This window comes from Vibrio sp. S11_S32, from assembly GCF_014694465.1.
Classification (GTDB): domain Bacteria; phylum Pseudomonadota; class Gammaproteobacteria; order Enterobacterales; family Vibrionaceae; genus Vibrio; species Vibrio algicola.
The window spans coordinates 57672-173014 of the sequence record NZ_JAAUWS010000001.1 but is presented as its reverse complement, the minus strand read 5'-3'; the positions used below and the strand labels follow the sequence as shown (position 1 = coordinate 173014).

Below are 115343 nucleotides of genomic sequence, written 5' to 3'. Positions count from 1 at the left end.
AAGCGAGCATTGAACGTCTAGCCGATGACTTACAAATTCTGCTTATTCCAAAAGATCCAAACGATGATCGTAACTGCTTCTTAGAAATTCGCGCCGGTGCGGGTGGTGATGAAGCGGGTATTTTTGCTGGTGATTTATTCCGTATGTACAGCCGTTTTGCCGAGAAAAAAGGCTGGCGGATTGAGGTAATGAGCAGCAATATTTCAGAGCAAGGCGGCTTTAAAGAAATGATCGCAAAAGTAAGCGGTGATGGCGCTTATGGCGTATTGAAATTTGAATCGGGTGGTCACCGCGTACAACGTGTTCCAGCTACTGAATCTCAAGGGCGTGTGCATACTTCAGCTTGTACGCTTGCGGTCATGGCTGAAATTCCAGAAGCCGAAATTCCAGAAATTAAATCGTCTGATCTGAAAATTGATACCTTCCGTTCATCCGGCGCGGGTGGTCAGCACGTTAACACCACCGATTCTGCTATTCGTATTACTCACTTACCAACGGGTACGGTGGTGGAATGTCAGGACGAACGTTCACAGCATAAAAACAAAGCCAAAGCGATGGCGGTTCTTGCGGCACGTATTATTAAAGCAGAAGAAGCCAAACGCGCAGCAGAAGTGTCAGACACTCGTCGTAACTTGCTAGGCTCGGGCGATCGTAGTGACCGTATTCGTACGTATAACTATCCGCAAGGTCGTGTATCGGATCACCGCATCAACTTAACCTTATACCGTTTAGCGGAAGTGATGGAAGGCGATCTACAAAGCTTAGTTGATCCGGTTATTCAAGAGTATCAAGCCGATCAACTGGCGGCACTTGCTGAACAAAATTAATGAACTCGATCGAAGGGCAATTAAAACATGCCACCCAAGCATTAATCAATGGTGGCAGTGAGTCACCGTCATTAGATGCGACGGTATTGTTGTGCCATGTGTTAGATAAGCCGCGCAGCTATTTACTCACATGGCCAGAGCGAGAGTTGAGCGCTGAACAAAGTGAGCAGTTTGATGCCTTGTTACAGCAACGATTGGAAGGCAAACCGATTGCTTATTTGGTCGGTGAACGTGAGTTTTGGTCGCTGCCATTAGACGTATCGCCAACCACGCTGATCCCGCGCGCCGATACCGAACGTTTGGTGGAGTTAGCGCTAGATAAAATAGCGTTACTGTCCAAGCAAGGTATCAGCGGTGATATTCTGGATTTAGGCACAGGTACTGGCGCGATAGCATTGGCTTTGGCATCTGAGTTGCCTTGCTTGAGTGTGACAGGGATAGACTTACAGCCTGTAGCACAACAACTGGCGACGCGCAATGCGCAAAAGTTAAATTTAACCAATGCGCAATTTTTGCAAGGCAGTTGGTTTGAACCTTTAGGCGCTGATGCTCAATTTAGTTGTATTGTGAGCAATCCGCCTTATATTGATAAACAAGATCCGCACTTAGCCTTAGGTGATGTACGCTTTGAACCATTAACGGCTTTAGTGGCTGAAGATAAAGGTCTGGCGGATCTGCGTTTTATTGCCGACCATGCGCGTCAATATTTGCTGCCAAATGGTTGGCTGTTAATGGAACATGGCTTTGAGCAAGGCGGCGAAGTGCGAACTATTTTAACCGAATTTGGTTATCAGCAAGTGAGTACTGAAAAGGATTATGGCAACAATGACCGAGTCACTTTAGGTTGCTGGACTAGCATTAAGTAAGCCACAAATGGAGAATGGAATACCATGATATATGCGTCAATGAAACATATTCACCTATTATCGATTGTGATCAGTGTCTTTTTACTGACCTTGCGTTATATCTTGATGATGATGGATTCATCGTTATTGCATAAAAAATGGCTAAAAATCACCCCGCATATCGTCGATACGGTATTGCTTGCCAGTGGTATTAGCTTGATTTTTATTACCGGTTTTATGCCTTTTACCGCCAGCGCACCGTGGTTAACTGAAAAAATCACCTGCGTCTTTGTGTATATCGCATTAGGTTTTGTGGCGTTGAAACTGGGGAAAACCAAATTTATTCGTAGTATCGCTTTTTTTGGCGCATTAGGTTGGTTGTACTGGGCTGCCCATCTCGCGATCACTAAAGTTCCAACGTGGTAATCAATAATGTCTGAACAATTAGTTGAAGCTGAAATAGATGAAATGCCACTTTTTGAGCAAGATCTGGATGAAGTCAGCTTGCTTGAAGGGGCGATCGAATTAAATTCGTTGATCAAGCCAACCTCGGATACCCAGTGGGTGAAATCGCACTTGGACGAGATGCTGGCCGAGCTTGAGCTGGCATTAATCAATGTCGGTGATTCATCTGATACTAGTATTCAACAGCAAAAACAACAGTTTGCTGCATTTATCGAGTATTTTTATCATCAGTGGCAATTTAAAGGTGATCACGAAACCTTCTTTGATTCGCAAAATACCTTTATCGAATCGGTACTGAAACGCCGCAAAGGCATTCCGGTTAGCCTCGGAGCCTTGCTGCTATATTTTGGTGAAAAGCTCGGTTTTCCGATTGAAGGGGTCATGTTTCCAAGTCAATTTATCGTCAAGGTTAATTGGAATGGGGAAACCAGTTTATACATTAATCCGTTTAACGGTGAGTATCTTACTAAGCAAGTATTGCGTGCTTGGCTGATTGGTTACGATGGCCCATTAGCAAGAATAAAACCACAAGATCTGGCTACGACTGATAACCCTGCGGTGTTAGGTCGTTGGCTGGCGGTGACTAAAGGCTCATTAATGCATGAGAATGATTTTGCCACCGCCTTAGAGTGCTCGAATATCGCCTTAAGTTTCTCCCCTGATGACCCATTTGAAATTCGTGACCGTGGTTTTATTTATCAACAACTCGATTGTTTGCACATGGCGGCAGAAGATTTCCAATATTTTATTGATAACTGCCCAGAAGACCCTTCTGCGGAAGTGCTAAAAGTTCAAGTTTCCTTGCTCAATCGCGGGCAAATTACCTTACATTAATGTCGAGATCCCCCCCATTAAACAGGTGGCTAGACAGTTTATTGATTGACGGAGTAAAAACGATGCAACAACAAAAAATTGTACAAGTGGGTGATATCCCTGTCGCGAACGACAAACCATTTACTCTTTTTGCTGGTATGAATGTGTTGGAATCGCGCGATCTTGCGATGCAGATGTGTGAGTATTACGTCAAAGTGACCGAGAAATTGGGCATTCCTTACGTATTTAAAGCCTCTTTCGATAAAGCGAATCGTTCTTCAGTACATTCTTACCGTGGCCCTGGTATGGATGAAGGACTGAAAATTTTTCAAGAACTAAAAGATACTTTCGGCGTCAAAATCATCACCGACGTGCACACCGAAGCGCAAGCTCAGCCGGTTGCCGATGTGGTTGATGTGATCCAATTGCCCGCTTTTCTTGCTCGCCAAACCGATCTAGTGGCTGCGATGGCCAAAACTGGCGCGGTGATCAATGTGAAAAAACCCCAATTTATGAGCCCAGATCAAGTGGGTAATATCGTGGATAAGTTTGCCGAATGTGGCAACGAAAATATCATTCTTTGCGAACGCGGTTCTTGCATGGGTTACGATAACTTAGTGGTTGATATGCTGGGATTTGGCGTAATGAAAAAAGCATCAAACGGCAGTCCAATCATCTTTGATGTGACGCACTCACTGCAAATGCGCGATCCATCTGGCGCGGCATCGGGTGGTCGTCGTGAACAAACGGTAGAATTGGCTAAAGCCGGTTTAGCGACGGGTATTGCGGGTCTATTTTTAGAAGCGCATCCAAACCCAGATCAAGCGCGTTGTGACGGTCCATCGGCATTACCATTAGATAAGCTTGAACCTTTCCTTAAGCAAATGAAGCAGCTTGATGATGTGATCAAAGGTTTTGTGCATATTGATATCAAATAATAAATAGTCAAAGTCTTTGAAGCTACCACGTCAACGACTTGGGCTATAGGCAATATCTCGAAAGCTTTACAACACCAATCCAGAGATCCTCGATCTCTGGATTTTTTTGTCTTTTTTCTTTCCCGTTATCGTTTGCGTGTGATCGCGACATCAGAACGTTACGAGTAATATCCCATTGAGAATGAGTTGAGTTACACTGATTGCACGGCTGATGTGAGTTCTAATAAACTTATTCGGTCTACCTTTTCTATTTCCCTTTTATAAACAGGTATTCATTGATGAAACAGTTTGTATTTAAGGCATCGACGATTGCACTTGCCATCGCCTCACTTGCCGCATGTTCTACTCAAAATTCAACGTCTAGCCAACATGAATGGTTAGCCGATAAAACCTATAAACTTACCGTCCTTCACACCAACGATAACCACGGCCGATTCTGGCAAAATGATGATGGTGAATATGGTATGTCGGCGCGTAAAACTCTGATTGATAGTATTCGTCATGATGTTGAAGCCGAAGGTGGCAGTGTATTACTTTTCTCTGGCGGTGATATTAATACCGGCGTACCAGAGTCGGATCTACAAGATGCTGAACCTGATTTCAAAGGCATGGACAAGATTGGTTATGATGCTATGGCGGTCGGCAACCATGAGTTCGACAACCCGCTTTCGGTACTGATGAAGCAGCGTGATTGGATTAACTTCCCGATGCTATCGGCCAATATTTACAATAAAAAAACCGGTGAGCGTTTATTCAAACCGTATGAAATCTTCGATGAGCAAGGGATCAAAATTGCGGTTATTGGTTTAACCACCGAAGACACCGCTAAAATAGGCAACCCTGAATACATTGGTGATGTTGAATTTAAAGACCCGAAAGCCGAAGCGAAAAAAGTGATTGAGCAACTGGAAGCCAATGAAAAACCGGATCTGATTTTTGCTGTGACGCACATGGGACACTACGATAACGGTCATAGCGGTGTTAATGCGCCGGGCGATGTGACTCTGGCGCGTTATTTGCCAAAGGGCGAGCTTGATATGATTGTCGGCGGACACTCGCAAGAGCCTGTGTGTATGGAGTCAGACAATCATCGCCAAGTGGACTATAAGCCGGGTGAGAAATGTATTCCTGATCAGCAAAATGGCACTTGGATCGTACAAGCTCACGAGTGGGGTAAGTATGTTGGTCGCGCCGATTTTGAATTTAAAAACGGTCAGTTAAGCATGGTAAGTTACGATCTGATCCCAGTAAATTTAAAGAAAAAGGTCGTGATAGATGGCAAGAAGCAAAAAGTGCTGATCCAAGATGAAATAGCTCAAGATGCCGAACTGCATAAGTTCTTGAAACCTTATCAAGAAAAGGGCCAAGAAAAGCTGATGGTGAAAGTGTCTCATACTGATGGCAAGCTTGAAGGTGACCGAAATGTGGTGCGTTATAAGCAAACCAATTTAGGTCGATTAATTGCTTTGTCACACATGGAACGCATGAACGCAGATTTTGCGGTGATGAACTCTGGCGGGGTACGCGATTCTATTGCCGCGGGTGACATCACTTACAAAGATGTGCTGAAAGTGCAGCCGTTCGGTAATATCGTCACTTATATTGATATGAAAGGCAGCGATGTGTTGGATTATCTTAATGTGGTCGGGCTGATGCCAATTGACTCTGGCGCTTATGTGCAATTTGCGGGTGTGGCAATGACCGTGGCAGATGGCAAAGTCCATGATGTTAAAATTGGCGGTAAAGCATTAGATCCAAATAAAATGTATCGCTTTACCGTGCCAAGTTTTAACGCCGCGGGTGGCGATGGATATCCTAAGATCTCCGATAAAAAAGGCTTTGTGAATACAGGTTTTGTGGATGCGGAAGTTTTAAAAGATTACCTAGAGAAGCACAATCCGATCAAAGTGTCAGATTATCAGCCAAAGGGTGAAATCCAATATAAATAACCCAATAAAATCGTGATTTTTGTCACCATATTTTGGTAAATTAATAAGCAGTATCCACGTCAGTGGCTGCTGCTTTTTTTATATTCAATTTCAAGGGACTACCATGACGCCTGCTATCAATCTGGCCAAAAAGAAAAAAATCGCCCACAGCGTACATCAATATAAACATGAACCAAGTGCGGCAAGCTATGGATTGGAAGCGGCAGAGGCATTAGGTCAAGATCCGGCGCAAGTATTTAAAACCTTATTGTTTTGTTTAAATGGTGAGGCGAAAAACTTAGCGGTGGCGATCATTCCGGTGGAAAATAAATTGAATTTGAAATTAGCCGCCAAAGCCGCGGGCGGTAAAAAAGCTGAAATGGCCAATCCAGACATTGCACAAACAGTCACAGGTTATGTGGTAGGCGGCATTAGTCCACTGGGGCAGAAAAAAGCCTTGCCCACTTTTATCCATAGCAGTGCACAAGGATTTGACACTATTTGTGTCTCAGCAGGAAAACGAGGATTAGAAATTGAATTAGCGCCACAGGATTTGGCTAATTTGACGAGAGGTAAATTGGTCGATCTTTGTGGCTGATAAACGAGGCTCAAAATCAGAGCCTCGAAAATAGACAATTAAAGAGGTTTACGCTTTGCTTTTTGGAGACCACTTTTTGATGCTGCTGCTGTTTGAGTTACCAAAGCGCGAGCCCTTTGTGGCCGGTTTTGTTTGGCTTGCGCTGCTTGGTTTATCTTGGTTGCGGCTGCGGTTACCACCAGAGCGATCCGCGTCTTTATTCGGACGAGCTTTACGCTCAAACTCACCTTTACCGCTATAGGTTTTAAATTGCGGTTGTTGTTCGCTGAGTTCTTGACGCTGCCTTGCAAACTCACGCTCTTTTTCCGCTCTTGCTTGTATGCGGGCATCGTGCAGTTTGGCATCGGTGGCTTTAGTGATGGCGTGTCCATCCGCATCGACCATTGAGGCTTCTTCGGTGCCGACCGAGCCTTCAATCATGGCATGGATCTCTGCCATTTCAGCATCGGTTAAATAACGCCATTTGCCATTCGGTAGGCCATCAATTGAGATGTTCATAATACGCACGCGACGCAATTTATATACATCATAACCAAGTGCTTCACACATACGACGAATTTGGCGGTTTAAGCCTTGAGTTAGCACGATACGGAATGAAAAGTCGGTTTCTTTGGTTACTTTACATGGCAAGGTTATGGTATCTAAAATCTCAACCCCAGACGCCATGTGCTCAATAAATTCAGCGGTGATAGGTTTATCAACACGCACCACGTATTCTTTTTCGTGTGAATTGCCTGCGCGTAGAATTTTATTGACGATATCGCCATCATTGGTCATAAAAATCAAACCATCAGACGGCTTATCTAAACGGCCAATTGGGAAGATACGTTTATGGTGGCCAATGAAATCAATAATATTACCTTCAATATGACGCTCAGTGGTACAAGTAATACCTGTTGGCTTATTGAGTGCAATATAAATAGGTTTTTCTTTGCTGCGCACCGGTTTGTGATCAACCATTACCTCATCGCTTGGCAGCACTTTAGTCCCCATTTCAGGCACAATGCCATTAATAGTGACGCGACCTTGATCGATAAGTTTATCGGCTTCACGGCGCGAGCAAAAACCTGAATCACTGATGTATTTATTTAAACGAATAGCAGAAGGGGTGGCAGTCATATTGATCTCTCTTTTGACGTTTCACAACGGAAATCTCAAGGGGGGATATTTAAAAAATCCAGCTTGAGAAAATAAGGAGGGAGAGTTTAGCAGATTGGTTTAAAAAGAGACAGGTTAATACGGTTAAGATGCATCGTGTGGAGATGATCATTACTTAAAAATAGGACTTTATTTTTTCTCGCAACCACATATTTGCCGCGCTTCGCCGCTCTCGGTTATGGGTTAATAAACGATACTTAACCGGTTTAGATGTAAATGGGCAATCTAACATTTGTATATTCAGTTTATCGGCAAACGCTGTTGCGATACTTTCGGTCACCATCGCAATGCAATCACTCGTTGCGACCATTGACATTAATGACACAAGAGATGTGCATTCTGCGGCTACTTTTCGTTCGCTGATACTTTCTTCGGTAAAATAATCTGCCATGTAGCTATCTTCACGGCGTAACTTCAAAGTAATGTGTTTCTCGGCATAAAACTGCTTGCGTGTAATAGTATCTTCTATTCTTGGGTGACCTTTTCGTGCTATCAGTCGGATCTTATCTTCAAAAAGTTCTTCAATAAAAAATGAGCGTGCTGAATAGTTAGATAGTTCGATAGCAAGATCGGCTTGATGTTGATTAAGAGCTTGGATTAGTGCTTCTTGATTGGAGTGGGTGGGTTGCAACTCAATAGTGATATTGCCCAAGTTACAGTCTGCTTCTAACTTAGGTAGCAGCATTAACATCACGGGTTCCGATGCGTATATAACAAACTTACGTGGGTACTGGATCGAAAACCCTTCCAACCCTTCGAGTGCGTTATTGATTTGAGCCAATGCTGGTTCAACATGGCGAATTAACTCTTTGGCATGCTGAGTTGGGGTAATCCCTCGGCCAGATCGAATAAATAGTTGGCTCCCCACCTGCTGTTGTAAACGCTTAAGTAAGCCGCTTACTCCTGGCTGAGTTAACCCCATCTCTTCTGCGGCTAAGGTAATCGATTTGTGGCGATAAACCACTACAAACACTTTTAACAAGTTTAAATCTATATTCGAATCCATCCTTTCCTCAAACATAACATTTCATGATGTATTTAATACAGTTTCATGCATGTATTGCTATGTGTCAATACGCTAAATTAGCACCATACCAATACGAATTACCAAAGAGGTTCCCTATGAAAACTCGTTTTACTCTTTCAGTTCTTTCACTCTCTGTTATGGTTTCATTTAGCACCGCAGCTAATGACTATGCATCTATTGATACTTATGAAGGAAAACCAGCATCTAAGTTCACCGAAAAGGCAAATATCACAGTGGCAAAAATGCTTCCTTGGAAAGACATATCTGCATTTGAACGTACTCACCGTGGTCTTATTGCTGAGTTTGGTACTCACGAAGCAGGTGAGCTTAAAAACCGTTTTGAATACATGGCGGATAGATCTGTAGACGATTTACCACCATCTGTAAACCCATCAATTTGGCGTCAAGGAATGTTAAATTATGCTGCCGGCGGTCTATACAAAGTGACGGATGGTGTATATCAAATTCGAGGTGCTGATTTATCAAATATGACTATTTACCGCACTGATAATGGTTATGTGATTCACGATCCTCTTTTATCCCGTGAAGCGGCAGCAGCGTCGTGGAAATTTGCGAAAGAACATCTACCGACGATCAATGGTGAGCATAAAATTACGGGTATGATCTACTCACACATGCACGCTGACCATTTTGGTGGTTCTCGTGGCGTGTATGAATCAGGTGATTTTGCAAAAGGTGCTGAGATCTACGCACCAAAAGACTTCATTAAAGAACTGGCTGATGAAAATGTTATAGCAGGTACCGCAATGGGCCGTCGTGCAAATTACCAGTACGGGACGACACTGGGCAATAACACGAAAGGTATTGTTGATAACGCTCTTGGCTTAGGTACATCACGTGGTGAAGTCACACTCGTAGCGCCAACAATCGAGATTCAAGAACGTGAAAAAGTCATTAATATCGATGGACTAGAATTCCACGCAATTAATATGCCTGGTGCGGAAGCGCCTGCAGAAATCATACTGTATGTACCAGAATACCGTTCTCTGAATACAGCTGAGCTGACTTATGACGGTATGCACAACATCTATACCTTCCGTGGGGCAAAAGTACGCGATTCTCTAATTTGGACTAAATACTTAACTGAGCTCAAAATGCGCTTTGTAGATAGTGGTTTAGTGGATAATATTCACGCAGCGCACTCCGCTCCAGTATGGAATAATATGGATACTGACGTAAACGAAATTTCTGAATACATAACGCTGCAGCGTGACAACTATGGTTTTATTCATAACCAGTCTATGCGTCTAGCCAATCATGGGGTGACCATTCATGATGTTGGCCGCCAAATTGAAGAGATCGTTCCACAATCTCAAATTGATACTTGGCACACGAACGGTTATCACGGTTCATACAGTCACAATGCTCGTGCCGTTGTAAACCTGTACCTTGGCTACCATGATATGAACCCTGTCAATACTAACCCATTGCAAACGAAAGATAAGTCGTGCGTATATGTGAATGCAGCAGGTGCAGACGTACTGTATAAAGCGGGTATGACTCACTTTAATGCTGGCGAATACCAAGAATCGTCTCAATTGTTTAACGATCTAGTACAATGTGATCCGAACAATACTGACTACCGTTTCGCACTAGCAGATAGTTTCGAACAGCAAGGTTACCAGTCTGAAACGATGGCGTGGCGTAACAGCTACCTACAAAGTGCCGTTGAGCTACGTACTGGTGAGATTGAAGAGTCAATCAAGCTTGCTTCACCTGACGTCATTGCGAATACTCCAACGGGTATGTTCTTAGATTTTATTGCTGTTAGTTTGAATGCACCAAAAGCTGAATCTGCGAGTCTTGATTTCAACTTTGGTGTTTACCATCCAGATCTTGGAGAGCGTTACTATGGTGAAGTGTCTAATGCGAATATGGCTAACATTGAAGTCGATACGTTACCAAAAGTTGACTTTGAGCTAATTATCAACAAAGCAGATTTCACAAAAGTCGTTCTTGGTGAAACAACATTAGAGGCATTGTTCAAATCTGGTCAAGCGAGTGTGAAAGGCGATGAATCGCAGCTAAGGCAATTGGTTGGCACACTCGATAAGTTTGATGGTATGTTTGAAATTCTCCCAATGCCAAGTAAGTAAATAACCCGTAATGAAAAAACCTCTCTTCATGGGAGGTTTTATTAAAACTATTGATAATGCAGTGTGAGTGTTGAGGGCGTTCAGAATTTTGTGTCAGTTAATTTTGACTAAATATCTAAGGCATCATCCAAGCGGCCTTAAATATGAATCGCGACTTGAGGCAATGTCATATTCCCGTTTTGACTTGGCATTGTTCACTTCTTAGATGCGTTCAATTCCCCAGTATACAGCAGCTTAAGCAAGCTGATTTCATTTGGGAACCCACTGTTAATTTGATTCATTTCGTTTAACTCATGCGCTTTTGATGGCGCTCTTTATTGTCTAGCTTCATTTCTGCGCTTTTTTTCAGTAGTACATACACCGCACCAGACCCTCCATGAAAAGGTTGGGCGCTATGGAAACACATCACATCGGCGATTTGTTCGAGCCATGCCGCAAGATAACTTTTGATTAAAGCCGGAGGATTAGATTGCGCTCCTTTACCATGAACAATCAGCACACTACGTGTATCAAGACGTTGCGCTTGGCGTAAAAATGACACTACATCGTCACGCGCCTGTGTGAGAGTACGGCGGTGCAAATCGAGCTTAGCGGTAATGGGGTATTTACCTAAGCGAAGTTTACGAAAGACGCCATCTTGAATGCCATCTTTTTTATATTCCAAGATCGCATCCGGTTGCAGCATTGGGGCGTTATCTAAAGACAAATATTCGTCATTTTCATCGGCAAGAGAAACCGCAGCCACACGACGCGCTAAATGTGCATCAGTTAGTGAGCGATCTTTAACACGAAGAGTGGTGTCTTGTTCGATCGGTTTGACATCGCCCATCATCTGTTTAAACAAGTCATCATCGTTGTCATCAATCATAAGAGTGCCTTTTAAATGGAACGAATTGGGAAATTATAACCATTCTATTTGATTTGTGAACGATGGTTGTTTAGTAAGTAATCAATTAAACATTATTTTGAAATTTATCAAAATAATTGCCCTGATCCCCTTGCCATTGCTTATAAAATCCGTAATATACGGCTCTCAGTCAGCGACAACATGTTGATTGAATCTCGGTGAATAGCGCAGCTTGGTAGCGCATCTCGGGTTTTAGGATTAGCGGACCAGAGGGTGACCCTCGGTTTGACAACCTAACAAATAGCAACAATTTCGGTGAATAGCGCAGCTTGGTAGCGCATCTGGTTTGGGACCAGAGGGTCGGGGGTTCGAATCCCTCTTCACCGACCACATTAAGAAAAGGCTCTGCAGAAATGCGGAGCCTTTTTGCGTTTAAGCCCGACAAGTCGGGGGTTCGTCTGATATTAGAATCTTGGCTCTTCACCGACCACTTTAAAGAAACCGCATCAGTAATGATGCGGTTTTTTGCGTTTAAATTATAGATAGTTTATGCATCTGAATCTCGGTGAACAGCGCAGCTTGGTAGCGCATCCGGTTTTGAAAACAAGAAGCGGACCAGAGGGTCGGGGGGTCACAGTTGTTTAAGAGCCGGCTCTTCACCGAGTATCACTATTTGGTGAGATCTAAACAGAATGATTGTCATCGTTAAGGGAGCAAGACCAAATATATATTTTTTGCTATTATCCCGCTACTTTTTCTAAAATGATCTATTTATGTCTATTTCAAATACTCACGTCACCATAGGGTTAACCAACCCGAAAAGCCCTTCAAATGTTGGTTCTGTTATGCGAGCCTCAGGGTGTTATCGCGTCGACGCGGTTCGCTATACCGGTGTGCGATATGAAAAAGCAGTGAAGTTTCATACCGATACTAAAAGTGTTGCGCGTCATATTCCGCTGGATGGTGTGGCGGATATGCTCGAAGGGCTTGATGCGGAGACTAAAATTGTCTGTGTAGAGCTGGCAGAAGGGGCAACCTCTTTACCGCAATTTGTGCACCCAGATAAAGCGATCTATGTGTTTGGCCCAGAAGATGGCAGCATTGATCAAAGTGTGGTGTCTAAAGCCGATGCGGTGGTGTATGTGCCAACGGTGGGTTGTATGAACCTTGCTGCAACAGTGAATGTATTGCTTTATGATCGCTTAGCCAAATCAACGCAAGTTGAAATGGGCGATGAGTTAATCAAAAAGAGCCGCGATAACCGTAATCATTTAATCGTGAAATAGCACCAATCGCAGTAACGATCTGATCATCTAATGACTTTAATTGCTATAAAGCCAATTAAAGTCACTATTTAATCAATTTAAATACGCCGAGAAGATGCTATCCCGTCCTTGGTCGCTTGAGAAAAGGTAAGACATGATCTTTGACACTTTTCTCTATGCTCAATTCTGCTCCATCATTTAATTTATTCAAATGAACAATCCGTGCTGGTGGAGTGAGAGACTTGCTGCACCTGATAACCTTGTTGTTTGAGTAGCGCCACTACACTATGCTGGCCGATAAAATGCATGGTACCGACTGCAATAACATACTTGCCTTGTGGTGAAATAAAAGCAGGGTCGATGAGCTGTTTTACCCAGCGTTGATTACGATCATTAAGCAAAGCATGAGTGGTTTTATCATCCCATTCGGTGGCGGTTAACATTTGATTGAGTTTGGCAGAATCTCCTGCTTGCCAACTGTCTAGCATACAAGCATAAAACTCTTGTCCTTTATCCCAGTTTTCCAATGTATCTGTGAGTAAGTCTTTGCCATCGTTAGGCAGATTGTTGAGTAAATGAAATTGCTGCGCTAAGGTCTCAAAGCTCAGCAAAGGGATGCCTTGCTGGTGTGCCTGCTGCATTAAAATGTTATCCACCCCTAATTCTGGCTGCAGTTTGAGGGTTTTGTAACTTTCATTTTCAAGTGAAATCGCCGCGATCCACGGTGGTTGATTTAAGAGCGTATCGGGATCGAGATTAAGTTGCTTAGTAATGGTGATTAAGCGGCGCTGTTGGGTTGAAGATAGATAATTTTTGCTTGCGATTGCGTGGGATAAATCAAGCTGCGGCATAGGTTGATTGATGTCGGTTTCAACAATCAAACCATCACTATGCATTAAAAATTGGTTAATTTGATTGGGGAGGGGATACATACTGGCTTGCCCAATATGTACCGTGCCTATCATCATTAAGGTTTGCTGGCCTTTGGTGGCTTGCCAAATTAAGGGTTCAGCTTGAACTTGTGTGCTGACCACTTGGCTGCCAAGTAAGCAACCGAGCAAGTAACAAGGCAATTTGAACCATTTATTCATTTGATTATTCTCATTGAGATTTAGAGTTATATTGCGTTCGGCTTGGTTTAAATAAGCGTAAACGGTTGGCGTTACTCACTACGGTAATAGAGGATAATGCCATTGCCGCGCCAGCAAAAACAGGGCTAAGCATAAAGCCAAACATAGGATATAACACCCCAGCCGCCACGGGAATACCCAGAGAATTATAAACAAATGCACCAAATAAGTTTTGTTTAATATTGCCGACGGTGGCTTGGGATAACTCAATTGCATCGACTAATGCCAAAGGCGAGGAATGCAATAAGGTCATTTGCGCACTTTCAATCGCCACATCTGAGCCACTTCCCATCGCAATTCCGGCATCGGCTTGAGCAAGAGCTGGCGCATCGTTAACCCCATCACCCACCATAGCGACTTTGGCTTGTTTTCCCTTAACGCGTTCGTTTTGCAGCTCGATGATTTTTTCCGCTTTTTGTTGTGGTAGCACTTCGGAAATCACATGTTTAATGCCTAATTGATCACCAATAGCTTGCGCGACTTTTTGATTATCCCCTGAAAGTAATACCACTTTGATACCTTGCTTTTGCAGTGCATCTACCGCAGGTTTGGCGTCATCACGGATTGGATCTGAAACGCCTATCAATGCCACTAGTTGGTCATCAATTGCGACGGCGATCGGGGTAAATGCGCGTTGTTCAAAGTGAGTTAATTGGGTTTTACTAACGTCGATATCAATATTATTTTGACGTAAATAGCGTGGACTACCGATATATACCGTTTGGCTCTGACCGTTATCTGAAATGCTCGCTTGAACCCCTAAACCTCGTTTGGCGCTAAAGCCAGTCACCGCAAGATTATTGTCAATATCAATGTTTTGCTGTTGCTTAATATAAGCACAAACCGCTTGAGCTAGAGGGTGTTCCGATTGTGCTTCAACATGATACACCGCCGTTAAAATAGCGGTTGGATCGTGCGATCCAAACCGCTCAACTTGCTGAACGCTAGGTTTGCCTTGGGTGAGGGTGCCGGTTTTATCAAACACCACGGTATTGATTTTGCTAGCGGTTTGCAAAACTTCGGCGTCTTTAATTAAGATGCCAAGTTCGGCGGCTTTCCCAATACCCACCGTCACCGATAGCGGCGTCGCCAAACCTAATGCGCATGGACAGGCGATAATCAGTACGGTTGTGACCACCACCAACATATAGCTTGCTTGTGGCGCAGGGCCAACCGCATACCAAACCAGCGCCGCAAAAATAGTAATGCATACGACAACCGGCACAAATACCGCTGAAATTTTATCGGCCAATTTTGCCAGTTGCGGCTTACTGCTTTGAGCTTGGCGCACCATTTTAATAATGCGAGCAAGTGTGGTGTGTGAACCAACCATAGTCGCGCGGATCACTAAACTGCCATCTTGGTTAATGGTACCAGTAAATACGGCATCATCGATTTGCTTGTAGGGCGCCAGTGGTTCGCCGGTAAGCATCGCCTCATTAATATAGGACTCGCCTTGTACCACTTTGCCATCAACGGGGATTTGCTCACCAGGTTTCACGCGGATCTGCATACCAGCGGTGATTTTTTCGATGGCGAGAGGAGTATCAATGCCATCAATGATCACGGTGGCGGTTTTGGGTTGTAAGTCGATTAAAGCTTGCAGCGATTGAGTGGTGCGGGCTTTGGCTTTGGCTTCAATATAATGGCCAAGAGAAATTAAGCCAATGATCATCGCGCTGGCTTCAAAGTACACATGCCTTGCTTCAACGGGGAGCCAGCTCGGAGTGACAACCACTAACATAGAATAAAACCATGCCGCGCCAGTGCCTAATGCCACTAAAGTATCCATAGTGGCGCGTTTATGTTGCAGCGCTTGCCACGCATTGCTAAAAAATGGTCGCCCTGCGGTGGCGAGTAAAGCTAAGCAAACTAGCCCAATCACGCCCCAAGTCAGTTGGTCGGCGCTATTTCGGATCATCATATTGCCGCCCAATACTCCCCAAGCCATTAATGGTGTACCAATAATAAGACCGGCAATGGCATTATTTTGGTTGATTTTTAAGCTCTGTTGAAATTTGGCTTGTTGCTGCTCACGCATACTCGCTTCATCAATCACTAACTCAGCTTGATAACCGGCGTTTTTAATCGCATCCGAGATAATAGTTGCCTTATCTGCTGAAATTGTCGGGGCGGTAACCCACGCGGTTTGCTCGGCTAAGTTAACTTGTACTTTGGTTACGCCCTCGATTTGGGTAATCGACTTTTCTACCGATGACACACAACTGGCACAGGTCATGCCGTTAATAATAAAGTGTAAATTGGCTTCTTCGCTTTTCTTCTCATCGACCGCTACTTTACTGCGCTCTGCTTTTATTGCTTCAGTAGACATTGCTTCAGCAGGGATGTCGTCTTGGTTCGATTTCGCTATTTGAGCCTCAAATCCAAGAGCCTCAATCTGTGAGATCACCGCTTCAACTTCAAATTGTCCACAAATAAAGAGGTGCGTTTTTTCAACTTGCAGCTCATCAACAGTTTGCCACTGCTCAAACGCGGCTTTTACTTTGGCTACACAGCGACCGCAATGTAAACCGGATAATGAAAAGTGAAGTTGTTGCGCTGTCACATAACCAAAAGGGGCTAAGGCTTGATTCAAACTAAACCAAGTCTCATCGCTGAGGATTACCGCTTGGGTAGGAGTAATACTTTGCACTTGCGTATTGGGCAACGCATTGAAAGCTGCCTCTGCTTTGCGTGCACAACCCATGCAATTTAAACCAGTGAGATGTAATTGATATTGAAACATGACAAACACTCTTCAGTTGAAAACTAGTGACACTATAAACCTTCCCACAACGTCATGGTCAAGTTGATTTCAATATTTCAATATTTTAATTATTTTTATATACCGTCGTTTTATCGTGCTTAGAAAACTTATTTGGTAAGTTTAATTAAGTGGGTGTTTTGGTGGTTTATTAGTCAGGTTTTTGAACTTGAAGGTATGAGTTTCCGTAAATGGCACGAGGGCGAGGGAATTAAACGAAATCTATTGGGTTAGTGTAAGCAACTGAAAAATAGAGTATTGACGTTTTTGACGGTGATGTATTTGCGGCTTGGTTCAAACTTTGACGGCTTTTTAGTCTAAATGGATGTTTATAGTTGTGAATGTTGAGTGATCTACGTCACCAAAAAACACTCTAAAAGCAAATGTAAGCGACATTTATCACATCGGATTGGCCTTTATGTTTTTTTATATTTTACTTAACTTATTGTTTTTAATTGGTTATGTATTTTTATTCTTTGCCGGATTTGAAGGTGATCAAGTTTTATTATTGATTTAATTCTCGATTAAAAAAAAGGTGACATGATGAATTACGTTAAGTAAGAAACGCAACAAACAACAGTCAGGACGACTGGGAATTAATTATAAAATTAAAGTTAAATTAGGGGTTATATATGAAAAGCGTTTTTAAAAGAACAGTATTAGGAGCGGCGGTCTCGTCAATGCTACTAGGTATGGCTGCATACTCAACTGGTGCTATGGCTGCGGATGATGTGGCATCAGGTGATACATCAATTGCGGGTGAAGGGGTTGTTGAGAAGCCGTATGAAGGCGGCTTCTTCGAAGATGCTGCTATTAATGGTGCAATTAATCTCTGGATGCGTGACCGTACTCGTGCTGGTACCAATACGACAGATGGACGTAACGGTAAAGATACAGCAAAAAACACCAATTTAGATCATGGTACCATTTATGCTGCACTTGACTTTAAATCTGGCTATATTGGTGATGTTGCAGGTCTCGATTTAAATGTTTATACCACTTTTGATATGTGGAACAACGGTTCACCTGACCACGAAATGAACTTCTGGAATGTTAACAATCCATACGATACGGATCCTGGTACTCGTACAGGTTGTACTGGCACATGGGATTCATCTTGTACCGATAATGGTGGTGCATTCCAAACAGCGGCGGCAAAATTTAAGTTTGGCGAGCATATTACTGCTCGTGGTGGTTACTTCCAACCTAGTGTTCCATCAACCTTAGGGGTTAACTGGTCTTACGCTGCCGGTACTTATGAAGGTGGTGAAGCGGGAGCAACTTTTGGTCCAGTTAAATTAGGTTTCGCGTTTGTCGATAAATACCGTGCACCTTGGTACAAAAAACAATACAACTTCCGTACTGGTACCGGACCTACTGCAAAAAATGCAGGTAACATCTATTCGTTGGGTATGCGTTACTCTATCAACGATGCAATGTTGTTAGATGTTGCATACGCTGGTATGACGGAAGGCGATCGTAAAAATGCTCACGTGAAATTCAAGTGGACGACCGATGGTGGTTGGTATGTATCGCCACAAGTTTACGTAGTGGATGATGATAACCAATACGACAAAACGGCGTTCCAATTGGCTTTCTTAAGTGCTAAATCTTTTGGCCAATACAACTTACGCTTAGAAAGTACTTACACCTCTGCTGATTCTGAAGATACTCGTCATAACGTAGGTAACCTTGCTTACCGTATGACAGAAGCTTACGGTGGTTCTAACGGTGCATACGATATCTGGTGGAACAACCGTTCGGATTTCAACCATGATGGCGAACTTGGCTTCTTCGGTGAGTTGAAACGTGATCTTTCGGACCTAGGTGCGCCTGGTCTAACCGTTGGTCTAAACGGTGTTTATGCATTTGGTGCTGAATACGAAGGATCGGATGACCTAGTGGAATACTCGGGTAGTGCGTTTGCAAACTATGCAATCCAAAGTGGTGCGTTAGAAGGTGCGACTTTCGGTATCTACTACACCCATTACGTCAATGACTCTAATACAGCAGATTGGGTTGTGTACTCAAATGGCTTCAACGATGAAAATGACTTGAAGGTGACATTAACCGTTCCTTTTGGCATTAAATAATAATGTAAAAAGGCAATAGAGCAACACACTTATGGAGTCAGTAATGATTCCATGAGTGCCGTTTTTCGGCAATGGTTAGGGCCGCAATCATGTCGATATTGACGTTCATTTTTGAATAAAAAACAGAATTTCAAGACTAAAAAACGGACATAGCGAATACTCTAGACATAGAGTATGTAAAACAAAAAGGGAGATAGTCCGCAAGGATCATCTCCCTTTTTCTATACTCGGCTTAATTGACACTGCTGCTTTATTTGAATATCCCTGTGGGGGCTACTTGTTAGCCGAATTCATGATTGCTATTTGAGTGTTTGAAATTGAATGGTAGAATACGCGCAACTTACTGCCTTCGCCTTATATAGCCTTATTATTTGAGTCTATTCGCGAGTTTGGCAAATCTTATCTGTGCACGTTTCAAAAAGGTAACTTAAATGACGGTTAAAACACGTTTTGCTCCTAGTCCAACTGGCTATCTTCATGTCGGTGGTGCTCGTACCGCGCTTTATTCTTGGTTATACGCCAAAAGCCAAGGTGGTGAATTTGTTTTGCGTATTGAAGATACTGATATCGAACGTTCTACTCAAGCGGCTGTGGATGCGATCTTAGAAGGCATGCAATGGATGGGGCTAGATTGGGATGAAGGTCCTTACTACCAAACCAAACGTTTCGACCGTTATAATGAAATGGTTGATAAACTGCTAAGCGAAGACAAAGCCTATAAATGTTACGCGTCAAAACAATTGCTGGATGAGATCCGTGCCGAGCAAGAAGCGAATAAAGAAATGGCACGTTATGATGCCAAACACCCTAAAATTGTGGCAGCAAACCAAGCCGCAACAGAAGGTGATCCATGCGTGATCCGTTTTCGCAATCCAACCGAAGGCAGTGTGGTTTTTGAAGATCAAATCCGTGGTCGCATTGAAATTGCCAACAGCCAATTAGATGACTTAATCATTCGTCGTACCGATGGCGCGCCAACCTACAACTTCTGTGTGGTGGTGGATGACTGGGATATGGCGATCACCCATGTGGTTCGTGGTGAAGATCATATCAACAATACTCCTCGCCAAATCAATATCTATAATGCCCTTGGCGCACCGGTTCCGACTTTTGCCCATTGTGCGATGATTTTAGGTGACGATGGCGCGAAGCTTTCAAAACGCCACGGCGCGGTTAGCGTGATGCAATACCGTGACGAAGGCTACTTACCGAATGCACTGAATAACTACCTAGTGCGTTTAGGTTGGTCTCATGGCGATCAAGAAATCTTCTCTCAAGCTGAGATGATTGAATTCTTTAGCCTAGATAACGTCAGCAAATCAGCGTCGGCCTTTAATACCGATAAACTGCTTTGGCTAAACAACCACTACATCAAAACCTCTGAGCCAGAATATGTCGCTAAGTACCTTCAATGGCATTTAGATGAACAACAAATCAGCCTTGATAACGGTCCTGCCATTACGGATGTGATCACCTTAGTGGGCGAGCGTTGTAATACTCTTATTGAATTGGCGCAGCAATCTCGTTACTTCTATCAAGATTTCGCAGAATTTGAAGCTGGCGCCGCTAAGAAGCACTTACGCGGTGTCGCTCGTGGTCCATTAGAACTCGCGCTGAGCAAAATTGAAGCGTTAACCGATTGGAGCACTGAAAGCCTACACGGCGTGATTGAAGCAGTATGCAGCGATCTTGAAATCGGCATGGGTAAAATCGGCATGCCATTGCGCGTTGCCGTGACTGGCGGAGGTCAATCTCCATCGGTTGATGCCACCATGCAATTGATTGGTAAAGCGCGTGTTGTGACTCGTATCAATATGGCGCTAGCGTTTATTGCAGAGCGTGAAGCTAACGCGCAATAAATGACGTAAGAATATGACAAAACAAAGCCGCTGAATGTTCAGCGGCTTTTTTGTATCTTAGACATTTATCGTTTCTTATTATTATCATCTACTGGAGCATCGATATGGTTCGGTGTAGTGACCGAAGTATTTATGCTAGGCGCTGTTTTGCCTTGCATTGATTCGGCAAAAGAGAAAGTAGAAAAAGCTAAAGTAATAACAAGCAGAATTGAAGTTTTCATGCTGACCTCACTTGTAGTGAAAGGGGTCCTTATGAGAAGAATCAACTTCCTTGTCTGTTTAGTATAGAAGATTAAAATGATTTATATCAATAGACGATAAAATTTAATTGCTAATGGTAATTATTATCATTAACTTTTGGGTTTGGTTAAGTTAGAATACTTTGCGTTAAGAAAATGCTAACTTGCTTTATACCTAAAAAGGTATCGCTAAATTTACTCTAGACGGATTTAATCATGCTGTTTTTTCGTTATTCTCCTGTTACTTCTTCTCTTGCCTTGGCGGCATTGGCGACATCATTAACGGTGCAAGCCGATAGCCTTGATGCCGCCCGCAGTACCCAAGCGCACACCAATCAAGTAGCCAAAACGGCTCAGATCAAGATAGATAAAAATTCCGATCAAAGCTTTCAATTGCAAGCGCAGGTCGAGCAACTGCAAGCGCAAGTGGATAATCTCACCATCTATCAACAACATTTAACCAAACTGGTCGCGTCACAAGAGCAAGAAAAAATCGCCACCCAAGCTCAAATTGAAGAGATAGCCAAAACTCGCCAAGGTGTGGTGCCATTGATGTATTACATGCTCGATGGTTATAAATCGCTTATTCACCAAGGCACACCGGTGCGAATGGCAAGCCGTGAACAACGTCTAGCCGATCTTGAATTATTGATGGGGCGCGCCGACATTTCTGAAGCTGAAAAATATCGTCGTATTTTAGAGGCTTATCAAATTGAAATTGATTACGGCACTAAATTGGGATCGTATGAAGGCGAAATTACCCTTGCCAATAATGATACTCGCCAAGTCGATCTGTTGTATTTAGGCCGAGTGAGCTTACTCGCGCGCAGTAAAGATACCGAGCATATTTGGTTATGGGTACAAGCATCAAAGCAGTGGCAAGCGGTGGACAGCAGCCAGCGAGTTGAGATCAATAAAGCCTATGCACTGGCCAGTAAACAACAAGCGCCAAGCTTATTGAATTTGCCCTTGTCGCTTTCAAAACTTGAATCTCAAACTAAAGCTCAAGACCAATCTCACCCACTGGAGGCCAAATAATGATGTCTCTTATGGGCCAATTAATTAAAAAAAATGCTGTTATCTCCTCATTGATCTTGACGGCGAGTATGATCTTTTCTGTCGGTGTGAATGCCAATACGGTTAATGTAAATAATGCAAACGCCAATGACTTATCGTCGCTAAGTGCTAAGGCAAAAGCAGAACAAATCGTTGAAAATAAGCATAACCATCAACGAGTGGTACTTAGTGCCGAGCAACGTGCGAAGTTACAATCTCAACGCGATCAACTGGCAAAACAATTAGCCCAAATAGAAAAACAAAACGCCCAGCTGAGTGAGACATTTGCCACCAATGAAAAAATCTTGGCAGAAAAAAGCAAAACATTACAACTGGCTACGGGCAGTTTAGGCGAATTATTTGGCGTCGTGCGTCTGGCGGCCAAAGAAGTGCAAAGCAACTATCAAGACTCATTATTAGGCAAGCAAGGTCAACGTTTTGACGCACAATTAAACAAAGTGATCAGCACCGATGCTCTGCCATCTTTGCCTTTACTGACTGATTTGTGGCAGGCAATGAGCTATAAAATACGTACTAGCAGTGAGTTAAGTTCGGTGTCGATTTCGTATGTGGAAGGAGATGGCAAAACCTCAACCATGCCCGCTATTCGTCTAGGAGATATCGGTTTAGTGTCCTCAAAAGGGTATTTGAATTGGGATTTCACTCGTCAGCAAGCGTCTAATTATCTCGCGCTGCCTTCTGATGCGCCTAATTTAGAAAGCTTAACTGCAAAGTTAAAAGAAGGTAATAAAGCGGTATTACTCGATCCGACTCGCGGGGTATTATTGGCGCAATTTGCCAATCAACCGACTTTAATGCAACGGATTGAGCAAGCTGGAGTGGTGGGAAAAATCATCTTAGCTTTGCTGGCGATTGGTTTGATTATTGCCCTGATCCGCGGCGTGAAACTGATGCAAACCCAGCAACAGATTTCGAAACAATTAAAACACCCCCAAACCCCAACCGATAACCCATTAGGTCGCATTTTAAATGTGTATCAAAAAGAGAAAAAACAGTCGGTAGAATCATTAGAATTACGCTTACTTGAAACTGTGTTAGATGAACAACAAGGGCTCGAACGCGGTTTATCTATGCTGAAATTGTTTGCGGCATTAGCACCGATGTTAGGTCTACTTGGTACCGTTACCGGCATGATCGAAACCTTCCAAGTGATCACTGAGTTTGGCAATAGTGATCCTAAAGTGATGGCGGGGGGGATTTCGATGGCGTTGATCACCACGGTATTAGGTTTGGTGGCGGCAATGCCATTATTACTGGCGCATAACATTTTATCTAATCGTGCGGAAAGCATTCGTAACACCCTAGAAAAACAAGGTGTGAGTTTGGTGGCTGAGCGAGCAGAGAAAGAATCGGATGCGCGTAATGAAAATAACCCCGTGCCGGTTGGTGGGTAATGACTTGGCTTGCTAGTATGTTGCCAGATTTATTTTCTTCGCCTTTGTGGGATTTTATGGCGCGCGGCGGACAAGTGTTGTGGTGGCTTGCAGCTGTGGTGTTTGTTTGCTGGCTATTGATCATTGAAAGAATTCTATTTTTGAGTTTTTCCTATCAACACGCCAAAGCCGCTTGGGTTGCTCGTTGGAAATGTCGCTTGGAACATGACTCTTGGTTTGCTTTAGCGCAAAAAGAAGGCATGTTGCAGCAAGCCAATATGATGCTGACTCAACATTTAGACTTGATCAAAGTCTTGGTGAGTTTATGCCCAATGCTCGGGTTATTAGGAACCGTGACCGGAATGATCACCGTGTTCGATTTAATGTCGGTGTCAGGCAGTAGTGATCCAAAATTGATGGCTTCCGGTATTTCAATGGCAACCCTTCCTACTATGGCCGGTATGGTAGCTGCGTTGGCTGGCATGTTTGCCCATTCTCGATTAGTGAAAGTGGCCACGCGGAAAGCTTTGCACTTAGAACAACAATTAAGGAGCGGCGAATGAGATTAGTTCGTCCCACAAAAGCAAAAGAAGAAGCACAAGTCGATCTTACCTCGATGCTCGATATCGTATTCATCATGTTGATTTTCTTCATCGTGACCAGCTCGTTTGTGCATGAATCTGGCATGGAAGTGAATCGCCCAGCCGCCTCGCATTCTACCAGCCAAAGCAACAGTGGTATTTTTGTGGCGGTGACGGCTGCCAATGATGTTTACATTGATAAGCGCCGAGTGGATGTCGAACGGGTCCAAGCCACATTAGAAAAACTGATGATGGATGATCCACAAGCCAGCCTTGTGATCCAAGCGGATAAACATGCTTATAACGGCACTGTGGTTGAAGTGATGGACGCGGCCAAAGGGGCTGGCATTAATAAAATCGCCATTGCGACCCAAACCAAGCAGTAAGGTGAATCAAATCGCGATGAATATGTTTAATCCACAGCACGATCAACACCATGCTTTTAAGCGGATGTGTATTGCGTTGCCGTTAGCTTTCATCACCGCTATCGCCTTGTTTTGTTTTATGTCATGGATGGTGGGAAGTGTTAAATCGAATGTTGGCGATGATCAGCCAGCAGTGATGTTTGATATGGTGATGCAAGATAAGGACTCAAGCTCTCAGCGTCGTCAACGTCAACTGCCTGAGCCGCCCAAAGTGCCCGATCAGCCTCAACTACTAGCGCAGACGCAAGCGTTATCGACACCGTCTAACCCTGCTATGGTCAGTCGTCAGGTTAATGCTCAACAAGCCTCGCTAGACACCAGCTTGGCGCTGTCGGATTTTGGCGTTTCCGTCAATATGCCAACCATAGATAGCACAATGGCAAATGGTCCGAGTGTGGCGGCGGTGACAGGCGAGATAGGGCAGCAACAACAAGCGATGCCGTTATATCGCGCCCAACCGACTTATCCGGCTCGGATGCTGCAACGTCGGGTAGAAGGCTATGTAGTGATGTCATTTACCATTGATGGGCGTGGCAAACCAGAAGATATTCAAGTGATTGAAGCGAAACCGAGTAAAGCATTTGTTCGTTCGGCGGTTCAAGCATTAAGACATTGGAAATATCAACCCAAAATCGAAGGTGGCTCTGCGGTGAAGCAATCTAATCAACAAGTTAAAATTGAGTTTAAGATCAGCCAATGAAGATGCTTACCACAACATTTTGCTCTCTTGTGACCTCAAACACCCTCTTTAAGCGTGGTGTGTCTTTGGCGCTCTGGTGTTTGTTAATGAGTTTTTCTAGCGCAGCCGTCAGTCAAGCGACCAATAAAAGCGTCACACCTTATACAGGCAAAAAATTGGTGCAAGCCAGTCAGTTAGCGCAAGAAGAACACTTATTAAAAGCGATTGAAGTGTTAAACGGTTTTACCCCTAACAATGATTACGATAAAGCATTAGTCAATCGAGTATTAGGCATTTATTACTGGCAAGCCGAGCAACCAAAACAATCGATTAGAGCCTTAACCACATCAACCAATTTGCACGCATTAGAACCTAAAGCGCAATGGCAAACGCAACGTATGCTTGGCGATATTTTATATTCTCAACAAAATTTTGCGGCAGCCGTTTTAGCCTATCAAAAAACCTTAGCGGTAAAATATGACGCCAAAGGTAATGAACGAAAAATGCATGCAAAAGAGGTTAATCAACTTTATTTTCGTATTGCCGCCAGTTATTACCAACAGCAAAACTGGCAACAAGTCAGGCGATATATTGCTTACTACCGCGCGCCAGATGCCAAACAAACACTGCAAGCATTGCGTATGCAAGTAGTGGCGGAGTTACGCCTAAAGCAATGGAAAAACGCAGAGATGACCTTAGCGGATTTGATCCGACTTGAGCCCAATAACAAAGGCTGGTGGCAACAACAGATCTCGGTGCAATTGCAACAAAAGCGAACTCAAGCGGCATTAGAAACTTACGCTCTAGCGAAACAGCAATCGATTATCAGCAAGCAGTCGCTAATAAGTAAGCAAGCACTCACTTTTAACATCAATGATTATAAAACTTTGGCGCAGTTATACGCGCAAAATAAAATCCCAGAGCGCGCAGCACGGATTTTAGATGACATGTTTGCTCAATTTCCAGACAGCAAAACTATCGACAACCAAAAGCGGCAAGCACAATATTGGCAAATAGCGCGCGAGTGGCCGCAAGCGATCAGCGCTTGGCAAAGCTTGGCACATCGTGATGCTCAATATTATTGGCCACTGACTCAATTGCTTATCCAACAAAAGCACTACGCACAAGCCAATAAAGTCATCGACCAAGCCAAGCCTTATGCTAAATTTAATGAGTTCGCATTGGCAAAAATTCAACTATTGTATCGCTTAGATAAATATAATGACGCATTGGCACAAGCGAAACGTTTGAATGAAAAGCAGCCTTCAGCCTCGGCGCAAACATGGATTGTCTATTTGGAAAATAAACTGCAGTAGTTCTGGGATTTCAAACGAGTTTTTTAAAGTGGATAGCGATACAGTTTACATCTTACATGTCACGTTGTAAGTGTTTGATTTTTTTGGTCTTTGCTGGGTTGGTGTACGATTGGCTATTTTATTGCCGCTTAATAAAGCGTTCTAAATTTTAGAGGTACCTATGGAAACCGTAATCAAAAAAGCTATTGAGTTACGTAAACAAGGTCATTATCAATCATCTCGATTTTTACTGGAAAATTTACTGACGAATGATAATTATGCAGCTAAAGCTCACTTACAAATAGCTTGGTCTTATGATAATGAAGGTAAAGAGCAGGAGGCAATAGATCATTATTTAGCATCCTTGTCCGGAGCTCTTTCTCCTACAGAACGTTTTGATGCGTTATTTGGTTTGGCGAGTACTTATCGAAGTCTTGGTGTGTATGACGAAGCTCTGAGTTACTTTGAGCAAACTTTGGATGAGTATCCAGATTCAATCGAAGTGAAACCTTTTTATGCTATGTGTTTGTATAACACAGGGCAGCACAAAGAGGCGACATCATTGTTACTCGATCTCTTAATTTCAACAACCAATAGCGATGCCATCAAAAAATACCAAGTTGCGATTGAGTTGTATGCAAAAGATTTGGACAAAACGTGGTGAAGTGCGGTAATAGAGCGTTTGAACTATGATCTGACCAATTAAAAAATGACATTATATCCGCGTGATATGTTGCATTGTCTATCCCTGTGAAGGCCGACATTTATGTGAAAACTGCCCAAGAAAAGCAAAACAACAAAACTTAAATAGGGTACTATCGCCAGCCTTTTTGATATTTGGCGAGTGAGGCTTTTGATGTTTATTGGTTTTGATTACGGTACGGCGAACTGCTCCGTTGCAATGATGGAGAGTGATACCCCAACGCTACTGCCTTTAGAAGCAAATAATCATTATATTCCGTCCACATTATGCGCGCCGACGCGTGAGTCGGTCAGTGAATATCTGTATCGCTTTATGCAAGTACAACCTAAAGATGCGCAAGGTGAACAAGCCCTACGCCGCGCGATCAATCTAAACCGCGAAGAAGACATTCAACTGCAACTCGGTGATATGCAGTTTGGTCAGCAAGCGTTAGATACCTACCTAGACGATCCGCAAGAAGTTTATTACGTCAAATCACCTAAATCGTTTTTAGGCGCAAATGGGTTGCAACCGATGCAATTGAGTTTTTTTGAAGATCTGGTTTGCGCCATGATGAAAAACATTAAAACCAAGGCCGAACACACCACTCAACAAGACATTGAACAAGCGGTGATAGGCCGTCCGATCAACTTTCATGGTCGTGGTGGGGAAGAGGCGAACCGTCAAGCGGAAGGTATTTTACGCCATGCTGCGACTCGTGCGGGTTTTAAACAGATTGAATTTCAATTTGAACCCGTGGCGGCAGGGTTGGAATATGAAAGCACACTCAGCGAAAATAAAACCGTTTTAGTGGTCGATATTGGCGGCGGTACCACCGATTGTTCATTAATTGAAATGGGGCCAAGTTTTTCTACCATGTCTGATCGCAGCAGCAGTTTATTAGGCCACAGTGGGCAACGTGTCGGCGGTAATGATCTTGATATTTATCTCGCATTTAAACAGCTTATGCCTTTGTTTGGCCTAGGTTCTAAAATAGGGGGCTCTAAAATAAATGGCTCACGGTCACTCAGCTCGGCCAAAAACAGTGATATTGAAATGCCGATCACTCAATTTTGGAATCCTATCGCGATTAACAATGTGGTGGCGCAAAAAGACTTCTACCAAGCCAGTAACTTTAAAGCGCTAAAGTTACTTCAAAAAGAAGCGCAGAACCCAGAAAAACTGGCACGTTTATTAGCCACCTATCAACATACTTTAGGTTATCAAATCGTGCGTAAAGCCGAAGAAGCCAAAATAGGGTTATCGGAGAGTGACACGCATTCTCTGATTATTCCGGTTGCCAAAGAAATACTGGAGGTTGATATTCACCACGATGAAATGGTTGCGGCGGTGCAAACGCCAACGTTAAAAATGATGGAGTTGGTGACCGAAGTGATGAAGCAAGCGACTAAACAGCCGGATGTGATCTTTATGACGGGCGGCAGTGCTCGTTCACCTTTCTTACGTCAGGCACTCGAAGCACAATTGCCGAATATTCCAATTGTCAGTGGTAATTATTTTGGCTCGGTGACTGCAGGTTTAGCGCGTTGGGCACAAGTGGTTTTTAGTTAGATATCGTGTATAAAAATATAATAAAACGTATTATTTGCAGCGAAATTGATGCCATTCCGCTTGGATTTCATTTATTTTCTGCATTTTATTCGCCTTCATTGTCATAGGTGTCAATGATACTCTTGTCGTTTAGGCACTGTGAGAAATAACTTATGACGAAACGAACCTCTCCATATTGTGAAAAAAATCAGAAGCCCATTTTAGAGCATCTTTTTCAGCATTTTAAAGACGTAAAACATGTACTAGAGATAGGTTCTGGTACGGGGCAGCATGCGGTCTTTTTTGCTAAACAATTACCTCATCTTATTTGGCATACCAGTGATATGACTGAAAATCATGCCAATATTGACGCGTGGCTGGGTGAGTCGGAATTGGACAATGTTGTCTCACCAGTAGCATTTACCCTAGGTCAAGACCCATTTCCAAATGTGGCGGTAGACGCCGTATTTACCGCTAATACCACTCATATTATGCAACCACAAGAAGCGCAACAAATGATGGAATTGGTGGCGGCCAATTTACCGGCTGGTGGGGTGTTTTGTCAGTATGGACCGATGACGGTTAACGGTGAGTTTACCACTGACAGCAATCGAGAATTTGATGCAAATTTAAAGAGCCGAGGCTTGGGTGGTATTCGTGATATTGAACAGTTAAAACAATGGGCGAGCGGCATGGAGTTAATCCACATGCACCCAATGCCAGCCAATAATTTTTTGTTGGTATGGGGTAAATAACCAACGCTTTCCCAATCGTATTTGAAGTGATTGCTTTGTGGTAAATTGCTTTATTTCAAATTGCTTTGTTGCAAATTGTTTGGTCGTAATTAGCTCTTCTGCCCGCGAATAAGCAACAGTAAGAAATAACTGCCGCCCACAATCGATACTACGGTTCCTGCGGCGATTTGCATTGGGAATAAAATGGTTTGGCCGATCCAATCAGACACGAGCATTAATAGGCCTCCTGCCAATCCTGCCACCAACAATTGTGCCCGCGCTTGTTTTGCGCCGAGTATTACCGCCATGTGCGGCGCGAGTAATCCAACAAAGGCTACCGGCCCCATGGTGGTGGTCACTAAGGCGCACAACAAAGCAACACTGCACAATAAAATCACGCTGGTGGCTTGCACATTTAAACCTCGCGCGGCGGCAAATTGTCGCCCTGCGGAAATTAAGGTTAGCCAGCGCGATACACATACCAATCCAATAAAAATTATTGCCACACTCAGCGCAAGGGTGGTCGCGCCAGTACTGGTGACTCGATAGGTCGAACCTGCCAACCAACTAATAATGGTGTAACTGTCTTGTGTTCCTTTGGCTAAAGAAAATTGTACCAAAGACTCAATTAAGGCGGTGATCGCAATGCCGATCAACACCATACTCGATGGGGCAAATTGGTTTTTACGCCCAAGTAATAACAGCACCGCCAAGACCGCCATGCTGCCGCCAAAGGCAAGAATGGATCCAGAGACAATCATGGAGCCAGAGGCAAAAATATGGCTGCCAAAAAATACCGTGCCAGCCACTAACGCAAAGGTGGCCCCTGCCGAAATGCCTAAGATATCAGGGCTTGCCAATGGGTTATAAATCAGACGTTGTAATACTGTTCCGGCGGCGGCAAGCGCAACGCCTGCCGCAAGAGCCGTTACAAAGCGAGGCCAGCGAAGATCCCAACTAAAAGCATCTGGAATGGCAAAAGACAAACCGTGGTCACTGATGCTGACGGTTGCGGAAATGATTAGCATTATTACAGTCAAAGCGATAAATAACGGGATCACCCAAGCCGATAACTGCGCTTTGCTTGGTGGTAACTTTATGGAGATTTGATCTTGAGCTTTTAACGCGCGGCGGCTAAACCATACTAATGCAGGTGCGCCAATCGCAGCAGCCGTCGTGCCACTTGGGATCATCTCAAGGGTTAATTGGCTAAGTGATAAGGCTAAAATATCGGTCAACATGAGCGCCATGCTGCCGACCAACATACTGGTATATAATTCTGCCTTGGCAGTTCTTGCCCCCAGAGCACGAGCAATATTAGGGGCCAATAATCCAATAAAACTGATCACGCCAACAGCTGTGATCGAGGCCGATACAACCCATAAACCCAACACAATCAGTAGTATGAAAAATGGGATAACATTTAAGCCACGAGCCTCAGCGCCTTGGTGCCCTAAGCGCATTAAGGTTAAAATTGGTGGCGCAAAAATCAATAATAATGCTGCGACTGAAATGCGAGGCAACAACCAAAAGACCTTATCCCAGCCATTTTGAGCTAAATTTCCCGCCCCCCAAATAAACACATTTTGTGCGTATTGATCGTTGAGTAAAATAATCGCGGTGGCAATCGCGCCAAATAAAATATTGACCACCATACCGGATAAAATAAGCGGTAAACCGGTAATGTTTTTAGGGCCAGCTATGGTGATCACAAGTCCCATAGCAAACATTGCACCCACCATCGCAGCCAGCGCGGTAAAGTCCGCGGCGAGTGATGGAAAGAATACATTAATGATGATTAATGCCAACCAAGCGCCAGAAGATGTGCCTAATGTTAAGGGTGAGGTGAGTGAGTTTTGGGTCAATTGCTGCATTAAACTGCCGACTAAACCCAACATTGCTCCCACGATGATCGCCATTACTAAGCGTGGAAGTTGCGCATAAACAAACTGCATATGAGCAAAATCGAAATCGGCTAACTCAGATGCTTTGGAACCTATAATTAATTGCCACTGTTGGCTCAGAGGTAATGAGTGACCGATTTGTAGGTTGGTAAAAGCAATCGCAATAAAAGCAATAACAACAGCGATGACGGTGACAGGGCGGAGTGGGCGCATAAAAATAGATTCTTAATGATTTTGGTTATTGATTATTTGTAAATGATTAGTGGCTCTATATAAAAATTATGTTTGAGCTTGGATTTCTAGCAAACTTTTGCAGATGGACTCCGCAATATATTGCATCGACATTGCGCCGCCATAATTCCAGACCGCATCCGCCTGATTAACCTGTCCGTTGCGTACAAAGGGCATGGCTTGCCATAACATAGATTTATTGAGTTGAGCGTTTTGAGTGGCGCTAAATGGACCAAAATAAATCACGTACCCGTCTTTAACATGTTGTAAATCAGTAAGACGTTTTTGCACTATGCCCCATTCTTTGGCCGGTTGTGGTAGGGCAGTGGTTAAGCCTAACTGCTTGAGTACATAGTCGGTGGTGGAGTTTTTGGTGTATAGATAAATCGAAGTTTGATTGGCAAAACGAATTGCTGCCACACTGGGCATCTTGCCATTAAAGGCTTTGTTGAGTTGTTGTTTTAACTCTAAAAAGCGCTGTTGCATGGTTTGTAATTTTTGCTCGGCCAGATCGTTTTTATCGACCATCTGGGCAATATGTTTAAAGTTAGCTATCGCCGCTTTAGCGCTGTCTTGTTGTGCGTTGTAGGTTTGATAGTAAAGTACTGGCGCGATGGTTTTCAGACGTGGGATCAGATCTTTTTGCGGCTCGGCGACTAAAATAACATCTGGCTTTAATGCGGCCAGTTTTTCCATATTCGGCTCGGCGCGAGTACCAATATCTTGCACAGAAGCTGGAATAGCCGGTTTGACGACCCAAGTGGTGTAATCCTTAATATTAGCAACCCCGACAGGCGTGACGTCTAACTCGAGCAACTGTTCCGCCAGATCCCAATTTAACGCCACAATACGTTTTGGCGTGGCAGGTAATTGATGCTCTCCAAGGCTATCGGTGACGCTAATGGCAGCTTGGGTGGAGAAAGTGAATAGCACCGTCAAGAGCAATCCAATACGACGAATAATGGTGTTCATAGCTTATTAATACCTTGTAACTTATAAAAATTAACAATAGCTTCACTGAAAGTAATCCATGACAGTGAAAGCGAGATCCCGCATCTTCTTCGCTTATGCTCATGTGCGGGATGACGAAATTGGCTTTGGCTTATACCAATTGCATAAATGTAATGATCGAGCAAAATTGAGTACCGAGAAAAGCGACCAAGGACGGGGCAGCGTATTCTCGGCATATTCAATTACTCAATGGAATTAGTCTTACATGACCACCGCAATTTTTTGCTCGGTTTGCTTGGGGTGATCCAGTAGTTGAATATCGGTTTGATAGAGTGCGCTCAATCTTTTTTCATCGAGTAACAATGATATCTCACCATTAAATTCAATCTTGCCTTGCTTGAGCGCGACGATATGAGTGGCGTAACGCAGTGCCAGATTCAAATCATGCAAAATAACGACAATGCCACAACCGGTTTGTTGATTGAGCGTTTGTAGCAGATCCATTAAATGATATTGATGATGAATATCGAGAGCAGACGTCGGCTCATCTAAAATTAAGAGCGGGGATTGTTGCGCTAATAACATCGCCACCCAAGCGCGTTGTCTTTCGCCACCCGACAGTTTATCCGCCAGATTATCGGCATAGTGCGCCACGCCAGTTTTGTCCATTGCTTGTTGGATAATGTGTTGGTCGTTATCTTGCCAGCGACCAAAAACCCCACGCCAAGCAAAGCGTCCAAGCTTGACTAATTCTTGTACTGTTAAACCGGCTACATCGGGCAGTTTTTGCGGCAAAAAGGCAATTTCGCGCGCCAGTTGTTTTTGTGAAAGTTGACCGATTTCAGTTTGGTTAAGTCGCACACTGCCACAATCAGGCTGAGTTTGACCGGAGAGCAAATTAACTAAGGTCGATTTACCACTGCCGTTATGGCCGAGTACCACTGTAAAGCCATCGGTTGGAATAGTGAGTTCATCAATGGATAAAATATCGCGGTTATCACGATGAACACGGACTTGGTTTAGTTGCAACATAATGGCGATTCTTCTTTTTCTAAAATAAAGATCCCGAACCTCAGTGTTTAGGGGCTGTTAGTGTTTCTTGTGTTGATGACACGATCACCAACGGTAATTGAGGGTCGCTGTAGCCGACATTTCTTCACCGTAGTAACAGTAATAATCACAACTGGAGACATACTCTTTATTGGTTAAGTTGTTGACGTTAATTTGAGCGCGCCATTTTTTTGTGATGTCGTATCGAGCCATAGCATCGAACAATGTCACGCTCGGCACATGCAAGATCCCCGCACCATCTGACGTGTGTCCCACCGACGAGCCCATATAACGAGAACCTGCGCCTAGTACTAATCCATTTAAGCTATCGAAACCAAGGTGGCTGAAATCATATTCAAGCCATACCGATGCCATATTTTGTGGGATCAAAGCGGTACGTTGCTTATTGCCTAAGCCGTCATCCGATTGAGCGTCGGTATAGGTGTAATTGGCGCGTGCTAACAAGGCTTGGGTGACTTGAGCGACGGTCTCAATTTCAATCCCTTGTGAAGTGAGTTCTTGGGTTTGAGTTTGTTGAGCGGTGGTTGGGTCGTACACTAAACCATTTTTTTGATTGACGTTAAACCAAGCGACATTGACATAACCATTGATGAAATCAGGTTGATATTTAAAGCCGGCTTCGGTTTGTTGACCTTCAAGTGGTTTATAAGCTTTGCCGGTACTGGCATCGAGCGAGGCAATCACTTCAAACGATTCTGAATAACTCACATAAGGTGATAAACCAATATCACTGAGATACATCAAGCCACCGCTTAATGATAAATTGTCATTGTGGATATCTTCGTGGGTGCTGGTGGCGGCAGTGTCATTTTGCAGACGCACGATATCGTAACGACCACCAAATTTAGCGATGAACTTATCGTTGAAGGTGACTTGTTGCTGGGCGTAAATACCCATTTGTTCTTTTTTGATGTTAACCGGCGTGGCGCGATCGTCAATGGCGATAATATTGCCATGTACTGGGTTAAACGCATTAATACCAGAGGTGGTACCACCATTAGCATTACCCCAATCATCGGCTTGCATGCTGTCGTTTTTAAACTGCTGAACATCCACCCCGAGTAAGCTGGTGTTGGCAGTGTTACCCATATCCCAATTGGCAATAAATTGGTTATCCATGCTAAGCATTTGGGTGGAACCGTCACGGTAAACAATACCACGGTTTAAATCGGCGCTGGTTTCACTGCCAAAAGCATAAGTACTGCGTAGCAATAAGTCGGTATAGGCGTAACGGGTATTTTGTTTGAACTGCCAAGTGTCGTTAAAATGGTGCTCGAATTCATAGCCAATTGAATATTGATTGCTTTTATTCTTATCGTAATCGGGCTCGCCTAAGTTAGTACTTGGGTCGATTTTCCCTTGCGGTGTGTCGAATAAGGTGCCGTAAGCGGGTAAAAACCCTGAGGTAGGAACACCATCATCTTGCTGCCATGAGGCTAAAAAAGTCAGGCTGGTATCGGGGCTAATATCGATGGCAAGGCTTGGGGCAATATAGGTACGATCATTGTAAGTGCCGTCTAACACGCCATCTTGACTGCTCATCATTGCCACTAAACGAAAACGCACATCGCCGTCATCGTCCACAAAACTGGTGGTATCGATACCAATTTGTTGTAGATTTCGACTGCCCCCTTTGACTTCAAACTCACCTCCCTCAACATAACCAGGGCGTTTACTGACTGCATTAACCACACCACCCGGAGGCGCTTCACCATACAATAATGAGGCTGGGCCTTTAAGTACTTCAATTTGCTCTAAACCAAATGGTTCTAAATTCCAACCATAATAACCGGTATTAAATAATCGATTACCATCAAGGTAGGTGGCGGCATCAAAACCACGGATCTTAAACCAATCGGTATTGTTATCGGAGCCGTAAGGTTGTGTCATCACACCCGGTTGGTAGCGCAGAGCTTCATCTAATTTGGTCGGTTGCTGTATCGATAATTGATCTTGGTTGATCACTGAAACGCTACGCGGGGTTTGAGCTAGCGGGGTGGCAACTTTTAGCGCCGAGGCGGAAACAGTAATCGTTTCAACCGAATCAGCGCTGTCATTCACAGCCGTGGTAGGATCGTCTTGAGCAAAAGTGGGCACAGCAAAAAGAGCCAAAGACAGTCCAATAACGGGGTTAAAGCGCAAGGAGAGCGCTTTGGATAAAGGGGACAAACTAAACAACATGGTTGATATCCATTCAATACAAGTGAGATTCTTTATGCGAATCATTATCGTTCGCAATGGTAATCGGTTATGATGTGTTTATCTAGTGTTAATTGGTGAAATTATCAATAAAAGCATAAGTGCCATGATCAAAATCAAACCAGTGGGAAAATATGACGTTTGGCTTTATCATGGTAAGCAGTTCAATGATGTGTTTTTCTGACCGTACCTTTTCAATGGAACCCTTTTTATGTTCAAGTTTTTTGAAGGACTGACCTCAGCCTTTCCCAAAGATAAAATAGAAACACCCCCCAATACCTTATTTGCATTTTGTAAGCATTACAGCCGTGATTTTTTATGGCCGATTATTATTATGTCGGTGCTCAGTGCATGTATCGCTGTAGTTGAAGTGTCTTTGATGGGGTTTATGGGCGCTTTGGTTGATATGCTTTCTACTCACACGCCAGAAACACTATGGGCAGCAGAGGGGACGCGCATTATGGGCATGGGCGTGGTGATCCTTATCGTGGTGCCAGTGCTGTCTTTCTTCCATTCAATGATCATGCACCAAACTTTACTCGGCAATTTTCCTATGTCGATTCGTTGGCTGGCACACCGTTATTTACTCAATCAAAGCATTACTTTTTATCAAGATGACTTTGCCGGTCGCATTGCGACTAAAGTGATGCAAACTTCGCTCGCTATCCGCGAAACAGTAATGAAGTTTGCCGATATGGTGGTGTATGTGTCAGTGTATTTTGCATCGATGATTGTGCTGATTGGTAAAGCGGATCTTTGGCTGATGATCCCGGTATTAGTGTGGTTAGTCGCCTATGTATTAACTCAAGTTTACTTTGTGCCTAAGATGAAGCGTATTGCCACCGCACAAGCCGATGCTCGTTCATTAATGACTGGTCGTATTGTTGACAGTTACACCAATATCGCGACAGTAAAATTGTTCTCTCATACTAACCGTGAAACCGAATATGCAGAAAAAGGAATGCAGTCGTTCTTAAAAACGGTTTATGCTCAAATGCGTTTGGCCACGGTGTTCTTATTTAGCATTGATATGCTGAACTATTTACTGTTGTTTGCCATTGCTGCCTTGTCTATCGGTTTATGGATGAACAGCATGATCACAGTTGGCGCGATTGCGATTGCGGTCAGTTTGGCGTTGCGTATTCAAGGCATGTCGAAGTGGATCATGTGGGAAATTAGCTCAATGTTTGAAAATATCGGTACAGTGGTCGATGGCATGAATACCCTGTCTAAACCGGTTACCACCGAAGATGTGGATAGCGCGCCGACACTTGAAGTTAAACAAGGTGGGATTGAATTTGACCATGTTAATTTCCATTATGGTGAAGAAAATAAATCGATTATTAATGACTTACATTTCAATATTAAACCGGGTGAAAAGGTCGGTTTAGTTGGGCGCTCGGGCGCGGGTAAATCGACCTTAGTTAACTTGTTATTGCGCTTTTACGATTTAGAAAGTGGCACCATCCGTATTGATGGACAAGATATTGCTAAAGTAAAACAAGATTCTTTGCGCGGCAATATAGGCATGATCACTCAAGATACCTCATTACTGCATCGCAGCATTCGCGATAACATTATGTATGGTCGCCCAGATGCCAGCGAAGAAGAACTTCTTGCCGCGACCAAGCAAGCCCATGCGCATGAGTTTATCGACACCCTAACCGATACCTTTGGTAATGTGGGATACGACGCGCAAGTGGGGGAGCGAGGCGTGAAACTTTCAGGCGGACAGCGCCAACGGATTGCGATTTCTCGAGTGTTATTAAAAGATGCGCCAATCCTTATTATGGATGAAGCAACCTCGGCGCTGGATTCTGAAGTCGAAGCGGCAATTCAAGAAAGTTTGTATGAATTAATGGAAGGGAAAACCGTGATTGCAATAGCACACCGTTTATCCACCATTGCCGCAATGGACCGCTTAATTGTGCTTGATCAAGGCCAAATCTTAGAGCAAGGTTCGCATCAAGAATTGATCGCACAAGGTGGGGTTTATGCACAATTGTGGGCGCACCAAACCGGTGGATTTATTGGTGAAGAAAATGAAAACCAAATGGCAGAATAAAATCATAGCGTAGAGAGATTTTAGGAAAAACAGTCTGATCTTAAAGAGCTTGTCATGAAAATGTTAGGCTCTTTTTAGTTTTTAGAAAATATTTTTGGCGATCGAGTTTTTATATTGCAAATACGATAAATAAAGTGTGTATTTATCTTGTTAATTTTGGGTTTTTTACGGAAAAATGCTAAAATTCGCAACCATTTTTCAGATTGTTGTGTTGATTTTTTACATAAAATACGACAAGTCTTTTTACACAATTTCAGGCAATTCATGAGCAAGTCTTTTATGCCGACTCAATGCATCGACAACGCAAAGAAAAAGATCATTTGCGCAAAGAGATCAGCATTGACCCTATGACCGGATTATTTAATCGCCGTGTATTGGATAATCAGATGATGGAAGTGATCAGTCATTCCCGCATAAAAGAAAAACAAATTGCGTTAATTTCGATTGATGCCAATAAGTTTAAGCAAATTAATGATAATTATGGCCATTTAGTGGGCGATCAAGCCATTTTACATATCGCTAAAAGCATGTTGTTGTGTTCTGGCGAAAATGACTTTTCAATTCGTATGGGCGGCGATGAATTCTTATTAGTGATGCCTGACTCATCGGCCACACTCGCTCAACAGATGACCGAACGACTAGAGCGGCATGTGCTCGAAACCTCAACCAAAGATATTGGTATTGAAGTATCGATCAGTGCCGCTTATACCATGCTTGAAAATAGTGAGAGTTTTGATCAAGCCTATCGACGAGTAGATTCAGTGTTGTACACCAAGAAAGGCTTAACGATTTAGTCGCTATGACATTCAAATAATGGTGGGGTTATTATCACCATTAGCAAGTAAAAACCAAAAGGCCAAGTGAGTGATCACTTGGCCTTTTGACATTTAGAAGATGAAGAATGGTGTCCCCTACAGGATTCGAACCTGTGTCTAAGACTTAGGAGGTCCTTGTTCTATCCAGCTGAACTAAGGGGACGCTATCTTTTGTGGCAAGAATAATACGGATTTTCGCCGCTGATGCCAAGTCTCAATCCGTGATTATTCGCCTTCTTAGTGAGGGGATCTTGTTATCTGGGCAAAAAAGCAGCGTAAAGAGTACTCAGATCGAATAACCGTTATTCATTTGTTGCGTTCTAGTTAACTTAAACCTTTAATTATTAATCTATTTTATTTTTTGACGGAGTATGTTGATGGCATCTCGTTTATCTCGTGATCATCTTAGGTTTGTGATAAATCGCTTCAAAGATAAGCTTTGGGTTAAACCGCTGTGGATGTGTATCTGTTCTGTGTTAGCGGTGTTTGTGGCAAAGATTGCGGATCATCTCGATATTGTTTTTTTTGTGCTGCCACTTAGCCTTGATTCGTTAGTGGCATTATTGGAAATTATGTCTTCGAGCATGTTAGTGATCGCAACTTTTTCAGTCGGTTCTATGCTGTCGGCTTATGCGTCAGCCAGTACTTCGGCGACCCCAAGAGTATTTACTTTGGTGGTGTCGGATGATGTGTCTAAGAATGCATTGTCGCGTTTTATTGGCTCATTTATTTTTAGCATTGTGGCATTAACGGCGGTGAAAAATGAGTTTTTCGATGCGCCCGGTCTGTTAGTATTATTTGTTTTAACCATATTTGTATTTGCCTTGGTGGTGTTGACGTTTATTCGCTGGGTAGACCGATTAGCAAGGTTGGGTCGAGTCGGAAATACCGTCGACCGAGTCGAAAAAGTAGTGATGGAATCGCTTGTTCGTCAGCGAAATTGCCCTAATTTATCAGGTGCGCCATGTGTTGATACCCGGCAAGGTGAAACAGTAGTGGCAACAGAGGTTGGTTATATTCAACATGTGGATATTAGCCGCTTGCATCACTGGGCAGAAAAAAATGATCTGGATATTGTCTTGGTATCAATGCCGGGGGATTTTGTCGCACCGGGAACCGTGTTAGCTCGAGTGCTAGTGGAGGATAAAGATGAAGAGTTTGATTACAAAGGGGTGATTGCAGCGTTTCAAATTGGCGTTGATAGAATATTCGATGATGACCCAAAATTCGGTTTGATTGTGTTATCGGAAATTGCCAGTAAAGCGCTGTCGCCTGCGGTGAACGACCCAGGTTCGGCTATTAAAGTGATTGGCAGTTTGGTGCGAGTGTTTGCTATTTGGTCTGAGCCGGTTCAGCAAAAAGATCAACAGCAACCTTGTTACGACCGAGTGCAAGTTCCTGAAGTCAATATTAGCGATATGTTTAATGATGCGTTTACCTCGATTGCGCGCGATGGAGCAGGGTGCTTAGAAGTGGTCATTCACTTGCAAAAAGCCTTATCGGCGCTGCATCTATTAGGGGATGAACCAATGAAGAATGCCGCAAAGACCCACGCCGAAATGTCACTTAAACGCAGTGAGGATGCGTTAACCTTGCCGGAGGATTTACAGGCGGTACGCAACGCCAGTATGTTTAAAGTATCAGCAGATAAAAATGAGAACTAACGCCAAGTATTTACACCACGAATTTGACTGAAATCATGAAACTATCGAATAGCACAAACTATACCTCTTTGTGGTTATGTGGCTTGATTGGCATTTAGTTAATATAACCAAAGAGAAAGGCGGGTTTTTAGTTAAATTGAATTAAATCGTCTTCTTTTTAATCACAATCATGATGTTTTAATTGTATTTTTGTGATAATCCAAACATTACCTGCAAGCTTTGTACTATGGGGCTTTCGAGTCTTGGCTTATGTGGTAATATAACGCTCTTTCTTTAACTGTAGATGATGTCAAATGCTTGAAGTGTGTGGTTTAACCGCTATTCGTGGTGACAAGGAACTGTTTCAAGACGTTAGCTTTACGGTTAAGCCAAATGATCTTGTGCAAATTGAAGGTCGTAATGGTTCAGGCAAAACTACATTATTACGCATAGTGACGGGGTTGGCCGATTGCGATGGCGGACAAATTCTCTGGCAACAGAAAAGTACGCATAAAGATCGCGACGCGTTTCATCAAGATTTACTTTTCCTTGGTCATCAAACTGGGGTAAAAAAAGAACTGACTGCGTTTGAAAATCTTTTATTTTATCAAAAAATGAATGGCTCAGAATGCGTTACAGAACAAGATATCTGGCTTGCCCTTGCAAAAGTCGGGCTGGCAGGTAAAGAAGATATTCCGTCGGGTAAGCTTTCTGCTGGGCAACAACGTCGGGTGGCGTTAGCGAGGTTATGGTTAAGCAAACACCCATTATGGATTTTAGATGAGCCGCTCACGGCCATTGATAAACAAGGGATTAAAGTGATAGAAGCACTTTTTTTAGAACATACTGAGCGAGGTGGCATGATCTTGTTCACCACTCACCAAGATATGTTCACTGGTATTGATTCACTTAAAAAAATAAAGTTAGGTGAGTAATGCTGGCTAACATGGGTCATATCATCCGCCGTGAACTATTGATTGCATATCGCAGACAAGCCGATGTGTTTAATCCGCTGTGGTTCTTCATTATTGTTATCACACTCTTCCCTTTAAGTATTGGTCCTGAGCCTAATTTGTTAGCGCGTATTGCAGCTGGGATTGTTTGGGTAGCCGCATTGCTTTCTGCTCTGTTATCGTTAGAGCGCTTATTCCGAGATGACTTTCATGATGGAGCACTCGAGCAAATGATGCTGCTGCCGATCCCTCTGCCTTTAGTAGTGATGGCCAAAGTCATTTCTCATTGGTTATTGACCGGTCTGCCACTTATTTTAATTAGTCCATTGCTGGCGGTATTGCTGTCACTCGATTTTAATACTTGGTTAGCGGTGGTGGTGACCTTATTAATTGGTACACCAACTTTAAGTTTTATTGGCGCAATAGGCGTAGGCTTAACGGTTGGATTGCAAAAAGGTGGGGTGCTGCTGAGTTTGTTGGTGCTGCCTTTGTATATTCCTATTTTGATCTTTGCCACGTCGGCAATTGATGCAGCCGGTAGCGGCTTTCCTTACTCTGGGCAATTGGCAATTTTAGGGGCAATGTTACTCGGTTCGATAACCTTAACGCCTTTTGCCATTAGTGCATCATTACGGATCAGTGTTAATTAGAATTCACTTTATACAGCGAGAAGCATCATGTGGAAATGGCTACATCCTTATGCAAAGCCTGAAAAAACCTATCAGCTTTGTGGCGCATTATTGCCTTGGTTTACGGTTTTCGCCGTCCTGTTAATTGTGGCAGGAACAGTATGGGGCTTGGCCTTTGCTCCAGCCGATTATCAACAAGGTGACAGCTTTAGAATTATCTATATTCATGTGCCCGCAGCAATGTGGTCGATGGGTATTTATGTATCAATGGCGATTGCTGCTTTTGTCGGTTTGGTATGGCAATTAAAACTGTCGAATATGGCCGCCGCGGCTATGGCTCCGATTGGCGCTGTGTTCACTTTTATTGCATTAGTGACGGGTGCTGTATGGGGTAAACCTATGTGGGGCGCTTGGTGGGTATGGGATGCTCGCCTAACATCAGAACTGATTTTACTATTCTTATACCTTGGGGTTATCGCGCTTTATCATGCGTTTGATGATCACAAAACAGCTGCCAAAGCAGCGGGTATTTTGGCCATTGTTGGGGTGATTAATATTCCAATTATTCATTATTCGGTTGAATGGTGGAATACACTGCATCAAGGCGCGACGATCACTAAAATGGGCAAACCTTCAATGTCGCCAGATATGTTATGGCCTTTGCTACTAAACATCTTTGGTTTTGCCAGTTTTTCTATTGCACTGACTCTGGTGCGTTTTCGTACCGAAATTTTACATCGAGAAAGTCATCGACCTTGGGTACTTGAACTCGTGAAAGCACGTTTTTCATCCCATTCAAATACAGCCAAGCATGAGGTGAAGTAATGTATTTTGATTCTTTTTCAGATTTTATTGCCATGGGTAATTATGCCGCTTATGTTTGGAGCGCATTTGGTATTACTTTCGCAAGTTTAGGGATTTTGTGCTGGAGCAGTATTTCGCAAAATAAAGCATTATTTAAAGATATTCAGCAAAAAATGGATCGTGAAGCGCGTATTCAAGCCGCTAAAAAAATGGAAAATACACTATGACCCCAAGACGTAAAAAAAGACTCGCGATTATCCTCGCCATCTTGATTGGTGTGGCTGGTACTGTTGGCCTAATCATGTACGCCCTTAATCAAAATATGAATTTATTCTATACCCCGACTGAAATCGTCAATGGTAAGGATGACGGCACTAAACCGCATGTAGGTGAAAAACTGCGCATTGGTGGCATGGTGGTAGTGGGGTCGGTTAAGCGCGATCCAGATACCCTTAACGTCAGTTTTGAGTTAGAAGATATTGGCCCAAAAGTGACGGTTAATTACACCGGTATCTTGCCTGATCTGTTCCGTGAAGGACAAGGCATCGTGGCACAAGGCACATTAAAAGATGCCACGACGATTGATGCTTTTGAAGTGCTGGCAAAACATGATGAAAATTACATGCCTTCGGAAATTGAACAAGCGATGAAGAAAAAGCATCAACCCGGATACAACACTGAAACGCCTGATCCTAAATCGGAAGCGTCTCCATCAACATCGGAACAAGGAAGCGGGCAATGATTGCTGAACTTGGACACTTTGCCTTAATCTTAGCGTTGGGCTTTTCAATTTTATTAAGTATCTTTCCGCTGTATGGCGCAAGTACCAATAATAGAACCTTAATGGGGATGGCGAGGCCGCTATCTTGGGGCATGTTCCTGACGTTATTGTTCTCGTTTGGTACGCTATTATGGGCGTTTTATAGCAATGACTTTACCTTGCAATATGTGGCCAGTAACTCAAACAGCCAACTTCCTTGGTATTACCGTTTAACCGCGGTTTGGGGCGCACATGAAGGTTCATTATTGCTTTGGGTTCTGATCCAAGCAATTTGGACGGTGGCCGTTGCCTCCTTTAGCCGTGGTATGCCGCTTGAATCTATTTCACGCGTACTGGCGGTCATGGGGATGATCTCGGTCGGTTTTCTATTGTTTATCATTCTGACTTCCAATCCATTTTTAAGTATTTTACCTTACTTCCCGGTTGATGGTCGCGATCTTAATCCGTTGTTGCAAGATCCTGGTTTGATTATTCACCCACCGATGCTGTACATGGGTTATGTCGGCTTCTCGGTTGCGTTTTCATTTGCAATTGCCTCATTAATGACGGGGCGTTTAGATACAGCGTGGGCGCGTTGGTCTCGTCCTTGGACAACCGCCGCTTGGGTATTTCTAACCGTGGGTATCGCGCTAGGTTCTTGGTGGGCTTATTACGAACTTGGCTGGGGTGGTTGGTGGTTCTGGGATCCAGTTGAAAACGCATCCTTTATGCCTTGGCTTGCTGGTACTGCATTAATGCACTCATTAGCGGTCACTGAGAAACGTGGCACCTTTAAAGCATGGACGGTATTACTGGCGATTTCTGCGTTTTCATTAAGCTTGCTCGGCACCTTCTTAGTTCGTTCCGGTATTTTGGTTTCAGTGCATTCATTTGCATCTGATCCGGCGCGCGGCATGTTTATTTTGGCTTTCCTTGCCATCGTTATTGGCGGTTCATTATTGCTGTTTGCGATTAAAGGCTCAAAAGTTCGTGTCCGTGGTAACTACTCATTGTTCTCGCGTGAAAATGCGCTGTTATCGAATAATATTCTGTTGATTGCCGCGTTAGTTGTGGTGATGATCGGGACGTTATTGCCATTAGTGCATAAACAAATTGGTATGGGTTCCGTTTCAATTGGTGCGCCATTCTTCAATTCATTATTTACTTGGTTAATTGTGCCATTCAGCATCATTTTAGGTATTGGTCCATTAATTCGTTGGAAGCGCGATAATTTATCTAGCGTCAAGATGCCAATCTTGCTATCGGCGGTTATTTCAGTGGTGTTAGCGGTCGTGATTGGCTTAATGTCAGCTGAGCAATTTAAACCACTGGCGACGCTAGGTTGGTTCTTAGCGATTTGGATTGTGAGCATGCATTGCTTTGAGTTATATCAACGTGCCACTCACCGTCATTCGTTTATGGTGGGCATAACCAAACTTCAACGTAGCCATTGGGCAATGATGTTAGGCCATATTGGTCTTGCCGTAACCATTATTGGTATTGCGATGGTGCAAAACTACAGCATTGAGCGTGATGTACGTTTAGAACCAGGACAAACCTTTGATATTCAAGGCTATCAATTCCACTTTGATGGTTTACGAGATCATGATGGTCCTAACTATGAAGGCTTCATCGCCGATTTCACCATTACCGATGATGGTAAGTTTGTGAATACGCTGCATGCTGAAAAACGTTATTACCACACGGCAGGTTCGATGATGACCGAAGCGGCGATTGATGCGGGCCTTACTCGTGATCTCTACATCGCGATGGGTGAAAAATTAGACGGTACCGACAATGCTTGGGCTGTACGAATTTACTATAAACCTTTTATTCGTTGGATTTGGTTAGGCGCAATCTTTATGGCGATTGGTGGCATTCTCGCCATTAGCGATAAACGTTATCGCTTTAACAAGAAATCAAAATTAAATGCCAATAAATCAGGTCAGGAGGCGTAAGCATGAATCGTAAAATATTATTTGCTCCCTTGGCGTTATTTGTTGTGTTGGTGGTGGTGTTTGCTACCCAATTAACCCGCAACGCTAAAGGTGATGATCCCACTAAGCTAGAATCGGTATTAGTGGGTAAATCAGTACCTGATTTTCAATTAGAAGATTTGTATCAGCCAACTAAAACCTATGATCAAACATTGTTTAAAGGTAAGCCTTTGATCTTAAATGTATGGGCAACCTGGTGTCCGACTTGCTATGCCGAACATAAGTTTTTAAATACTTTATCGGGTGAAGGCGTCAACATCATTGGTCTTAACTACAAAGATGATCGTGCTAAAGCAGAGAAATGGCTAAAAGATTTGGGTGACCCATATCAAATCGTGTTGTTTGACGGTAATGGTATGTTTGGCCTTGATCTTGGCGTATATGGCGCTCCAGAAACGTTCTTAATTGATGCCAATGGCAAAATTCAATACCGCCATGTCGGTGATGTGAACGCTGAAAACTGGAACGATACCTTGTTGCCGCTTTATAACAAGTTAGCCGGTCAAACCACGCAATTTAAACCGACACCAATGATGGGGCAGAACTAATGAAAAAACTCTCCTCATTTATGGTGCTGTTGTTGGTGGCATTAAGCTTTCCAACCTTTGCGGCTATTGAAGTGTTTGATTTTGATACTCCAGCGCAAGAGGCTCAATTTCAAGAGTTAAGCCATACCTTACGTTGCCCTAAGTGTCAGAATAACTCGATCTCAGATTCTAATGCAGAGCTTGCTAAAGACTTGCGTGAAAAAACCTACTTGATGACCAAGCAAGGTAAATCAAAGCAAGAAATTATCGATTACATGGTGGCGCGTTACGGCAACTTTGTGACTTATAATCCGCCGCTAAATGCGACAACCGCTATTTTGTGGGTTGCACCATTGAGTATTGTATTGTTCGGATTTGCTTTTATTTTCTTACGCACTCGTCGTCGAGCCGCACTAAATAAGGAAAATCCTGAGCAATGGGATGATCAGCATGAGCAACGTTTACAGCAACTTCTGTCTGAAGAAGATGTGGTGAATAACGATGCAAATAATGCCAGCAAGGATGATAAAAAGGGTAAAGACGTATGATAGTTTTTTGGATTGGTACTGTGGTACTGCTGGCGGTGTCGGCATTATTTATTATTTACCCGTTGTTAAAGCCCAGTAATGTCGATGAAGCGGCTCAGCGAGATGATCTCAATAAAGCCTTTTTTAAAGATCGTTTAAATGAGTTAGAGTCGGAAGATTCTGCTGGTATTATTGAAGACAAAGACGAATTGGTCACCGACCTTAAACAGTCACTACTGGATGATATCCCAAACGCAGATAAAAATGCGGCGGCGGGTCATCAAAAAGTAAAGTGGATGGCGATCCCAATGGTGTTGTTTATGGTGGTGTTAACCTATGGCATGTATATGCTGTTTGGTGCGCATGACCAAGTATCACATTGGGAAAAAGTGCAACACAGTTTGCCTGAGTTGACTCAAAAATTAATGGATCCGAAAGGCGCAGAGTTAACCGATCAACAAATGAACGATTTAACTTTAGCAATGCGTACTCGTCTGCAAACTCGCCCTGATGATGGCACTGGCTGGGTGTTATTAGGTCGTATTGCGTTATCGAACCGAGATGTTGAAACAGCGGTTGGCGCGTTAACCAAAGCGGATAAATTGCTGCCTAATAATTCAGATATTCAACTGAGCCTAGCGCAAGCATTGATGTTCTCGTCTGAGCAAGCGGATGTAGAAAAATCGGGCCGGATCTTAAATCAATTGCTAAAACAACCGGATGTCGATCCGCGCGTTTATTCACTGATGGCTTTTAATGCTTATGAGAATGGACAGTTTGCTCAAGCGATCCAATACTGGCGTGAACTGCAAGCGAAAATTGGCAAAGATGATTCTCGTTATGCGATGCTAGAGCGCAGTATCCAAACCGCTCAACGTGAAATGGGCGCAACCGCACAGCAGCAAAACGCAGCACAACAAGTGCAGCATGAAGGTACGCCTGTTAGTGTGACTATTTCATTATCACCTGAAGCGACCATGCCAAAAACTGGCGTATTGATTGTGTCGATTCATAGCGCAGATGGCTCACCAATGCCAATTGCCGCCGCTCGTTATCCGTTGTCTAAGTTCCCCGTCACTGTGGTGCTTGATGATAGCAACAGCATGATGAAGCAACGTAAATTATCCAGCTTATCGGATATTATGGTGCGTGCTCGCATTGATACCGATGGTGATGTCTCGACCCGTGATCATGATTGGCATGGCGAAAGCCTACCAGTGCACTTAGGCGATGACGTAGTGTTATCACTTGATAAGCAATATTAATAAGCCGGTATGCAACCTCATACAGAGTTGACGTAGGAGGAATAGCACATACAATTAAATCATGAATTATTTTTGAATATTTGGATTTAGTTAGAGAAAGGCAAGTTATTTTAATGACTTGCCTTTTTTATTTGGTAATATTGCAGATTAGGCTTAAGCAGTAATAATTTTTACACTTCTCTCTACGTTCAATATTGAGCGCTTGCTAAGCCTATACCCAAAGTAATTGAAGTTGCAGTGAGGCGGCAAGTACATGAGCTTAGCTTGCCTAAGTGATTGGGGTGAGTTAGCGCAGCCAACAAAGCTGAAGCTTCAAGTAAGACGGATATATAATTAGAATGAAACAGCTATAACCAAACGTTCACAGGATGTGATTATTTGATCAGGATACAAGCGTCTTTCCCTTTATTTTCTCTACTCAGCTTATCATTAGTGATGGGTTGCAGCAGCACGCCTGAGAATTCTGAATCTTCTCCAGCCAGTAGCACAAATACTAAAGTCAGCGATCCATTTGAAGGTTTTAACCGCAGCATGTGGGAGCTTAACTATGAGTACCTCGATCCTTATGTTGTGCGCCCAACCTCAATTGCTTATATGGAATGGCTACCAACGCCGCTCACTGCAGGCTTGTCCAATTTTTTAGATAACTTAGAAGAGCCAGCCAGTATGGTGAATAACCTGTTTATGGGTAATGGCAGCGAAGCGCTGGATGGGTTTAATCGCTTTTGGATTAACAGCACCATTGGTTTGCTTGGCTTTCTTGATATTGCCAGTGAGGCTGGGATCAATCGTTCCACTCGTGAGTTTGGTGATGTACTTGGTTATTATGGTGTGGGAAATGGACCGTACTTTATGATGCCCGCTTATGGGCCATTAACGGTTCGTGATCTTGCTGATCAGGCCGATAGCTTGTATGTGCCTTTATATTGGCTCACGTTCTGGCAGAGCGCCGGCAAGTGGGTGATTCAGGGCTTAGAGTCGCGTTATGAATTGATCCCGCAAGAGGGCACATTGCGCAACTCACCCGATCCATACGCACTCAGCCAGAGTATTTATTTGCAGCATCAAGACTTTAAAGCCGAAATTGAAAAACAGCCGGAGCCGGTGGTGGCCGACGATTTACTAGAAGAGTATTTAGGCTACGATTATTAATGTCAGTTTAATCGGTCATTACATTGCTGCAATGAGTATCAATAGAAAACAACAAAGCCTTAGATCTTATGATCTAAGGCTTTGTTTTTAGTTAGCGTTGGTTAAGCTGTTTATGGTAAACCAATTAGAACGATTTGCTGTACTGTACGCCAGCAATAATAGCGTTAGCACGAGTTGTCGCATCTATTGAGGTTACGATACTATTTTGGTGAACATGCATATCTTGACCTAATAAGTATGTGAAACCAAAGTCAATACTTGAGTCTTTAGTTGGAGCATAAGAAACCCCTGCGGAGAACCATTGTCGATTAGAGTCAGGAACAGCAATTGTACGAACTTCCTTTCCTTGGGCGCCTTGGTCATACATATAACCAGCACGCAATGTCCATTGATCGTTCATATAATAGGTGCCACCAAGTGAATAATGCCAAGTATTATTCCACTCAAAATTTTGAATAGTGTTAGTATTAGTGTCTAACTTGTCAAATACATTCCAACCAGTCCATTGAATCGAATAACTAATGGCAAATGGTGTACCAGCAAAACGGTTATAGCCTGAAAAATTTGCAAAATCAGGAAGCGGTAAATAAATTTCTGATGACGCTTTACCTATCACGCCATCAAAATCGCCTTTTGCTGTAATCTTAGGGCTATGGTGGTATGAAAAGCCCCAACGATTATTTTCATCAAGTTCGTATGCAATCCCTGTATTCCAACCAACTCCAAAGCCATCAGCCTTAATGTCAGCCATATTAATTGTATGTGTATGATAATCTGGTTTTATAAATGGGCCATCATTCATTTTTATATCTATACTACGATTGAATGTACCCACACCATAAATTAAGTCAATCCCTGCTCCAAAGCTCCATTGGTCGTTTAAACGGTAAGATGCAGCAAGAGCTAATTCACCACTCAATACTTTTGTTTTCCCACCATATTCTTTAGCAACATAAGAGCTGTCAAATTTTGTTGTAGTGCCAAAGTTTGAATATAATCCGGCTCCTAGAGCCCATTTATCATTTACAGGAACAATCAGATACATGTTTGGTACTACATCTGTACCACCAGCATTATCGTAGTTTGCCGAAACATCCTTTTTCCATGATAAATAACTAGAATAAGTTGCGTCACTAACAGCTATTTGCGATGTAACAGATGTTGCACCCATTGAGAATGAGGTTTTATCAAACATCGACATTGCAGCGGGGTTGATAGCCATGACCGAAGCGTTATCTGCAATGATACCGTCACCTGCATAAGCTCGACCTAAACCTGTCGCCGATTGAGCATCCAATTGGAAGCCAGCGGCTTGGGTTGAGAGCGATGTTAACAACATGGCTGCGGTTAAAGTTGAGGTGGTGAATACACTCAGTTTTTTCATTAAACAGATACCTATAAAAAAAGTGGGGTGGTGCTAAAGGAGGCGCATTATGGGGGAGATGCAGAATTGAACATATCCGACCATTGATAACGTGGTGGTGAAAAGCGAGTGATTGACACAAACCTGACGTTGAAATTCCAAATTGAGAAGATTGAAATTATGTGTCAGTTATTGGGTTGATGGATTAGAGTTATGCATCTATTTTAGATTTTGAATATGCTTACTGCGGAGTGATGGCGTTATCTTGTTGTTTATGAGATATTTTTTATAAATGTAGGAGGATTTAGAGAAAAGTACCAAGCACAAATAAAATAGGGCGGTATTTTACATGTGCTTCACATATTTTGCGCAGTAAAAAAAGTTTGATTTATTGCGTGAACGTCAATAATGGAGTGATAGTTTGAGAAAGTGCGTCGATATTCTCTTGTTTACTGCCGATAAGAACCAAGCTTCCTTTTTCTAATGGGATGATTTGTCCTTTCATTCCTTGTTGAGTAAAGTCGATTTTTTTATCAGAATGAATTTTCGTCACAAACGCAGTTACTCTCCCATGTTGACCTGCAAAAACCATGTGTAAGGCATGTTGGGTTGCACTAAAGCCACAATGATTTAAATAATAAATATGGTAAGGGAAATCACTAGACAATCGATAGGAATAGACGCTTAACTTAGCATTGACCTCTTGTTCACTATTGCCTTCATTAATACCACTAATAAATTGCTCACCATGTTCAATATGATGCATCGCCATATTCTCAAGGCTGGCGTGGGCAGGAGAGACCAACACATTGCCCCAATTAATTTGACCGACCCCGAGGCCGATGGCAAAAATCAATGAAGCAGCAAGGGCAAACATGCGGCTACTCATATTGACTTGTTTTTTGGCCGGCGAATGGGAAAAAATGATTTTATCCGCTAGATCGTCAGGTACATCAACATGAAAGGCTTGCTCAATTTTGCTATCGAGATTCAATAAGCCTTCGACATATTGACGATTTTGTTGATCATCAAGAATTTTTTGTAGTATTTCGTCGCTGCGATCGTGAGGGTCGGACAATAACCGACGTCGAAATTCTAAATCATCCATTATTTGCCTCCTTGGACGGCTCAGTAATCTCTAAGCTTTCTTTGAGTTGATTACGGGCGCGAAACAGTCGCGTCATCACGGTGTTTTTATTGAGATCGAGGATTTGTGCGATTTCTTCACCACTAAAACCGGCAATAACTTGCAAAAATAATGGCTCGCGATAATCCACTTCTAAATTCATGATCTGCTTTTGCAACCATTGCTGTTGGTGATGAGGATCATCGTTACTGGAACCACTGTTGCCCGGTTCGTCGATATCGACCAAATCAAATTGCTTGCGTTCAAAGCGGCGAGCATTCTCACGACGTAATATTGTGATCAGCCAAGCTTTAGCAGCTTTTTCATCTTGCAAGCTGTCGAGTGCTTTCCATGCGCGCAGGCAGGTATCTTGCACTAAATCTTCGGCAATATGTTTGTCTTTGCATAGCCAATAGGCATAGCGATAAAGATCTCGGTGATAAGCCCTGACTAAGCTTTCATAGCGTTTTTGTTTATCCATATCTTTATTGACCGTGTCAGGCGCTTTTTTATTTCTAAATATCTGACGGATTATCACAATAAATTCCTCAACCACATTCCCTATAAGTAAAATTTAACATTTTTGCTGTCGTTGTTGGTAAATTCACCATTATTGTTTTGATATTGAAATGAGTAAATGACATGATAAATCTATGGTTTTTAGATCAAAAAAGAATTTTTAACGATAGAACTGTTAAAAAGGTGTTATTTGTTTGTATTTGAATTATCGACATTACCGAAGCGTCGATAGGATCACAAGTTTGCGTTAACATTTTGTTGAAAATTAGAGATACGTTTTCGGATCCGATAGCATAGAATCAATAACAGGTCAGACCTCCTTAAGGTTTTGTGCATGATTTAAGATTTTATGCATTAACCGTTCGGAAAGTTAACTAACAACTCCATATTATAGCCAAGGTAAGGGCGTTAATGTTCAGGTGCCAAGGGTATATTCATAGCGAAAGGATCAAATATGGCTCAGCAGGAAATGAAAACTCGTAGTGGCGATCGTATCGCGATTGTTTCAGGCTTAAGAACACCATTTGCTCGACAAGGTACGGCATTCAAACAAGTACCGGCGGTGGATCTGGGCAAAATGGTGGTGAGCGAATTGTTGGCTCGCACCAATATTGATCCCAAATTGGTCGATCAAGTGGTGTTTGGGCAAGTGGTACAAATGCCTGCCGCGCCCAATATTGCGCGTGAAATTGTATTAGGAACAGGCATGGATGTGTCGACCGATGCCTACAGTGTGACGCGAGCTTGTGCTACCAGTTTCCAATCTGCGGTCAATGTGGCAGAAAGCATTATGTCGGGCACGATTGATATTGGTATCGCAGGGGGGGCGGATTCATCTTCAGTCTTACCAATTGGGGTGACGAAATCGTTGGCGCAAAGTCTACTTGAACTCAGCAAAGCCAAAACGTTGCCACAAAAGCTGTCTATTTTGCGCAAATTATCATTTAAAGATCTGATGCCCGTGCCTCCTGCGGTTGCCGAATATTCAACCGGTATTTCAATGGGACAAACCGCCGAACAAATGGCGAAAACCCACCAAATCCCAAGAGCTGAACAAGATGCTTTAGCCCACCGTTCTCATTCTTTGGCCACACAAGCTTGGGGGGATGGCTTGATCCAAAATGAAGTGATGACCGCCTATCCAGAACCATTTAAGCAGTGGATTGATAAAGATAATAATATCCGTGAAAATTCCAGCGTCGAGCAATATGAAAAGCTACGTCCAGCGTTTGATCGTCAGTTTGGCAGCGTAACGGCAGCCACCAGTACCCCATTAACCGATGGCGCGGCAGCTGTACTTATGATGAGTGAAAGCAAAGCCAAAGAGTTGGGTTTGGAGGTATTAGGTTACATACGCTCTTACGCATTTTCGGCCATTGATGTGCATGAAGATATGTTGATGGGGCCGTCTTATGCCACCCCAGTCGCACTGGATAGAGCGGGGATCGAGCTTAGCGATCTCGATTTAATTGAAATGCACGAAGCGTTTGCCGCTCAAACTTTAGCCAACGTGAAGATGTTTGCCTCGGAAGAATTTGCCAAACAAAAGCTGGGTCGAGACAAAGCGATTGGCGTGATTGATATGGATAAATTTAACGTACTTGGTGGCTCGCTTGCTTATGGTCATCCGTTTGCCGCAACTGGCGCGCGTTTAATGACTCAAACCTTACGAGAGCTTAAACGCCGTGGTGGCGGGTTGGCATTAACTACCGCTTGCGCCGCGGGTGGATTAGGCGCGGCAGTGATCCTTGAAGTCGATAAATGCGAAGCGACCATTAAGCCTAAAAAACAAGACGAAAGTGCAAACAATCAAGGAGAGAAATAATGACCACGGAAAATAGCAAGGCGCAAACATCCAATAAAACCGCGTTCACTCTCACGATTGATAACGACAATCTTGCTTGGTTGGCAGTCGATGTACCAAACGAAAAAATGAATACTCTGCAGGCTGAATTTGCCGATCAAATGCAAGCCATCTTTGAGCAACTGGAAGCTAAAAAATCTGAACTAAAAGGCTTAATTGTCCACTCATTAAAGCCTGATAACTTTATTGCTGGTGCGGATGTTCGCATGCTTGAAGCGTGCCAGTCCTCGGCGGAAGCAGAACAACTTGCAACCCAGGGTCAGCAAATGTTTTCTCGTTTGTCTGCTTTGCCATTTACTGTGGTTGCGGCGATCCATGGGCCATGTTTAGGTGGCGGCTTAGAGTTGGCACTAGGGTGTGATTACCGTGTGTGCAGTGATGATGGCGCAACTAAATTAGGTTTGCCCGAAGTTCAATTAGGCTTATTACCTGGCTCGGGCGGTACGCAGCGTTTGCCGCGTTTAATTGGTTTATTAAACAGTTTGGATTTGATCTTAACTGGCAAACAATTGCGCGCCAAAAAAGCCCTTAAACTCGGTTTGACCGATGCTTGTGTGCCACAATCGATTTTATTGGAAGCAGCTAAGCAATTTATTAGTAAACCTAAGCGTAAAGCTAAAGTCGATATGAAAGAAAAAATGATCGCCAAGACTAAAATGGGTCGTAAGGTGATTTTTGAACAAGCGGCGAAAAAAACCAATCACAAAACCCGTGGCAATTACCCTGCAGCCAAAGCGATTTTAGAAGTCATTGAATATGGTTTAGAGCATGGACTTGAAAAAGGGTTTGCTAAAGAAGCGCAAGAGTTTGGCAAGTTAGTGATGACAACCGAGTCACAAGCGTTGCGCTCGATTTTCTTTGCCACCACAGAAATGAAAAAAGATTTTGGTAGTGATGCCACTCCCAAAACCATCACCGACGTAGCAGTATTAGGCGGCGGGTTAATGGGGGCGGGGATTGGCTATGTGTCGGCCACCAAAGCCAAAGTGCCAGTACGGATTAAAGATGTATCGAATGATGGCGTGTTACATGCCATGAATTACAGCTACAAACTATTGGGGAAATTGGTTGAGCGCCGCGCATTAACTAAAGCGCAGTTACAAAAGCAAATGCAGTCGATTTCTGGTGGCACTGATTTTACCGGTTTTGCTCAAAAAGACATGGTGATTGAAGCGGTATTTGAAGATCTCAACTTAAAGCAATCGATGGTAAAAGACATAGAAACTCATGCTAAACAAGGCGTGATTTTTGCCAGTAATACTTCGTCTTTACCAATCGCTAAAATTGCCCAAGGCGCTGCGCATCCTGAAAATGTGATTGGCCTGCATTACTTTAGCCCAGTTGATAAAATGCCATTAGTTGAGGTTATTCCTCATGAAGGCACCTCGGATGAAGTCATTGCTACCACAGTGAAATTTGCCCGTAAACAAGGTAAAACGCCGATCGTGGTGAAAGACAAAGCCGGCTTTTATGTGAACCGTATCCTTGCGCCATACATGAACGAAGCGGCAAGAGTGTTGTTGTCGGGCGAACCGATTGAACACATAGATAATGCGCTGCTTAATTTTGGTTTCCCCGTTGGCCCAATCGCACTGCTTGATGAAGTGGGTGTCGATATCGGCGCAAAAATCACACCGATTTTAGTGGAAGAGTTAGGCGATCGATTTAAAGCCCCCGATGTCTTTGATATTTTGCTGAAAGATAATCGTAAAGGGCGTAAAAGCGGCAAAGGTTTCTACAGCTATAAAGGCAAAAAGAAAGAAGTCGATAAGTCGGTTTATCGCCTACTCAAATTAAAACCAGAGTCGATTTTAAGCGAAGAAGTAGTCTCAATGCGCTGCCTACTCCTCATGTTAAATGAAGCGGTACGAGCATTAGATGACGGTATTATCGCCAGCCCTCGCGATGGTGATATTGGCGCGATTTTCGGCATTGGTTTTCCTCCATTCTTGGGCGGCCCATTTAAATACATCGATCAAATTGGCGCAGCTAAATTAGTCGAAATCATGAATGAATACGCCGGAAAATATGGCTCACGCTTTGCCCCATCGGATGGTTTGTTAACCCGAGCAGGGACAGGGGATAAGTTTTATCCGTAGTCTTGTTAACCCGTAGTATTGTTAAATTGAAGCGTTCACTTTGTTGAGCGCTTAATGATCGAGTAGAGGCTACTAAAAGTCATATAATTTAATACGGTACCAAACAAATGGCGGTGAAGTCTTAGACTCACCGCCATTCAGTTTAAACGTGTCGATAATGACATTGATAAGATCGTTCATTCCGTGATTAAGAGCAGCGTTAATGCGAGTTATGACATCATGGACACTACCGTCAATGAATCGATCAAGACTTACTTGAAAGGGATTGCCGTCACAGTGCAGCGAATGACGAATGCAGGCATTGAATCAGGTTTATCATCTTCGCAAATGGATCACCTAATAGACACTTACACGAATGGTACTAAAATTGGTGATCATGGTTATGTTTCTATTATCAGTGCAAATGGCCATTTGCTGTATCACCCCCATCGTAAAGGTGAAGATGTTTCACAATATGACTACGTTAAAAGTCAATTAGCGCATGAGCAACATTTCCTAGAGTATGAATGGCGTAATCCCGGTGACAAAGATACCATCAAAAAAGCGGCATACTCAGTAAAACGTAAAGATGGCTCGGTGATAGAAGTCAGCGTTGATAAAGAGGAAATGCTACATTTAGTTGACGCCAATTTATTGAAGAAAAAATTAGCCGATTATCAACCTGGCGATACTGGTTTTATATATATTATTGATAAAAATGGGAAAATAATTTTACAACCTGAGGGGAAACAGCATATCTCTAGTCAGGAATTATTCAATTCGAATATGAACGCGTTCCTTAAACAAGTAAAAGCTGAGCCTGAAGGCACATTTATTCAACCGGTTGAGGTCAATGGTAAAACAGTTGTTGAACCTATTGCCTATAAGCATTATGACTTTTTGAATTGGACGGTAGCGACTGGGATTTCAGACTCAGAACTGAACCAATCAACAACTCATTTATATGGTAGCCTGATCACTGCTGTAATCTGTGTTTTTCTTATTATTGCGTCGTTGATTTTTGTTTTAACAATCCGACACCGCAAACAAATTATTGTTGAGAAAAAAGACTACCTAACAGGGTTAGATAATCGCCGACGCTTTATGGAATTGGCACAAGTGGTTGAGCAAACATCGTCCAACATCTATTCAATTGTATTATTTGATATCGATAAATTTAAAAACGTTAATGACACCTATGGCCATGCCGAAGGGGATGAGGTGATCCGAGAAGTTGCACATGTTCTCAAGCAATTTGAATCACCAAATGTGTTTGTTTCTCGTCATGGCGGCGAGGAATTTATCCAGTTATTAAATGACCTTAATGAAATTGAAGCAAAAGCGATTGCAGAAGACATTCGAATTCGGATATCTAAAATATCGTCATTAAAATGTCGGTTCACAATCAGTGGTGGGGTTTTTGAAGCTGATTCCGACAAACATAACTTAAACGAAGCCATCGCTTTTGCGGATGAAGGTTTATATGTCGCTAAACAAAGCGGACGTAATCAAATAGTGATTAAACACGTATCTTAATCGCGATCATCCCATGGATTACTCTCAAAAGGTTGTCACTGTATGCTTGTCCGCTACTTATTTGGGTGTTGATCCGTGATCAAAATTCATCTGTCAATTTGCAACCCTTGGGGTTACAATTATCCTATGATTAAAAACTTCATTCATAAAGGCCTTCGAAAGTTCTATATTTCAGGTGGCACTGCGGGAATACAGAAAAAGCACGAAAAGAAACTTATGAGGATTACCACTAATGGCTATGTTTAATCCCGCACATCCGGGCGAAATTTTAAAGGAGTTAGTGATCGACTCTTTAGAGTTAACGATCACAGATGTTGCAAAACACCTTGATGTAAGTCGTAAAACACTATCTAAAGTTTTAAACGCAAAAGGTTCAGTGACACCCGAAATGGCTGTACGACTTGAGTTGGCTTTTGGAAAACCATCAGCCGATCATTGGCTTCGATTACAAAATGCTCATGATTTATGGAAAACAAGACAGCAGCAAAGCTCACTGCATGTTTCACCATATAATTTTCAAATGGCGTAAATACAGCCCCAAAATACCCCGCATTAAGCCCTACAAACTTATAGCCTCTTCCGAGTTAAAAAAATATAAGAGCAGGGCTTTTTGTTGCCCTTAACCTAAATCCACATCTTTGGGCCTCAGTTGAAACTCTTCAATTGAGCCAATTTCAAATCCGACCGCGAGATCTTCGGCGTCTTGATGCTCTAAGCCTTTTGAGTGCATGATCAAGCGATTGGCGGTTCTTGGTTTTAGGGTGTTAACTACAAAACGGATCATCTCGCTGCGGTCTAAATTGACGATGGCTTGTGAGACAATTTCGCGATTATTAAAGCTTAAATCTTTATTGCCTATTGCAACCCATAAGCGTTGTCCGCGTGAACGTAAATTGCTATCTGGAGCTAAAATTTGGTTGAGCAGTCCTTGTTTACTGCTTTGCCATTGTTGTTCGTTTAACTCTAATAACAGCATGTAAAAGGCATTTAAAAACTCATCCACCGAGGCCAATAATTCGCTTGGCGCGGCGTTGGGAGATTGTACATACAGCGCTAAACCAGGGTGGCGATTGAGCGGCATATTGCCGGTGCCCACCATATAACCCAGTTGTTGCTTAGTGCGGATTTCATGGAAAAACGCCGCCGACATTAAATGGTTCGCCAGAGTGTAGAGCGCCACATTTTGTGGGGTCACTTCGGGCGATTGGTAATACAAGACTAAAGCTGAATCGGCTTGGTTACATTGCAACTCTCGCTGGAAAGTGCCGCTTTCACCTAACATGACTAATGGGCGTAAGGATTCTTGGTATTTTTGATCTTGCACTTGCAGCGCTTGTTTAAGGCTGGTGGCAAGATTGACTGCTGCCGATCGCGTCCAATCGCCATAGACAAACATTTCAATATGCAATTCCGATAACATTGAGCCGACAAACTCTGGCAATTGATCCACCTCTATTGATTCCAATGCTTCAATTAATACCGGATAAGGGGGATTATTGGGTTGTAGAATTCCGGTCATGGCATTGAACAGTTGCGAAATAGGACGATCTTTTTGACAATTTCGCCAATTGATCAACATTTGGCGTTTGATTGAATCAAAACGAGCTTGGCTAAATTCGCGTGACGCAAAACGATAGATGATCACATCGAGTAGTTGAGCTTGTTTTTCACTAAAGCCCGACAGCATTAAGGTTACGCCGCCTTGATGAGCGTATAGGTTATATCCCATTCCGGCGATTTCAGCTTGGTAGGTTTCTTTTACCAACGAGTCTAAAAACATTTCTACGCACAAACGGGTTTTGACTATGCTGTCAGGGGTTGAGACCGCATGTGGGCTATCAATGGCAATAAATGCTAAGCCTTTAGGAACTCTAAATTCAGGCTCTTGTAAGTGCCATAATCGAAACCCTTGTTGATCTTCAATAAGCTCTGGGACTTTACTGTCGCTTTCCAATGGGGAAGGGTCGAGGTTATAACAAATATAAGGATTGGCTTCTGGTAGGTGTAAGTCGGCCGTGGGAATTTTAACTTGTAAGCTCAAATCGCGCCATTGTGCGATCTCTTGCACAGTTAAATCGCGCACCGAATAAGGCGAGTGATACCATTTAGCATGTTTAGAATACTCCAATCCTTTAGCAATAAGCATGATCCGCATATTTTGCGGGGTAAACTTAGCCATTAATTGGCGCAGATGTTCCTCTTCAAATTGCGCCATTTGATAGTCGCCATAAATCACATCATCTGGCTGATAATTTTGCATATTCATCACCAGATGACTGGCGGTATCTATTGGGCGTGAGGGTTCTTGGAAGCGAAAAGCCGATTCCAATACCGCTTGTTTTTCTTTATAACGCCACTCTTCGACCCCAGACTGACGGATCAATTCGATATATTGAAAAATGGTGGTGATGATTTTTTCAACGTGAGTTAAACCCAGCTTAGTTAAAGTACAACTGATTGAAAATTCGCGGAAGTTACTGCCACTGATCCCACCGCCGGCCGTCAACGAGGTAATTAATTGTTCCTCTTTTAAATATTGCAACAGGCTGCCTTCACCTTCATCTCCCAGTAAATGAGCGATATAAGACAAAGGTTTGGTCTGATAGAAATGATTCATAGCAGGAAAGTTAAAGGTGAGCATTAACTTACGGGTGTCTTTTTCCGGTTCAATAGTGACAAATTTAGCGTGGTCTTGCTCTCGTAACAGTGGAATATCCACGGACTTTCCTGCCAAGTTCTGATTAGGTATAGCAGAAAAATAGCGTATTGCTGCGCGCTCTAATTGGTCGAGATCATGTGGACCAATTAAAGTGGCAGTCATTAAATCAGCTGAATAGCATTGCTGATAAAATTCAATGATTTCATCGCGGATCGAATGAGTCTGTTGGCCGTTGTCATCGAGCACATCACTGAGGGTTTCAACATTACCGACTGAAAATTTAGCGAATGGATGCGCTGGGTTGACCACTTCTTTATGCACTTGATACAAACGGCGCATGTCATCTTTAAGCTTGAGACGAAATTCAGACTCTACTGCTTGGCGTTCTTTATCGAGCGCTTCGGGATTAAAGAGTGGGGCAATAAAAAATTGGCTAAAACGATCAAGCGCTTCAGGGTATTGATCGCAGGCGATATCAAAAAAGAAGCAGGTATGCTCAGTGCCAGTCCAAGCATTGTTTTTACCGCCATGCTGACTAATAAAGGATTGGAACTCACCAACGCTTGGGAATTTCTCGGTGCCTAAAAACAACATGTGTTCAAGATAATGCGCTAAGCCTTCACGGTGGCTGGGATCGTCAAAGTGACCCACATTGACCGCTAATGCGGCGGCCGATTTTTGAGCATCTTGATCATGAATGATCAGCACACGCAGCCCATTTTCCAGAGTGAGATAACGGTATTGTTTGGTATCGTTTGGACTAATGTGTATTGAACGCTCCCTGCGTTGAGGATTGGCTGAAAATGGTGGAGATGAAATGCCTATGGTGAAAAAGCTGAGATTTGGCACATTGGTCACGAGAAGGCAATATTACCCAAGCCAAGGCCAAATTGCTTAATGACATAAGCTTAATGACATAAGCTTAATGACATAAATAAATGGCATCAGCATAATGACATAAAGGCGCTTGTTAATATTAGACGATCACCAATGAGAACAAAGTAAAACACAGCTATATCTCAATTATGACGCGGCAAGCAAAGGCTGCAAATAGTTTTTATTGGTATTGATAGTTAGTGCCAATTTTTGCCAATTTTTGCCAAATTTGTTGATAAAAACAGCATGCTGAGAACTATATCTGATAACAATGTTATTTGACTCGACAAAGTGACGCTTGATATTGCTATACTGCGTACTATACCTAATCGCAAGATACTGTTAGTAAGGTGATGTATGCGGATTTTTATTATGCGCCACGGTGATGCAGAAGCATTTGCACCGAGCGATGCTGAGCGACCATTAAGTAAGCAAGGACAGACTCAATCTTTGCAAGTGGCTAAAAACTGTCAGCAAAAAGGATCGTCACAATTTGATTTAGCATTGGTGAGTCCTTATTTACGCGCGCAACAAACTTGGCAGGTGATCTCAGAAGTGTTGAGCGCCGATACCGTTGAAGCCTGTGATGAAATAACACCGTATGGCGATTCGGAAACGGTGGTGGAATATGTATGCGCACTGGCAGAAACTCAAAGCTTAGAAAATGTGATTTTAGTGTCTCATTTGCCATTGGTGGGGTATTTAACCGCTGATTTTGTCACAGGAATACATCCGCCGATGTTCCCAACCTCGGGCATGGTGTGTATTGATTTTGATGTCGATGCGCGTAAAGGCGAGGTGCTTTGGCAGTTATAGCCGGAGAGTCGAGCTGATTTATTCGCACCACTTAAACGGCATTGAAGTTGCTGAGTAAAGGATTAACCCGCCAGCAACTTCACGTCATGCACTACCTTTCTGGAATAGAGACCAACACCAACAATGCGCCGTTGCCACCAAACTCTAATGGGGCTTGGTGATACGCCATGACATCTGGATGTTGAGCAAGCCACAATGGTACTTTCTGCTTTAAAATGTGCTTTCCAATGCCGTGCATGACACTGGCGCAACAAATACTTTCTTTAACGCAATAAGCGAGCATGGCGCCTAATTCGCGTTTGGCTTCATTTTGAGTCATACCATGCAAATCTAAAAAGACATCGGGTACATACACACCGCGACGTAAGCGTTTCACTTCGTATTTAGACACATCATCACGCGCGTAACGAGTTGGACCATCGACACTGAGCAGAGGCACAAATTCATCCGAAAAATAGAACTCATTATCCTTGGCTTCTCGAAAAGTGCGGCGAATTTCTTTTTGCTGCAAAGCCTTTTTCGGTTGATGGATTATGGTATCCTGTGACAACTTTCTTACGCCCTTTACTTCCTGTTGAAATAGCGCAAATTCGTCATTGTTATTGGTGTCTTTTTCGCTCATGGATAATCCTTAGTAATAAGGGGGCGTATTGTAACCTTAAGCATGGTCGATTGGCGAGCATCGTCATTTAGCCTGCGCATAAATAATCGATTGACGCCCTGATCGGAGGCACAAGTGGATAAAATTTTCATTGATGAAGCGGTATCTGAACTGCATACCTTACAAGATATGATCCGTTGGACGGTCAGCCGTTTTAACGCGGCGGGGCTATTTTATGGTCATGGTACCGACAATTCTTGGGATGAAGCAGTACAACTCATTTTACCAACTTTGTATCTTCCGATTGATGTGCCGCCGCATGTCTTGAACTCACGTCTCATTCATAGTGAGCGTTTACGCATTGTTGAGCGTGTGATCTTACGAATTAACGAGCGCACACCAACCGCTTATTTAACCAACAAAGCGTGGTTCTGTGGCTTAGAGTTTTATGTCGATGAGCGTGTATTAGTGCCACGTTCTCCGATTGGTGAGTTGATTGAAAACCAATTCCAACCTTGGTTAACCGAAGAGCCAACCCGCATTATGGATTTATGTACTGGCAGCGGTTGTATTGCGATTGCCTGTGCTCATGCTTTCCCAGATGCGGAAGTTGACGCGGTTGATATCTCGGTAGACGCTTTAGATGTGGCAGAGCGAAACATTACCGATCACGGTCTTGAGCAGCAAGTGTACCCATTGCGTTCGGATTTATTTAATGATCTGCCAAAAGATCATTACAACCTTATTGTCAGTAATCCGCCGTATGTCGATCAAGCGGATATGGATAGTTTGCCACAAGAATTTCGCCATGAACCTGAGCTAGGCTTAGCGGCTGGCACTGATGGCTTAAAACTCATGCGCCGTATTTTGGCGGATGCACCGGATTATTTAACCGATGATGGTATTTTGATCTGCGAAGTGGGCAACTCAATGGTGCATGTGATGGAGCAATATCCGCACATTCCATTTACTTGGCTTGAGTTTGAAAATGGTGGTCATGGCGTATTCTTGTTAACACGCCAACAGTTAGTGGAACATGCGCAAGAGTTTTCGATTTATAAGCAATAACGTGTGATTTCATTATAGAGAATCTATACCCGTCTTACTTGAAGCTGCAGCTTTGTTGGCTGCGCTAACTCACCCCAATCACTTAGGCAAGCTAAGCTCATGGGGCTTCGTTTACTTGCCGTCTCACTGCAACTTCAATTGCTTTGGGTATATGTAATGCCAATATTCCTCGAGTATTGGCATTTTTATTGTCGGTTTCTTTTGAAAAGACACGATTATTTTAAATTATAGGGTTTACAAGTTTGTCACATGACGACACTATCTAAGCATGAGTAATAAAATTGTTATCAGTGTCATCAACACTGTGTATGCCTAACGTTGTGAGTAATTACGGCAATTTGTGGGTATAGAAGCATATTGAATGAAGTCAAAGAGGGATTCATGGCAGGGAACAGTATTGGTCAACATTTTCGCGTCACAACCTTTGGTGAAAGCCACGGTAAAGCATTAGGTTGTATTGTCGATGGCTGCCCTCCGGGGTTAGACATTACCGAAGCCGATTTACAAAAAGATTTGGATCGTCGCCGTCCTGGCACATCACGCTACACCACTGCGCGCCGCGAACCTGACGAGGTGGAAATTTTAGGCGGTGTATTTGAAGGTCAAACTACCGGTACTTCGATTGGTTTGATGATCAAAAACACCGATCAGCGCTCAAAAGATTATTCAGAGATTATGGATAAATTCCGCCCAGGTCACGCCGATTACACTTACCATCAAAAGTATGGAGTGCGTGATTATCGCGGTGGTGGTCGTTCTTCTGCGCGTGAAACCGCCATGCGCGTGGCCGCAGGTGGTATCGCGAAGAAGTACCTTAAACAACAATTTGGTATTGAAATTCGAGGCTATTTGTCACAAATGGGCGATGTTAGCGTCGATAAAGTCGATTGGGATGAAATTGAAAACAACCCATTCTTCTGCCCAGACGCCGATAAAGTAGCGGCATTTGATGAGTTAATCCGCGATTTAAAAAAACAGGGTGATTCCATTGGCGCAAAGCTTTCGGTGGTCGCCACCAATGTGCCTGTTGGATTAGGTGAGCCGATTTTCGATCGTTTAGATGCTGATATTGCTCATGCATTGATGGGCATTAACGCAGTCAAAGGGGTTGAGATTGGCGATGGTTTTGCGGTGGCCAATCAAAAGGGCAGTCAGCACCGCGATGAAATGACGCCGCAAGGGTTTAAATCCAATCACGCAGGTGGCATTTTAGGTGGCATTTCTTCCGGTCAAGATATCGTGGCAAGCATTGCACTAAAACCAACCTCAAGCATTACCGTACCAGGCGAAACCATCACCCGCCAAGGTGAATCAACCTCGCTTATCACCAAAGGTCGTCATGATCCTTGTGTCGGGATTCGCGCGGTGCCTATTGCAGAAGCGATGCTGGCGATTGTCTTGATGGATCATTTGTTGCGTCATCGTGGCCAAAATCACGGCGTACAAACACAAACACCAAAGATTTAATCCCTGCGGATTGAAGAAAAAAGCTTAGGTTTAAGATAAACAAAATGAATGGCTTATCTGCTTTTATTTAAAAGTGGGTAAGCCATTTTTTGTTGGTGCTTTGACAGCGAAGTATCATTAAAAATTATCCCGATAGATTAAACTTTACCTAAGATAAAAAAGTAAGGACAATGTGCCTTTATGTTGTATTAAAAGAATCACGCCATGCCAGAATCACGTCATCAATATCCCGATATCATTCGCATCTTTAACCAAACTTTTTCTGGGTCATATAATACTCAGTTAGAACTTGGTGGGGATGAGCCTATTTACTTACCTGCCGATGAGAAAATTGCTCATCATCGTATTCTCTTTGCGCGAGGTTTTTACGCCTCGGCGATGCATGAAATCGCCCATTGGTGTGTCGCCGGACCAAAGCGTCGCTTATTAGAAGATTTTGGTTATTGGTATGAACCGGATGGGCGTACCGAGCAAGTCCAAGCTGAATTTGAAAAGGTCGAAGTTCGCCCGCAAGCTTATGAGTGGATTTTATCGGTGAGCGCCGGTTTTCCCTTTACGGTCAGTTGTGACAATTTACATGGCGATTTTGAACCAGATCGTTTAACGTTTATGGCAACAGTGCAAGCAGAAGTGTTAAGCATTTTACAACAAGGCTTGCCTTTGCGAGTCAAAATGCTGTCGGATGCGCTGCGTGATGTTTATCAAATCCCAGAATTACACCCAACCCAATTTATTGTTAAGTAATGAGTAACGGATGATCATTGAATTAGAAGAACAATTATTAGAAGCGATTGATAACACAGTAGAAACCGCATCAGACGATGAATTATTTGCTGGTGGCTATTTGCGTGGCCATATCTCGCTGGCGGCGGCCGATTGTGAACTTGAAGGTATTCAAGACATTGCAGTGTTCAAACAGCGAACTCAAGCCAGTTTGGATGCGGCGCGCAACGAACTCACCCCAGCCGATCAACTAATAGTCGCAACACTGTGGCAGCGTTTGAACCAAGCGGTTTAACGTTACACCTTCGGTCATTACTATCTGGTTATATAATAACTTTGATGGGATGATTACTTTTTTAGACAGGGAGTCCGTATGAAAATTATCGCTTTTGGTGCAAGTTCAAGCTTCAACTCAATTAATAAAGCATTAGCCGCTTATACCGCCAACTTAGTGCCAGGTGCAGAGGTTGAAGTGTTGGATCTGAACGATTTTCCTGTGCCGATGTTTAGTACTGATACTGAAAAAGAAATCGGTCGTCCTGATGGTGCGAAGGCCTATTTTGCGAAATTAGAAAGTGCTGACGCCTTTGTTATTTCACTGGCAGAGCATAACGGGACTTATACTGCCGCTTATAAAAACTTGTTTGATTGGGCATCTCGCATTAATCAGCAAATGTTTGCGCATAAGCCAGTGGTGTATTTAGCTACCAGTCCGGGCCCTAGCGGCGCAAAAAGTGTCTTAGCTCAAGCGACAGGTTCTGCGCCTTTTTTCCATGCAGAAGTTAAAGCATCGGTATCGATCCCAAGCTTTTTTGATGTGTTTGATATCGAAAGCGGTAAGCCAAAAGATGAGGCCACGCAAGCCCAATTGATGGCGGCAGCGGTGGCATTAACTGCGTAAAATATAACGCCGAAGGGTGATTTAAAATAAAGGTGTTGATCGTGAGATCAACACCTTTGTTATTTTCGCCGCGGTTGTTAGCTTTCGATAGGTCGGCCTTTCAACATTCTTCGCACCCACATTCTGGCGGGGTGCAGTTTTTCTAATATCTCATTTGGCAAAGGCAGCGGATCGCCCACGATTTGTGAGGCTAAGGTTTCTGCCAATAGTGGCGCAGAGCATAAACCGCGAGCGCCTAGTCCCACCATACAAAATAGATTTGGATACTGTGGGATCTCAGGCATTAATTCTGGTTTCGTGCGCAAAATTTGTGGATCGATTTGACGATAACTTTCTGCGACAGGTTCAAATTGACACACGTTACCAATAAACGGTAGGTGATCGCGAGTAACGCTGCGAATACCTTGACGCGCTTGGTTATCACTAATGTTCACTTCAAGTGGCCAAGTTTGATTGGGCACGCAATTGACTAAACGTTCGGCATTGCTGAGTTGCGCTTGAGGATCAAAGTTATGGTCGATGTTATTACGATCATAACTTGCGCCAATACAATGGTGCGCGTTGTTGGGGTTTTGTGGCGTCATGTAACCATCATAACAAAGTACAGTGTTCAATTTTTGTAAGTTTGGCGTGGTTGGGATATGGCTAACCTGGCCTTTTACCGGCGTAGCCGCAATAGCCTTTAGTTGTTTAAAGCGATGAAATTGATGGCCATTCGCTACCACCACGGTTTGGTGTTTGAATGTTTGCGTGGCGGTTTTCAGTTGCCAACATTGCGTTTGCTCACACCACTCTAATGACTCAATTTGAGTATTAAAATGGGCTTGAAAACGGTCACTTTGTTGCAATGCTTGAATGATGTTTTGGGTTAACTGTTGTGGACATAACCACCCGCCGAGCGGATAAAACACGCTTTCCATCTCGATATCTAAACCGATGGTTTGCGCAGTTTGTTTGGTATCTAATGCTTGAATAAAACTGGCGGGATACCCATTGGTGAGCATTTTATCGAGTTTGCCTTTGGCTTTCTCGCTCCACGCCAATTGAGTGACACCGCAAAAATCATGATCGAATTCAATATTTTGCGCCGCTTGCAACACAAATTGACGGGCGTATAAAAAAGCGGGAGCAAAAAATCGATTTAAAGGCGCGTCCGGTTCGGCAACCAAAGGGTATAACGCGCCTTGTCGATTGCCAGAAGCGCCGAGTGCGGCAACATCATCCTCGCAATACAAAGTGACAGCTAACCCACGACGATGCAATGCTTGGGCGAGTGTGGCACTGGCAACGCCGCCGCCAATAATCGCAATGCTGCTTGATGCAAGACGATGATTGCCTTCTGAGTCATGGTCCGCTGCTGAGTTATCATTATCGGATGAAAATATCGAAGCCGGATGGCGGGCAAACCAAGGCGGTATATTGACATTAGCGCGTCTTTGTTCAGGGGTTTGAGGCTTGAGGCAACCTGCAATCATTTCGCGCTTGGTGCCAAAGCCTTTGACTTTTTTCATCTCAAAACCGGCATCGATTAAGCCGCGACGCACAAAACCAGCGGCGGTAAAAGTGGCGCAAGTGCCTTGTTGTTTAGTGATGGCGGCCATACCCGTAAATAATGCGTCATTCCACATGTCTTGATTTTTACTTGGTGCGAAACCGTCTAAGAACCATGCATCGACCACGCCATCTTGGTTGTGGGCAATTTGAGGTAGATTATCGTGAATATCACCAAACCAGAGATCGAGCGTGATCATGCCATCGGCTAACACTAATCGCTGACACTCAGGGATCGCAACAGGGTAAATGGCTTGTAATTGCTGGGCATAATCAGCCAGTTCTGGCCACGCAGCATGGGCTTTTTTTAAATCATCGAGACTGACAGGGAATTTTTCGAAGCTGATAAAGTGTAACTGTTTGAGACAAGCTTGCGGATGTTGAGATCTAAACGATTCAAATTGCTGCCACACGGCCAAAAAATTTAACCCAGTACCAAAGCCCGTTTCTGCGATGGTAAAGCGAGGTTGGGGGAAGTGTTGCCAACGTTCTGGCAAATGGTTTTGTTTAATGAAAACGTAGCGACTTTCTTCCAGTCCATTGGCGTTAGAGAAGTAAACATCATCAAATTGATGAGAGATCGGCGTGCCAGATTCATTCCAATCGAGCTTCGCATTTTGTATAGAACTCATAATACCTGTCATTTTGGGTCGATTTAGGGCTATTATATACCCATTACGCGACCTTTATTGATCGAGAAGCGCCTGTATTGCCAATTTTAATGATGAAATAGCAATACAAAAGGGAAAAATTAGGAAAGCTGACCACTTATTAAGAGTAAGTCAGTTATCATTTACACGATTTTTGAATTATAGGAATGTCACATGAAACGAGCCGTCATCACTGGTCTAGGCATTGTATCTAGTATTGGTAATAACGTAGAAGAAGTATTAGCGTCTTTAAAAACAGGTAAATCTGGCATTAGTGCTTCAGAGCAATTTAAAGAAGCCGGTCTTCGTTCTCATGTTTGGGGTGAGCTAAAAATCACACCAAGCGATTTTATCGACCGTAAACAAATGCGCTTTATGGGCGATACTGCTTCTTATGCATTCCTTGCAATGCAACAAGCAGTGGAAGATTCTCAGTTACCTGAAGACCAAGTATCAAATGATCGTACCGGTCTTGTTGCTGGCTCTGGTGGTATTTCTTCACAAAACCAAGTGATCTCAGTGGATACTATCCGTGAGAAAGGCGTAAAGCGCGTGGGTCCTTACATGGTTCCTCGTACTATGGCGTCAACGGTTTCAGCTTGTCTTGCCACGCCATTTAAAATTCGTGGCGTTAACTACACCATGAGTTCAGCTTGTGCGACTTCAGCACACTGTATCGGTCACGCATTAGAGCTTATCCAACTTGGCAAACAAGATGTGGTATTTGCGGGTGGTGGTGAAGAGCTTCACTGGTCTTCTGCCATGATGTTTGATGCGATGGGTGCATTATCAACTAAGTTTAATGATCAGCCTGAAAAAGCTTCTCGTACTTATGATGCAAACCGTGATGGTTTTGTTATCTCTGGTGGCGGCGGTATGGTTGTGGTTGAAGAACTGGAACATGCTCTTGCTCGTGGCGCAAAAATTTACGGCGAAATCGTAGGTTACGGCGCAACATCAGACGGCTACGATATGGTCGCTCCTTCTGGTGAAGGCGCGGTTCGTTGCATGAAGATGGCAATGGAAAATGTCGAGTCTATCGATTACGTTAACACCCACGGTACTTCTACTCCGGTTGGTGATGTAAAAGAGCTTGGCGCGATCCAAGAAGTATTTGGTAAAGACAGCGGCGGCAAATGCCCTGCGATTTCAGCCACCAAAGCCATGACAGGTCACGCACTTGGCGCGGCGGGTGTACATGAAGCGATTTACTCAACGCTGATGCTACAACATAGCTTTATTGCCCCAAGTATTAACGTCGAAACGCTTGATCCTGCCGCAGAAGGTTTAGATATTGTGACAGAACCTCGCGAGCAAGAACTCAACACGGTTATGTCTAATAGCTTTGGTTTTGGTGGCACAAACGCCACACTTGTTATCAAGAAATACCAAGCGTAATATCCTTAGCCAATAAACGGCTTAGTGTATTGATAAATCCTCGGCTTAGGCTGGGGATTTTTTGTATTATAAGCCATCTAATTACTTTGATTGGTCGAATATTAATTCAGTCCAGTATCGTTCCATCCATATTGTTGACGTAGAAAAGTGTCAAAAGAACAGGGAGGTTCTTTTCCAAGTGTCCATGGAGGGTTTAAACGGCTTTTTGGAATTAACAATTTTGGATGAGAACTTAATCAAATTGTATAATCATCCAGTGTGAGAGTCTGTAATGAAAATAGTCATCGATGAAAACATGCCGTATGCCGAAGCAGTATTTAGTCAACTTGGTGAAGTGAAGATGCTGCCGGGGCGAACGATGACAGCCGATGATTTGGTGGATGTTGATGCGCTAATGATCCGTTCGGTTACCAAGGTCAATGCCCAATTATTGAGTAAAGCCAATAAACTGAAATTTGTCGGTACTGCGACCGCAGGGCAAGATCATGTCGATAAAGCACTGCTGGCCCAAAAAGGGATTTATTTCACCTCTGCACCCGGTTGCAATAAAGTTGGGGTAACAGAATATGTGTTTAGCGTATTGATGGTCTTGGCGCAGCAACATGGTTTTTGTGTGTTTGATAAAACCATAGGCATTGTTGGCGCAGGGCAGGTAGGTTCTTATTTAGCTCAATGTATGACTGGGCTGGGCTTTAAGGTGTTACTAAACGATCCGCCTAAGCAGCAACAATTTAAGCAGCAACAAAATAAGCAATCACACGCCGAGCAACAGCAAGCTGACAGCCGAGAGTTTGTTGAATTAGACAAGTTATTAGAGCAAGCCGATGTTGTCTGTCTGCATACCCCGATCACTAAAGATGGCGATCACCCCACTCACCATTTAATCGATGCTAAGCGCCTTAATGCATTGCGTGCAGATCAAATCTTGATCAACGCAGCGCGTGGACCCGTGGTCGACAATCAAGCGTTAAAAGCACGTTTACAGCAACAAGATGGCTTTATTGCAGTATTGGATGTGTTTGAATTTGAGCCGCAAGTGGATTTGGAATTATTGCCGTTATTGGCCTTTGCGACGCCGCATATTGCAGGCTACGGATTAGAAGGTAAAGCGCGTGGCACCACTATGATCTTTAATGCCTATTGTGAGTTTCTTAACTTGCCAAATCGCGCCAATGCTAGTGAATTATTACCCGTTGCGCCAATCCCACAAGTTCAGTTATCAACAGGTTGGAGTGAAGATCGCGAGAAAACACAAGCATTACTGCACAATTTGACTCAGTTGATTTATGATGTGCGCCACGATGATGCGGTTTTTCGCCGAGAAATGTCACGATTAGATGGAAAAGCACAAGCACAGGCCTTTGATCGCTTGCGCAAACAATACTGGGATCGCCGAGAATACAGTGCGATTCGCTTGGTTTGTATTGATAAAGCCGTTCCGACATCGACAACTGTGACAGCATCGACAGCGGCGATAGATCTTACGCCATTTGCATCTTTAGGTTTTAACATTGAGGTTTTACATGAGTCAAAAATTTAACATTGCTATTTTCGGTGCTACTGGCGCAGTTGGTGAAGCTATTCTTGAAGTATTAAAAGAACGTGATTTTCCAATTGCGGAACTGTTTTTACTCGCAACAGAAGAGAGTGAAGGTAAAAGCTACCGTTATGATGGTAAAACAGCCCATGTGAACAGTGTAGAAGATTTTGATTGGTCACAAGTACAAATTGCCTTTTTTGCTAACGATGCAGAACAAGCTGAGAAATGGGCACCTATTGCCAGTGACGAAGGAGTGATCGTGATCGATAGCTCACCGAAGTATCGCTACGACTACGATGTACCTCTTGTGGTACCAGATGTGAACCCAGAAGCGATTGCTGAATTTCGTAACCGTAACATTATTGCGAGCCCAAACAGTGCCAGCATTCAAATGGCGGTAGCACTAAAGCCGATCCAAGATGCGGTAGGTATTGAGCGCATTAACGTCTCGACTTACCAATCTGTATCGGAAGCGGGTAAACAAGGCATTGATGAACTAGCAGGTCAGACAGCAAAATTATTAAACGGCTTACCTGCAGAAAATGATAAATTTGCTCAACAGATCGCGTTTAACTGTATTCCGCAAGTGGATATGATCACGGAAAATGGTTATAGCGCAGAGGAAATGAGAATCGTGTGGGAAACGCAGAAAATTTTCCATGACGCTTCGATTCAAATTAACCCAACCTGTGTTTATGTACCCGTATTTTACGGCCATGCAGAGTCATTGCATGTGGAAACCCAAACCCCGATTGATGCCGAGCAAGTAATGGAGCTCTTCGAGCAAAACACCAGTATTTCGCTATTCCGTGGCCTTGATTACCCAACTCAAGTGCGTGATGGTGGCGGTAAAGATGAAGTGATGATTGGACGTGTTCGTAACGACATTAGCCATCATAGCGGAATTAACATGTGGGTCGTGGCCGATAACGTGCGTAAAGGTGCTGCCACCAATACGGTACAAATCGCAGAAGTCTTGATCCGCGATTACTTGTAAATAGAATTTATTTGGTAAAATCAGACCCTGAACTTGAGTGTAACGGCTTCAAGCTCAGGGTTTTTTATTGGATGCAGTTCTAAAATAAGCTTGAAATTTAACCGTATTGCTACAAAACCTTTGTTTCATCGTGTTTTTTGTCATGATCACTACCCAATAGCCGGATTATTCCTATATATTGAAGAAGTATTGTTTAAATCGATTAATGAACTGAGTTTTTTATGCGCCGAACCATGAAGCATATTGTCACCCCTTTGGCTTTGCTTTTTTTTCTTCAAATACCGACTGCTTGTGCCGATGATTCGGTTGAACTCGCCACGCCTGTATTATCGACCACTCAAATTTCATCAGCCTCTGCGGCGATCCAAGCTGAACAAATATCAACCGATCAGATGCAAACTTATGGGCCAACCGCTGAAAATGAAACCTTATGGTCGATCGCTAAACATTATCAATTAAGCGAAAAAGTCAGTCTCTATCAATCTCTGCTGGCGATTTACCACCTGAACCCGAAAGCATTTGAAGATCACAATATTCATGGGTTGATCTCTGGCAGCACGTTATTAATGCCAAGCTTAGCGCAAGTCCAATCGGAATCAACCCAAGATGCAAGGCAAATAATGGCGCAGGATGCCAAACGCCCGATCCCATCTCAGGTCGATGAGAATATTGCTCCGCCACCGCCATTTAACGCCGAAGATGATTTACCTAAGGTCCATATTACTTCCGTTGGCGATAGTGATAACCAGCAACTCACCGCGACGAAAGTACAAATTGAAGGCGCGAATGTTGGAGAAGAAAGCGATAACGATGTAAATCTGCCTAGCACCTCTCAAGTGGATTTATTAGCTCAACGTTTAAATACAGAGCTGGGAAATATTCAAACTCAATTAGATAAATTACAGACACAACTGAGCGATGAAGAACGTACTCGGGAGCAAGTTCAACCAACTCCTGTGAGTCCACAAGGCTTATTGCCAACCTTGATGTCGTTGTTAAATCAATATCCAATGTTATGGCTTTTAGTGATTGTGCCGCTTGCATTGATCCTACTGTTATTTCGCGTAATTACAGGAAATAAGGCGAATACTGAAGGGACACAAACCATTGAACCTCAAGCGCAAAAGGCCCCAATATTTGACTCGGAATCGATAACAGCAGACATACTTCCTATAGAGCCAGAGCCAGAGCCAGAGCCAGAGCCAGAGCCAGAGCCAGAGCCAGAGCCAGAGCCAGAGCCAGAGCCACAAGAGCCGCTGACTTTTGTCGATTCAGAATTGCCAGTGTATCAAGAGCAACAGGCGTTAGAGGATGCTGAACGTGAGCCGCAGGAATTTGATGCCGCCGCAGAAGTTAATCCGCCAACAGCGAACAAATTTGACTCGTCAGAAGACAGTGAAACCGTTGCTGAAGAAGAAAGTTTTGAACAAGTGACATTTGAAAAAGACATCGCTAAAAATGATGAGGGTAAGTTAGAGACAATTCCACCTAACAATGACACCTTGTCATCATCAAATTTCGCTCAATATATGCCAGAACCAGGACTGGAAACCAAACCGGATTTTCCGTTACAGCAAGAGCAGAAAAAAGAAGCGCCGAATTTTGTTGATGATAGCGATGAAGAGGTCGATCTCGATGTGGGTTTAGGCGAGTTTCCTGATGTATTAGGCGATGTCAAAATGTGCAATGTCGATGATAATTATGAAATAAATGGCAAGCTTGATTTAGCCAAAGCTTTTATCGAAATAGACGATTACCCGACGGCGAAAAAATTATTAAACGCGGTAATGAAAAGTGATGAACTTGCCCTAAAAGCAGAAGCCGAAAAACTGTTGGCGAGAATTAAGTCTTAATCATTATGCTAAAGGTTATCAATTAAAATCAAGGTGGCGATGGTGCCACCTTTTTCTTTGGGGCAATTCCCTATATACTTTGCGCCCAGTTTTAAGTTTAAAAGAGTCGAATAAAGATGCGAATTGCCTTAGGTATTGAATATGATGGTAGCCAAGTATGTGGTTGGCAAAGACAAAATGATGTCCCTAGTGTGCAAGAGTATCTTGAAAAAGCCCTAACCGTTATTGCTAATCACCCAGTCGCGGTGCAATGTGCCGGTCGTACCGATACTGGCGTACATGGTACTGGGCAAGTAGTACATTTTGATACCACTTCAGTGCGTAAGCTGGTGGCATGGACTATGGGGGGAAATACTCACTTACCGAGCTTTGTTACCATCCGTTGGGCAAAAGAAGTACCTGAAGAGTTTCACGCTCGCTTTAGTGCCACCGCGCGTCGTTACCGCTATATCATCTGCAATAGTCAATTTCGCCCTGCGATCATGGCATCAGGTGTCAGCCATTATCATCAAACGATTGATGTTGAAAAAATGCAACAAGCAGCCAATTACTTATTAGGCGAGCATGATTTCACTTCTTTTCGTGCCAGTCATTGCCAAGCCGCCACACCGTGCCGTGAGATTAAGCATCTAGACATAACCCGTATTGGCGACTTTATTGTAGTAGACATTAAAGCTAATGCCTTTTTGCACCATATGGTGCGTAATATTGTTGGCAGTTTGCTGAAAGTGGCTTGTGATGAAAAAGAACCGCAATGGATTGAATGGCTGTTAGTACAAAAAGACCGAGCTTTAGCCGGAGTGACCGCTAAACCCGGGGGCTTATATTTAGTCGATGTGGATTATCCAGCGCAATTTGAGTTGCCTGTTATGCCTATGGGGCCGATTTTTTTACCATTAGATTGATTTTTAACCGCATATCTATAATGTTTGGTTGGATTTTGATTACATTGTTATTACACTAGAACAATATTGATTTTAAATGGTTAGATTGTGACCTAGTAAAAATAGGTACAACCAGTTTTTTATCTACACTGCGAGTATTATGTGTTTTAATCTCCTCGCATTTTTCTCATATTCCCATCTTTCGCAATACAGCGAGGGATCTAGCTAAAAGGTCTTCTAATGAGTTGGCTTGAAAAAATATTTACTACGACAAATCTTGTTAGTTCACGTAAAGCGTCTATTCCTGAAGGAATTTGGACCAAATGTACTTCATGTGAGCAAGTGTTATACCAAGCTGAATTAGAGCGTAATCTAGAAGTATGTCCAAAATGTGACCATCACATGAGAATGTCTGGTCGTCGTCGTTTGGAGACATTTCTTGATGCTGGTACTCAAGTTGAACTTGGTCAAGAATTTGAACCAAAAGATAAATTAAAGTTTAAAGATTCTAAGCGATACAAAGACCGCATTTCGGCTGCGCAAAAATCAAGTGGCGAAACGGATGCCATGATTGCGATGAAAGGTGAACTACTGGGTATGCCTATTGTCGCTTGTGCCTCTGAGTTCGCATTTATGGGCGGTTCAATGGGCTCTGTGGTTGGCGCACGTTTTGTCCGCGCGATTGATGAAGCGATTGCTAATAACTGTGGTTTTGTGTGTTTTGCTGCCAGTGGTGGTGCCCGTATGCAAGAGGCACTGATGTCTCTAATGCAAATGGCGAAAACCAGTGCCGCGCTTGAACGTTTATCACAAAAGGGCTTGCCGTTTATTTCGGTCATGACTGACCCAACCTTTGGTGGTGTGACAGCCAGTTTTGCTATGTTAGGCGATATTAATGTTGGCGAACCTAAAGCCATTATTGGTTTTGCTGGTCGTCGCGTGATTGAGCAAACCGTTCGTGAGAACTTGCCAGAAGGTTTCCAAACCAGCGAATTCTTACTTGAGCATGGCGCAATCGATATGATTGTTGACCGTCGTGAAATGCGTCAACGTATTGGTGGTTTAGTCGCAAAATTGACTAACTATCAATCACCACTCGTGGTTTCTGTTGATTCTGCTCCTGAATATGAAGTACCGGTTGCTGATAAAAAGTAATGCGGTTTGATCGGACTGCCAAAGCGACTCTTATGATTTGGCAGTCATTGAATGATGACTTCTTATGTGAGTTTGACCATCGATGAGTAAACACCTTCCCCCCAAAGCCACATCACCTCTGTCGATGTGGCTTTGCTATTTAGAAAGCATACACACTAGTGCTATCGACCTCGGCCTTGAACGAGTGTCTAAAGTGGCTGTATCTGCTAATTTAACCAAACCTGCGTCAACGGTGATCACTGTTGCAGGAACCAATGGCAAAGGCTCTACCTGTGCGCTAATGGAAGCGATTTTGCTTGATGCTGGTTATAACGTTGGCGTTTACAGTTCTCCGCATTTAATCGAATACAATGAGCGGGTGCGCATTAATGGCCAAAATGCCAGTGATGAGCAGCATACTCAAGCTTTTGATTTTATCGAACAAGCCCGCCTACAAACCAGCCTTAGCGTATTTGAATTTGGCACGCTAGCAGCATTGCGAATATTCCAACAGCAACAAGTCGATGTGGTGTTACTTGAAGTTGGTTTAGGCGGACGTTTAGATGCCACCAACGTAGTTGATCATGATGTATCAATCATTACCAGTTTAGCGATTGATCATGTTGATTGGCTTGGCGATGATATTAATGTGATCGGTTATGAAAAAGCGGGTATTTTCCGCAGTGGCAAACCCGCTATTTGTGGACAACCACAAGCACCTGCCACGGTTGCCGCACATGCCGATGATATTGGGGCTCAATTGCATCAAGTAGGCTATCAGTTTAATTATCAACGAGACAGTAACAATAGCGCTCGTTGGCATTGGAATTGTGGCGCATTCGATTTGTCTGATTTACCGGTCCCAAGCTTGCCGCTTGCCAATGCTGCAACCGCATTAATGGCGTTGAGTACTTCAGGGCTGGACATTACAGATGTTAATATTGTGAAGGGCTTGGAAAAAGCGCAACTGGCAGGGAGAATGCAAATATTAAGCTCTCAGCCTACAATTTTATTAGATGTAGCGCATAATCCCCATTCTGCTCAATATTTAGTACAGCAATTGCAGCTCAATTATTTAACCGATGCAAATCCTGAACGAAAAATTCATGCGGTAGTCGGTATGTTACATGACAAAGATATTAATGCGACCTTGCAACAGTTAATGCCGGTGGTCGATTATTGGTACCCTGCATCACTACAAGGGCCTAGAGCCGCAAGTGCACAACAATTATGTCTTTCATTGCCAGAGGACGTGATCCAATATGCCACACCAATTGAAGCGTTTAACTATGCTCAAGAGCAACTCAAGGCGGAAGATGTATTGCTTGTGGTCGGTTCTTTCCATACTGTAGGGGAAGTGCTAAGCCATTGGCAAAGTGATAATAAAAGGAGTCTACATGGCGAGTAAGTTTCAAAGCCGCTTAATTGGCACTGTGATTTTAGTGGTGATTGGTGTGATCGTTTTACCCGACATTTTTGATGGTCAAAAAGAACATTACAAAGAAGAGTTTGCCGCGATACCAATCAAACCGACCGATAATGCTTCTCAAGCACAAGAAAATGTTGAAGATATTAAAGATCCTGTTGATCTCGATGTTACGCTACCTGAAGAGCCAGTCAGCGCGGTTACTGTTACTAGTCAACCCGCTAAAGTGACGAAGAAAAAAGCCGTGAAAGCAAAACCCGCCATCAAAGAAGCGGTCGCAAAGTCTGATCAAGTCGCGGTCGAATCAAAACCGGTACGCGAAGTGAACCATTACAGTGATAGTGCTTGGATTATTCAATTAGTGGCGGTAAGAAACCAAGATAATGCTAAAAAATTGGTCGCGGATTTGAAGAAAAGAGGCTACCAAGCCCACTTAAAACCAGACAGTGGACTGTATCGTGTGATCGTTGGGCCTGATATTTCGAAAGATAAATTAGAGAAACAAGTAGCTGAGTTACAAAAAATTACCGGATTAAAAGGCCAATTACAGACATTTAAGCCACTTAATCCATAAAGAAAACGTTTGCGTGGCGCATTTTTCTGTTAAAATGCGCGCCAACTTAAGATGTAGATTTTATGATTTGGATAGATTTTGTCATTTTAGGGGTGATCGGCTTTTCGGCATTGATCAGTCTAGTTCGTGGTTTTGTTAAAGAAGCACTGTCTTTGGTAATTTGGTGTGGTGCATTTTATATTGCCAGCCATTATTATCTTAAATTAGCCGCTTATTTTACCAATATTGATAATGAAATGGTTCGCAATGGAGCAGCACTCGCCGCTTTATTTGTCGCCACATTAGTGGTTGGGGCCATTGTCAATTATGTGATTGCTCAACTAGTCAACAAAACGGGTTTGTCAGGTACTGACCGAGTGATCGGGGTGGTATTTGGTGCATTACGTGGCGTTCTAATCATTGCCGTTGTGTTGTTCTTTATGGATGCCTTTACAGCATTTCCAAGTTCAGGTTGGTGGAAAGATTCGCAGCTTATCCCGCAATTTAGCCGGATAATCGCGCCGTTTTTCGACCATATAAAACAAACATCAAGCTTTTTGTCTGGCGCGCCGTCTCTGTAATTTACAGAGTGCGTCAGTGCTTTGCCAACCGAGGGTTAAGACATGTGTGGTATTGTTGGAATCGTAGGTATAACGCCTGTTAATCAATCGATTTATGATGCATTAACGGTGTTACAACATCGTGGCCAAGATGCCGCGGGTATTATTACCATAGATAGCAATCGTTTCCGTCTGCGAAAAGCCAATGGATTGGTGAAAGATGTATTCGAAGTGAAGCATATGCAACGCTTGCAAGGCACAGTTGGTGTCGGCCATGTTCGCTACCCAACCGCAGGCAGTTCAAGTGCCTCTGAAGCTCAGCCTTTTTATGTTAACTCGCCTTACGGCATTACTCTGGCGCACAATGGCAACTTAACCAATGCGAACGATATTCGTCAGTGGTTATTTGAGCAAGGTCGCCGCCACGTTAACACCACTTCCGACTCTGAAGTATTATTAAACATCTTAGCGCAAGAAATTGATCTCGCAGAAAGCTACCCGCTGACGCCAACCGATGTTTTTAATGCAATTAAGAAAGTGCATCAAACCGTGAAGGGTGCTTACGCGGTTTCTGCCATGATCATTGGCCACGGCATGGTGGCATTCCGTGACCCAAATGGTATTCGTCCTTTATGCTTAGGCAAGCGTATGGTCGGAGAACGTGCCGAATACATGGTGGCATCAGAATCAGTGGCACTTGATGCGGTTGGCTTTGATTTTGTGCGTGATGTCGCGCCAGGTGAGGCCATTTATGCCACTTTTGATGGTGAGCTTTTTACTGAACAATGCGCCGAGAATCCAAAGCTGAATCCATGTATCTTTGAGTTCGTTTATTTTGCTCGCCCAGATTCATTTATTGATAAAATTTCGGTGTACAGTGCTCGCCTTGAAATGGGCAGAAAGCTTGGCGAAAAAATCAAACGTGAGTGGGATGATCTTGATATTGATGTAGTGATCCCAATCCCTGAAACCTCGTGTGATATCGCACTTGAAATTGCTCAACTGATTGATAAACCATACCGCCAAGGCTTTGTGAAAAACCGTTATGTTGGTCGTACCTTTATCATGCCGGGTCAGCAACAACGTAAGAAATCTGTGCGTCGTAAACTCAATGCCATTCGCTCTGAGTTTAAAGGAAAAAATGTGCTATTAGTCGATGATTCGATTGTTCGTGGTACTACCTCTGAGCAGATCATTGAAATGGCACGCGACTCTGGTGCTAATAAAGTCTACATGGTCTCAGCAGCGCCAGAAGTTCGCTTCCCGAATGTGTACGGTATTGATATGCCAAGTGCCAACGAGTTGATTGCCCATGGGCGTGAACCAGAAGAAATCAGCAAGATGATTGGCGCAGATGCCTTAATGTTCCAAAGCATTGATGACCTTATCGCGGCAGTAGGCACCGGTAATCCGTCGATCAGCACCTTTGAGACCTCGGTATTCAGTGGGCAATACGTTACTGGTGATATCGATCAAGCTTATCTTGATGTGATTGATGCAATGCGTAACGACGACGCCAAACTGGATCAAGAACAATCCGATTTAGCCAATTTAGAAATGCACAACGAAGGTGCATGATCTAATACGACCAAAACGTATTGAATAACTAAAAACCAGCATTTGACGATGCTGGTTTTTTTACGCTTACAGAGTGTGAAACAGACGCTATATTTATAACAGTAGATGGAATTGGTATGGACAAATATTAGGCAAGGGGATGGAGATCATCATTTTTCAATTTCAACGACAAAGGTGGATGCGCGTCTTTATTGGGATCTGCTGTTTGATGCTGATTAATCTATTGCCAGCGCATGCCGAGCAACAAAACACTCTCCAATCAAAACAGCAATCATGGCAACTGTATAAAGAGCAAGATGGGATCCGCATCAGCCAATTTGAACACCCAAATGGCTTAGTGGAAATTCGCGCTATTATGCAAGTGAACACCAGTTTGAGTGGTTTTTTGTATTTACTACAAGATGTCGATAATGCGCCGCAATGGTTGGATAATGTCTATCGCACCCAAGTGTTAGAGCAGATTAATAGCAAAGAAAATATTGTTTATACTCAATTTAGCGCGCCGTGGCCTGCGCAAGATAGAGACATGGTGACGTATTCTTATTTCAGTCAATTAGACCGTGAGCACTTTATATTGGTGATTGAAGATGCCACCGCTTTCCTGCCACCGCAAGAGGGTTATATTCGTATTACCGATGTCAAAGCAAAATGGCAGCTGCAAAAGTTGGCTTCGGGTAAGACCCATATCATTTATACCGCGTTTGCCGATCCGGGTGGCGCTTTACCTGATTGGTTAGTCAATGATTTGGCGCGCAAAGGGGCGATGAATACGTTTATTGCGTTGCGTCAACGATTACCACTGTACCAACAAAAACAGCACCCAGATTTATTAACTGAGATAAAAAAAGAGCCTATGCCATAGCTGGCGTAAGCTCTTTATTTGAAAATAGATTAAATAGACCGCTTTATAGCGCTTCGTGACGCGCGATAAAATCGATCAGCAAACGTACTTTTTCAGGCTGATGATTTTTATGGTTATAAAGCATATAGATATCACGAGCGTTAGCACTCCAATCGTCGAGTACGCGAACCAAACGACCTTCATGTAAATACGCTTCGATCATTACATCTGGCATTAAGCTGATCCCAAGACCAAATGAACACGCCTTGCGAACCACATTTAATTCACTGGCCTCTAAACGGCCCTTTTCATTAATGGTTACGGACTCACCACGGCTATTGTTTAGCTGCCATTTGACCAAAGGTAACCCTTTCAGCAAAGCATGATGGCGCAAATCGTCAGCATGGTTTAATTCGCCACAATCTGCCAAGTATTTAGGGCTAGCGACCAAAACATCTTTCACTTGATTAATTTTACGAGCAATCAAGCTTGAATCACGTTGTGGGCCAACACGGAAAATCACATCCCATTCGGTTGGATCAAGTTGATCGGCATGATTTGTCATCGACAATTCAATACGAATATCGGGATACTGAGCCATAAACTCATTCAGCATCGGCATGATCATGCGTTTAGCGGTGTTCATTGGGGCAGAAATGCGCAATTTACCCGATGCCCCTCGACATTCATCAGAAATACTTTCTGTGGTTTGGGCGAGGTTCTTCAGTAACGGTGAACATTCATCATAAAAGCGTTGACCGGCTTCTGTTAAAGACAATTTACGAGCATTACGATTAAGTAGGCGTAAATTTAACCCCTCTTCTAATGCTTGAATACGACGCGTGATCGTAGCAACAGGAATAGCAGTTTTGCGTGAGGTTGCAGTATAACTACCGTTCTCAACCACTAAGCGGAATAAATTTAAATCATCAAGTTTCATAGTATTGGACACTTTAGGAATACCTCATTGGTATTAGTGTAACTGAAGATTGCATTTTTGAGTTGTTTAATATCAAATTTATCACAACCAAAGTAAAAACATTGCCCTGTATTCAAGTTCAATTTGAACAACGACAAAAATATTACTACTTTATATAAGGTCAATATAGCGAATGGCGAACGGATTTTAACGCAAAACGAGATTATTACTCTAATTTTGTTAGCTAATTCTCAGTAAAATAAAGTAGATGAACAAAAATGGCTATACTGTGGTCAAATCTATCAATAACGGCATTTTAGGTGGCTTAGATTTTATGAAGCGCCAGCTTTCAACCAGCAACATAGTCTTAGTCAGTTGCACTGGTATTAATAATTGAGGGGGGCGATATGGATATCACCAGTCAATCATCGGGAGGTTTTTCAAGTATGCATAAAAGTAGCATGACAATACCACAAGTTGATTCGGCAGTTAATCGCGATATGCAATCTATTATGCTAGTCGATGATGACCCTATTTTTAGAACTATGATGGCGACGTTTTTATCGACCAAAAACTATCAGGTTGTTGAAGCAAGCAATGGTTTAGAGGCGTTACAATTACTGCGAGATCATGTGCCCGATCTTATTGTGTGTGATCTTGATATGCCGATCATGAGTGGGATTGAGTTAGTTGAAGAAGTCAGTTGGCAATTTCCTATGCTGCCAATGATTGTGGTCTCGGCGACCGAAGACATGCGAGATGTGGCGAAAGTATTACGTTTTGGGATCAAAGATTTTCTCACTAAACCGATTTCTCAGCTGCAAAACTTTGCCTCTGCTATCCACACCAGTCTCGAAGAGTCGAAAACCAACCCTTCATTTTCAAGAGATTTTTCAAGCCAATGGTTCAATATTAATGAATCGGGCGATATGCCAGAAGAAAAAGAACTGTATTGGCATTTGAATCACTTGAAAGAACATGATGTTACCGCAAGAGATTTGCTACAGGCATTACAACCACCACGCGATACTCAGCAAGGGCGCTGGCGTTGCAGTTACCATATTCTACAACCTGCCGAAGCTATGCCTTTGGTGTTTGATTATTCATGGTTGATGGAAGGGCGCTTTGCCTTCTATTTGGTTGATGCTGCTTCTGGTGAAGATAATGGCGTTGCTACATCCTTGTTGATCCGAGCATTATTCAATGACTTTATTCGCACCCGTAAACAAAGCCATTCAGATTTAAAAGATTTAGCAGAGCTGTTAGAAAAAGGCATCAGTTGTACCGATTGCGCTGAACCGATTAAGGCATTATTTGGTATTGCCGATATGGTGGATGGTAGTTTGTCTATCTTGCCCGCAGGGTTAGAGAGTCATTGGTATGTGGCTGACGATGCCACCGGAAAAAATCAAGCCATTGAAACTGGGATTGAATTAGGCAAAGGCTGCGTCAAAAATTTTGTTACCAGTGATTTGCCCATGCGACGTGGTGGTGATCTAGTCTTGAGTGATTTAGGTTTTAGAAGCTTTAAGTTAACCATTAAAAATTTAACCTGTGACTAACACTTCGATTACATGAGGTCGACCACAGATTTATAATAACCATAATTTCTCTCGGTATTTACATTCAAGCACTTCTTTTATACTGATGCTTTAATCAAGGAGGATTTACTGTGTCAGATACCGATCATCAAGAACCATTTAATGCCTTTTATTTACTAGGCATTTTCGCCGCGTTACTTTTACCCACTCTCCCAGCAACATTGGCTTGGATACAATTGCTTAACCTTTAATGTCATTGAGTAATGACTTAGCAACATAAGTTAAGTTAGACTGTTCACCTTCCGGTTTTTTGTTATAACTAAGCAAAACGGAAGGTGAACCGCTCTGCCAATAGCTTGTTTATTTACGCTTGTTTTTGTGTGAGCACTCGTCTTATACCCAAGTAACTTGAGTATATAACACAAGGATACTGATCATAATTCGTAAAATACTCCTTAATGTTGTTGGCGGTCTAGCGCTATTTTTAGGTGTATTAGGTATCTTCTTACCTTTACTACCGACAACGCCATTTTTATTATTAGCCAGCGCTTGTTTTATGCGAAGCAATGATAAATTTCACGCTTGGATCCACAACCATCCTCATCTTGGGCCAATCATAAACAATTGGCAGCAACACGGCGCTGTGGCCCCACAAGTCAAAAAGCGCGGCTATGTTTTACTATCTTTTAGCTTTTTGTTTTCTTTCATTATGATGCCGCATTGGTGGATGAAAGCAGGTTTAGTCGCAGGGTTTTGTGTGCTGTTTTTTTGTTTTTCACGTATGCCTGTTTACGACCCTCAAACCGTTAATATTGAAGCCGAAGAAAATCCTTAATTAAATGATTACTGTCAGTGGGTGAAATGGTAAAATCAGCCATCTCGCTTTCAACGATTAAGAATTTTATTATGACGACTGACACTTTAGCATTGATTAAAAACAGCATTAAAACTATCCCAGACTACCCAAAAGCTGGGATTTTATTCCGCGATGTCACCAGTTTGATGGAAGAGCCGAAAGCTTATCAAGCCACTATTCGGTTGTTAGTTGAAAAATATCAATCTATGGGGTTCACTAAAGTAGTTGGTACTGAAGCTCGTGGTTTTCTATTTGGTGCGCCATTGGCTTTAGAATTAGGTCTAGGTTTTATTCCTGTTCGTAAACCGGGGAAATTACCGCGTGAAACCGTCTCTCAGTCATACCAGTTAGAATATGGCACCGATACTTTAGAGATTCATACCGATGCGATTCAAGCCGGAGATAAAGTATTAGTGGTTGATGATCTTCTTGCTACTGGCGGCACCATTGAAGCGACAGTAAAGCTTATTCGTCAATTAGGCGGTGAAGTCGAGCATGCGGCGTTTGTGATTAACCTGCCTGAAATCGGTGGCGAAGCGAAATTAAAATCACTCGGTTTAACGGTGTACAGTATTTGTGAATTTGCTGGACACTAAGCTATATCTGCCTTCATCTTTCTATGGGGTTTTTAATACCTATGGAATAAGCAATGGTTAACAATCGGAATTATTAATGAGTTATCTCGCATTAGCACGTAAATGGCGTCCAGCTAAATTTAATCAAGTAGTGGGGCAAGATCATGTCGTGACCGCACTAGAAAACGCCTTGAAGCAAAATCGTCTGCATCACGCTTATTTATTTAGCGGTACTCGAGGGGTGGGTAAAACCTCTATTGGACGTTTATTTGCCAAAGGACTCAATTGCGAAACCGGTATTACCGACAATCCTTGCGGCGTATGCGACAGTTGTGCTGAGATCGATCAAGGTCGTCATGTCGATTTACTAGAAATTGATGCAGCGTCACGTACCAAAGTGGAAGATACGCGTGAACTGCTGGATAACGTGCAATATAAACCGGCGCGTGGTCGCTTCAAAGTATACTTAATTGATGAAGTACACATGTTGTCGCGCCACAGTTTTAATGCATTACTCAAAACGCTAGAAGAGCCACCTGAATATGTGAAGTTCTTGCTGGCGACGACAGATCCTCAAAAATTACCCGTCACGATTTTATCGCGCTGCCTACAGTTCCATCTAAAACCTATCAGTTCAGATCAAATTCATCAGCAACTTGATTATGTGTTAGGGGAAGAAAGCATCACTTCAGAGCCGCGTGCATTAGGGCTTATCTCCCATGCAGCCGATGGCAGTATGCGTGATGCGTTAAGTTTATCGGATCAAGCGATTGCTTTAGGTAATGGCCATATTGGCACTCAAACTGTGGTCAATATGCTCGGCACGCTCGATACCGAACAAGCGGTGTATTTACTGGAAGCAATCAGCAGCAAGCAACCGCAAGTGGCAATGGATTGTTTAGAACAACTGGCCGCTAACGGGATCGCTTGGGACGGGTTACTGAAAGAGCTCAGTACTCAACTTCATCGTGTTGCCATGTATCAAGCTTTGCCTGCAACCTTGAATAAAGAGCAGCCAGACGCTGAGCGTATTATTTTACTGAGCCAATCGTTAAACCCACAAGATGTACAACTGTATTATCAGATGACATTGAAAGGGCGTGGTGATTTACCTCTAGCACCATCAGAAAAAATGGCTGCAGAAATGCTAGTGTTGCGAATGTTGGCATTTCGACCTGCTCAGGCAATAAACGCCAACCCAATTGCACTACCACAAACTCAAACTATGAGTGTGCCGGTAGTAGAAAGCGCGCCAGCGTCTCGACCAGCAGCAATTTCTCGACCAGCACCAATGTCGACGACAACGGCTAAGGCACCATCCTCGCCAGCGCAAAATCAATACCCACAACATCAGCAGCAGATGCCATCTCAGCCGGTGCAGAATCAGCATCAGATGCCTCAACAGCAAGCAGCCGATCGCCAAGTAGCGAATGTGCCACCTCAAAACGTGCAACAACCGCCTGTTTCAGCGCCAGTCACGCCACCTAAGTCGACTCAACCACCTCAAGCGGTTAAGCCGACAGAACCTGTGGAAAATAAACCAGCTTCATTAACGGGCTTGCGACATCAATTGCGCAGTCAGCGTGATAAACCCGCTGCGAGTGAATCTGGAGAAACTGGGGTAAAAAAGACTAAAGCGACACCTGCTAATACTGCATCATCTTCGGTACTTGAACGCATTGCCAGTAAACATACGGCAGCAGCGGTTCAAGCCGTGCAGGGGTCGCCAAATGGAGCATCTGGCGTCACAGGACCTGAGCAAAGTGATAGTAATGAACCGTATCAATGGAAGTCCACTCAACCTAAAGTGGTGGATAGCGCGGCCACTAGCGAGCTAACACCGACTCAAATTAAGCAAGCGCTTGAGCATGAAAAAACGCCAGAGATGGTGAAAAAGCTATTAAATGAAGCGATTGAAAAAGATGAGTGGACGGCAGCAATCCAAAGTTTCTCGACCGCAAAACTGGTCGAACAACTGGCGTTAAATTCAACATTCAGTAAACAAGATAACCTGATCACTTTGCACTTGCGTGAGCAGCAAACCCATTTAATTAATGAGCGAGCCCAGCAAGAATTAACCGCGGCGTTATCGCAACATTTCCAGCAGTCTTGTGAATTAAAAATAGTGATTGGCAGTGAAGGTACGACACCATTAGAGCTGCGCGAGAATCTTTACCAAGAAAAATTGCAGCAGGCATTTGTTAGCTTGCAAGATGATCCGAATGTGCAGTTTTTACAAAAGCGTTTTGCCGCACAATTAGACACCAGCAGTGTTAGGCCGATATAACTCTGACTGATGGTAGAAATGATCACTAGCATAAAGTTATTAGATTAGGGTTGAAAGAGAGATCAGTTGACCCAATTGTAAATATATAAACCGTAATTAATGAATGAGAGAACACTATGTTTGGTAAAGGCGGAATGGGCAACATGATGAAGCAAGCTCAGCAAATGCAAGAGCGTATGCAAAAGCTTCAAGAAGAAATCGCAGCGATGGAAATCACTGGTGAATCGGGTGCAGGTTTAGTTAAAATCACCATCACCGGCAGCCACAGTGTTCGTCGTGTCGACATCGACCCAAGCCTAATGGAAGATGACAAAGAAATGTTAGAAGATTTGGTTGCTGCAGCTTTCAATGATGCAGCACGTCGAGTTGAAGAAACTCAAAAAGAAAAAATGGCAGGCGTGACTGGCGGTATGCAATTACCACCAGGTATGAAAATGCCTTTCTAAGGCCATTTATACTTGGATATATTATCCATTTGATATAAAGAGCAAAGCCAGCCGAGCTTTGCTTTTTTTGATTTTTGCTAGCAATAAATTCAATGAGAGAGTCAGCAATGCGCACAAGTAGTATGTTGGAACAGTTAATGGAAGCACTTCGTTGTTTACCTGGAGTCGGTCCTAAATCTGCCCAACGCATGGCTTTCCATTTGTTGCAGCGTAATCGTAAAGGCGGCTTGCAATTAGCCGAAGCCTTGTCGCAAGCGATGACGGAGATTGGTCATTGTGATCAATGCCGAACCTTTACCGAACAAGATACTTGTCATATTTGCACCAATCCTAAACGCCAAGCCAATGGTCAAATGTGTGTGGTCGAAACCCCAGCCGATATCGCCGCCATTGAAGCAACTGGACAATTTTCAGGCCGCTACTTTGTGTTGATGGGGCATTTGTCGCCACTCGATGGCATCGGGCCTAGCGATATCGGATTAGATTTGTTGGATTATCGTCTGGCTCAAGGGGATGTGGAAGAAGTGATTTTAGCCACTAACCCAACAGTAGAAGGTGAAGCGACGGCGCATTATATCGCTCAACTGTGCAAAGCGCATAGCGTAGGAGCCAGTCGAATAGCTCACGGCGTACCAATGGGGGGCGAATTAGAATTGGTGGATGGCACCACGTTATCGCACTCATTGTTAGGGCGATTAAAGTTATAAAGTTATAAAGTTATAAAAGCAATATTTACGCTATCAAGTCAGCTGCTCTAATTCAGTGATAATTTGAATGGCTTGTTGTGAGTCTGTGCCGCAAATATCGCGATCGGCTTTAAAACGATGACACACCGCAGGCCGTTCAGGCTTGCCAAAGAGCTTACATAAATTGTCATCGTTTAATTGAATGCAGCGTACTCCTGCCGGTTTGCCATTGGGCATACCAGGAATAGCGGATGAAATACTGGGTGCAATACAGCACGCACCACAACCTAAACGACAATCCATAACTCTTCTTACTCGCAAATAAAACCGGCGCAGATAGTAGCAAAAGGCGCTCTATTCGCCTAGCCTAACTTGATATTTAGCCGAAATAAGCGTATAAAACGCAGCCTCAAGATGATTAAATATTAGCGTCTAAATTACTCTCTTTAGCTTACAGGCACACAGCATGACAATCCCATTTTGGCAAAGCAAAACCCTACAACAGATGACAGAGCAAGAGTGGGAGTCATTATGTGATGGCTGTGGTAAATGCTGCTTGCATAAGTTAATGGATGAAGACAGTGATGAAGTGTATTACACCAATGTCGCGTGCAGTTGGCTTAACAGTAAAACCTGCAGTTGCAAAGATTACCCTAATCGTTTTGAATCGGGTGAAGAGTGTCTAAAATTAACTCGCGATAAAATTGATGAATTTAACTGGTTGCCAGAAACCTGTTCATATCGCCTATTAGCAGAAAACAAACCACTGCCTGAATGGCACCCGTTGATCACCGGTTCAAAGTCTGCCATGCATGCTGCTGGTGAAAGTGTGCGTAATAAAGTGGTGTATGAAATTGATGTGGTCGATTGGGAGGAGCACATTTTGAATCATCCAAATCGCAAGTAATTGATTTTAAATTGTAATAATCAGCATTATGCCGCTCAACTTATGATAAGAGAGCGGCATTTTTTATAGAGTTAATTCACACCATCGCAATCAAGTTCTTGGCTACGTTTGCCTAGTGTTTTGTAAGCCGCTAGCCGGTTCTCTTTTTTAATAAATCGAGTTGGCGGGGCAAGGACGTGCAGTTGAAAGTCGGGCGAGTCTTTAAGAATAGATTCAGTTGGCGTAATAATCAAAATGTTCAAATCTGGGTTTAAGCGTAACATGGCCGCCGCCGTTCCCAGCCCATCTTCGGTATGAAACATGCCGGCAATATGTATGATGTGTTTACTTGGATGTTGCGACAAATAATTGACCATAGATTCCGCCATGGTGGCATCCCAAGTTGCTTGCGCTGCATATTGAGTTTCATTTTGCTGTGCGCTGCCGTAGTGCATAGAATCCATAAATTTTTGTTTGTATGGGCTGTCTTCGGTATTGATCACTTTTGCTACCCAAGCGCGTGATTGCTCGGGTTGCTTATCTAAATAGCTTAATCCTTGTTTAGCGATACATTGCACCATAGTTTTTGGCGCATTAGCCGCGATAACATCAATATGATTGGTTTTGGCCAGTTCGACTAAAGGCCGATAATCACTTTCATAATTGGGCCAAGCTTTCCCTTTTTGTATCAGCGTTTGTTCGCCTATTTCACCCTCTAAATACTCATTAACGACCGCTTGTTTATCTCGGCTAAATTGCTCCATCGAAAGAGCAACAGCGCGAGGTTGTTGAATAAGTGCTTGCAGTAGCTGGGTTTGAAAAAGATGGATCCCTGCGTGGGTATGCCATTCTCCCACCAAGATCACATCGGCGGTTTGCGCTTGCAGAGCCATTTTCTCAACACTCAGCGCTTGTCCTGTTTTGGAGTACAACTGAAAGTCATAGAAGGTGTTAACTTTGGCAGCGGAAGCAAGGGGAGCTGGGGTACTCAATGGCACAGGAGAAGACGTTGAACACCCGACAAGCAGAATGAAGCTGACTAGCCCGAATAAAATGTTGAAGGGTTTTGTGGTTATTATCATGATGCTTCCTTGCTGCGGATAGACTGAGCGAATCAATGTCGAAGCATACCGGATATTTAAAATAATCACAACGAATGATAATTATTATCAATTGATATATTTGTATTTATAGGTATTACTAAAGTATGGGAAAGTCTTTACAATAGCAGTCAATAAGACGTAACGAGGTTTAGATGTATCATGGGATTATTGCCCGTAGTCAGTCGTTTGTTCGGGGTGATAGCCTTAACGCTTCCCACTTTGAGCTATGCTACTCCCAATATTAGTATCGATTCTTTTTCCAAAGCCAAGCGCTTGCTAATGAGCGAAGTGTATAACCAAGATCCCGCACGTCATACGGTGTATTGCCATATTCCGTTTAATGCCAAAAAGCAAACCCAATTGCCAACCGGCTTTGATCACAGTTTGTATACCAAACGATCACAACGTATTGAGTTTGAACACATTGTTCCCGCTGAAAACTTTGGCAGCAGTTTTAAACAGTGGCGTGAGGGTGATGAAAAATGTGTTTCGAGCAAAGGTAAAGCGTATAAAGGACGTAAGTGCGCCACCAAAGCGAGTGAGGCTTTTCGCTTAATGCAAGCGGATGGTTATAACTTGTATGCGGCGGTTGGGTCAGTCAATGCTTATCGTTCTAACTATAATTTCCAAATGCTTTCTGGCACTCAAAGTGATTTCGGCTCGTGCGATTTCCATGTCGATAATCGTAAAGCGCAGCCACCAGTATTTGCCCGTGGTTTAATTGCGCGAACCTATTTGTATTTTGATGAGACTTACTCAAGTTTTAATATTAGTCGCCAGCAACGCCAACTGTTTACCGCTTGGGATAAGCAATATCCTGTGACTCAATTTGAATGTGGTAAAGCTAAAATTGTCGAAAAATATCAACATAATAGCAATCCTATCTTAGCTGATCGCTGCCGCAGCCTCTAACAGGTATCGCGTGTCTAAGTCTGATTTTTAGCGTGTCAGTTTTTTATAAACTCGCAGCATAAAATCCGCCTCGCAATCAAATTGTGTGGCGGTTTTTAATTGCTGGCGTAGCTCTGCGCTGGCTTTCCATGCGAAAGGCGTCATCTGCAATAAGTCATCGGCTTGTTCGCCACTAAGTTGCATCTCATAGCTCAATTTTGATTGTTCAATCAATTCAAAACCGGCCATCTCTTCTACCGTTTCATCATGCAAATGCACTTGACTATAAACCTGTTCACGCAGTTGATATAAGTGGCGCGCGGCTGGCGTAACGGTGATCATCACTCCTTGTTCGGTTAATACTCGTTCTAGTTCCTGGGCTTGGCAAGGGGCATAAATACGCACCACGGCATCAAGACTGTGGTTAGCAAATGGCAAGCGATGACTTGAGGCAACACAATATTGCATGTGTTGAGTGGTATAACGCTTGGCCGCATAACGAATGGCGACTTTGGAAATATCCAGCCCATAAGTGACCGCATTGATGGATTGTGACGCCAGTTTTTCGGACAAATAAGCAGTGTAATAGCCCTCGCCACAGCCAATATCTAACACTTGATGTTGGCTGTTCTTGGTGTGTTTTAAGCACAGGTTTGTGACCGATTCACGCATGGGATGATACTGATCTGAGGCTAAAAATCGACGACGAGCTTGCATCATATCGACATTATCACCCGGCTGCTTAGAGCGTTTATGTTGCACCGGCATCAAATTAACATAACCTTCTTTGGCACTATCGAACTGGTGATTATTTTCACATTGAAATCCGCCAATACGAGCAATAAGAGTATGATGGCAAAGTGGGCATTGGTAAGACATGGTAATTGGTTTCGTCGTTTTGAGTGAGAGTTTGGATGAAGGGTATTTTAGTCGATCTTGTCGCTTTATAAAGCAATATTTATCATAGCCGCGAGTGATGAAGATGTTTGGCTGCAGGAGCTGAAAAAGCCAGCACCCGCAGGCCGTGTTTTGGTTTTGCAGCTGTGATTTAGCGCTTGTTCAGCACTCATTCTGCCGTAACTCGGACTCAGTGTTCTTTAGGCTTTGATGCCAATTTCCGTGCTTAGAGTATGGCTTTCACCGGGTTGCAACGTTTTACCTTGTTCTAGGCTTGGCGCATGTAATGTTGACTCGACACACACCATTGTTTGGTAGCCATCATCATCCATATCGCCCATATTGATTGCCAGTTCCCACGGATTCCAAATAACCGCCGCATTATCACCTTGGTTTTTAACCGTAATAGTACGCTGATGTTTAGGGTCGGTGATGTCGATACACTCTTGAGGCTGAGTGTAGACGCGATCTACGCCGGCTTTAAAGTTTAATGCATTGCCACCAAGACAAGCTTTGCCACTTTGTAAGCTGTCTAAGTAATTATCACCCATGCCAGTAATAGCGGTGTCATTAATATCGGCAATATTGAAATAGCTGTGCAGCGCGCCAGAGAAAGTCCATGCATTGCTATCGGTATTGGTGACGGTAAGAGACACTTTTAAGCATTCAGACACTTCCATATTAAGCACCGCATCAAATTGATGAGGCCAAATATCAAGTGTAGTGTCATTTGGACGCAAACCAAGACTCACTATAACGCCTTGTTCATTTTCTCTATGCTCAATCAGCTGCCATTCACTTGAACGAGCAAACCCATGCGCTGGAGCCGCAATGCGACCGAACCAAGGCCAACAGACTGGAATACCGCCACGCAAAGCAGTATTGCCATCAAAAATAGCCCGCTCGCTCATCCAAATAACATCTTGTTGATCGATAGGTTTAAATGACACCACATGACCACCGAAAAGAGAAATACCCGCTTCGGCTTTGTCATGTTTAACTCGGACGATTTTGATTCCGTCTTTTTGTACGATAGTGACACAATCAGATAATACGCTGATGATAGGGAGACCGTTAAGATTCATGCAAAGGTTCCTCGTTATATCTCAATAGGTTTCTTTATACAAAGAGAACGAATATCGAGCATTCATGATTTTTAGGTATAAAAAAAGGCGACACAATGGCCGCCTCAATCGTTACTTAACAAGAGTTGTTATTCAGTTAAGAGCTAAACACTGCTTTCTAATTACTTAGAGATGTGAGTGATTAGGTCAAGAACTTTGTTTGAGTAACCGATTTCGTTGTCGTACCAAGATACAACTTTAACGAATTTGTCGTTAAGTGCGATACCAGCTTTAGCATCAAATACTGAAGTTTGAGTTTCACCGATGAAATCTTGAGAAACAACTGCATCTTCAGTGTAACCAAGAACACCTTTAAGAGAACCTTCAGATGCTGCTTTCATAGCTGCACAGATAGCTTCGTAAGATGCACCGTTTTTAAGGTTAACAGTTAAGTCAACAACAGAAACGTTAGCAGTTGGTACGCGGAAAGCCATACCAGTTAGTTTGCCGTTTACTTCAGGAAGTACAACGCCTACTGCTTTAGCTGCACCAGTTGAAGATGGGATGATATTTTGAGAAGCACCACGGCCACCGCGCCAGTCTTTCGCAGAAGGACCATCTACAGTTTTTTGAGTTGCTGTAGTTGCGTGAACTGTTGTCATAAGACCAGATTCGATACCGAACTCGTCGTTAAGAACTTTAGCGATTGGCGCTAGGCAGTTAGTAGTACAAGATGCGTTAGAAACGATATCTTGACCAGCGTAAGTTGCGTGGTTAACACCCATAACGAACATTGGAGTTGCGTCTTTAGATGGACCAGTTAATACAACTTTCTTAGCACCAGCTGTGATGTGTTTACGAGCAGTTTCGTCAGTTAGGAAAAGACCAGTTGCTTCAGCTACAACGTCAACGTTGATAGCATCCCACTTAAGATCTTCAGGGTTACGCTCAGCAGTTACACGAACAGTTTTGCCGTTTACTACTAGGTTACCGTCTTTAACTTCAACAGTGCCGTTGAAACGACCGTGAGTTGAGTCATACTTAAGCATGTATGCCATGTACTCAACATCGATAAGGTCATTGATGCCTACAACTTCGATGTTGTCACGCTCAACAGATGCACGGAAAACGAAACGTCCAATACGGCCAAAACCGTTAATACCAACTTTGATAGTCATTAGTAGTTGCTCCACAACTTAATTTAAGATTAAAGATAACTGGTTGTAAAAATACAGAATCCAGTTCTTTCCTGCAAGGAATAATCGGTCTTTACTTGTTTAAAGTCAAAAAAAAGAGTTACTTTCTTTCGCTTTTAACATTAAGTGACCAAATTACATCCATTAATTCTTACTAAAGTTCAAGGCTTTATGATAAGCCTATAGCTATTTTTGTTGCTGGTGCTGATTATACCCTAATGTGATTCAAGTCACCATCTAAGGTATGGTGAAAAGTATGTGCCACATTGTTGTGATAACGCAAGTATTTGTTTAAATGATTCAATGGTAGACTCGGTTTATTGATGTTTTATGGATAACAATCGCTTGGTGAAAAATAAGCGAGAAATGAGTTTGTAAGGATAAGTATGAAAAAGACAACCCAGCAGTGGCAACAAGAATTGAATGATGAGCAATTTCGGGTGTGCCGAGAAGGCGGGACTGAAGCGCCATATTCCGGCACTCTATTGCATAATAAAGATACGGGCATTTATCAGTGTACTTGTTGTCAGGCCGATTTGTTTCGCTCTGAGGATAAATTTGATTCAGGTTGTGGTTGGCCAAGTTTTGATGCCGCGATTAATAAAGACGCGGTGAAATACTTAAAAGACAGCAGCCATGGTATGCATCGAATTGAAGTGCGTTGTGCCCATTGTGACAGTCATTTAGGACATGTATTTCAAGATGGTCCGCAAGACACGACCGGTCAGCGTTACTGTGTGAATTCAGTGTCTTTACGTTTTAATCAAGAGGATTGAGTATGGATGTCGAGCAATTATTAGCGGCTATGACGCCGGAAGTGTATGAGCGATTAAATTATGCCATTGAAACCGGTCGCTGGTTAGATGGGTCACCGATTTCTCAACAACAACGTGATTCTTGCATGCAAGCGGTGATGCTCTATCAATCTAAAAACAACCATGATCCGCAACACATGAGTGTCGGTGCGGGTGGTGAAGTGGCGTTTAAATCGAAATCAGAATTGAAAAAGCAATTTGCCGAAGGGCAAGACGATATTATTCGCGTAGCGGCTGAGTGAGTTGTCAACAATGCGATCCAATAAAAGAAGATAAAGCGTTAGAGTGATACTCGGCTTTATCTTCTTTTTATGGCTGAGAAATGTCATTAATTCGCGCTGGTTATAAGCTCATTTCGCCGCGCAAAACTTGTTTCATCTGGGTTTTAATTTCATCATAGGTTAAATTTTTGCTCAACAGGTAGTGCAATTTAGCTAACGCCGCTTCATGGGTCATATCATAACCACTGATCACGCCCGCTTCTGCTAACGAAACTCCGGTCGCATAACCATCCATATTCACTTTGCCAGCCAAACATTGAGTTAGGTTAACCACAATCACGCCTCGCTCTGACGCGTCTTTTAAATGGGCGAGCATGTCTTTATTTTGTGGCGCATTGCCAACACCGAAAGTCAGCAAGATCATTGCATTGACAGGTTGGAGTAGGGTGTTGCGGATCACTTCATGTGAAATGCCAGGGTACATAGTGATCACGCCGATCGGTTGTGGCGTAATGGTATGCACTTTAAATTCGCCCTGCGGTTTTTTGTCGATTAATTCAGGGTTACTGACTTGAATACTGATCCCCGCCTCAAGTAGCACCGGTAAATTAGGCGAACTAAAAGCGCTAAACCCATCGGCGCGAGACTTGGTACTGCGATTACCACGCATCAATTGGTTATTAAAAAATAACGTTACCTCATTGATAGGGTAGTTGGCGGCAATGTGCAGCGCATTTAAAAGATTGGCTTGACCGTCTGATCGCAGTTCCGACAATGGGATTTGTGAACCAGTCACAATCACCGGCTTGCCTAAATTTTCAAACATAAATGATAACGCAGCCGCGGTATACGCCATGGTATCAGTGCCATGTAAAATCACAAAGCCATCATATTGGTCGTAATTGGCTTGAATATCATCAGCGATATGTTGCCAATCATTGGGCGTCATATCCGATGAATCCATTAAGGGCGCATATTCATGTACGGTAAATAATGGCATTTCTTCACGATGGAACTCTGGCATTGCTTGCAGTTGCGCAGTCATAAAACCATCGGCAGGAATGTAGCCGTGTGGAGAGCGTTTCATGCCAATAGTGCCGCCAGTGTAGGCAACATAAATATGTTTTCTTGTCATAGTCAAAACTCGTGTTATCGCAAAAAACTAAGCGATATAGGATGGATAGGAACAGGCGGTCAGTATATAACATCAAGGTACAGTTTAAAAAAGAAACCCCCTAAAACTATGAAGTTGTAGGGGGCGGCTATACAAGCAAATTAGGGGGGACTCTTTAATAGCAACAAGAAACAACTAATCCTTTATTATTATCTTCTCGCTAATTAAGAGTTATGTCGGATTATCCGATCTGTTTTTATAGGTTCCGTTGTCATTTATATTAACGATTTAGCTTAAATCCACATTTTTAGTGCCGAAGAAGTAGGTCACTACAAAACCGACACCGTAACTGATTAATAAGCCTGCGCCATAAACCATCATGGCAGGGAAGATCCCACTGTTTGAGGTCATCAGAGGCAGTGACACAATACCGGATGGACCAAAGACGGTGTTTAAACCTACTGGTAAACCTAGGTAAGAGACTAAGCCGATAAAGAAACCACCGGCTGCGCCACCAATACATGCTGTCACAAATGGTTTAACACGAGGCAAGGTCACACCATAAATTAATGGTTCGCCAATGCCTAAGATGCCAGGGATTATTGAGCCTTTAATTTGCACTCGCAGTAGTGAATCTTTGTGAGCTTTGACATACAACGCTGCCGCCGCGCCAACTTGACCACCGCCGGCCATGGCAAGGATTGGGAATAGTGAGTTAAATCCTTGGGTTTCCATTAATGCAAAATAAACGGGCACAAAACCTTGGTGAATACCAAACATCACCGAGATTAAAAATACACCAGCCAAAATAGCAGAACCAATCGGGTTACCATTTAGGTGTAGAAATAACCATGACATGCCTTGGAATAAGTAACCCCCTAGCGGCATGATCACAACAAAGGTCACCGCCCCCATAAACAGGAGAGTTAGGCTAGAAGTCAAGATCATATCGAGATCATCTGGCATGTACTTACGAATAAAACGCTCCACTTTTGCGCCAACAATCGCGGCAATTAGTACCCCAATAATATTACCGCGTGGATCAATCGTATGACCAAAGAAGTCGCTCATGCCCGAGTAAATACCAGAGGTAGCATCTGGGTTATAGCCTAATACAAACAGTGAGGCGATAATTGCGCCATTAACACCGGAACCTCCAAAGGCTTTTTGGGCGTTATAACCGATTAAAATGCTTAAGAAGCTAAATAGACCTTTACCAAAGACTTTAAAATAATTAACCAGATCAACCAAAATAAGGTTAGGGTGAGCTTGTCCGGTAATATAAATTTGTTCCAAAACGGTGGCGACACCCAGTAACATACCCGCGGCAATAAAACCTGGGATCAAAGGGGTGAAAATGGTGGCAAATTTACTTAAAAACTGTTGAATGCTACTGGTTTGTTTGGCTTTCATCTGCTTTTTTTGATCGGAAGCAATGTCTTTTAAATCTGAATTGTCGCCTTGTGATTGCAGACTAGCTTGATCTGGATTATCGCTAACTTGAGATAAACATTGGTTCATCATTTCCGCTGCGGTTTGCGCTTTACCTGGGCCTAAAATGATTTGTAATTGCTCATCACTTTCAACCACTCCCATAACGCCGGTAATGCGCTTTAGTTGGTCGGCTTGAACCAAATCATTATTATTTAATGTTAAGCGTAAGCGAGTCATACAATTACCCGCCAGAGCAATGTTTGCCTTCCCCCCGACCAATTCAATAATCGAATCAATCATTGGTTGTGTAATTTTAGCCATGTGTCACCCTCTAAATTTTGCTGCGATATCGAACAGAAACGCTTTTGATTTTTATTATAAGAATTTCATTTTATTGAAATACGCCCAGTTCGATCGTTAAGTGTCTGCATTTATTATTGTTGTGCGTTTGATTTATGCTTTGACCTGAACCGCGTGACGCGTAAACCCATTCGATTGATCCAACAAATCTGTCGCTTGTTGTGCATCCGATTGAGTTAAAATCATCACAATTGCGGTTTTACAATGACCATTACATTGTGCCAAGGCAGCTTCTGCTGTGGCACGGTCACATTCTGTCGCCGCAATCACGATGTTTTTTTGACGCTCAACCAGTTTGGCATTAGTGGCTTCAACATCGACCATCAAGTTGCCATACACTTTACCGGTTTTGATCATTGCGCCAGTGGTAAGCATGTTAAGCACTAATTTTTGCGCTGTACCGGCCTTCATGCGAGAAGAACCGGTTACGATTTCAGCCCCTACAATTGGGGTGATTGCAATGTCAGAGGCTTGGGTCATCGCGCTAACAGGGTTACAGCTGAGCGAAATTACCGCGCCAGATTGGCTACGGGCATAGTCCATGGCACCCAGAACATACGGAGTGCGTCCGCTAGCTGCGATCCCAACTAATACGTCGGTTGAATTGAAATTAATTTCTTTAAGATCTTGCGCGCCTAACTCACGGTTATCTTCGGCATTTTCGACCGCTTTTAAAATTGCGGTTTTACCACCAGCAATTAAACCAATCACTTGAGAAGGATCGGAACCATAAGTAGGAGGGCATTCGCTCGCATCTAAAATGCCTAAGCGACCAGAGGTTCCAGCGCCAATATAAATAAGACGACCACCTTGGCGAAACGCTGTCGCGATCAGATCAACTGATTGTGCAATTTGAGGCAATGTTTTTTCAACCGCTAAAGCAACCTGCTTATCTTCATTGTTAATAACCGCCAGCATCTCTACTGTATTGAGCGCATCAATATTAGCACTGGCGGGGTTACGACTTTCAGTAACAAGTTGGGTTAGGTCGATCTTCATAATTTTTCTCGTTAGTTAGCTACTGGGTAGTGAGTGGGGAATAGAATATAGAATAAATTATTCCTTGCAGTGCGCCAGATCACAGAATCAATTATTCCAATTAAGGAATTATTGGAATATAATTGCATCACTTTGGTTCTTTCTAATAAAAAATTATGAGTGATACTCGGCATTTGATCTCAATAAATAACAAATAAATCATATAGTTAATGCCGTATAGATTAGAGATTGTATTATGTCGCTGCTTACACAACTACGTTACAATTTAGCGCAATTTTCTACCAATGAACAAAAGATTGCCCACCATCTTTTGTCCGATCCCTTTAGTGTTCTATCGTTATCGTCTCAAAAACTCGCCAATCAGTGCGAAGTGAGTCAATCGAGTATCGTAAAATTCACCCAAAAGTTAGGCTGTCGGGGCTTTACTGAGTTTAAAGTGAAAATGAGTGAAGAAATTGGCCGCGAGCATGCGATTGTTCAAGGTAATACTACGCTGCATAACCTCATTTCAGTCAAAGATAGCTTGCAAGAGGTGGCGCAAAAAATAGCCGAAGAAAAATCTGCTGCGATCTTACAAACCACCAATAATATTAATACCGATGAATTTAAACAAGTGGTGCAGTGGCTTGATATAGCAGGAAAAGTGCAAATTGCGGGTATTGGTGGCTCGGCTCTGGTTGCTAAAGATCTTAGCTACAAGTTGATGAAAATTGGCATTCCAACGCTGAATGAATTTGATAGTCATGTGCAAATCACCATTGCCAATACCCTGCAGCCAAAAGATGTGTTTTTAGCCTTTTCATATTCCGGCCAACGTAAAGATATTTTATTTGCGGCAGAAACCGCTAAGAAAAGAGGGGCTTATGTGGTGGCAATCACTTCGTTGGCGCACAGTCTATTACGTGATATGGCTGATTGTGTGTTAACCACGTTAGCGGAAGAAGGGGATATGCGAAGTTCTTCAATTTCTTCTCGTACTGCTCAACACACGATTGCCGATTTACTGTTTCTATCACTAGTTCAACAACGTGATGTACAAGCGGCGATTCAAATTCGTGATATGAAAGGGGCGGTAGACGACCTTTCGCGTTAAGTGCTTAATTGTTCAAATCGATTCAATAAAAAGGACGCCTAAATTGGCGTCCTTTTATGTTGATTGCTTTTTCATATTTGATAACCGACCGACTTAACCTTTTACTATTGAGCTTGGCAGTTTAAACAGAAAGTATAAAAGCCTTGCGGATCGTTTAAGTTATTCAATAAATCGCTGCTGGCGCTGATCTGTTTCGCTGCAGGTAGTAACGCCGTTGGGATCATAGCTTCAACTTTGCTGCTGATCGAAACGTCGGTCGATTTTAAAATATCTTGGATGATCTGCTGAGTTTGGCTTAATGGTTTTTCAACCCAATCGAGTTGGTAGTCTTTCACTTTCGCTAACTCCGCCGCCGCTTTAATGGCGTCATCAAAGTCACCCATTTGATCGACTAGTCCGCGTTTTAATGCATCTTGTCCGGTCCAGACTCGACCTTGAGCAATCTTATCTACAGCTTGCGTTTTCATATCACGGTTTTGACCCACTAATGAAATAAAGCGATGATACCCATGCTCGATCCCCATTTGCATCGCTTGTGAAGCGCCGTCCGATAATCCGTTAGTCAAGCCTGCGCCAGAGAAAGGACTGGTGCCAATGCCGTCGGTATGGACGCCAATTTTATTTAAGCCTTTTTCAAAGGTGGTGATCACGCCAAAAATACCAATTGAACCGGTTAAGGTGGTAGGTTGAGCAATGATTTTATCGGCGCTCATCGAAATCCAATAACCGCCAGAGGCCGCAAGGCTGGACATGGAAACCACCACAGGTTTACCGGCATTTTTCAGAGCATCGACTTCATTGCGGATCAGTTCAGAAGCAAAAGCACTGCCACCTGGGCTATCGACGCGTAAAATTACTGCTTTCACATTTTTATCTAAACGGGCTTGCGCCAATAGAGCCGCGGTGGAATCGCCACCAACACTGCCTTGTGGTTGATCACCATCTAAAATAGCGCCACTGGCAACGATAACCGCAATTTTATTTTGGCTGGTACTGATAGGTTTTTTCACTTTAGCTAGGTATTTATAATAACTAATGCTGTTATAACCATGATCGTCATTACTGCCAAATGTGTCGCGTAAATAATTACTGGCTTGTTGGCGTGTGGTGAGTTTATCCACTAAACCCAGTTTTAAAGACAGTTGAGCAAAATCGCCCTTGGCTGCTTTTAATTGTGCCAGAAAACTGTCCATATTTGGGTTGAGAGTTTTGCCGTCAATTTTACGGTTATGCGCCACATCATCAACATACGCGCCCCACAGTTGGGTTAGCCATGCCGTTGCCGATTCTTTAGCGGCCGGAGACATATCATTACGCATAAAAGGTTCTACCGCAGATTTATAAGTACCAACGCGGAAAATATGGGTAGTGATGTCCAGTTTATCGAGTAAGTCTTTGTAGTAAAGCGAGTAAGCGCTGTAGCCTTTTAGTAGCACGGCGCCGTCAGGAGAGAGCATGATTTTATTGGCATAACTGGCAAGGTAATATTGGCTTTGATTATAAAAATCGCCATAGGCATAAACCGGTTTGCCACTTTTCTTAAACTCTTCAATCGCTTTGGCAATGTATCTGAGTTTGGTTAAGTTGGTTTCTGGCATTTGTTTAAGGTTTAACACTAAGCCTAGAATGGCGTCATCTTTGGCCGCATAGCGAATGGTATTCACCAGATCAAATAACACGGTTTCTTTCGGTGCGTCTTTATCTAATAGACTGCCGGAGATTGAATCGAAAGAGTTAATAGAACTGCGCTGTTCTACAATAGGGCCAGAAAGGTTTAACACCAACGCTTCTTTTTTATGGTTATCTTGCTTTGCGGTAGCGGTATCGTCTTGCTGAGAGGTAAAAGCAAAATACAACCCAACGATCACCGCGATAAAAAGAAGGTTGAGTAGGGCGGTACGCAAAAAAGAAATAAACTTCCAAATGCCTTTAAAAATAGCGCCAATATAGCAAAACAGTTTTTTCATGTTTCTATCCAGTTAAACTTCAAAGTGATGAAAAGAATTCCTTTCTTACCTAGCATTACTGCTTTTAGGGCATAGGAATGAGTCTCTTGTCTTAAAAATGCCTATCTACAAAAGCTTACTATAATTTTCATCAATATGCGCAGTCGATTTTTCTTTATAACCTGATTAATAAAGCGATTGGGAGGTTATTTTTAAAGGTAACTTGCGCTAGGTTGCAAAAATGTAAACACTTGTTTGTTTTTTGTGTTGCCATAGATAGACTGGTCAGACCAAATAAAAATAAAAAAGAATGACAGGTGAGAATATGTACCCACATTTGCTAGCGCCACTGGATCTTGGATTTACTCAACTTCGCAATCGAGTACTTATGGGATCGATGCATACCGGCTTAGAAGAACAACGTGGCGAGCTAACCAAATTGGCCGCGTTTTATGAAGCGCGTGCCAAAGGTGGGGTGGGCTTAATTGTCACAGGGGGCTTTGCACCAAACTTTCGCGGTCGTTTGCATCCATTTAGCTCGCAATTTAGTACCGCTTCTCATGCTCAAAAGCACAAAGTGGTCACCGATGCGGTACATAAACATGGTGGTAAAATCGCGCTGCAAATTTTGCATGCTGGTCGCTATGCCATGCACCCTCTTTCACAAAGTGCCAGTGCCACTCGAGCGCCGATCGCTAAATTCACCCCATTTAAAATGTGTGAACGCCAAATTAAAGGCACGATTAAAGATTTTGCTAATAGCGCACATTTAGCCCAATCTGCCGGTTATGACGGTGTGGAGGTTATGGGTTCGGAAGGGTATCTGATCAATCAATTTATTTGCCAACGCACCAATACTCGCAATGATAAGTGGGGCGGCAGTTATCAAAATCGCATTCGCTTACCATTAGAAATCGTCAAAGCTATCCGCAAAAAAGTGGGCCAAGAGTTTATTATTATTTTCCGCTTATCCATGCTCGATTTAGTGGAACAAGGCAGCACATTTGATGAAGTGATCGAATTGGCAAAAGGGTTAGAACAAGCCGGCGTGAGCTTAATTAATACTGGCATTGGCTGGCATGAAGCGCGTATTCCAACCATCGCGACCCAAGTGCCGCGTGGTGCATTTAGTTGGGTGACTGAAAAAGTAAAACCTCATCTTTCCATTCCGGTGATCACTTGTAATCGCATCAATACCCCAGAAGTGGCGGAAGATATTTTATCACAAGGCCATGCCGATATGGTGTCAATGGCGCGTCCTTTATTGGCCGATGCGGATTTTGTGAATAAAGCCGCCAGCCAACAATCCAAACTGATTAATACCTGTATTGGTTGTAATCAAGCCTGTTTAGATAATGTGTTTAAAGGCAAACAAGCCTCATGTTTGGTCAATCCCCAAGCGTGTAATGAAACCGAAATGGTGATAAGCAACGCCGTCACTAAAAAACGAGTGGCGGTGATTGGCGCAGGGCCGGCGGGATTAGCCTGTGCAACCATTGCGGCGCAGCGTGGTCATCAAGTGGATTTAATTGAAAAAAGTGATCGTATTGGCGGTCAATTTAGGTTGGCGATGCAGATCCCGGGTAAAGAAGAATTTAGAGAAACCATTCGTTATTTTGCCAATCGAATTGAGCAAACTGGGGTGAATTTGATGCTTGATACTGAAGCCACCTTTGATGTTATTAAAGATTACGATCAGGTGGTGATGGCATCGGGTGTTACGCCAAGAAAATTACAGTTAGAGGGTATCGATACGCCAGAGAAGGTGGTTGATTACCAAACATTGATCCGCGATAAAACCCCATTAGGACAAAATGTGGCGATTATTGGCGCGGGTGGCATTGGGGTTGATGTCGCCAGTATGATCACCGAACCTGATACTCATACGCTGGCCGATTGGCTGGAAGACTGGGGGATCGATCAAACGATGTCGGGTGAAGGCGGCTTGCAACCGATCGGCGAAAGCGTGGCAGACAAACAAGTGTGGTTATTTCAACGTCGAGCGGGTTCGGTTGGAAAAGGTCCGGGTAAAACCACTGGCTGGATCCATCGTGCCACTTTGCAAAAACGTGGCGTGAATTTATGTGGTGGTGTGAGCTATCAAAAAATTAGCGCAGATGGCCTACATATAAAGCGTGATAATAAAGAAGAATTAATCCAAGCCGATAATATTATTATTTGTGCCGGCCAAGAATCGGTTCGACCGTTTGAAGAGCAGTGGCAACAACTTGGCGATAAGCTGCATATTATTGGCGGCGCTGATGTGGCTGGCGAACTGGATGCGGTGAGAGCGATCAGGCAGGGAACAGAAGTAGCGATGAAGCTTTAAAGATCGCGTAGTGGTTTAAGCCGCTGCAAACGAGTCGATAAAATTGGAATGTGGGTCATAGCCAAATGGGTAATATTTGATTATGATTCTCATTCCTCTTTTGTATTGTCATATACTTAAGCCACAGCCGTAAAGTAGGGATACAGGTTATGCAAGCACTAGACTTATTACTCAACCGACGTTCTATCGCCAATTTAATTGAGCCAGCCCCTGAAGGGAAAGTGCTAGAAAATATCGTTAAAGCCGGATTAAGAGCGCCTGATCATGGTTGTTTAACCCCGTGGCGCTTTGTGATCGCTCAAGGGGAAGGCTTACGCAAACTGTCCGATATTTTAGTTGCCGCCGCGGTGGCTAAAAATAGTGAGCAAGCCGTGATTGAGAAAGTGAAAAAAACCCCATTTCGCGCCCCAATGGTCATAACCATTATCGCCAAAGTAACCGAGCATCCAAAAGTCCCCGCTTTTGAGCAATACTTATCGGCAGGCTGCGCGGCGCAAGCAATGCAAATGGCCGCAGTGGCGCAAGGATTCCAAGCTTTTTGGCGCTCAGGTGAGTGGATGTTTGATGATAACGTTAAGCAAGCTTTTGAGTTACAAGGCGACGATAAAATTGTGGGATTTTTATATTTAGGCACATCCGGTTGCAGCGCAATGAAAGTACCTGAGCGTGCATTGGCCGATTTTGTTGAGTATCTATAATCTTCTGTGTCTGAAACTTAAACCTGTATAAATAAACAGTTTTATCTTGATTTATAAGCGAGATATTCGATAATCTAACACTATTATTTCTTTTCGAGTTTTACTTGTGCGCTTATTTATTGCCGAAAAACCCAGTTTAGGTCGAGCGATTGCCGCCGGACTGCCGAAACCTCAAAAAAATGAGCAAGGTTATATTCGTTGTGGCAATGGTGATATTGTCACTTGGTGTATTGGACACCTTTTAGAACAAGTTGAGCCAGACGCTTACGATGATCGCTATAAAAAGTGGAACATCGCCGATCTACCGATCATTCCCGAGCAATGGAAATTACGTCCACGATCTGCTGCCAGTAAACAATTGTCGGTGATCCGCCAACTATTCAAACAAAAGCCAGAGCTTATCAACGCGGGCGATCCCGACCGTGAAGGCCAATTGCTGGTGGATGAAGTGATTGATTACCTCAAAGCGACCAAAGCGCAAAAACAAGCCACGCAACGTTTATTGATCAGCGATTTAAACTTGCCAGCGGTGAAACGCGCATTAACTCAAATGCGTTCCAATCAAAATTTTATTCCATTATCGGTGTCGGCTTTAGCTCGTTCACGCGCAGACTGGTTGTATGGCATGAATATGTCGCGCGCTTACACTTTATTGGGGCAAAAAGCCGGTTATCAAGGCGTGTTATCGGTAGGGCGTGTTCAAACGCCGGTACTGGGATTAGTGGTGCGCCGAGATGAAGAAATTGAAAACTTCATACCCAAAGATTATTTCACCCTCCATGCACTTATTCCTTATCAAGATGCACAACATCAATTTGATATTCGAGCCCGTTGGAAACCCAGTGAGGCGATAAAGCCTTGGCAAGATGAAGAAGGTCGAGTGTTGTCACGCAAGCTGGTTGAGAATGTGGCCAATCGCATTAAAGGCCAGCCAGCGAAAGTGGTGGATGCGGAACAAAAACAAACCAAACAAGCGCCGCCGTTGCCGTATTCATTGTCGGCGTTGCAAATTGATGCCGCGCGGCGTTTTCAAATGAGCGCGCAAGATGTCCTCAATATTTGCCAATCTTTATATGAAAAACATAAGCTTATTACTTATCCACGCTCCGATAGCCGTTACTTACCCAAAGAACATTTTGCTCAAGCTAGTAGCGTGTGTCAGGCAATATCTCATAATGCCAATGGATTAAGTTCTGCAGTGCAAGGCGCGGATCTTAATTTAAAATCCAAAGCGTGGAATGACAGCAAAGTTGATGCTCACCATGCGATCATTCCCACCCCTAAGCAATCTTCAAGTAGAGCGTTATCTGGTCAAGAAGAGAAAATTTATCAAATGATCGCACGTCAATATGTGATGCAGTTTTATCCATCGGCGGTCTATGCTGAATCAAAACTTGAGTTTGATATTGCCGGAGGCTGCTTTATCGCCAAAGGTCGAGTGTTGATAGTGGAAGGTTGGAAGGTATTGATGAGCGCCAGTAAATCACAAGATTCAGAGCAAAGCGATCCGGTGCCAGCGCTGCAAACAGGGCAACAATTAGTGTGCCGTGAAGGCGAGATAAAAGATCGAAAAACCGAGCCACCTCAACATTTTACTGAAGCCACCATCTTAAAAGCCATGACCGGAATTGCTCGCTTTGTTGCCGACAAAAATTTGAAGAAGATCCTGCGCGATACCGATGGACTCGGCACGGAAGCTACCCGAGCTGGCATTTTGGATACTTTATTTAAGCGCCAATTATTGCTAAGACAAGGAAAAAATATTTTAAGTAGCCCAGCGGGAAGAGGGTTAATCAATGCATTACCGATGGAATCGACTTATCCCGATATGACCGCTCATTGGGAGCACCAATTGCAAGCGATGGCCGAAAAACAGCAACCTTATGCCCCCTTTATGCACGCTTTAGAGCAGCAAATTGCCAATTTAATGCAACAGGTCAAAACCTCGGGGGTGCCTGAGTCATTACGTTCACTGCCGAAAGTGGACAAACCGGCCTTTAAACGTAAACGCTCGTTTGCTAAAAAATCCACGCCATCTAAAGCCTCAACAACCAAAGGGCGAAGTAAGAAAAGCGGTTAATTTACATTTTTAGCCATTAAGAGCGTTTTGATTATTATGATGACGTGAAGGGTTCAAAAGTTAGGTGTACATTTTGCATAGACCTTTTAAGATAAAATGATAAATCAAACAGATGGAATTTTATGATGAGCATTATTTTAGAGTGTATTCGCACGGTAGGGCGTGGTGAGCGTGGTCGTAAGCCGTTAAATGTCGAGCAAGCCTTTGCGGTGATGGATGCTTATTTGAGTGGTAAAGAATCGGGCGCACAAGATGCGATCGGTGATGATCAAATGGCGATGCTGATGATGCTGATCCGAGTGCAAAATGAAACCAATGCTGAAATTGCCGGCTTTGTGAAAGCGTTTCAATCGCGAGTGCCGAATCTTGGCGCGGATATTGATTGGCCTTGTTATGCCGGTAAACGGGTCAGTGATAATGGTAGCGATCAGCCTTGGCATGGATTGGCAGCAAAAATATTATCGACTCATGGTTATAAAGTATTGTTGCACGGCTATAAAGACGTGGCGAGTGGTCGGACGCATCTTGAAGATTGCCTAGGCTTGTTAGATATCCCTTTGGCAGACCATCCCCAACACGCCAAACAATTACTGGATGAGCAAAATATTGCCTATTTACCATTATCAAATTTTGCTCCGATAGCCCAAAGTATGATCGGTTGGAAAAACCGTTACGGACTTAGAACGCCAATTAATACGGTCGTGCGAGCGTTAAATCCAGGTGGCGCACGTTTAGGGGTACGCGGCAGTTTTCATCCAGGTTTTCAACAATTACACGCAGAAGTAGATCAAGAAATCGACAGAAAAAGTTTATCAGTTATCTCTTTTAAAGGGAAAAATGGTGAATCAGAATACAATCCGAAAGTGAGTCAAACGGTATGGTTAAGCTCTGAAAAAGGAGTTGAATCTTTTTATTGGCCCGAGCGATTGTTAACCTCTGTTACCTTACCGCAAACTGCATTGTTTAAAGCGGACCATGAAATGCAAGTGCAAATGGCAAATTGTGTTATTTCGAATATGGCAGCGGTTTTATTTGCTCAGCATAAGGATCAGGACATGGCTTATCAGCAAGCAATCGAATTTTGGCAACAGTACGCGTCACATGCGAGATCTCAGCAATAAATGACACATCACAGTAATAATGTAAATTATTGTAACTTTCCTGCTTTATTTGTCTGGTGATCGTTAAACTAAGGAGGCTTCTAAACCTCCTTTTTAGTTTCTTATTTTATAGTTGTGAATATGACCTCTCCAGCAGACCAAATGCCCGATCCGAACGCGTTCACCAAAGAACAAGTTTCGAAGAAAGATTTTATTGGTATTTTTACTATTGTCTTTTTACCTATGTTTCTTGCCGCCATTGACCAAACCTTATTGGCGGCAGCAACACCGGCTATCGCGCAAGATCTAGGTGGTATACAAACCGCAGCTTGGATCGCGATTGGTTATTTATTAGCCAATGCAGCTTCTGTTCCTATTTATGGTTGGCTTGGGGATCGTTACGGCCGTCGGAATGTGTTGATTTCTGCTTTGGTGGTATTCTCCATCGGGTCAGTTATTGCGGCATTGGCGAGCAGCATGACGGTCTTGATTATTGCTCGGGTGATCCAGGGGATTGGTGGTGGTGGTTTAATGAGTTTGTCTCAAGCCTTGATCGGAGAGCTTATTCCTCCAAGACAAAGGGCTCGTTTTCAAGGTTACTTTTCCTCTTTATTTACTCTAGCCAGTGTGTGCGGCCCGGTCGCGGGCGGTTTGGTCGTGCATTATTTTACTTGGCATTGGTTATTTTGGGCCAACCTGCCGATTGCCGCTTTCGCTATTTACCGTTTAATGAGCCTTAAAACAACGGAACTGCCGGTTAAATCACGCAGCATAGATGGCTGGGGGTTAATGATATTCCCAACCATTACCACGCTATTAATTTACTGGTTATCAGCTGGTGGGCGTGAGTTTTCGTGGAGCTCTATCACCAGTATTGAGTTATTAGTGGCGATTGCGGTACTAACCATTGCCTTTATTTTGCAACAAATTCGCACCACTGAGTCATTCTTGCCATTAGCCTTATTGGCAAAAAAAGAAATTTATGTGCCGCTTACTTCTTCTTTTTTGTTTGCCGCTTGCATGTTTGCGTTGATTTTCTTTCTACCGATTTATTTACAATTAGGCCTTGGAGCCAATGCAGCAATGGCGGGGCTATTATTACTGCCATTAACGTGCGGCAATATTATTGGCTCATATACCACAGGTAAAGTGATTGCCCATACCGGCGTGCCGAAATGGCTGCCGGTGATCGGCATGAGTATTACGACCTTTGGCTTTGTCATGTTAGGTGTGCTAGAACCCTCCTCATTTGTGACGGGCCTGTTTGGCTTTTTCTGCGGTTTAGGATTAGGTACTGTGATGCCATCCACTCAATTACTGATCCAAACAATTGGCGGTAAAGCCAACCTTGGGCGCATTACCGCAATGGCGGCATTATTTCGCTCACTAGGCGCGTCAATGGGAACGGCGTTATTTGGCACTTTAACCTATTCGTTGATCCCCGGTTTTACCAGTGACAGTACCATTGTCGATTTATTGACTGGCCCGAAAGATGTGATTATTTCGGCTTTCCAAACCGGATTTTTGGTGGCAGGTGCATTGGCATTTATTACGGTTTTAAATGCGGCCAGAGCGCCAAGAATTAGTCTGGATGACTATTAGTCATCATTATTGAGTGAGCTCGAACTTTCTATTAACCCTTAATAAAATAAGGGTTAGTAAACAGTGCTTAACAGATCGGACCTCTACACTTCTATTGGAATTTAGTGTATATTGTAAGATAACCTTTGGAGTGGAAATTTGCGGCAGCATACTCAATAAAGGACAATCAATACCGTTTGAGATAAATTGTCTATGATAAAACAGTCAGTGAAAAATAAGCCCTTTTTATATTTGATCCTTACTTCGTTATTATGTTGGATTACTTATACTGGTATCACGCTAAGAAATTATGCTGAAGGGGTCGTTTCTGATATGCAGGGTGATTTGGCCGTTTTCTATAATGCCAATAATGCGATGGTTAAAAAGCTTGAGTTGCTTATTGATCAACTACCATTGTCACCGAGCGAAAAACTTAATCCACCTTTTTCTTACAACGCTAAGAATGATATTACTGGCTTCAATATTAATCCTAACCAATATGCAGAGTTTGCGGGAACCTTAATCGTACAAGGTCAAACTAGAAACTTAGATTTTAATCTACCCGTTTTGTTACATGCATTAGATCGCGCATGGGCCGAAACTGATTATCAATCTCCAGCGGGTTTTTTTCTATATTATGGCAAGAATAGTACCGCCATTTACTCTAAATTACGTTATTTAATGAATGTTAGTGCCCCCATATTCACGCCAGAGAGATATCGCTCTCAACTAAAAAATCAAGATCCTAATGAAACCTTCATTTTAACGCTTAATAATTCTTTCCCTTTAGGGGAGAAACAAGTTTTAATCATTACCCCTATTATGAAAAATGGTAAGCTGATTGCAGATTTAGGCATGAGTATAAACTTAAAACAACTGATGGGCGAGTCGTTAGGGCCATGGTTAAGCGAATATATGGCAATGGATATTACTTATCAAGATGAACGATTTTCTGTGGGTGAGAATCGTTTTTTTCCTGCGGTGTTTAAAAAACAAATTCAATATCATCATTTTATGATTACCGCCTATATGAGGACCAACTATATTACTGAATATGTACTGCCTTGGTTTATTGCAATGTCCTTAATTATGTTTGCGGTTTATACATTGTTAGTCAAGCAGCATAAAGCAACCTTAAAGTTTTCGTCGCTTTCTATAACGGATGATTTGACCGGTTTATACAATAAACGGGTATTACAAGATTTAGAATTCAGGGATATTAGCTCTGGCACTTTATATTATTTGGATATAAATGCATTTAAACAGATCAATGATACTTATGGTCATAACGTGGGTGATGATGCGTTACGATTTTTAGCCAAAAAATTAACCCATATTATCCGATCGTCTGACATTGCAGTACGCTTAGGTGGTGATGAGTTCTTAGTAGTCACGAATGGGAAGGTATTAGAGCCGGAAGTGGTATTAAATAAACTAAAAGCGGAAATTGATAATGTGCCTTTTTATCAAGATGTTTCGTTTACGCTTGCGATTGGCTATAGCCACTTTGACGGGGTAGATTTATTGCACGAAGCTATTCACCTTGCTGATAAAGCCATGTATGAACAAAAGCGGCGTAGTAAAGCAGAGTACTAACTAAGAGATGGCTTGTTATATAGCGAACATAAAGCCTAAACAGGGTAAAGCTTGCCATATGGCGAACTATATCGGTAGACACCATTAAATCCACCGTATTCATGGCTATTGGTAATAGTCATGGTTAGAAATGGAAAAAGCCCGCTAAATAATTTAGCGGGCTTTTAGAAAGTGGTGGAGGGATAGGGATTTGAACCCTAGGCCCGCTATTAACAGGCGCCGGTTTTCAAGACCGGTGCTTTCGACCACTCAGCCATCCCTCCGATTTACGCTGTAGATAATATACAGCTCTTTGTGTGTTGTAAACCTTTTATTACCAATAAAAGCCTATTTTTTAATCAGTTAGGCTGGTGGTAAAAACGCTTGAGCTCTGATAGGCCTTGCAGCATGAATGACAGTTTAGGCTTAGCATGTTTTTGGCGCTTATAGTTTTTATCGTAGACTTTGTAGTTACCAAATTGATCAACCACAGTGGTGGTATCTTTGGTGACCAGTGCGATATTTTTATTATCACCCGCTAAGATCCATGGGCGTTCGCTTGTATCAAATAAGTTACGGCCACTACTAAAATCATAAGGGTTTGACGAGGTTTCAAATAAATCTTGCATCAAGGTTGCGGATAAATCTAAGTGACTCGTATGTTGGGTGTATACCGTCGGCTTTTTATCTGGCCAATGAACTACCATAGGAACTTGCAGTTGATAGCGGCTGAAATTACTGTCTGAGCCCCAAGTATTACTATTGGTGTCATTAAACTCCATGCCATGATTGGAGGTGATCACCACTATGGTATTGTTTAATAAATTTTTACTATCGATCTCAGTTAAAATATTTTGAATCGACTGATCGGCGGTAAATGCTGCCGATTGATAACTCGCTTTTAGCATAGCTATGGCATTTTTCGATTTAGGGGTGAATTGGTTTAATACTTGTGTGTTGTTCTCGAATCTTTCGACATTAGACAGCTCTACATAGCTAAACCAAGGCTTATTTGAGGTAGTGCTGAGCCACGTTTTCCAATCATCTACAATCTCATTATTGGAATCGTGATCTTGAGCTGTGTTTTTTTGCACATCTATCGAGCTAAAGATTTCATCATAAAGCTCTGAGCCTTCAAATTTATCATCACTAAACGCGGCCATTTGATAATGACGTTTTGCCATTGAATCAATAATGAGCGGCTGTGTATCTTGTGCTTTAATACTGGCAGAATAATTACTTGGCAGCCCATAAAACAAACTGAACACGCCATAGATATTATTAGTGGCACTATAGTGATTAACAAAATTTTGATTGTTTTTAGCAAATTCAAAAGTCGATGGCATAACTTGTTGAGTTAACATATCACTACGCAAGTTATCGACCATCACCATCAGCACATTGTATTTTTTGCCTAAACCATCGTATTTCATTGGCTCTAGCGGGTAGTTCACCACTTCACCGTTACCACTACCATATTCCTCTAAGCGTTCTAAATAATCTGAACGGTCTAAAAGGCCATGTTTTTCCATAAAGGATTTTGCCGTCATTGGGTACGACAATGGGAAATTTGTTCGCTGACTGGTGATCGGGCGATAGAAAAAAGCATCCGCCCAAATGTAAATCAGGTGGCTACTTAAAAAACATAAGAAAAAGATTATCGTGACGGGTTTGCCGATTTTTTTTCGTGACAATGAGCGTTGCTTCTTCCAGATCCACTCTGAAATAACAATTTGGATTAAAAATAAAATCGGTACTGCGGCAAAGAGGTATTGCCACTGGGCATTAAAAGCGGTTTTTTCTTTACTTAATAACAGTTCCCATACGACAGGGTTTAAGTGCAGATGGAGTTTTTCGTAGGCTTGAGTATCGAGCAATAGCAAGGTTAAGCAAAGAGTAGTAAAACACACACTGACTAAACGTAATAACTTGCGTGAAGGGATCACGAATGTCAGTGGGAATAAAACTAAAATGTAGAGCGCAAACACTAAAAACGCGAAATGCCCGAACCACGAGATCAAAAGGTATGCTTGACCTATAACCGTATCCGGCCATGGTGATTGAGCAATGAAACGGCTGCCAATCAACATAGCGATAATGATGTTAAAGAAAGAGAACCAATGTCCCCAACTGACGAGTCGAGAGACGCGCTCTCCGTATGTGTTTCCGCTATTAACCATTTGAAATATCGTTCTAACTCAATTTAACGTTAAAAGGCAATTTAGGCATCAATTGATGATAAAAGAGCTTGAGAAAATTTGTCTGCAATGAGTTTACGCTGTGCACGCGGTACATCGGAATTTAAAATGTTTGTCACAATGTTACCAGCAATCATCAAACTAAGATCCGAGCTCGCTTGGTGCTTATCGAGTACCGCTGCAATTTCAGCCAAGATTTGTTCGATTTGTTTGTCGCTGTATTTTGAATTAATAGGCATAAGTGTCTATTTGGTTCCTGATTCGGTTAATGATAGTAAAAGCGGCTTATGATACCCTAGTCTACCTCACAACTGAAACATCAACTTGAAACTAATTTATCATGAGCTTAAATATTTCCAACGTTATACTGCACAAATTGACAAAAAATGATCAAGATGAGCTTGTTGTTAACTTGCGTAACACCGCTTTGTCTAATGATGCCGTTTCAGAACAATTAGTCGCAGAACTTCATCGCACCTTTAATGCCAAAGGCGGCAAAGGCTTTGGCACTTACAAAGAAGAAAGCGAATTCCAATATTGGATGAAGCAATTTCGCCAAGGTGAATCAAATTTTTATGAGTTTTCCTCACAATCTGCTGAGCGTTTAAAAACAGAATTAGAGAAATATCCTTTTGCCGAAGAAGGGGTATTGGTGATGGCGCAATATCAGTCACTAGCGACTGAATATTTGTTTATCGCCTTGCTGCCATCGAATCAAAGTTTAAAAGTGGATGATGATCTGGATATTTCAGGGACTGACTACCTTGATATCAATAAAATGGACATCGCGGTTCGTATTGATCTGTCGCGCTATGAAACTGACCCAGAATCTAATCGCTACCTCACCTATATTAAAGGTCGAGTGGGGCGCAAAGTGGCTGACTTCTTCTTAGACTTTTTGCAAGCTGAAGTCGGGCTTGATACCAAGAAACAAAATTTAGTGTTGATGCAAGCGGTAGACGATTACTGCGCCGATTCACAACTCAATAAAGATGAAACCGTGGCATACCGCAAACAAGTGCATGATTACTGTAATGAGCAATTAAAAGCGGGTGATGAACTGGAGATCCGTGAATTATCTGGTGAGC

General features: G+C 43.1%; 101 protein-coding genes and 3 tRNA genes (2 of these 104 cut by a window edge). 74 read left to right on the top strand and 30 right to left on the bottom strand.

Annotation, left to right across the window (positions count from 1 at the left end):
- The 7 genes from prfA to ybaK form a co-directional block, all read left to right on the top strand.
- On the top strand, positions 1-827 hold the 3' portion of the coding sequence (prfA, locus tag HC723_RS00775) for a peptide chain release factor 1 (protein ID WP_153446547.1). The gene continues 262 nt to the left of window position 1, outside the view; only the last 827 of its 1089 coding nucleotides appear in the window; its start codon lies beyond the left edge, outside the window; it ends in the stop codon at positions 825-827.
- Positions 827-1693: a peptide chain release factor N(5)-glutamine methyltransferase gene (gene prmC, locus HC723_RS00770; protein WP_190337889.1), complete on the top strand. Its 867-nt coding sequence runs from the start codon at positions 827-829 to the stop codon at positions 1691-1693. The genes prfA and prmC overlap by 1 nt, the downstream gene beginning before the upstream one ends.
- A gap of 27 nt (positions 1694-1720) precedes the next feature.
- The gene (locus tag HC723_RS00765) at positions 1721-2098 is read left to right on the top strand and encodes a SirB2 family protein (RefSeq protein ID WP_153448128.1); all 378 of its coding nucleotides are present in this window, start codon (positions 1721-1723) and stop codon (positions 2096-2098) included.
- Between the two features lie 6 nt (positions 2099-2104).
- Positions 2105-2971 carry a SirB1 family protein gene (locus HC723_RS00760; RefSeq protein ID WP_238925379.1) on the top strand — a complete coding sequence of 289 codons (867 nt, stop codon included), beginning with the start codon at positions 2105-2107 and terminating at the stop codon, positions 2969-2971.
- 62 nt (positions 2972-3033) lie between these two features.
- On the top strand, positions 3034-3888 hold the full coding sequence (gene kdsA, locus HC723_RS00755) for a 3-deoxy-8-phosphooctulonate synthase (RefSeq protein WP_153446551.1): 855 nt from the start codon (positions 3034-3036) through the stop codon (positions 3886-3888).
- 278 nt (positions 3889-4166) lie between these two features.
- Positions 4167-5837 (top strand): bifunctional UDP-sugar hydrolase/5'-nucleotidase UshA, encoded by a 1671-nt coding sequence (gene ushA / locus HC723_RS00750; protein WP_153446553.1) that lies wholly within the window; start codon positions 4167-4169, stop codon positions 5835-5837.
- Positions 5838-5940: 103 nt separating this feature from the next.
- Positions 5941-6414 (top strand): Cys-tRNA(Pro) deacylase, encoded by a 474-nt coding sequence (gene ybaK, locus HC723_RS00745; protein WP_153446555.1) that lies wholly within the window; start codon positions 5941-5943, stop codon positions 6412-6414.
- A gap of 48 nt (positions 6415-6462) precedes the next feature.
- Here ybaK and rluF read toward each other — a convergent pair whose 3' ends face one another.
- The gene (rluF, locus tag HC723_RS00740) at positions 6463-7533 is read right to left on the bottom strand and encodes a 23S rRNA pseudouridine(2604) synthase RluF (protein WP_190337888.1); all 1071 of its coding nucleotides are present in this window, start codon (positions 7531-7533) and stop codon (positions 6463-6465) included.
- 154 nt (positions 7534-7687) lie between these two features.
- Entirely contained in the window at positions 7688-8578 is an 891-nt protein-coding gene (locus HC723_RS00735) for a LysR family transcriptional regulator (protein ID WP_190337887.1), read from the bottom strand.
- A 116-nt stretch (positions 8579-8694) separates the two neighbouring features.
- Here HC723_RS00735 and HC723_RS00730 point away from each other — a divergent pair, with 116 nt between their 5' ends.
- Positions 8695-10716: an alkyl/aryl-sulfatase gene (locus HC723_RS00730; protein WP_190337886.1), complete on the top strand. Its 2022-nt coding sequence runs from the start codon at positions 8695-8697 to the stop codon at positions 10714-10716.
- A 286-nt stretch (positions 10717-11002) separates the two neighbouring features.
- Here the strand turns inward: HC723_RS00730 and smrA are convergent, their stop codons facing one another.
- Positions 11003-11584, bottom strand: a complete 582-nt coding sequence (gene smrA, locus HC723_RS00720) for a DNA endonuclease SmrA (protein ID WP_153446562.1) — start codon at positions 11582-11584, stop codon at positions 11003-11005.
- Between the two features lie 292 nt (positions 11585-11876).
- Between smrA and HC723_RS00715 the strand changes: the two genes are divergently transcribed.
- Together HC723_RS00715 and HC723_RS00710 are read left to right on the top strand one after the other, a co-directional pair.
- Positions 11877-11953, top strand: a tRNA-Pro gene (locus HC723_RS00715).
- 389 nt (positions 11954-12342) lie between these two features.
- A complete protein-coding gene (locus HC723_RS00710; RefSeq protein ID WP_153448130.1) occupies positions 12343-12849 on the top strand; it encodes an RNA methyltransferase in 507 nt (168 codons plus the stop codon).
- 182 nt (positions 12850-13031) lie between these two features.
- Here the strand turns inward: HC723_RS00710 and HC723_RS00705 are convergent, their stop codons facing one another.
- Positions 13032-13919 (bottom strand): TraB/GumN family protein, encoded by an 888-nt coding sequence (locus HC723_RS00705; protein ID WP_153446564.1) that lies wholly within the window; start codon positions 13917-13919, stop codon positions 13032-13034.
- A gap of 10 nt (positions 13920-13929) precedes the next feature.
- On the bottom strand, positions 13930-16704 hold the full coding sequence (locus tag HC723_RS00700; protein WP_190337885.1) for a heavy metal translocating P-type ATPase: 2775 nt from the start codon (positions 16702-16704) through the stop codon (positions 13930-13932).
- A 650-nt stretch (positions 16705-17354) separates the two neighbouring features.
- On the opposite strand from HC723_RS00700, the gene HC723_RS00695 reads away from it, so the two are divergent.
- Together HC723_RS00695 and gltX are read left to right on the top strand one after the other, a co-directional pair.
- Positions 17355-18815 carry a multidrug transporter gene (locus tag HC723_RS00695; RefSeq protein ID WP_190337884.1) on the top strand — a complete coding sequence of 487 codons (1461 nt, stop codon included), beginning with the start codon at positions 17355-17357 and terminating at the stop codon, positions 18813-18815.
- A gap of 431 nt (positions 18816-19246) precedes the next feature.
- On the top strand, positions 19247-20674 hold the full coding sequence (gltX, locus tag HC723_RS00690; protein WP_190337883.1) for a glutamate--tRNA ligase: 1428 nt from the start codon (positions 19247-19249) through the stop codon (positions 20672-20674).
- Between the two features lie 65 nt (positions 20675-20739).
- Here gltX and HC723_RS00685 read toward each other — a convergent pair whose 3' ends face one another.
- Positions 20740-20895, bottom strand: a complete 156-nt coding sequence (locus HC723_RS00685; protein ID WP_190337882.1) for a hypothetical protein — start codon at positions 20893-20895, stop codon at positions 20740-20742.
- Between the two features lie 234 nt (positions 20896-21129).
- On the opposite strand from HC723_RS00685, the gene HC723_RS00680 reads away from it, so the two are divergent.
- From HC723_RS00680 to HC723_RS00640, 9 genes are all read left to right on the top strand, one after another.
- Positions 21130-21951, top strand: a complete 822-nt coding sequence (locus HC723_RS00680) for a DUF3450 domain-containing protein (RefSeq protein WP_190337881.1) — start codon at positions 21130-21132, stop codon at positions 21949-21951.
- An 11-nt stretch (positions 21952-21962) separates the two neighbouring features.
- Positions 21963-23384 (top strand): MotA/TolQ/ExbB proton channel family protein, encoded by a 1422-nt coding sequence (locus HC723_RS00675; RefSeq protein ID WP_190337880.1) that lies wholly within the window; start codon positions 21963-21965, stop codon positions 23382-23384.
- Positions 23384-23926 carry a MotA/TolQ/ExbB proton channel family protein gene (locus HC723_RS00670; RefSeq protein WP_153446574.1) on the top strand — a complete coding sequence of 181 codons (543 nt, stop codon included), beginning with the start codon at positions 23384-23386 and terminating at the stop codon, positions 23924-23926. Before HC723_RS00675 ends, HC723_RS00670 begins: the two co-directional genes overlap by 1 nt.
- Positions 23923-24330, top strand: coding sequence for an ExbD/TolR family protein (locus HC723_RS00665; protein WP_153446576.1), 408 nt, complete (start codon positions 23923-23925; stop codon positions 24328-24330). The genes HC723_RS00670 and HC723_RS00665 overlap by 4 nt, the downstream gene beginning before the upstream one ends.
- 16 nt (positions 24331-24346) lie before the next feature.
- Entirely contained in the window at positions 24347-25069 is a 723-nt protein-coding gene (locus HC723_RS00660; protein WP_190337879.1) for an energy transducer TonB, read from the top strand.
- A gap of 86 nt (positions 25070-25155) precedes the next feature.
- Positions 25156-26364 (top strand): tetratricopeptide repeat protein, encoded by a 1209-nt coding sequence (locus HC723_RS00655; protein WP_238925378.1) that lies wholly within the window; start codon positions 25156-25158, stop codon positions 26362-26364.
- A 160-nt stretch (positions 26365-26524) separates the two neighbouring features.
- Positions 26525-27007 carry a tetratricopeptide repeat protein gene (locus HC723_RS00650; RefSeq protein WP_190337877.1) on the top strand — a complete coding sequence of 161 codons (483 nt, stop codon included), beginning with the start codon at positions 26525-26527 and terminating at the stop codon, positions 27005-27007.
- A 192-nt stretch (positions 27008-27199) separates the two neighbouring features.
- Positions 27200-28597, top strand: a complete 1398-nt coding sequence (gene yegD / locus HC723_RS00645; protein ID WP_153446583.1) for a molecular chaperone — start codon at positions 27200-27202, stop codon at positions 28595-28597.
- 152 nt (positions 28598-28749) lie between these two features.
- The gene (locus HC723_RS00640; protein WP_190337876.1) at positions 28750-29331 is read left to right on the top strand and encodes a DUF938 domain-containing protein; all 582 of its coding nucleotides are present in this window, start codon (positions 28750-28752) and stop codon (positions 29329-29331) included.
- 89 nt (positions 29332-29420) lie between these two features.
- On the opposite strand, the gene fhuB is transcribed toward HC723_RS00640, so the two are convergent.
- The gene (fhuB, locus tag HC723_RS00635; RefSeq protein ID WP_190337875.1) at positions 29421-31427 is read right to left on the bottom strand and encodes a Fe(3+)-hydroxamate ABC transporter permease FhuB; all 2007 of its coding nucleotides are present in this window, start codon (positions 31425-31427) and stop codon (positions 29421-29423) included.
- Positions 31428-31493: 66 nt separating this feature from the next.
- Positions 31494-32417 (bottom strand): ABC transporter substrate-binding protein, encoded by a 924-nt coding sequence (locus HC723_RS00630; RefSeq protein ID WP_190337874.1) that lies wholly within the window; start codon positions 32415-32417, stop codon positions 31494-31496.
- A gap of 58 nt (positions 32418-32475) precedes the next feature.
- On the opposite strand from HC723_RS00630, the gene HC723_RS00625 reads away from it, so the two are divergent.
- Positions 32476-32655, top strand: coding sequence for a hypothetical protein (locus tag HC723_RS00625; protein ID WP_190337873.1), 180 nt, complete (start codon positions 32476-32478; stop codon positions 32653-32655).
- Between the two features lie 2 nt (positions 32656-32657).
- Here the strand turns inward: HC723_RS00625 and HC723_RS00620 are convergent, their stop codons facing one another.
- The gene (locus HC723_RS00620) at positions 32658-33428 is read right to left on the bottom strand and encodes an ABC transporter ATP-binding protein (RefSeq protein WP_153446591.1); all 771 of its coding nucleotides are present in this window, start codon (positions 33426-33428) and stop codon (positions 32658-32660) included.
- Between the two features lie 84 nt (positions 33429-33512).
- The gene (locus tag HC723_RS00615) at positions 33513-35648 is read right to left on the bottom strand and encodes a TonB-dependent siderophore receptor (protein WP_194704425.1); all 2136 of its coding nucleotides are present in this window, start codon (positions 35646-35648) and stop codon (positions 33513-33515) included.
- 229 nt (positions 35649-35877) lie between these two features.
- Here HC723_RS00615 and HC723_RS00610 point away from each other — a divergent pair, with 229 nt between their 5' ends.
- Both HC723_RS00610 and HC723_RS00605 read left to right on the top strand, forming a co-directional pair.
- Positions 35878-37731, top strand: a complete 1854-nt coding sequence (locus HC723_RS00610; protein ID WP_190337872.1) for an ABC transporter ATP-binding protein — start codon at positions 35878-35880, stop codon at positions 37729-37731.
- Between the two features lie 290 nt (positions 37732-38021).
- Complete coding sequence (locus tag HC723_RS00605) at positions 38022-38525, top strand: GGDEF domain-containing protein (protein ID WP_153446592.1); 504 nt, start codon at positions 38022-38024, stop codon at positions 38523-38525.
- A 108-nt stretch (positions 38526-38633) separates the two neighbouring features.
- On the opposite strand, the gene HC723_RS00600 is transcribed toward HC723_RS00605, so the two are convergent.
- Positions 38634-38709, bottom strand: a tRNA-Arg gene (locus tag HC723_RS00600).
- 214 nt (positions 38710-38923) lie between these two features.
- Here HC723_RS00600 and HC723_RS00595 point away from each other — a divergent pair.
- From HC723_RS00595 to HC723_RS00545, 11 genes are all read left to right on the top strand, one after another.
- Positions 38924-40210 (top strand): DUF2254 domain-containing protein, encoded by a 1287-nt coding sequence (locus HC723_RS00595; protein WP_153446594.1) that lies wholly within the window; start codon positions 38924-38926, stop codon positions 40208-40210.
- Positions 40211-40503: 293 nt separating this feature from the next.
- Positions 40504-41124: a cytochrome c biogenesis heme-transporting ATPase CcmA gene (gene ccmA, locus HC723_RS00590; protein ID WP_190337871.1), complete on the top strand. Its 621-nt coding sequence runs from the start codon at positions 40504-40506 to the stop codon at positions 41122-41124.
- Positions 41124-41792 carry a heme exporter protein CcmB gene (ccmB, locus tag HC723_RS00585; RefSeq protein WP_153446598.1) on the top strand — a complete coding sequence of 223 codons (669 nt, stop codon included), beginning with the start codon at positions 41124-41126 and terminating at the stop codon, positions 41790-41792. Before ccmA ends, ccmB begins: the two co-directional genes overlap by 1 nt.
- 27 nt (positions 41793-41819) lie before the next feature.
- The gene (locus tag HC723_RS00580; RefSeq protein WP_153446600.1) at positions 41820-42596 is read left to right on the top strand and encodes a heme ABC transporter permease; all 777 of its coding nucleotides are present in this window, start codon (positions 41820-41822) and stop codon (positions 42594-42596) included.
- The gene (gene ccmD / locus HC723_RS00575; protein ID WP_190337870.1) at positions 42596-42802 is read left to right on the top strand and encodes a heme exporter protein CcmD; all 207 of its coding nucleotides are present in this window, start codon (positions 42596-42598) and stop codon (positions 42800-42802) included. Before HC723_RS00580 ends, ccmD begins: the two co-directional genes overlap by 1 nt.
- Positions 42799-43317 carry a cytochrome c maturation protein CcmE gene (ccmE, locus tag HC723_RS00570; RefSeq protein WP_153446603.1) on the top strand — a complete coding sequence of 173 codons (519 nt, stop codon included), beginning with the start codon at positions 42799-42801 and terminating at the stop codon, positions 43315-43317. Before ccmD ends, ccmE begins: the two co-directional genes overlap by 4 nt.
- Positions 43314-45293, top strand: a complete 1980-nt coding sequence (locus HC723_RS00565; RefSeq protein WP_190337869.1) for a heme lyase CcmF/NrfE family subunit — start codon at positions 43314-43316, stop codon at positions 45291-45293. The genes ccmE and HC723_RS00565 overlap by 4 nt, the downstream gene beginning before the upstream one ends.
- A gap of 2 nt (positions 45294-45295) precedes the next feature.
- Positions 45296-45880: a DsbE family thiol:disulfide interchange protein gene (locus HC723_RS00560; RefSeq protein WP_153446607.1), complete on the top strand. Its 585-nt coding sequence runs from the start codon at positions 45296-45298 to the stop codon at positions 45878-45880.
- Positions 45880-46407 carry a cytochrome c-type biogenesis protein gene (locus tag HC723_RS00555; RefSeq protein ID WP_153446608.1) on the top strand — a complete coding sequence of 176 codons (528 nt, stop codon included), beginning with the start codon at positions 45880-45882 and terminating at the stop codon, positions 46405-46407. Before HC723_RS00560 ends, HC723_RS00555 begins: the two co-directional genes overlap by 1 nt.
- A complete protein-coding gene (gene ccmI, locus HC723_RS00550; protein ID WP_190337868.1) occupies positions 46404-47651 on the top strand; it encodes a c-type cytochrome biogenesis protein CcmI in 1248 nt (415 codons plus the stop codon). The genes HC723_RS00555 and ccmI overlap by 4 nt, the downstream gene beginning before the upstream one ends.
- Positions 47652-48086: 435 nt before the next feature.
- Entirely contained in the window at positions 48087-48803 is a 717-nt protein-coding gene (locus HC723_RS00545; protein WP_190337975.1) for an MlaA family lipoprotein, read from the top strand.
- Positions 48804-48927: 124 nt separating this feature from the next.
- Here the strand turns inward: HC723_RS00545 and HC723_RS00540 are convergent, their stop codons facing one another.
- The 3 genes from HC723_RS00540 to HC723_RS00530 all read right to left on the bottom strand — a co-directional run bounded on the left by HC723_RS00540 (position 48928) and on the right by HC723_RS00530 (position 51815).
- Positions 48928-50187 (bottom strand): outer membrane protein transport protein, encoded by a 1260-nt coding sequence (locus tag HC723_RS00540; protein WP_190337867.1) that lies wholly within the window; start codon positions 50185-50187, stop codon positions 48928-48930.
- 367 nt (positions 50188-50554) lie between these two features.
- On the bottom strand, positions 50555-51274 hold the full coding sequence (locus HC723_RS00535; RefSeq protein WP_190337866.1) for a DUF3379 family protein: 720 nt from the start codon (positions 51272-51274) through the stop codon (positions 50555-50557).
- Positions 51267-51815 (bottom strand): sigma-70 family RNA polymerase sigma factor, encoded by a 549-nt coding sequence (locus HC723_RS00530; protein WP_153448133.1) that lies wholly within the window; start codon positions 51813-51815, stop codon positions 51267-51269. The genes HC723_RS00535 and HC723_RS00530 overlap by 8 nt, the downstream gene beginning before the upstream one ends.
- A 450-nt stretch (positions 51816-52265) precedes the next feature.
- Between HC723_RS00530 and fadI the strand changes: the two genes are divergently transcribed.
- From fadI to HC723_RS00510, 4 genes are all read left to right on the top strand, one after another.
- A complete protein-coding gene (gene fadI, locus HC723_RS00525) occupies positions 52266-53636 on the top strand; it encodes an acetyl-CoA C-acyltransferase FadI (protein ID WP_153446615.1) in 1371 nt (456 codons plus the stop codon).
- Positions 53636-55774 carry a fatty acid oxidation complex subunit alpha FadJ gene (gene fadJ, locus HC723_RS00520; protein WP_190337865.1) on the top strand — a complete coding sequence of 713 codons (2139 nt, stop codon included), beginning with the start codon at positions 53636-53638 and terminating at the stop codon, positions 55772-55774. The genes fadI and fadJ overlap by 1 nt, the downstream gene beginning before the upstream one ends.
- A gap of 183 nt (positions 55775-55957) precedes the next feature.
- Positions 55958-57289 carry a diguanylate cyclase domain-containing protein gene (locus HC723_RS17785; protein WP_190337864.1) on the top strand — a complete coding sequence of 444 codons (1332 nt, stop codon included), beginning with the start codon at positions 55958-55960 and terminating at the stop codon, positions 57287-57289.
- 232 nt (positions 57290-57521) lie between these two features.
- The gene (locus HC723_RS00510) at positions 57522-57818 is read left to right on the top strand and encodes a HigA family addiction module antitoxin (RefSeq protein WP_153446622.1); all 297 of its coding nucleotides are present in this window, start codon (positions 57522-57524) and stop codon (positions 57816-57818) included.
- 90 nt (positions 57819-57908) lie between these two features.
- On the opposite strand, the gene HC723_RS00505 is transcribed toward HC723_RS00510, so the two are convergent.
- The gene (locus tag HC723_RS00505; RefSeq protein WP_190337974.1) at positions 57909-60719 is read right to left on the bottom strand and encodes an insulinase family protein; all 2811 of its coding nucleotides are present in this window, start codon (positions 60717-60719) and stop codon (positions 57909-57911) included.
- A 462-nt stretch (positions 60720-61181) separates the two neighbouring features.
- Between HC723_RS00505 and sixA the strand changes: the two genes are divergently transcribed.
- Complete coding sequence (gene sixA / locus HC723_RS00500) at positions 61182-61640, top strand: phosphohistidine phosphatase SixA (protein WP_153446625.1); 459 nt, start codon at positions 61182-61184, stop codon at positions 61638-61640.
- A gap of 91 nt (positions 61641-61731) precedes the next feature.
- Here the strand turns inward: sixA and smrB are convergent, their stop codons facing one another.
- Complete coding sequence (gene smrB / locus HC723_RS00495; RefSeq protein WP_153446627.1) at positions 61732-62262, bottom strand: endonuclease SmrB; 531 nt, start codon at positions 62260-62262, stop codon at positions 61732-61734.
- A gap of 114 nt (positions 62263-62376) precedes the next feature.
- Here smrB and prmB point away from each other — a divergent pair, with 114 nt between their 5' ends.
- The 5 genes from prmB to HC723_RS00470 all read left to right on the top strand — a co-directional run bounded on the left by prmB (position 62377) and on the right by HC723_RS00470 (position 66400).
- Positions 62377-63309, top strand: coding sequence for a 50S ribosomal protein L3 N(5)-glutamine methyltransferase (gene prmB / locus HC723_RS00490; protein ID WP_153446628.1), 933 nt, complete (start codon positions 62377-62379; stop codon positions 63307-63309).
- 381 nt (positions 63310-63690) lie between these two features.
- On the top strand, positions 63691-64776 hold the full coding sequence (aroC, locus tag HC723_RS00485; RefSeq protein WP_190337863.1) for a chorismate synthase: 1086 nt from the start codon (positions 63691-63693) through the stop codon (positions 64774-64776).
- Between the two features lie 204 nt (positions 64777-64980).
- Entirely contained in the window at positions 64981-65520 is a 540-nt protein-coding gene (locus HC723_RS00480; RefSeq protein ID WP_153446632.1) for an elongation factor P hydroxylase, read from the top strand.
- A gap of 10 nt (positions 65521-65530) precedes the next feature.
- Positions 65531-65794, top strand: coding sequence for a YfcL family protein (locus HC723_RS00475; RefSeq protein ID WP_153446633.1), 264 nt, complete (start codon positions 65531-65533; stop codon positions 65792-65794).
- 78 nt (positions 65795-65872) lie between these two features.
- Positions 65873-66400 (top strand): NADPH-dependent FMN reductase, encoded by a 528-nt coding sequence (locus tag HC723_RS00470; protein WP_190337862.1) that lies wholly within the window; start codon positions 65873-65875, stop codon positions 66398-66400.
- 77 nt (positions 66401-66477) lie between these two features.
- Here HC723_RS00470 and mnmC read toward each other — a convergent pair whose 3' ends face one another.
- Positions 66478-68583: a bifunctional tRNA (5-methylaminomethyl-2-thiouridine)(34)-methyltransferase MnmD/FAD-dependent 5-carboxymethylaminomethyl-2-thiouridine(34) oxidoreductase MnmC gene (gene mnmC / locus HC723_RS00465; protein ID WP_190337861.1), complete on the bottom strand. Its 2106-nt coding sequence runs from the start codon at positions 68581-68583 to the stop codon at positions 66478-66480.
- A gap of 192 nt (positions 68584-68775) precedes the next feature.
- Between mnmC and fabB the strand changes: the two genes are divergently transcribed.
- The 11 genes from fabB (at position 68776) to HC723_RS00410 (ending at position 81386) form a co-directional block, all read left to right on the top strand.
- Positions 68776-69999, top strand: coding sequence for a beta-ketoacyl-ACP synthase I (gene fabB / locus HC723_RS00460; protein WP_190337860.1), 1224 nt, complete (start codon positions 68776-68778; stop codon positions 69997-69999).
- Between the two features lie 271 nt (positions 70000-70270).
- On the top strand, positions 70271-71539 hold the full coding sequence (locus HC723_RS00455; protein ID WP_190337859.1) for a 4-phosphoerythronate dehydrogenase: 1269 nt from the start codon (positions 70271-70273) through the stop codon (positions 71537-71539).
- The gene (locus HC723_RS00450; RefSeq protein WP_190337858.1) at positions 71523-72536 is read left to right on the top strand and encodes an aspartate-semialdehyde dehydrogenase; all 1014 of its coding nucleotides are present in this window, start codon (positions 71523-71525) and stop codon (positions 72534-72536) included. The genes HC723_RS00455 and HC723_RS00450 overlap by 17 nt, the downstream gene beginning before the upstream one ends.
- Positions 72537-72757: 221 nt before the next feature.
- Complete coding sequence (locus tag HC723_RS00445; protein WP_190337857.1) at positions 72758-74389, top strand: FimV/HubP family polar landmark protein; 1632 nt, start codon at positions 72758-72760, stop codon at positions 74387-74389.
- 116 nt (positions 74390-74505) lie between these two features.
- A complete protein-coding gene (gene truA, locus HC723_RS00440; RefSeq protein ID WP_153446644.1) occupies positions 74506-75294 on the top strand; it encodes a tRNA pseudouridine(38-40) synthase TruA in 789 nt (262 codons plus the stop codon).
- Positions 75295-75513: 219 nt separating this feature from the next.
- Positions 75514-76428, top strand: a complete 915-nt coding sequence (accD, locus tag HC723_RS00435; protein WP_153446646.1) for an acetyl-CoA carboxylase, carboxyltransferase subunit beta — start codon at positions 75514-75516, stop codon at positions 76426-76428.
- An 82-nt stretch (positions 76429-76510) separates the two neighbouring features.
- Positions 76511-77815: a bifunctional tetrahydrofolate synthase/dihydrofolate synthase gene (folC, locus tag HC723_RS00430; RefSeq protein WP_190337856.1), complete on the top strand. Its 1305-nt coding sequence runs from the start codon at positions 76511-76513 to the stop codon at positions 77813-77815.
- A complete protein-coding gene (locus HC723_RS00425) occupies positions 77805-78407 on the top strand; it encodes an SPOR domain-containing protein (RefSeq protein WP_190337855.1) in 603 nt (200 codons plus the stop codon). Before folC ends, HC723_RS00425 begins: the two co-directional genes overlap by 11 nt.
- A gap of 62 nt (positions 78408-78469) precedes the next feature.
- Positions 78470-78967 carry a CvpA family protein gene (locus tag HC723_RS00420; RefSeq protein ID WP_190337854.1) on the top strand — a complete coding sequence of 166 codons (498 nt, stop codon included), beginning with the start codon at positions 78470-78472 and terminating at the stop codon, positions 78965-78967.
- Between the two features lie 42 nt (positions 78968-79009).
- Complete coding sequence (gene purF / locus HC723_RS00415) at positions 79010-80524, top strand: amidophosphoribosyltransferase (RefSeq protein WP_153446653.1); 1515 nt, start codon at positions 79010-79012, stop codon at positions 80522-80524.
- Between the two features lie 139 nt (positions 80525-80663).
- Positions 80664-81386 carry an START domain-containing protein gene (locus HC723_RS00410; protein ID WP_225874289.1) on the top strand — a complete coding sequence of 241 codons (723 nt, stop codon included), beginning with the start codon at positions 80664-80666 and terminating at the stop codon, positions 81384-81386.
- A gap of 43 nt (positions 81387-81429) precedes the next feature.
- Here HC723_RS00410 and HC723_RS00405 read toward each other — a convergent pair whose 3' ends face one another.
- Positions 81430-82305 (bottom strand): LysR family transcriptional regulator, encoded by an 876-nt coding sequence (locus tag HC723_RS00405; RefSeq protein ID WP_153446655.1) that lies wholly within the window; start codon positions 82303-82305, stop codon positions 81430-81432.
- Positions 82306-82730: 425 nt separating this feature from the next.
- On the opposite strand from HC723_RS00405, the gene HC723_RS00400 reads away from it, so the two are divergent.
- The 6 genes from HC723_RS00400 (at position 82731) to recR (ending at position 88696) form a co-directional block, all read left to right on the top strand.
- The gene (locus tag HC723_RS00400; protein ID WP_153448135.1) at positions 82731-83846 is read left to right on the top strand and encodes a response regulator; all 1116 of its coding nucleotides are present in this window, start codon (positions 82731-82733) and stop codon (positions 83844-83846) included.
- 406 nt (positions 83847-84252) lie between these two features.
- Positions 84253-84660, top strand: coding sequence for a YbaN family protein (locus HC723_RS00395; RefSeq protein ID WP_407701696.1), 408 nt, complete (start codon positions 84253-84255; stop codon positions 84658-84660).
- 71 nt (positions 84661-84731) lie between these two features.
- Positions 84732-85277 carry an adenine phosphoribosyltransferase gene (gene apt / locus HC723_RS00390; protein WP_190337853.1) on the top strand — a complete coding sequence of 182 codons (546 nt, stop codon included), beginning with the start codon at positions 84732-84734 and terminating at the stop codon, positions 85275-85277.
- Positions 85278-85353: 76 nt separating this feature from the next.
- Positions 85354-87543, top strand: a complete 2190-nt coding sequence (gene dnaX, locus HC723_RS00385) for a DNA polymerase III subunit gamma/tau (RefSeq protein WP_190337852.1) — start codon at positions 85354-85356, stop codon at positions 87541-87543.
- A 116-nt stretch (positions 87544-87659) separates the two neighbouring features.
- A complete protein-coding gene (locus tag HC723_RS00380) occupies positions 87660-87989 on the top strand; it encodes a YbaB/EbfC family nucleoid-associated protein (protein WP_153446663.1) in 330 nt (109 codons plus the stop codon).
- A 107-nt stretch (positions 87990-88096) separates the two neighbouring features.
- Positions 88097-88696, top strand: coding sequence for a recombination mediator RecR (gene recR, locus HC723_RS00375; RefSeq protein ID WP_153446664.1), 600 nt, complete (start codon positions 88097-88099; stop codon positions 88694-88696).
- Between the two features lie 33 nt (positions 88697-88729).
- Here the strand turns inward: recR and HC723_RS00370 are convergent, their stop codons facing one another.
- Positions 88730-88978 (bottom strand): YkgJ family cysteine cluster protein, encoded by a 249-nt coding sequence (locus tag HC723_RS00370; protein ID WP_153446665.1) that lies wholly within the window; start codon positions 88976-88978, stop codon positions 88730-88732.
- A gap of 163 nt (positions 88979-89141) precedes the next feature.
- On the opposite strand from HC723_RS00370, the gene HC723_RS00365 reads away from it, so the two are divergent.
- The gene (locus HC723_RS00365; protein WP_190337851.1) at positions 89142-89582 is read left to right on the top strand and encodes a YcgN family cysteine cluster protein; all 441 of its coding nucleotides are present in this window, start codon (positions 89142-89144) and stop codon (positions 89580-89582) included.
- Positions 89583-89653: 71 nt separating this feature from the next.
- Here HC723_RS00365 and HC723_RS00360 read toward each other — a convergent pair whose 3' ends face one another.
- On the bottom strand, positions 89654-90643 hold the full coding sequence (locus tag HC723_RS00360) for a ChaN family lipoprotein (RefSeq protein ID WP_190337850.1): 990 nt from the start codon (positions 90641-90643) through the stop codon (positions 89654-89656).
- Between the two features lie 180 nt (positions 90644-90823).
- Between HC723_RS00360 and HC723_RS00355 the strand changes: the two genes are divergently transcribed.
- Positions 90824-91576, top strand: a complete 753-nt coding sequence (locus HC723_RS00355) for an endonuclease (RefSeq protein ID WP_190337849.1) — start codon at positions 90824-90826, stop codon at positions 91574-91576.
- Between the two features lie 27 nt (positions 91577-91603).
- On the opposite strand, the gene rlmA is transcribed toward HC723_RS00355, so the two are convergent.
- The 3 genes from rlmA to gap all read right to left on the bottom strand — a co-directional run bounded on the left by rlmA (position 91604) and on the right by gap (position 94694).
- Complete coding sequence (rlmA, locus tag HC723_RS00350) at positions 91604-92434, bottom strand: 23S rRNA (guanine(745)-N(1))-methyltransferase (RefSeq protein WP_190337848.1); 831 nt, start codon at positions 92432-92434, stop codon at positions 91604-91606.
- Between the two features lie 218 nt (positions 92435-92652).
- Positions 92653-93537: a D-hexose-6-phosphate mutarotase gene (locus HC723_RS00345; RefSeq protein WP_190337847.1), complete on the bottom strand. Its 885-nt coding sequence runs from the start codon at positions 93535-93537 to the stop codon at positions 92653-92655.
- A gap of 161 nt (positions 93538-93698) precedes the next feature.
- Positions 93699-94694 (bottom strand): type I glyceraldehyde-3-phosphate dehydrogenase, encoded by a 996-nt coding sequence (gap, locus tag HC723_RS00340; protein ID WP_153446692.1) that lies wholly within the window; start codon positions 94692-94694, stop codon positions 93699-93701.
- 404 nt (positions 94695-95098) lie between these two features.
- On the opposite strand from gap, the gene msrB reads away from it, so the two are divergent.
- Entirely contained in the window at positions 95099-95488 is a 390-nt protein-coding gene (gene msrB, locus HC723_RS00335) for a peptide-methionine (R)-S-oxide reductase MsrB (RefSeq protein WP_153446694.1), read from the top strand.
- Positions 95489-95490: 2 nt separating this feature from the next.
- Complete coding sequence (locus HC723_RS00330) at positions 95491-95769, top strand: YeaC family protein (protein WP_153446695.1); 279 nt, start codon at positions 95491-95493, stop codon at positions 95767-95769.
- 100 nt (positions 95770-95869) lie between these two features.
- On the opposite strand, the gene ansA is transcribed toward HC723_RS00330, so the two are convergent.
- The 3 genes from ansA to murQ all read right to left on the bottom strand — a co-directional run bounded on the left by ansA (position 95870) and on the right by murQ (position 99655).
- A complete protein-coding gene (gene ansA, locus HC723_RS00325) occupies positions 95870-96883 on the bottom strand; it encodes an asparaginase (protein WP_153446697.1) in 1014 nt (337 codons plus the stop codon).
- A gap of 267 nt (positions 96884-97150) precedes the next feature.
- Positions 97151-98617, bottom strand: a complete 1467-nt coding sequence (gene murP, locus HC723_RS00320; protein WP_190337846.1) for a PTS N-acetylmuramic acid transporter subunit IIBC — start codon at positions 98615-98617, stop codon at positions 97151-97153.
- A gap of 132 nt (positions 98618-98749) precedes the next feature.
- Complete coding sequence (gene murQ / locus HC723_RS00315) at positions 98750-99655, bottom strand: N-acetylmuramic acid 6-phosphate etherase (protein WP_153446700.1); 906 nt, start codon at positions 99653-99655, stop codon at positions 98750-98752.
- A 235-nt stretch (positions 99656-99890) separates the two neighbouring features.
- Between murQ and HC723_RS00310 the strand changes: the two genes are divergently transcribed.
- Positions 99891-100748 carry a MurR/RpiR family transcriptional regulator gene (locus HC723_RS00310; RefSeq protein ID WP_153446702.1) on the top strand — a complete coding sequence of 286 codons (858 nt, stop codon included), beginning with the start codon at positions 99891-99893 and terminating at the stop codon, positions 100746-100748.
- 104 nt (positions 100749-100852) lie between these two features.
- On the opposite strand, the gene sppA is transcribed toward HC723_RS00310, so the two are convergent.
- A complete protein-coding gene (gene sppA / locus HC723_RS00305; RefSeq protein ID WP_153446703.1) occupies positions 100853-102715 on the bottom strand; it encodes a signal peptide peptidase SppA in 1863 nt (620 codons plus the stop codon).
- 304 nt (positions 102716-103019) lie between these two features.
- Here sppA and HC723_RS00300 point away from each other — a divergent pair, with 304 nt between their 5' ends.
- The 6 genes from HC723_RS00300 to HC723_RS00275 all read left to right on the top strand — a co-directional run bounded on the left by HC723_RS00300 (position 103020) and on the right by HC723_RS00275 (position 112078).
- Positions 103020-105023: an NADPH-dependent 2,4-dienoyl-CoA reductase gene (locus tag HC723_RS00300; protein ID WP_190337845.1), complete on the top strand. Its 2004-nt coding sequence runs from the start codon at positions 103020-103022 to the stop codon at positions 105021-105023.
- Between the two features lie 149 nt (positions 105024-105172).
- The gene (locus HC723_RS00295; protein WP_190337844.1) at positions 105173-105721 is read left to right on the top strand and encodes an NAD(P)H nitroreductase; all 549 of its coding nucleotides are present in this window, start codon (positions 105173-105175) and stop codon (positions 105719-105721) included.
- A gap of 106 nt (positions 105722-105827) precedes the next feature.
- A complete protein-coding gene (locus tag HC723_RS00290; RefSeq protein ID WP_342365620.1) occupies positions 105828-107801 on the top strand; it encodes a DNA topoisomerase III in 1974 nt (657 codons plus the stop codon).
- 125 nt (positions 107802-107926) lie between these two features.
- A complete protein-coding gene (locus tag HC723_RS00285) occupies positions 107927-108922 on the top strand; it encodes a glycosyl transferase family protein (protein ID WP_190337972.1) in 996 nt (331 codons plus the stop codon).
- Positions 108923-109063: 141 nt separating this feature from the next.
- Entirely contained in the window at positions 109064-110503 is a 1440-nt protein-coding gene (locus HC723_RS00280) for an MDR family MFS transporter (RefSeq protein ID WP_225874304.1), read from the top strand.
- 192 nt (positions 110504-110695) lie between these two features.
- Positions 110696-112078 (top strand): GGDEF domain-containing protein, encoded by a 1383-nt coding sequence (locus HC723_RS00275; RefSeq protein WP_190337843.1) that lies wholly within the window; start codon positions 110696-110698, stop codon positions 112076-112078.
- A gap of 172 nt (positions 112079-112250) precedes the next feature.
- On the opposite strand, the gene HC723_RS00270 is transcribed toward HC723_RS00275, so the two are convergent.
- From HC723_RS00270 to HC723_RS00260, 3 genes are all read right to left on the bottom strand, one after another.
- Positions 112251-112341 (bottom strand) — tRNA-Ser (locus tag HC723_RS00270).
- A gap of 75 nt (positions 112342-112416) precedes the next feature.
- Entirely contained in the window at positions 112417-114237 is a 1821-nt protein-coding gene (locus HC723_RS00265; RefSeq protein ID WP_190337842.1) for a DUF3413 domain-containing protein, read from the bottom strand.
- 41 nt (positions 114238-114278) lie between these two features.
- Positions 114279-114494, bottom strand: a complete 216-nt coding sequence (locus tag HC723_RS00260) for a YejL family protein (RefSeq protein ID WP_153446722.1) — start codon at positions 114492-114494, stop codon at positions 114279-114281.
- A gap of 101 nt (positions 114495-114595) precedes the next feature.
- On the opposite strand from HC723_RS00260, the gene yejK reads away from it, so the two are divergent.
- A protein-coding gene (gene yejK / locus HC723_RS00255; RefSeq protein WP_153446724.1) for a nucleoid-associated protein YejK crosses the window boundary here: on the top strand, positions 114596-115343 show its 5' portion. The gene runs 254 nt beyond the window's last position; the window shows 748 of its 1002 coding nt (coding positions 1-748); its start codon is at positions 114596-114598; the stop codon falls past the right edge of the window.

Bases quoted from the DNA above. Each gene is read 5' to 3' on its own strand.
- prmC (WP_190337889.1), top strand. From the start codon at position 827: ATGAACTCGATCGAAGGGCAATTAAAACATGCCACCCAAGCATTAATC.
- HC723_RS00760 (WP_238925379.1), top strand. From the start codon at position 2,105: ATGTCTGAACAATTAGTTGAAGCTGAAATAGATGAAATGCCACTTTTT.
- kdsA (WP_153446551.1), top strand. From the start codon at position 3,034: ATGCAACAACAAAAAATTGTACAAGTGGGTGATATCCCTGTCGCGAAC.
- ushA (WP_153446553.1), top strand. From the start codon at position 4,167: ATGAAACAGTTTGTATTTAAGGCATCGACGATTGCACTTGCCATCGCC.
- ybaK (WP_153446555.1), top strand. From the start codon at position 5,941: ATGACGCCTGCTATCAATCTGGCCAAAAAGAAAAAAATCGCCCACAGC.
- rluF (WP_190337888.1), bottom strand. From the start codon at position 7,533: ATGACTGCCACCCCTTCTGCTATTCGTTTAAATAAATACATCAGTGAT.
- HC723_RS00735 (WP_190337887.1), bottom strand. From the start codon at position 8,578: ATGGATTCGAATATAGATTTAAACTTGTTAAAAGTGTTTGTAGTGGTT.
- HC723_RS00730 (WP_190337886.1), top strand. From the start codon at position 8,695: ATGAAAACTCGTTTTACTCTTTCAGTTCTTTCACTCTCTGTTATGGTT.
- smrA (WP_153446562.1), bottom strand. From the start codon at position 11,584: ATGATTGATGACAACGATGATGACTTGTTTAAACAGATGATGGGCGAT.
- HC723_RS00705 (WP_153446564.1), bottom strand. From the start codon at position 13,919: ATGAATAAATGGTTCAAATTGCCTTGTTACTTGCTCGGTTGCTTACTT.
- HC723_RS00700 (WP_190337885.1), bottom strand. From the start codon at position 16,704: ATGTTTCAATATCAATTACATCTCACTGGTTTAAATTGCATGGGTTGT.
- HC723_RS00695 (WP_190337884.1), top strand. From the start codon at position 17,355: ATGAAAAGCGTTTTTAAAAGAACAGTATTAGGAGCGGCGGTCTCGTCA.
- gltX (WP_190337883.1), top strand. From the start codon at position 19,247: ATGACGGTTAAAACACGTTTTGCTCCTAGTCCAACTGGCTATCTTCAT.
- HC723_RS00685 (WP_190337882.1), bottom strand. From the start codon at position 20,895: ATGAAAACTTCAATTCTGCTTGTTATTACTTTAGCTTTTTCTACTTTC.
- HC723_RS00680 (WP_190337881.1), top strand. From the start codon at position 21,130: ATGCTGTTTTTTCGTTATTCTCCTGTTACTTCTTCTCTTGCCTTGGCG.
- HC723_RS00675 (WP_190337880.1), top strand. From the start codon at position 21,963: ATGGGCCAATTAATTAAAAAAAATGCTGTTATCTCCTCATTGATCTTG.
- HC723_RS00670 (WP_153446574.1), top strand. From the start codon at position 23,384: ATGACTTGGCTTGCTAGTATGTTGCCAGATTTATTTTCTTCGCCTTTG.
- HC723_RS00665 (WP_153446576.1), top strand. From the start codon at position 23,923: ATGAGATTAGTTCGTCCCACAAAAGCAAAAGAAGAAGCACAAGTCGAT.
- HC723_RS00660 (WP_190337879.1), top strand. From the start codon at position 24,347: ATGAATATGTTTAATCCACAGCACGATCAACACCATGCTTTTAAGCGG.
- HC723_RS00655 (WP_238925378.1), top strand. From the start codon at position 25,156: ATGAGTTTTTCTAGCGCAGCCGTCAGTCAAGCGACCAATAAAAGCGTC.
- HC723_RS00650 (WP_190337877.1), top strand. From the start codon at position 26,525: ATGGAAACCGTAATCAAAAAAGCTATTGAGTTACGTAAACAAGGTCAT.
- yegD (WP_153446583.1), top strand. From the start codon at position 27,200: ATGTTTATTGGTTTTGATTACGGTACGGCGAACTGCTCCGTTGCAATG.
- HC723_RS00640 (WP_190337876.1), top strand. From the start codon at position 28,750: ATGACGAAACGAACCTCTCCATATTGTGAAAAAAATCAGAAGCCCATT.
- fhuB (WP_190337875.1), bottom strand. From the start codon at position 31,427: ATGCGCCCACTCCGCCCTGTCACCGTCATCGCTGTTGTTATTGCTTTT.
- HC723_RS00630 (WP_190337874.1), bottom strand. From the start codon at position 32,417: ATGAACACCATTATTCGTCGTATTGGATTGCTCTTGACGGTGCTATTC.
- HC723_RS00625 (WP_190337873.1), top strand. From the start codon at position 32,476: ATGACAGTGAAAGCGAGATCCCGCATCTTCTTCGCTTATGCTCATGTG.
- HC723_RS00620 (WP_153446591.1), bottom strand. From the start codon at position 33,428: ATGTTGCAACTAAACCAAGTCCGTGTTCATCGTGATAACCGCGATATT.
- HC723_RS00615 (WP_194704425.1), bottom strand. From the start codon at position 35,648: ATGTTGTTTAGTTTGTCCCCTTTATCCAAAGCGCTCTCCTTGCGCTTT.
- HC723_RS00610 (WP_190337872.1), top strand. From the start codon at position 35,878: ATGTTCAAGTTTTTTGAAGGACTGACCTCAGCCTTTCCCAAAGATAAA.
- HC723_RS00605 (WP_153446592.1), top strand. From the start codon at position 38,022: ATGCATCGACAACGCAAAGAAAAAGATCATTTGCGCAAAGAGATCAGC.
- HC723_RS00595 (WP_153446594.1), top strand. From the start codon at position 38,924: ATGGCATCTCGTTTATCTCGTGATCATCTTAGGTTTGTGATAAATCGC.
- ccmA (WP_190337871.1), top strand. From the start codon at position 40,504: ATGCTTGAAGTGTGTGGTTTAACCGCTATTCGTGGTGACAAGGAACTG.
- ccmB (WP_153446598.1), top strand. From the start codon at position 41,124: ATGCTGGCTAACATGGGTCATATCATCCGCCGTGAACTATTGATTGCA.
- HC723_RS00580 (WP_153446600.1), top strand. From the start codon at position 41,820: ATGTGGAAATGGCTACATCCTTATGCAAAGCCTGAAAAAACCTATCAG.
- ccmD (WP_190337870.1), top strand. From the start codon at position 42,596: ATGTATTTTGATTCTTTTTCAGATTTTATTGCCATGGGTAATTATGCC.
- ccmE (WP_153446603.1), top strand. From the start codon at position 42,799: ATGACCCCAAGACGTAAAAAAAGACTCGCGATTATCCTCGCCATCTTG.
- HC723_RS00565 (WP_190337869.1), top strand. From the start codon at position 43,314: ATGATTGCTGAACTTGGACACTTTGCCTTAATCTTAGCGTTGGGCTTT.
- HC723_RS00560 (WP_153446607.1), top strand. From the start codon at position 45,296: ATGAATCGTAAAATATTATTTGCTCCCTTGGCGTTATTTGTTGTGTTG.
- HC723_RS00555 (WP_153446608.1), top strand. From the start codon at position 45,880: ATGAAAAAACTCTCCTCATTTATGGTGCTGTTGTTGGTGGCATTAAGC.
- ccmI (WP_190337868.1), top strand. From the start codon at position 46,404: ATGATAGTTTTTTGGATTGGTACTGTGGTACTGCTGGCGGTGTCGGCA.
- HC723_RS00545 (WP_190337975.1), top strand. From the start codon at position 48,087: ATGGGTTGCAGCAGCACGCCTGAGAATTCTGAATCTTCTCCAGCCAGT.
- HC723_RS00540 (WP_190337867.1), bottom strand. From the start codon at position 50,187: ATGAAAAAACTGAGTGTATTCACCACCTCAACTTTAACCGCAGCCATG.
- HC723_RS00535 (WP_190337866.1), bottom strand. From the start codon at position 51,274: ATGGATGATTTAGAATTTCGACGTCGGTTATTGTCCGACCCTCACGAT.
- fadI (WP_153446615.1), top strand. From the start codon at position 52,266: ATGGCTCAGCAGGAAATGAAAACTCGTAGTGGCGATCGTATCGCGATT.
- fadJ (WP_190337865.1), top strand. From the start codon at position 53,636: ATGACCACGGAAAATAGCAAGGCGCAAACATCCAATAAAACCGCGTTC.
- HC723_RS00510 (WP_153446622.1), top strand. From the start codon at position 57,522: ATGGCTATGTTTAATCCCGCACATCCGGGCGAAATTTTAAAGGAGTTA.
- sixA (WP_153446625.1), top strand. From the start codon at position 61,182: ATGCGGATTTTTATTATGCGCCACGGTGATGCAGAAGCATTTGCACCG.
- smrB (WP_153446627.1), bottom strand. From the start codon at position 62,262: ATGAGCGAAAAAGACACCAATAACAATGACGAATTTGCGCTATTTCAA.
- aroC (WP_190337863.1), top strand. From the start codon at position 63,691: ATGGCAGGGAACAGTATTGGTCAACATTTTCGCGTCACAACCTTTGGT.
- HC723_RS00480 (WP_153446632.1), top strand. From the start codon at position 64,981: ATGCCAGAATCACGTCATCAATATCCCGATATCATTCGCATCTTTAAC.
- HC723_RS00475 (WP_153446633.1), top strand. From the start codon at position 65,531: ATGATCATTGAATTAGAAGAACAATTATTAGAAGCGATTGATAACACA.
- HC723_RS00470 (WP_190337862.1), top strand. From the start codon at position 65,873: ATGAAAATTATCGCTTTTGGTGCAAGTTCAAGCTTCAACTCAATTAAT.
- mnmC (WP_190337861.1), bottom strand. From the start codon at position 68,583: ATGAGTTCTATACAAAATGCGAAGCTCGATTGGAATGAATCTGGCACG.
- fabB (WP_190337860.1), top strand. From the start codon at position 68,776: ATGAAACGAGCCGTCATCACTGGTCTAGGCATTGTATCTAGTATTGGT.
- HC723_RS00455 (WP_190337859.1), top strand. From the start codon at position 70,271: ATGAAAATAGTCATCGATGAAAACATGCCGTATGCCGAAGCAGTATTT.
- HC723_RS00450 (WP_190337858.1), top strand. From the start codon at position 71,523: ATGAGTCAAAAATTTAACATTGCTATTTTCGGTGCTACTGGCGCAGTT.
- HC723_RS00445 (WP_190337857.1), top strand. From the start codon at position 72,758: ATGCGCCGAACCATGAAGCATATTGTCACCCCTTTGGCTTTGCTTTTT.
- truA (WP_153446644.1), top strand. From the start codon at position 74,506: ATGCGAATTGCCTTAGGTATTGAATATGATGGTAGCCAAGTATGTGGT.
- accD (WP_153446646.1), top strand. From the start codon at position 75,514: ATGAGTTGGCTTGAAAAAATATTTACTACGACAAATCTTGTTAGTTCA.
- folC (WP_190337856.1), top strand. From the start codon at position 76,511: ATGAGTAAACACCTTCCCCCCAAAGCCACATCACCTCTGTCGATGTGG.
- HC723_RS00425 (WP_190337855.1), top strand. From the start codon at position 77,805: ATGGCGAGTAAGTTTCAAAGCCGCTTAATTGGCACTGTGATTTTAGTG.
- HC723_RS00420 (WP_190337854.1), top strand. From the start codon at position 78,470: ATGATTTGGATAGATTTTGTCATTTTAGGGGTGATCGGCTTTTCGGCA.
- purF (WP_153446653.1), top strand. From the start codon at position 79,010: ATGTGTGGTATTGTTGGAATCGTAGGTATAACGCCTGTTAATCAATCG.
- HC723_RS00410 (WP_225874289.1), top strand. From the start codon at position 80,664: ATGGAGATCATCATTTTTCAATTTCAACGACAAAGGTGGATGCGCGTC.
- HC723_RS00405 (WP_153446655.1), bottom strand. From the start codon at position 82,305: ATGAAACTTGATGATTTAAATTTATTCCGCTTAGTGGTTGAGAACGGT.
- HC723_RS00400 (WP_153448135.1), top strand. From the start codon at position 82,731: ATGCATAAAAGTAGCATGACAATACCACAAGTTGATTCGGCAGTTAAT.
- apt (WP_190337853.1), top strand. From the start codon at position 84,732: ATGACGACTGACACTTTAGCATTGATTAAAAACAGCATTAAAACTATC.
- dnaX (WP_190337852.1), top strand. From the start codon at position 85,354: ATGAGTTATCTCGCATTAGCACGTAAATGGCGTCCAGCTAAATTTAAT.
- HC723_RS00380 (WP_153446663.1), top strand. From the start codon at position 87,660: ATGTTTGGTAAAGGCGGAATGGGCAACATGATGAAGCAAGCTCAGCAA.
- recR (WP_153446664.1), top strand. From the start codon at position 88,097: ATGCGCACAAGTAGTATGTTGGAACAGTTAATGGAAGCACTTCGTTGT.
- HC723_RS00370 (WP_153446665.1), bottom strand. From the start codon at position 88,978: ATGGATTGTCGTTTAGGTTGTGGTGCGTGCTGTATTGCACCCAGTATT.
- HC723_RS00365 (WP_190337851.1), top strand. From the start codon at position 89,142: ATGACAATCCCATTTTGGCAAAGCAAAACCCTACAACAGATGACAGAG.
- HC723_RS00360 (WP_190337850.1), bottom strand. From the start codon at position 90,643: ATGATAATAACCACAAAACCCTTCAACATTTTATTCGGGCTAGTCAGC.
- HC723_RS00355 (WP_190337849.1), top strand. From the start codon at position 90,824: ATGGGATTATTGCCCGTAGTCAGTCGTTTGTTCGGGGTGATAGCCTTA.
- rlmA (WP_190337848.1), bottom strand. From the start codon at position 92,434: ATGTCTTACCAATGCCCACTTTGCCATCATACTCTTATTGCTCGTATT.
- HC723_RS00345 (WP_190337847.1), bottom strand. From the start codon at position 93,537: ATGAATCTTAACGGTCTCCCTATCATCAGCGTATTATCTGATTGTGTC.
- gap (WP_153446692.1), bottom strand. From the start codon at position 94,694: ATGACTATCAAAGTTGGTATTAACGGTTTTGGCCGTATTGGACGTTTC.
- msrB (WP_153446694.1), top strand. From the start codon at position 95,099: ATGAAAAAGACAACCCAGCAGTGGCAACAAGAATTGAATGATGAGCAA.
- HC723_RS00330 (WP_153446695.1), top strand. From the start codon at position 95,491: ATGGATGTCGAGCAATTATTAGCGGCTATGACGCCGGAAGTGTATGAG.
- ansA (WP_153446697.1), bottom strand. From the start codon at position 96,883: ATGACAAGAAAACATATTTATGTTGCCTACACTGGCGGCACTATTGGC.
- murP (WP_190337846.1), bottom strand. From the start codon at position 98,617: ATGGCTAAAATTACACAACCAATGATTGATTCGATTATTGAATTGGTC.
- murQ (WP_153446700.1), bottom strand. From the start codon at position 99,655: ATGAAGATCGACCTAACCCAACTTGTTACTGAAAGTCGTAACCCCGCC.
- HC723_RS00310 (WP_153446702.1), top strand. From the start codon at position 99,891: ATGTCGCTGCTTACACAACTACGTTACAATTTAGCGCAATTTTCTACC.
- sppA (WP_153446703.1), bottom strand. From the start codon at position 102,715: ATGAAAAAACTGTTTTGCTATATTGGCGCTATTTTTAAAGGCATTTGG.
- HC723_RS00300 (WP_190337845.1), top strand. From the start codon at position 103,020: ATGTACCCACATTTGCTAGCGCCACTGGATCTTGGATTTACTCAACTT.
- HC723_RS00295 (WP_190337844.1), top strand. From the start codon at position 105,173: ATGCAAGCACTAGACTTATTACTCAACCGACGTTCTATCGCCAATTTA.
- HC723_RS00285 (WP_190337972.1), top strand. From the start codon at position 107,927: ATGAGCATTATTTTAGAGTGTATTCGCACGGTAGGGCGTGGTGAGCGT.
- HC723_RS00280 (WP_225874304.1), top strand. From the start codon at position 109,064: ATGCCCGATCCGAACGCGTTCACCAAAGAACAAGTTTCGAAGAAAGAT.
- HC723_RS00275 (WP_190337843.1), top strand. From the start codon at position 110,696: ATGATAAAACAGTCAGTGAAAAATAAGCCCTTTTTATATTTGATCCTT.
- HC723_RS00265 (WP_190337842.1), bottom strand. From the start codon at position 114,237: ATGGTTAATAGCGGAAACACATACGGAGAGCGCGTCTCTCGACTCGTC.
- HC723_RS00260 (WP_153446722.1), bottom strand. From the start codon at position 114,494: ATGCCTATTAATTCAAAATACAGCGACAAACAAATCGAACAAATCTTG.